The organism is Psychrobacter glacincola (assembly GCF_904846215.1).
Lineage (GTDB): Bacteria > Pseudomonadota > Gammaproteobacteria > Pseudomonadales > Moraxellaceae > Psychrobacter > Psychrobacter glacincola.
Genome location: NZ_CAJGZK010000011.1, coordinates 1 through 94687, shown reverse-complemented (window position 1 = coordinate 94687; position 94687 = coordinate 1). Strand labels below are relative to the sequence as shown.

At 43.5% G+C, this 94687-nt stretch carries 84 protein-coding genes; 51 read left to right on the top strand and 33 right to left on the bottom strand.

Features of this window, described 5'->3' with window-relative positions; translation table 11 throughout:
- Both JMW90_RS08215 and JMW90_RS08210 read left to right on the top strand, forming a co-directional pair.
- Nucleotides 1–158, top strand: a 158-nt coding sequence (locus JMW90_RS08215; protein WP_265089232.1) for an acyl-CoA dehydrogenase family protein, incomplete at its 5' end; no start/stop codon positions are given.
- A gap of 360 nt (nucleotides 159–518) precedes the next feature.
- Nucleotides 519–1790 (top strand): CaiB/BaiF CoA transferase family protein, encoded by a 1272-nt coding sequence (locus JMW90_RS08210; RefSeq protein WP_201563069.1) that lies wholly within the window; start codon nucleotides 519–521, stop codon nucleotides 1788–1790.
- A 125-nt stretch (nucleotides 1791–1915) separates the two neighbouring features.
- On the opposite strand, the gene JMW90_RS08205 is transcribed toward JMW90_RS08210, so the two are convergent.
- Nucleotides 1916–2686, bottom strand: a complete 771-nt coding sequence (locus JMW90_RS08205; protein WP_201563067.1) for an IclR family transcriptional regulator — start codon at nucleotides 2684–2686, stop codon at nucleotides 1916–1918.
- A gap of 377 nt (nucleotides 2687–3063) precedes the next feature.
- On the opposite strand from JMW90_RS08205, the gene JMW90_RS08200 reads away from it, so the two are divergent.
- Both JMW90_RS08200 and JMW90_RS13905 read left to right on the top strand, forming a co-directional pair.
- Nucleotides 3064–4530: an NAD-dependent succinate-semialdehyde dehydrogenase gene (locus tag JMW90_RS08200; protein ID WP_201563065.1), complete on the top strand. Its 1467-nt coding sequence runs from the start codon at nucleotides 3064–3066 to the stop codon at nucleotides 4528–4530.
- A gap of 17 nt (nucleotides 4531–4547) precedes the next feature.
- On the top strand, nucleotides 4548–4673 hold the full coding sequence (locus tag JMW90_RS13905) for a hypothetical protein (RefSeq protein WP_265089231.1): 126 nt from the start codon (nucleotides 4548–4550) through the stop codon (nucleotides 4671–4673).
- A gap of 202 nt (nucleotides 4674–4875) precedes the next feature.
- On the opposite strand, the gene JMW90_RS08195 is transcribed toward JMW90_RS13905, so the two are convergent.
- From JMW90_RS08195 to JMW90_RS08145, 11 genes are all read right to left on the bottom strand, one after another.
- Nucleotides 4876–6255 carry an NAD-dependent succinate-semialdehyde dehydrogenase gene (locus JMW90_RS08195; protein ID WP_201563063.1) on the bottom strand — a complete coding sequence of 460 codons (1380 nt, stop codon included), beginning with the start codon at nucleotides 6253–6255 and terminating at the stop codon, nucleotides 4876–4878.
- 82 nt (nucleotides 6256–6337) lie between these two features.
- Complete coding sequence (locus tag JMW90_RS08190; protein ID WP_201563075.1) at nucleotides 6338–6553, bottom strand: agmatine deiminase family protein; 216 nt, start codon at nucleotides 6551–6553, stop codon at nucleotides 6338–6340.
- A 72-nt stretch (nucleotides 6554–6625) separates the two neighbouring features.
- Nucleotides 6626–7888, bottom strand: coding sequence for a glycosyltransferase (locus JMW90_RS08185; RefSeq protein WP_201563061.1), 1263 nt, complete (start codon nucleotides 7886–7888; stop codon nucleotides 6626–6628).
- 310 nt (nucleotides 7889–8198) lie between these two features.
- Nucleotides 8199–9071: a TIGR03915 family putative DNA repair protein gene (locus tag JMW90_RS08180; protein ID WP_227691904.1), complete on the bottom strand. Its 873-nt coding sequence runs from the start codon at nucleotides 9069–9071 to the stop codon at nucleotides 8199–8201.
- A 42-nt stretch (nucleotides 9072–9113) separates the two neighbouring features.
- The gene (locus tag JMW90_RS08175) at nucleotides 9114–10382 is read right to left on the bottom strand and encodes a putative DNA modification/repair radical SAM protein (protein WP_201563057.1); all 1269 of its coding nucleotides are present in this window, start codon (nucleotides 10380–10382) and stop codon (nucleotides 9114–9116) included.
- 406 nt (nucleotides 10383–10788) lie between these two features.
- A complete protein-coding gene (locus tag JMW90_RS08170) occupies nucleotides 10789–11706 on the bottom strand; it encodes a hypothetical protein (RefSeq protein ID WP_201563055.1) in 918 nt (305 codons plus the stop codon).
- A gap of 346 nt (nucleotides 11707–12052) precedes the next feature.
- A complete protein-coding gene (greA, locus tag JMW90_RS08165; RefSeq protein WP_201563053.1) occupies nucleotides 12053–12529 on the bottom strand; it encodes a transcription elongation factor GreA in 477 nt (158 codons plus the stop codon).
- A 351-nt stretch (nucleotides 12530–12880) separates the two neighbouring features.
- Nucleotides 12881–16135 carry a carbamoyl-phosphate synthase large subunit gene (gene carB, locus JMW90_RS08160; RefSeq protein WP_201563051.1) on the bottom strand — a complete coding sequence of 1085 codons (3255 nt, stop codon included), beginning with the start codon at nucleotides 16133–16135 and terminating at the stop codon, nucleotides 12881–12883.
- Between the two features lie 50 nt (nucleotides 16136–16185).
- Complete coding sequence (locus JMW90_RS08155) at nucleotides 16186–17145, bottom strand: restriction endonuclease (RefSeq protein WP_201563049.1); 960 nt, start codon at nucleotides 17143–17145, stop codon at nucleotides 16186–16188.
- A 2-nt stretch (nucleotides 17146–17147) separates the two neighbouring features.
- The gene (gene carA / locus JMW90_RS08150; RefSeq protein ID WP_201563047.1) at nucleotides 17148–18380 is read right to left on the bottom strand and encodes a glutamine-hydrolyzing carbamoyl-phosphate synthase small subunit; all 1233 of its coding nucleotides are present in this window, start codon (nucleotides 18378–18380) and stop codon (nucleotides 17148–17150) included.
- Nucleotides 18381–18764: 384 nt separating this feature from the next.
- Nucleotides 18765–19334, bottom strand: coding sequence for a phosphatase PAP2 family protein (locus JMW90_RS08145; protein WP_201563045.1), 570 nt, complete (start codon nucleotides 19332–19334; stop codon nucleotides 18765–18767).
- A 231-nt stretch (nucleotides 19335–19565) separates the two neighbouring features.
- On the opposite strand from JMW90_RS08145, the gene JMW90_RS08140 reads away from it, so the two are divergent.
- From JMW90_RS08140 to JMW90_RS08090, 11 genes are all read left to right on the top strand, one after another.
- Nucleotides 19566–20102 (top strand): gamma carbonic anhydrase family protein, encoded by a 537-nt coding sequence (locus JMW90_RS08140; RefSeq protein WP_201563043.1) that lies wholly within the window; start codon nucleotides 19566–19568, stop codon nucleotides 20100–20102.
- Nucleotides 20103–20188: 86 nt separating this feature from the next.
- Nucleotides 20189–20896, top strand: coding sequence for an HAD family hydrolase (locus JMW90_RS08135; RefSeq protein WP_201563040.1), 708 nt, complete (start codon nucleotides 20189–20191; stop codon nucleotides 20894–20896).
- 128 nt (nucleotides 20897–21024) lie between these two features.
- A protein-coding gene (prfB, locus tag JMW90_RS08130; RefSeq protein ID WP_201563038.1) for a peptide chain release factor 2 occupies nucleotides 21025–22120 on the top strand; the annotation gives its coding sequence in 2 pieces (ribosomal slippage) (nucleotides 21025–21096 and nucleotides 21098–22120; 1095 coding nt in all).
- A 56-nt stretch (nucleotides 22121–22176) separates the two neighbouring features.
- Nucleotides 22177–22461, top strand: coding sequence for a pyrimidine/purine nucleoside phosphorylase (gene ppnP, locus JMW90_RS08125; RefSeq protein ID WP_201563036.1), 285 nt, complete (start codon nucleotides 22177–22179; stop codon nucleotides 22459–22461).
- Between the two features lie 219 nt (nucleotides 22462–22680).
- Nucleotides 22681–23814, top strand: a complete 1134-nt coding sequence (locus tag JMW90_RS08120; RefSeq protein ID WP_201563034.1) for a DNA topoisomerase IB — start codon at nucleotides 22681–22683, stop codon at nucleotides 23812–23814.
- A 203-nt stretch (nucleotides 23815–24017) separates the two neighbouring features.
- A complete protein-coding gene (locus tag JMW90_RS08115; protein WP_201563032.1) occupies nucleotides 24018–25754 on the top strand; it encodes an AMP-binding protein in 1737 nt (578 codons plus the stop codon).
- Nucleotides 25755–25866: 112 nt separating this feature from the next.
- Nucleotides 25867–26646: an SDR family NAD(P)-dependent oxidoreductase gene (locus tag JMW90_RS08110; protein WP_201563030.1), complete on the top strand. Its 780-nt coding sequence runs from the start codon at nucleotides 25867–25869 to the stop codon at nucleotides 26644–26646.
- A gap of 717 nt (nucleotides 26647–27363) precedes the next feature.
- Entirely contained in the window at nucleotides 27364–29961 is a 2598-nt protein-coding gene (clpB, locus tag JMW90_RS08105) for an ATP-dependent chaperone ClpB (protein WP_201563028.1), read from the top strand.
- 192 nt (nucleotides 29962–30153) lie between these two features.
- Nucleotides 30154–31377 carry a PQQ-dependent sugar dehydrogenase gene (locus JMW90_RS08100; RefSeq protein WP_379607893.1) on the top strand — a complete coding sequence of 408 codons (1224 nt, stop codon included), beginning with the start codon at nucleotides 30154–30156 and terminating at the stop codon, nucleotides 31375–31377.
- A gap of 198 nt (nucleotides 31378–31575) precedes the next feature.
- Nucleotides 31576–31899 (top strand): IS630 transposase-related protein, encoded by a 324-nt coding sequence (locus JMW90_RS08095; protein ID WP_201563024.1) that lies wholly within the window; start codon nucleotides 31576–31578, stop codon nucleotides 31897–31899.
- 16 nt (nucleotides 31900–31915) lie between these two features.
- On the top strand, nucleotides 31916–32383 hold the full coding sequence (locus JMW90_RS08090) for an IS630 family transposase (RefSeq protein ID WP_227691903.1): 468 nt from the start codon (nucleotides 31916–31918) through the stop codon (nucleotides 32381–32383).
- Here JMW90_RS08090 and JMW90_RS08085 read toward each other — a convergent pair.
- Together JMW90_RS08085 and JMW90_RS08080 are read right to left on the bottom strand one after the other, a co-directional pair.
- A complete protein-coding gene (locus JMW90_RS08085; protein WP_227691905.1) occupies nucleotides 32372–33244 on the bottom strand; it encodes an IS3 family transposase in 873 nt (290 codons plus the stop codon). The genes JMW90_RS08090 and JMW90_RS08085 overlap by 12 nt on opposite strands.
- Entirely contained in the window at nucleotides 33244–33555 is a 312-nt protein-coding gene (locus tag JMW90_RS08080) for a transposase (RefSeq protein ID WP_201563020.1), read from the bottom strand. The genes JMW90_RS08085 and JMW90_RS08080 overlap by 1 nt, the downstream gene beginning before the upstream one ends.
- Before the next feature lie 281 nt (nucleotides 33556–33836).
- Between JMW90_RS08080 and JMW90_RS08075 the strand changes: the two genes are divergently transcribed.
- Nucleotides 33837–35492, top strand: coding sequence for a BCCT family transporter (locus JMW90_RS08075; protein WP_201563018.1), 1656 nt, complete (start codon nucleotides 33837–33839; stop codon nucleotides 35490–35492).
- 282 nt (nucleotides 35493–35774) lie between these two features.
- On the opposite strand, the gene JMW90_RS08070 is transcribed toward JMW90_RS08075, so the two are convergent.
- The 8 genes from JMW90_RS08070 to dnaQ all read right to left on the bottom strand — a co-directional run bounded on the left by JMW90_RS08070 (nucleotide 35775) and on the right by dnaQ (nucleotide 44971).
- A complete protein-coding gene (locus JMW90_RS08070; RefSeq protein ID WP_201563016.1) occupies nucleotides 35775–36143 on the bottom strand; it encodes a hypothetical protein in 369 nt (122 codons plus the stop codon).
- Nucleotides 36144–36362: 219 nt separating this feature from the next.
- Nucleotides 36363–36719, bottom strand: coding sequence for a DUF3144 domain-containing protein (locus JMW90_RS08065; RefSeq protein ID WP_201563014.1), 357 nt, complete (start codon nucleotides 36717–36719; stop codon nucleotides 36363–36365).
- Between the two features lie 96 nt (nucleotides 36720–36815).
- Nucleotides 36816–37982, bottom strand: coding sequence for a methionine adenosyltransferase (metK, locus tag JMW90_RS08060; RefSeq protein ID WP_201563012.1), 1167 nt, complete (start codon nucleotides 37980–37982; stop codon nucleotides 36816–36818).
- A 552-nt stretch (nucleotides 37983–38534) separates the two neighbouring features.
- On the bottom strand, nucleotides 38535–39230 hold the full coding sequence (nth, locus tag JMW90_RS08055; RefSeq protein WP_201563010.1) for an endonuclease III: 696 nt from the start codon (nucleotides 39228–39230) through the stop codon (nucleotides 38535–38537).
- A 41-nt stretch (nucleotides 39231–39271) separates the two neighbouring features.
- Nucleotides 39272–40114, bottom strand: a complete 843-nt coding sequence (locus JMW90_RS08050; RefSeq protein WP_201563008.1) for an RnfABCDGE type electron transport complex subunit B — start codon at nucleotides 40112–40114, stop codon at nucleotides 39272–39274.
- A 108-nt stretch (nucleotides 40115–40222) separates the two neighbouring features.
- Entirely contained in the window at nucleotides 40223–41197 is a 975-nt protein-coding gene (gene nudC, locus JMW90_RS08045; RefSeq protein ID WP_201563006.1) for an NAD(+) diphosphatase, read from the bottom strand.
- An 80-nt stretch (nucleotides 41198–41277) separates the two neighbouring features.
- Nucleotides 41278–42960 (bottom strand): hypothetical protein, encoded by a 1683-nt coding sequence (locus tag JMW90_RS08040; protein ID WP_227691902.1) that lies wholly within the window; start codon nucleotides 42958–42960, stop codon nucleotides 41278–41280.
- Nucleotides 42961–43282: 322 nt separating this feature from the next.
- Nucleotides 43283–44971 (bottom strand): DNA polymerase III subunit epsilon, encoded by a 1689-nt coding sequence (dnaQ, locus tag JMW90_RS08035; protein WP_201563002.1) that lies wholly within the window; start codon nucleotides 44969–44971, stop codon nucleotides 43283–43285.
- Between the two features lie 277 nt (nucleotides 44972–45248).
- On the opposite strand from dnaQ, the gene JMW90_RS08030 reads away from it, so the two are divergent.
- Both JMW90_RS08030 and JMW90_RS08025 read left to right on the top strand, forming a co-directional pair.
- Nucleotides 45249–45806 carry a hypothetical protein gene (locus JMW90_RS08030; RefSeq protein ID WP_201563000.1) on the top strand — a complete coding sequence of 186 codons (558 nt, stop codon included), beginning with the start codon at nucleotides 45249–45251 and terminating at the stop codon, nucleotides 45804–45806.
- A gap of 105 nt (nucleotides 45807–45911) precedes the next feature.
- Entirely contained in the window at nucleotides 45912–46217 is a 306-nt protein-coding gene (locus JMW90_RS08025) for a hypothetical protein (RefSeq protein ID WP_201562998.1), read from the top strand.
- 146 nt (nucleotides 46218–46363) lie between these two features.
- Here JMW90_RS08025 and JMW90_RS08020 read toward each other — a convergent pair whose 3' ends face one another.
- Nucleotides 46364–46846, bottom strand: a complete 483-nt coding sequence (locus JMW90_RS08020) for a YkvA family protein (RefSeq protein ID WP_201562996.1) — start codon at nucleotides 46844–46846, stop codon at nucleotides 46364–46366.
- 356 nt (nucleotides 46847–47202) lie between these two features.
- On the opposite strand from JMW90_RS08020, the gene JMW90_RS08015 reads away from it, so the two are divergent.
- Nucleotides 47203–48441 (top strand): LD-carboxypeptidase, encoded by a 1239-nt coding sequence (locus tag JMW90_RS08015; protein WP_201562994.1) that lies wholly within the window; start codon nucleotides 47203–47205, stop codon nucleotides 48439–48441.
- Between the two features lie 242 nt (nucleotides 48442–48683).
- Here JMW90_RS08015 and JMW90_RS08010 read toward each other — a convergent pair whose 3' ends face one another.
- On the bottom strand, nucleotides 48684–49730 hold the full coding sequence (locus JMW90_RS08010) for a GlxA family transcriptional regulator (RefSeq protein ID WP_201562992.1): 1047 nt from the start codon (nucleotides 49728–49730) through the stop codon (nucleotides 48684–48686).
- Between the two features lie 183 nt (nucleotides 49731–49913).
- Between JMW90_RS08010 and JMW90_RS08005 the strand changes: the two genes are divergently transcribed.
- The 7 genes from JMW90_RS08005 (at nucleotide 49914) to arfB (ending at nucleotide 56422) form a co-directional block, all read left to right on the top strand.
- Nucleotides 49914–51719: an acyl-CoA dehydrogenase gene (locus JMW90_RS08005; protein WP_201562990.1), complete on the top strand. Its 1806-nt coding sequence runs from the start codon at nucleotides 49914–49916 to the stop codon at nucleotides 51717–51719.
- Between the two features lie 187 nt (nucleotides 51720–51906).
- Nucleotides 51907–52914 carry an NADP-dependent oxidoreductase gene (locus tag JMW90_RS08000; RefSeq protein WP_201562988.1) on the top strand — a complete coding sequence of 336 codons (1008 nt, stop codon included), beginning with the start codon at nucleotides 51907–51909 and terminating at the stop codon, nucleotides 52912–52914.
- A 3-nt stretch (nucleotides 52915–52917) separates the two neighbouring features.
- The gene (locus JMW90_RS07995; protein WP_201562986.1) at nucleotides 52918–53727 is read left to right on the top strand and encodes an SDR family NAD(P)-dependent oxidoreductase; all 810 of its coding nucleotides are present in this window, start codon (nucleotides 52918–52920) and stop codon (nucleotides 53725–53727) included.
- Nucleotides 53728–53928: 201 nt separating this feature from the next.
- Complete coding sequence (locus JMW90_RS07990) at nucleotides 53929–54690, top strand: SDR family oxidoreductase (RefSeq protein WP_201562984.1); 762 nt, start codon at nucleotides 53929–53931, stop codon at nucleotides 54688–54690.
- Between the two features lie 153 nt (nucleotides 54691–54843).
- Nucleotides 54844–55155: an IS630 transposase-related protein gene (locus JMW90_RS07985; protein ID WP_201562982.1), complete on the top strand. Its 312-nt coding sequence runs from the start codon at nucleotides 54844–54846 to the stop codon at nucleotides 55153–55155.
- On the top strand, nucleotides 55118–55582 hold the full coding sequence (locus JMW90_RS07980; RefSeq protein ID WP_201562980.1) for a transposase: 465 nt from the start codon (nucleotides 55118–55120) through the stop codon (nucleotides 55580–55582). The genes JMW90_RS07985 and JMW90_RS07980 overlap by 38 nt, the downstream gene beginning before the upstream one ends.
- Before the next feature lie 426 nt (nucleotides 55583–56008).
- On the top strand, nucleotides 56009–56422 hold the full coding sequence (gene arfB, locus JMW90_RS07975; RefSeq protein ID WP_201562978.1) for an alternative ribosome rescue aminoacyl-tRNA hydrolase ArfB: 414 nt from the start codon (nucleotides 56009–56011) through the stop codon (nucleotides 56420–56422).
- A 17-nt stretch (nucleotides 56423–56439) separates the two neighbouring features.
- On the opposite strand, the gene JMW90_RS07970 is transcribed toward arfB, so the two are convergent.
- Together JMW90_RS07970 and JMW90_RS07965 are read right to left on the bottom strand one after the other, a co-directional pair.
- Entirely contained in the window at nucleotides 56440–57639 is a 1200-nt protein-coding gene (locus JMW90_RS07970) for a sugar transporter (RefSeq protein ID WP_201562976.1), read from the bottom strand.
- 430 nt (nucleotides 57640–58069) lie between these two features.
- Nucleotides 58070–59962 carry an autotransporter domain-containing protein gene (locus JMW90_RS07965; protein ID WP_201562974.1) on the bottom strand — a complete coding sequence of 631 codons (1893 nt, stop codon included), beginning with the start codon at nucleotides 59960–59962 and terminating at the stop codon, nucleotides 58070–58072.
- A gap of 340 nt (nucleotides 59963–60302) precedes the next feature.
- Here JMW90_RS07965 and JMW90_RS07960 point away from each other — a divergent pair, with 340 nt between their 5' ends.
- The 21 genes from JMW90_RS07960 (at nucleotide 60303) to JMW90_RS07860 (ending at nucleotide 81581) form a co-directional block, all read left to right on the top strand.
- A complete protein-coding gene (locus tag JMW90_RS07960) occupies nucleotides 60303–60977 on the top strand; it encodes a glutathione S-transferase (RefSeq protein ID WP_201562972.1) in 675 nt (224 codons plus the stop codon).
- Between the two features lie 490 nt (nucleotides 60978–61467).
- A complete protein-coding gene (locus JMW90_RS07955; RefSeq protein WP_201562970.1) occupies nucleotides 61468–62376 on the top strand; it encodes an urease accessory protein UreD in 909 nt (302 codons plus the stop codon).
- A gap of 75 nt (nucleotides 62377–62451) precedes the next feature.
- Nucleotides 62452–62754 (top strand): urease subunit gamma, encoded by a 303-nt coding sequence (gene ureA, locus JMW90_RS07950; RefSeq protein ID WP_201562968.1) that lies wholly within the window; start codon nucleotides 62452–62454, stop codon nucleotides 62752–62754.
- A 28-nt stretch (nucleotides 62755–62782) separates the two neighbouring features.
- Nucleotides 62783–63118 carry an urease subunit beta gene (locus JMW90_RS07945; protein ID WP_181210285.1) on the top strand — a complete coding sequence of 112 codons (336 nt, stop codon included), beginning with the start codon at nucleotides 62783–62785 and terminating at the stop codon, nucleotides 63116–63118.
- Entirely contained in the window at nucleotides 63115–64818 is a 1704-nt protein-coding gene (gene ureC / locus JMW90_RS07940) for an urease subunit alpha (RefSeq protein ID WP_201562966.1), read from the top strand. The genes JMW90_RS07945 and ureC overlap by 4 nt, the downstream gene beginning before the upstream one ends.
- A gap of 63 nt (nucleotides 64819–64881) precedes the next feature.
- Nucleotides 64882–65424: an urease accessory protein UreE gene (ureE, locus tag JMW90_RS07935; protein ID WP_201562964.1), complete on the top strand. Its 543-nt coding sequence runs from the start codon at nucleotides 64882–64884 to the stop codon at nucleotides 65422–65424.
- Nucleotides 65414–66121 carry an urease accessory protein UreF gene (locus JMW90_RS07930; protein ID WP_201562962.1) on the top strand — a complete coding sequence of 236 codons (708 nt, stop codon included), beginning with the start codon at nucleotides 65414–65416 and terminating at the stop codon, nucleotides 66119–66121. Before ureE ends, JMW90_RS07930 begins: the two co-directional genes overlap by 11 nt.
- 34 nt (nucleotides 66122–66155) lie before the next feature.
- Nucleotides 66156–66794 carry an urease accessory protein UreG gene (gene ureG, locus JMW90_RS07925; protein ID WP_149489165.1) on the top strand — a complete coding sequence of 213 codons (639 nt, stop codon included), beginning with the start codon at nucleotides 66156–66158 and terminating at the stop codon, nucleotides 66792–66794.
- A 241-nt stretch (nucleotides 66795–67035) separates the two neighbouring features.
- Nucleotides 67036–67620 carry a HupE/UreJ family protein gene (locus JMW90_RS07920; protein ID WP_201562960.1) on the top strand — a complete coding sequence of 195 codons (585 nt, stop codon included), beginning with the start codon at nucleotides 67036–67038 and terminating at the stop codon, nucleotides 67618–67620.
- A gap of 225 nt (nucleotides 67621–67845) precedes the next feature.
- Nucleotides 67846–69111, top strand: a complete 1266-nt coding sequence (locus tag JMW90_RS07915; RefSeq protein ID WP_201562958.1) for a RidA family protein — start codon at nucleotides 67846–67848, stop codon at nucleotides 69109–69111.
- On the top strand, nucleotides 69111–69305 hold the full coding sequence (locus JMW90_RS07910) for a TIGR00366 family protein (RefSeq protein WP_265089230.1): 195 nt from the start codon (nucleotides 69111–69113) through the stop codon (nucleotides 69303–69305). The genes JMW90_RS07915 and JMW90_RS07910 overlap by 1 nt, the downstream gene beginning before the upstream one ends.
- 385 nt (nucleotides 69306–69690) lie before the next feature.
- The gene (locus JMW90_RS07905; protein ID WP_201562956.1) at nucleotides 69691–70389 is read left to right on the top strand and encodes a hypothetical protein; all 699 of its coding nucleotides are present in this window, start codon (nucleotides 69691–69693) and stop codon (nucleotides 70387–70389) included.
- A gap of 95 nt (nucleotides 70390–70484) precedes the next feature.
- Nucleotides 70485–71693, top strand: a complete 1209-nt coding sequence (gene chrA, locus JMW90_RS07900; protein WP_201562954.1) for a chromate efflux transporter — start codon at nucleotides 70485–70487, stop codon at nucleotides 71691–71693.
- Nucleotides 71694–71948: 255 nt separating this feature from the next.
- On the top strand, nucleotides 71949–72662 hold the full coding sequence (locus JMW90_RS07895) for a DarT1-associated NADAR antitoxin family protein (RefSeq protein ID WP_201563073.1): 714 nt from the start codon (nucleotides 71949–71951) through the stop codon (nucleotides 72660–72662).
- 475 nt (nucleotides 72663–73137) lie between these two features.
- Nucleotides 73138–75495, top strand: coding sequence for an ATP-binding protein (locus tag JMW90_RS07890; protein ID WP_201562952.1), 2358 nt, complete (start codon nucleotides 73138–73140; stop codon nucleotides 75493–75495).
- Between the two features lie 33 nt (nucleotides 75496–75528).
- A complete protein-coding gene (locus tag JMW90_RS07885; RefSeq protein WP_201562950.1) occupies nucleotides 75529–76479 on the top strand; it encodes a response regulator in 951 nt (316 codons plus the stop codon).
- A 333-nt stretch (nucleotides 76480–76812) separates the two neighbouring features.
- Nucleotides 76813–77145 (top strand): hypothetical protein, encoded by a 333-nt coding sequence (locus tag JMW90_RS07880; protein WP_201562948.1) that lies wholly within the window; start codon nucleotides 76813–76815, stop codon nucleotides 77143–77145.
- A 523-nt stretch (nucleotides 77146–77668) separates the two neighbouring features.
- The gene (locus JMW90_RS07875; protein ID WP_201562946.1) at nucleotides 77669–78730 is read left to right on the top strand and encodes a DUF1852 domain-containing protein; all 1062 of its coding nucleotides are present in this window, start codon (nucleotides 77669–77671) and stop codon (nucleotides 78728–78730) included.
- Nucleotides 78731–78773: 43 nt separating this feature from the next.
- The gene (locus tag JMW90_RS07870) at nucleotides 78774–79802 is read left to right on the top strand and encodes a methionine synthase (RefSeq protein ID WP_201562944.1); all 1029 of its coding nucleotides are present in this window, start codon (nucleotides 78774–78776) and stop codon (nucleotides 79800–79802) included.
- 61 nt (nucleotides 79803–79863) lie between these two features.
- On the top strand, nucleotides 79864–80367 hold the full coding sequence (locus tag JMW90_RS07865; protein WP_201563071.1) for a flavin reductase: 504 nt from the start codon (nucleotides 79864–79866) through the stop codon (nucleotides 80365–80367).
- 389 nt (nucleotides 80368–80756) lie between these two features.
- On the top strand, nucleotides 80757–81581 hold the full coding sequence (locus JMW90_RS07860) for a sulfite exporter TauE/SafE family protein (RefSeq protein WP_201562942.1): 825 nt from the start codon (nucleotides 80757–80759) through the stop codon (nucleotides 81579–81581).
- A gap of 132 nt (nucleotides 81582–81713) precedes the next feature.
- Here the strand turns inward: JMW90_RS07860 and JMW90_RS07855 are convergent, their stop codons facing one another.
- The 3 genes from JMW90_RS07855 to JMW90_RS07845 form a co-directional block, all read right to left on the bottom strand.
- A complete protein-coding gene (locus tag JMW90_RS07855; protein ID WP_201562940.1) occupies nucleotides 81714–82127 on the bottom strand; it encodes a PaaI family thioesterase in 414 nt (137 codons plus the stop codon).
- A 184-nt stretch (nucleotides 82128–82311) separates the two neighbouring features.
- Nucleotides 82312–83211, bottom strand: a complete 900-nt coding sequence (locus tag JMW90_RS07850) for an SMP-30/gluconolactonase/LRE family protein (protein ID WP_201562938.1) — start codon at nucleotides 83209–83211, stop codon at nucleotides 82312–82314.
- Nucleotides 83212–83262: 51 nt separating this feature from the next.
- A complete protein-coding gene (locus tag JMW90_RS07845; RefSeq protein ID WP_201562936.1) occupies nucleotides 83263–84426 on the bottom strand; it encodes an iron-containing alcohol dehydrogenase in 1164 nt (387 codons plus the stop codon).
- An 829-nt stretch (nucleotides 84427–85255) separates the two neighbouring features.
- Between JMW90_RS07845 and JMW90_RS07840 the strand changes: the two genes are divergently transcribed.
- The 3 genes from JMW90_RS07840 to JMW90_RS07830 all read left to right on the top strand — a co-directional run bounded on the left by JMW90_RS07840 (nucleotide 85256) and on the right by JMW90_RS07830 (nucleotide 87938).
- Nucleotides 85256–86143, top strand: coding sequence for a dienelactone hydrolase family protein (locus JMW90_RS07840; protein WP_201562934.1), 888 nt, complete (start codon nucleotides 85256–85258; stop codon nucleotides 86141–86143).
- 200 nt (nucleotides 86144–86343) lie between these two features.
- The gene (locus tag JMW90_RS07835) at nucleotides 86344–87090 is read left to right on the top strand and encodes a hypothetical protein (RefSeq protein WP_201562932.1); all 747 of its coding nucleotides are present in this window, start codon (nucleotides 86344–86346) and stop codon (nucleotides 87088–87090) included.
- 101 nt (nucleotides 87091–87191) lie between these two features.
- Entirely contained in the window at nucleotides 87192–87938 is a 747-nt protein-coding gene (locus JMW90_RS07830) for a hypothetical protein (RefSeq protein ID WP_201562930.1), read from the top strand.
- Between the two features lie 327 nt (nucleotides 87939–88265).
- Here the strand turns inward: JMW90_RS07830 and rodA are convergent, their stop codons facing one another.
- Complete coding sequence (rodA, locus tag JMW90_RS07825) at nucleotides 88266–89408, bottom strand: rod shape-determining protein RodA (RefSeq protein WP_201562928.1); 1143 nt, start codon at nucleotides 89406–89408, stop codon at nucleotides 88266–88268.
- Between the two features lie 262 nt (nucleotides 89409–89670).
- Here rodA and JMW90_RS07820 point away from each other — a divergent pair, with 262 nt between their 5' ends.
- Nucleotides 89671–90657 carry a D-Ala-D-Ala carboxypeptidase family metallohydrolase gene (locus tag JMW90_RS07820; protein ID WP_201562926.1) on the top strand — a complete coding sequence of 329 codons (987 nt, stop codon included), beginning with the start codon at nucleotides 89671–89673 and terminating at the stop codon, nucleotides 90655–90657.
- A gap of 218 nt (nucleotides 90658–90875) precedes the next feature.
- Here JMW90_RS07820 and JMW90_RS07815 read toward each other — a convergent pair whose 3' ends face one another.
- The 3 genes from JMW90_RS07815 to JMW90_RS07805 all read right to left on the bottom strand — a co-directional run bounded on the left by JMW90_RS07815 (nucleotide 90876) and on the right by JMW90_RS07805 (nucleotide 94338).
- A complete protein-coding gene (locus JMW90_RS07815; protein ID WP_201562924.1) occupies nucleotides 90876–92423 on the bottom strand; it encodes a M16 family metallopeptidase in 1548 nt (515 codons plus the stop codon).
- Nucleotides 92424–92546: 123 nt separating this feature from the next.
- Nucleotides 92547–94091: a M16 family metallopeptidase gene (locus JMW90_RS07810; protein ID WP_201562922.1), complete on the bottom strand. Its 1545-nt coding sequence runs from the start codon at nucleotides 94089–94091 to the stop codon at nucleotides 92547–92549.
- Between the two features lie 94 nt (nucleotides 94092–94185).
- Entirely contained in the window at nucleotides 94186–94338 is a 153-nt protein-coding gene (locus JMW90_RS07805) for a hypothetical protein (RefSeq protein WP_201562920.1), read from the bottom strand.
- Between the last annotated feature and the right edge of the window lie 349 nt (nucleotides 94339–94687).

The window sequence follows — 94687 nt, the reverse complement described above, 5'->3', positions numbered from 1 at the left end:
TTGCCCGTGATATGCATGGCGGTAATGGTATCTCTGATGAGTTCCATATCATTCGTCATGTGATGAATTTAGAAGCGGTCAATACTTATGAAGGCACTCATGATATTCATGCGCTTATCTTAGGTCGCGCGCAGACTGGTATTCAGGCGTTTTATTAAGTGTTGTTAGCTAATAAGTCCTAGCTGGTTTTTGGATCCTAAACGTACGTTACTGTTGCGCTTTTTATAAAGCCCTTGATAAGCAGTAGCGTGCGTTTTTTTAGTTATTAGTCCTCATTTATGTCTGGTTTATCAATATAGTTAGTGAAAAGTAATATCGACACATTATGTACTGCGGGTATCAATTTTTCTTGCTTGCTGTGCCCATGCAGACAGAGGCTGCAAAAAATTTATACCCGCAGCCCCGTAGCGTTTTTAGAGTATTTTGACTATAGCTTTAAAGAATTAGATAAATGAGGACTAAGCACTGTTCTATCATTTTTATCATTATAAAAAATACGTTATCAATAAGGGGTTATTATGACTGTCAGCACACTGACACAACAACCTGAGCAAGACAACTTTACTAATAATGCTACTGCCAATATGGCGACTGACGCTGTATCAAAAGGCGCATTGCATGGAATTAAAGTGCTTGATTTGTCTCGGGTATTGGCAGGTCCTTCTTGTACCCAGATACTCGCCGACCTTGGCGCTGAAGTCATCAAGGTAGAGCGTCCACATATCGGTGATGAAACGCGTCATTGGGCACCGCCAACGTTCAGCGATAACACGTCCGCTTATTACGCCACCATTAATCGCAATAAAAAATCCCTAACGGTAGATATCACGACGCCTGCTGGACAAACCATCATTAAGCAGCTCGCTAAAACAAGTGATATTGTGGTAGAAAACTTTAAAGTTGGCGGTCTGAAAAAATACGGCTTAGATTACGACAGTCTAAAACAGAGTAATCCGCGCCTGATTTATGCCTCATTAACGGGCTTTGGGCAAACAGGTCCCGATGCTGCGCTTCCGGGCTATGACTATATCATTCAGGGTTTGTCAGGGCTGATGAGCGTCACGGGACCTACTGATGGTGAGCCGCATAAAGTTGGCGTGGCGGTGGTGGATTTATTTGCAGGCTTGCAGCTGACAATTGGTATTCAAGCGGCGTTAATAGCGCGCCAGCATAGCGGGCTTGGTCAACATGTCGATGTGGCGCTATTAGACAGTGCGCTGGCAATGCTCGCCAATATCGGTATGAATCATTTGGCATCTGGTGAAGTGCCGCCAAGATTGGGCAATGGCCACCCTAATATTGTTCCTTATCAAGTGTTTGCCGGTGCAGGTGAGGAGCACTTCATTTTAGCCTGCGGTAATGACCGTCAATTTGCCAGACTGTGCCAGATGTTATCCGTAGAGTGGCATACCGACAGTCGTTTTGCGAGCAATCCACAACGCGTTGCCCATCGTGAGCTTATTTGTAAGTGGCTCATAAAAGCATTTGCCGAGCATCCACGTGCATATTGGCTTACGCGTTTGCAGGAGGCTGGTATTCCTTGCGGTCCTATTCATAATGTCGCTGAGGCCTTGGCCATGCCACAAGCGCAAGCACGCGAAATGATTGTTAATTTTGCTGAACAAGGCAGTCCGGTTAGAGCATTAGGTAATCCAATCAAATTATCTGCATCGCCTGTCAGCTATCGTACGCCACCACCGAAATTGAGTGAGCATACTGATAGCACCCTTGCTGATTTAGGCTACGACAGCGATATGATAGCTAAGCTTAAAGCAAATGGGATTGTTTAATTTGGCTGTTTAATGGCTTTTTCTGAGTTGCTTAAGCTGTTTATTTGCTTAAGCGATTTGGCGGGCTGTTTTAAGAACAAACCATAGATTTAACAAGCGTCAAGTATCATATCAAGGCCATAACGCTACCTTATACCCTCAGCGTAAAACCCCAAACGTTGCTCCATTTGCTTGGCCAATTCAATCAGCACTATGCTGACTTCATCACGCTTAGACTCATATTCAGCCTGCAAAAAGCTGACCGCCATACCCGCGACTGCATTGCCTGAAGCATTGCGAACATACGTGCCTAAGCAGTACATACCATCACGCAATTGCCCATCATCCAGTGAAATACGGCTCTTTTTTATAGCAGCAATCTCATCCGCTAAAGTCTCAAAGTTGCCAACGCCATTGGGCGTCATTGGCTCTGGAAAGATGCCTTCATAAAGTGATTTGATGTTATGCATGGGCAAGGTTGAAAGCATGGCTTTGCCGGTTGCAGAAAACACCGCTGGCACACGCACGCCGGCACGAAAAGTAAAACCAAGCGGCGCAGGCGACTCATGGCAGGCTAAGAACACTACCTCTCCCAAATCCAGTTTGGATAAAGTAACCGTGTGCTGCATGAGCGTAGGGTACCGCACGATCAAATCTTTGAATAGCTGAATAACCCCTTGCTGCTGCTCGTATTTGCCCGCCCAATACAAAAGATAAGAACCCAAATGAAAGCGGCTATCGCTATCCTTATAGATGACATGCTTGCCAAGCAAACTTTGCAAAATATTATGCGTTGAGCTACGTGGCAGTTTAAGTTCTTTTGCAATATGCGCTGCCGTCAAGGGCTGCTGGCTTGCCGTGATTAAGTCCAGAATTTGAAAGGTTTTGTCCAGAGCAGGAACGGCAGTTGTGTTCATAAATCGCCTATGGAAGTGGATGAATATAAGAATATAGCAAATAATATTAAAAATAACGCTATTAACGGTTGCAAAGAGTATCCCATCGTTCTTATAATGATGTCTCATATATGGAATATTTGTTCAGTATATTGAACGATCTATATATTATCAATCCTTATTATTGACTGGTCATGCCAACGTTAGATTGCTTTATGAATAATACATAAGTACTACAGTCAGTCCTAAATAAAAAAATACAAACGTTATAAAGCACTACTGGGGTTAATTTTCTTGTTTGCTGTGGCTAGCCGACAGAGGCTGCGAATCATTAGCCCCATTAGTTCTGTACCCTTCTAAAAGTAGATCTACTATAGCGACAAATATGGAGTGTTACGATGTTAAAGACTACCCTAAATCTCTCTAACCCAGATTTGATCAAACAGCACTGTCTTATCAAAGACGGTTGGCACGCTGCCAATGATGATGCCACTATTAAAGTGAGCAATCCATTTAATGGCGATGTTATCGGTACGGTGCCAAGCTTGACGACCGCTGATGTCAATGATGCCGTTACTTACTCTCATAAAGCCCAAATCACTTGGGCCGCCAAAACCCCACAAGAACGCGCGCAGTTATTGCAAAAATGGGCAGATCTTATCGATGCCAACAAAGAAGATTTGGCCATCATTATGACCGCCGAGCAGGGCAAGCCTTTGGCTGAATCACGCGGCGAGATTGGTTATGCCAATAGCTTTATTCGCTGGTTTGCAGAAGAGGGTAAGCGTGTCTATGGTGATGTCATTCCTGCCACCCAGTCTCAGCTGCGCTATGTGGTATTAAAACAGCCAGTCGGTGTCTGTGCGGCTATTACGCCTTGGAACTTTCCAGCGGCGATGATTACTCGTAAAGCAGCTCCTGCACTGGCAGCAGGCTGTACCATCATTATCAAACCTGCGACTGAAACGCCGTTTTCTGCCTTAGCACTCGGTGCACTGGCTGAGCAAGCAGGTATTCCTGCAGGCGTTATCCAAGTCGTGACTGGTAAATCATCTGTTATCGGCGATATTCTTACCGGCGATGCCCGCATTCATAAACTCTCGTTCACAGGCTCTACCGAAGTCGGTCGTACCTTGATGGCGCAGTGTGCCCCAACGATCAAAAAACTGTCTCTAGAGCTTGGCGGCAATGCACCGTTTATCGTTTTTGATGATGCCGATTTAGAAAAAGCGGCGGATGGTCTTATCGCCTCCAAATACCGTAACGCGGGTCAAACTTGTGTTTGTGCCAACCGTGTCTATGTTCAAGACAGCATTAAAGATAAATTCTTAGATATCTTCATCAAAAAAGTCGCTGAGCTGAAAGTCGGTAATGGTATGGAAGAAGGGGTCAACGTTGGTCCTTTGATTAATGAAAAAGCCCTACAAAAAGTACAAGCGCTATTAAAAGATGCGCTAGATAAAGGCGCCACTCTGATTGCTGGTGGCAGTACAAATAACACCTCAGCCCTTGCTTACAATCCCACTGTCATTACTGACATCAGCGCTGATATGGACATTGCCAGCGAGGAGATATTTGGTCCTATCGCCCCAGTCTTTACCTTCTCATCTGAAGAAGAAGTCATTCGCGCAGCCAATGACACTATCTATGGTCTAGCCGCTTATTTTTATAGCAGCGACTATGCGCGTGCTTGGCGCGTGACCGAAGGTCTTGAGTATGGCATGGTAGGACACAATACGGGCATGCTCTCAACAGAAGTAGCACCATTTGGCGGTGTCAAGCAATCTGGTTTTGGTCGTGAAGGCTCGAAATACGGCATCGAAGAATATGTCGTGACCAAATACTGGTGTTCTGACATCAGCTAAGCTTTTAAACGGAGTGGATGCCAGAGGGTGGCTATGAGAATATCTTTGAGGCATCGATTGCCATCACTGACTATATCTGGGGCTATTATCAAACCGTGAGACCGCACAGCTTCAATGATTATTTGCCACCAGCTGAAAAATAGAGACGTTACTTTAATCAAAACCTCTTATCATGTGTCTAAAATTAGTTGACCACTACAAAGAGTTACGTGAATTAAAAATCGTCAATCGTCAATGGCTCAAAGACAACCCACCTAAAAAGTAAAAACGTTTCAAATATCAATAAAAAAAGCCTAGCATTAAATGCTAGGCTTTTTTTATTGTGAGAAGGATAAAGCGTTGAATCTATGCGCTGGTTTTATTACGAATCAGCTTGTAGTTCAAAAACTCAGTGATACCAAGAGTACCTAGCTCGCGACCAAATCCTGAGCGCTTGACACCACCGAATGGCGTGTTGGCCTCTGAACCAGAGGGAGTATTGATATAGACCATACCTACCTCAAGCTTATCAGCGATATCAGCAGCAAGATCGGCGTCTTGAGTTTGAATAGAAGCACCTAGACCAAAAGGCACGTCATTAGCAATCTCAATCGCATGGGCGATATCGCGCGCTTTATAGATGACGGCAACCGGACCAAATAGCTCTTCGCTATAGACATTCATAGAGCTATCGACGTCAGCGAGGACGGCAGGTGCAAACCAAGCACCCGCTTTGTCTTTAGTCATACCGCCTTCAACCAGTACCGTTGCACCGTCTTGAATAGCGCTATCTAGCTGCTTTTGTAAGTTCTCAGCAGCACTTACTGAAGACATAGGACCGATAAAAGTATCTTCTTGCATAGGGTCAGCCGCTGAAATACCGCGCACCGCATCGGTGAAGCCTTTTACAAACGGCTCGTACACATCTTCTACTATGATCAGACGTTTCGCTGCATTACAAGCTTGCCCTGTATTGCCAAAGCGGCCAACAATAGCGTTTTGAACCGCTTGCGCGATATCAGCATCTGCTGCCACGATAAAGGCATCAGAACCACCAAGCTCTAAAACGACTTTTTTAAGCGCGCCGCCTGCTATTTTTGCAACGGCTTGTCCTGCGCGCTCAGAGCCAGTAAGTGAAACGCCTTGTACTCTGCTGTCTTCAATGATAGTCGCTGCTTGATCGTTAGTGGCATAAACATTGTTATAAACACCATCAGGGAGACCGGCGTCTTTTAGGATATCAACGATGACTTCTGCGGTGTTCGGGCACTGCGGCGCATGCTTTAGGATAATCGTATTACCAGCGACGACGTTTGGCGCGACAAAACGGGCAACCTGATAGTGCGGAAAGTTCCATGGCATAATACCAAGTAAAGCGCCAACAGGGAGTTTTTTGACCGAGGCTGAGCCTTGATCAACGTCAATGGTATTAGGTGCTAATAGCTCTTGGGCATTGTTTGCATAGTAGCGATAGATCTGAGCGACCAGACCCAGCTCACCTTTGGCTTGTGCCACAGGCTTGCCCATCTCAGTGGCTATAATACGTGCCAGCTCGTCTCGACGCTTATCATAAATATCAGCAATTCTATTAAGTACGTCAGTACGCTCGCCAATTGAAGTCTTTTGCCACTCTTGATAAGCGTCGTCCGCTTTTTTGATCGCCTGCTGGATATCTTGTTCATTCGCAGTAGGGTAGGTGGCTTCAACTTCGCCAGTGGCTGGGTTGGTTACTTGATATTCGCTCATAGATATTCCTTTGGTTAAAAATCCATTTTGGATGGTACTTTAACAACGCCGTTTTGACTTCATTGTTTGATGGCTTTTTTTCTTAAATTATGCACTTCTTTACCATTGCCGGCTGCTGCCAATTAGTATAATAAATATTAATGCCGCCAAAAACGAGGTCTTTTTTGTGTACACCCATGACATGATGCTGAAAGAGTGCTTTTTCAAGCTGTACGATAGCTGAGTCACCATTTATATCATCATATTGCGCCGCGATAATGATATCGTTACAAATCAAAAAATTGACGCAAGAAGCAATGCATAGTCAAAATACTCTAAAAACGCTACTTTAACAAAAACATCTTATCAGGTGTCCTAAATTAGCCGACCACTATAGTGTGTTAGATTTGTCTTTGACTAACTTGATTTTATGCGCTGTTTTTTTAGTGATGATAGGGTCAGAATGAACGCCAAAGACTTTTTTGTGTCTTCTTACTGCTAAAGCGTCCGCTGCGGCTTTTTCTTCTGCTAAGGCTTGCTCATGCAGATTTTTATAGACGCCTATTGTCTCATCAATCATCTCACGTATGGTGAATTTGGTGGTCATCTCAGGGCGAGTTACACTTTCTAACTGGTGGCGCACCGCTTTACAAAGTGCATTGGCATTGTATTTTTTGACCAAACCTTGCGGATAGAGGGGGCGCAGGATTTCACTAAAGGCTGCTTGATCCCAGCCAATCACAGGCGTACCCAAATGAATGGCCTGCAAGGCATTGATACCGATAGATTCAGGCTGATTGGCAAGTGCCATGACGACATTGGCCGCTGACAGCCATTCGCGCATATCATTGCGCTTACTGCCCACATAAGTAATACGATCAGAGAGCTCCAAAGTATTGCTGCGTTGACGAAAATCCTCATGTGCCACATCGTCTGATCGATAATCTTCATCCATAATAATGACATGGATATTGGGAAACTGATCTTGCAGATTTCCCAAAATATCAATCAGCCATTCTTGTCCATATTCTTTACCAATAATCGTTGGAAACACCAACCATTTTTTATGCTCAAGCTCAGGGTATTCGGCAAAAGTATGGCGTAGCCAATATACTGATGGATTGTGCCGATAGGGATAACGACGCGTATCGACACCGCGGTAAATACGCTTGATCACTCTGGGATCCAGCTCCTCACGGCGCAGCCCCTTTGTTAGATAATCGGTCACACTATCAGATACTGTAATGATGGTGTCGACATCGAGGAGCGCTTGCGAGTATTTATTAATAGGATAAAAGCCGTACATGGTCGAGACCAGTTTTGGTCGACGTTTCACCCGCGCACGGCGTAGGGCTAAATGCAGTATCCATGCAGGCGTGCGTGAATGCACATGAATGATATCAGGGTCATATTTTTCAATCAGACGTCGCAGTGGCGCAACCTGTAGCAGTGATAGCCAAGATTTTTTATTCATATATAACTGGTGATAATGGTTGCCATCACGCTTTAGGCGCCTGACCAAATCATTGTCTTCATCAGCGCTAGAGATAATGATAGAGGTATGCTCATTTTTGACCAAAGCGCGTCCAAGATGAAAAATACCGCGCTCGGATTCATCATGCTTCAAAGACGACAGTAAGCGCATAACTTTCATAATGGCGTGGGTCACTATTTGAGGATATCAAGCTGCTATTGTCAGTGAAAAGCGGCTAAAACTCAACTACCAAGATAAAAAGATAGGATGAGAGAATGGATGGTATTTATGGTGAATACGACGATGTGGCACATGAGGATTATAGGGACATTTTAAATGTTATAGTCAATGAAAAGTAATATCGACACATTATGTACTGCTGGTATCAATTTTTCTTGCTTGTTGTGCCCATGCATATAGAGGCTGCAAAAAATTTGTACCAGCAGTACTGTAGCGTTTTTAGAGTATTTTGACTATAGTAACCAAGTCACTAACGCTGTTTTTTGAGATGCTGAGCATTTGGCAGCACCTGCTTTTCACTGAGATACTTCCAGTAGCGCTGCGGTAAATATTGCTTGTGCAAACGTGGATTTTTGCGCTCTTTGATATTGACGTTGGTGAAGTAACCTTGCCAAAATTTTTGATAGCGCAGTTCATCCGCACTATGAATGCTAGCAGGGTTGCGCAGTACAGCCTCATTAAGCTCGGTAATGGTTTGCAGGGCAGCGGGGCGCTTGGGCGTACTTTGGCTTTTATCATAATAAATACCATAGCCCCTAGCCAAATCATAAATTGCCCAGTGCTGGTCTTGGTAACGCTGACGAAAATGCTCCCCAATGAGCGGCAAAACATTAAAATCCGGCTCAACACGCGCAAAGTAAATGTCTTCAACCGTATGCTCAAAGCGCACAAAGGCCTCCATACGATGCTTCTCACGACCAACAGACTTGACCGTTTGCACAAGCTCCAAGACGTTGAGATTACCCAAATCATCCATAATATGGCGACTTGGGTAGTCAATCGCGTATTTGACCACTTGAAATAGAGTCGTGCCGATATGGTCTTTTTCTGATAAAAATCCCCAAAGAAGGTTGCGCATGCCTGAACGACCCAATAGTTGATTCAGCTTTATCAATACACGTTCTGCTTTGTCTTCATCCTTAGCAACGCTGGTCGCTTGGGCAATGAGTGAAGGCACGTAACAATCTTGAGCAATTAATTGTAGGGATTCATCACCTTGTAATTTACTAGCATAGACGTAAAATACCGCACTGAGCCATCCTTCAAAACTTGGCTCATAAAGCACAATACTGGGCGTTAATTGACCGACAATGTAATCGTGACTTTGCAGCAGTTGTGACATCTCTATTCCCATTTAAAACAGTAATCATTTAAACAGTGCTAATTAAAACAGCGCCAACTGCCCACTACGTTGATCTTTAAATTTCGTTTGTGTTTGTGCCAGTACGTATTGGCGAAAATTATCACGCGTTAAATGGGCAAGATGCTCATTTTTGCCAGTGGTAGCAATAAAGTATTTGGCACGATTGACGGCAGCCCCCATTTTTTTCAGATGATAAAGCGTCAACTGGTTAAACTTGCGTGCTTTCACTATTTTTTTGGCTGTCTTTGTACCGATACCCGGAATACGCACAATCATCTCATAAGTAGCGGTTTGAATATTAACGGGGAAGTGCTCACGGTGGCGAATTGCCCAAGCCAGTTTTGGGTCGCAGTCTAAGTCCAAAAATGGCGATTCTGGTTCAACGATTTCGTGCGCGCCAAATCCATAAAAACGCATCAGCCAGTCGGCTTGATAGAGACGGTTTTCGCGTACCATCGGTACAGGCGTCCCAATCGCTGGCAGCCGACTGTCAGTCAACATCGGTACATAGCCAGAGTAATAAACTCGCTTAAGCTCATATTGCTTATAAAAATGGCTCGATAGCTGAATGACTTGTAAATCGGTCTCATTGCTAGCACCAACAATCATCTGGCTGGTCTGACCTGCTGGCACAAATTTCGGCGCTTTTTTGTGCGTTTTACGGCTCTCACGGATAGTGATGATTTCTTCTTTTACCGTTTCCATTGGTGCTTTTAATTGCTCATGTGACTTTTCTGGTGCCAACAGGGCAAGACCTGATATGGTTGGAATCTCTATATTGACGCTGAGACGATCGGCGTACAATCCCGCTTCTAATAGCAACTCCTTTGAGGCGCCCGGAATGGTTTTAAGGTGAATATAGCCATTAAAACGCTCGCGCGTACGTAATATCTTGGCGACCTCGACCAAACGCTCCATTGTATAGTCGCCACTTTTAAAAATACCTGAGCTGAGAAACAGCCCTTCGATATAGTTACGGCGGTAAAACTGCATGGTCAAATCAACGACTTCTTCGACACTAAAAGCCGCACGCGGGGTGTCATTGCTTTTGCGCGAGGTGCAATAAGCACAGTCATAAATACAGTGATTGGTCAGTAGGATTTTCAGCAGACTGACGCAGCGACCATCTTCGGTGTAGCTATGGCAAATACCGGTTGCTGAGGCATCGCCGAGACCGCCACCTTGGTTTTTGCGCGTACCAGCGGAAGAGGAACAAGAGACATCATACTTTGCGGCGTCCGCTAAGATATTGAGCTTGCCTTGCAGTCGTTCATAATTGATGGTTGCCATAATCGGTATTTACCGTGTCAGTAATGAAAGACTATTTTAGCAAAATTAGCAGTAAGTCATTGTATTTATGAGTGAAATACAAGTGCTATACGACAACTGTTGTCGCCTATTATGAGTTGCACTATACGATTCTAAAAGCGCTGAAATTTGAAGCAATATAGTCAGTGAAAAGTAATATCGATACATTGAGTACTGCTAGCATGAATTTTTCTTGCTTGCTTGCTGAGCCTACGCAGACCGAGGCTACAAAAAATTTATACTAGCATTACCGTAACGTTTTTAAGGTATTTTGACTAGGGTTTATGAATAGCCACAAAAAAGGTCTCGCTGACTAGAGAATTAGCCGGCAAGACCTTTTATCAGTTTAGCATTTATGAATTTTAATGCTTTAACTTCACTGCTATATTTATTGTACTTTGGCGCGTATCACCACAGTCTGTGCGGCGTTTGGGCTAAGATTTACTAAGTTCCATTTTAGACCAGAGTAATTTTCCTTAACTACTACCGTATTGCCAACTTGCTGAATGGTCTGATAGCTATCGCCACCTGTGGTCGCAAGCGTTGGTAGCGGGCTGTTTAATGACACCAATCTCACGCCATTTGGCAAAGAAACCATGGCATTGATATCGGTTACCGGCTGCGCTGTGGTATTGGTATAAACGGTATGATACTCAATCACATCACCAGGCGCGATATGGTTAGCGGGTACTGCAACCTCACGTCCATCACTATTTTTGAGGATTTTCATGACCTTGGTTTGCGCGTTGACGACGTCAGGCGTACTAAAAGTTGGTTTGAGCTGTAAGGTATCTATAGAAGTAATCGTGGTCACAGGTGCGTTTATGACTGACGTATTGATAACGGGCAGCTGGGTCGCTGTGGTAATAGGCAGGATTTGAGTGGTAGGTAGTACTTGGGTGACGGTGCTGGTCGGTACTGCGATGACATCAACGTGGCTGCTTTGATTGGTTATCTGGTTGGTCACAGGCAAGCTAGTGACGGTTGCACTACCTTGAGTGACAATCGTATTAACAGTCCCTTGGCGAACCACATAACGCGGTACATTGGTAATCTGAGTCACGGCAAACGGCATACCATCTTGCATACCAATGCTAGTAGGAGTGGCGGTGATAACGGCCGTTTTACCATCAGAATATTGCTCAACCACGGTGGTACTAGCGCCCGCAGAGGGTAGAATCGTCACCTCAGTAGCGGCATTGGCAGCAGACATGGCTATAACAGTACCTGCTAACAGTACTGATACTGCCGTGAATGTGGCTGTTTTTTGTATCAAATCTGATGGGCGATTAGTGGTGGTGGTCATAATAAAGTCCTTTAAAATGATAGTAAGTAAAACAAAAATGAAGAGCGCTTAGATAACAAAACCCCCGTTAATTGACGCTACAGAGCAGGTCAAATAACGAGGGTAATAGTACTAATAATAGACAGCCAAACGATACAAGCTATCCATCGATTTATTCGTCATTATCTCAATATAATGTCAAGCAAGCGGTTCAGCAATCTCAACTTAACAATTATGCGCTAAAACAAATTGAGTAGAAAAGCAGCGTTGTGTAACTGCTTTCCTATAAATCATGACTTTTGCTGCGGTTTTCTCTATTTGTTTCTTAAACAGACCACTATTCTACTCACTATAAACGCCCGCTAAACTAATCATAGATGACTTTCATGATTTCGTATTCGACCACGCCTTTAGGAGTTTCAATACGGGCTTCATCGCCTTCAGATTTGCCAATCAAACCACGAGCAATCGGTGAGTTGACAGAGATTTTACCCGCTTTAAAATCCGCTTCATCATCGCCAACGATTTTGTATTGTTTTTCTTCTTCAGTGGCCATGTTTTCGATAATGACACTCACGCCGAATATCACACGGCCATCTTTTGGCAGTGTCGCAGGATCAATAATTTGGGCACCGCCAAGCTTGGCTTCGATATCACGGATACGCGCTTCACAAAAGCCTTGCTGCTCGCGGGCGGCATGATATTCAGCGTTTTCTTTTAAATCGCCGTGTTCGCGTGCTTCAGCAATAGAGGCGGTGATACGTGGACGGTCGACACTTTTTAACTGTTTTAATTCGGCTTCTAAAGCGGCATGTCCTTGCGGAGTCATGGGGTAACGTTGCATGTTTTTTCCTTAAAGCAATAACACGGGCACCACCTCCTACGCCTAGTGAATAGGGAGATGGTGCCCGTGTTATTGCGATGGATATAAAATATAAAAAGAGTAATGGTTAAGACTGCGTAACCAGTCAGGTCGCTATCATTCATTGATACCAATTCAATAATTTGCGTGGTTAAGCTTACGTAATAAAAAGCATAGTCGCAGTTTAGCCACTATGCTTTTTAGATATCTCATTTAAATTGTATTTCAAACACGGTTTACTGTAGTTAACGATGAACCATGCTCAAATAAGCTCTTAGGCAAGCCTAACGGTTATGCTTAATCTACTGAAATTTTTCAGCCAAGTCAATAGAGCTAAACAATAGACTTTGCTTGCGCATGTAAGTCTTGTAGTTTATAAACCTCAAATGGCAAATCAATCGCATAAGATTTACAGACCGCATCTGCCGCACCTAATGTGGTGACATAGAATACTTTGCCTTGTAGCGCGCTACGGCGGATAGAGAATGAATCCTCTTGTGCCTGCTTGCCTTCGGTGGTGTTGATAATCATGTCGATTTTACCGTTTTTCAAAGCATCGACGATATGCGGACGACCTTCGGTGACCTTGTTGATTTGCTTACATTCTATACCGTTCTGAGCCAAAACTTCTTGCGTACCAGTGGTGGCAACGATATTAAAGCCGAAATCTGCTAGCTGACGGGCGATAGGTGCTATTTGTGCTTTGTCGCTATCACGCACAGAAATAAAGACCGTTTTGCTTTCGCCTTCAGTTGGTAAACCGGGCAGACGCTCATTACTACCGATGACGGCCTTGTAGAATGCTTCGCCAAAGGTTTTGCCAACGCCCATGACTTCACCAGTTGACTTCATCTCAGGGCTCAAGATTGGGTCAACACCGGGGAATTTAGCAAAGGGGAATACCGATTCTTTGACGGCATAAAACGCAGGTACAATCTCAGTCGTAAAGCCTTGATCTTTTAGCGACGTGCCAGCCATACAGCGCGCGGCGATTTGCGCTAAAGAAGTCCCGATACATTTAGAAACGAATGGTACGGTACGGGCAGCACGTGGGTTTACTTCTAAGATATAAACCGTTTCACCTTTTACCGCAAACTGTACGTTCATCAAGCCGATAACGCCTAGCTCTTTTGCCATAGCGACGGTTTGTGCGCGCATCACATCACATAGCTCTTTAGATAGCGAGTAAGGTGGCAATGAACAGGCTGAGTCACCAGAGTGTACGCCAGCTTGTTCGATATGCTGCATGATACCGCCAATCACGACGTCTGTACCGTCGCTAACACAGTCGACATCGACTTCGATCGCATCATCTAAGAAACGATCTAACAATACTGGCGCTTCGTTTGACGCTTGTACGGCGGTGCGCAAGTAATGTCTTAGCTCGTCTTCGTTGTAGACGATTTCCATCGCGCGACCACCCAGTACGTAAGATGGGCGTACGACCAATGGATAACCAACGTCTTTTGCTTTGACCAAACCGTCTTCTAAGCTCGTGGCTAATGCATTGGTTGGTTGTACAAGGTTCAATTGTTGAATCATATGCTGGAAGCGTTCGCGGTCTTCTGCACGGTCAATCGCATCAGGGCTCGTACCGATAATTTTGACGCCAGCAGCTTCAAGCGCGCGGGCTAGTTTCAATGGCGTTTGACCACCAAACTGTACGATCACGCCATCAGGATTTTCGATACGGACGATCTCTAACACGTCTTCTAAGGTGATTGGCTCAAAGTAGAGACGGTCAGAGGTGTCATAATCGGTTGAAACCGTTTCAGGGTTACAGTTGACCATGATGGTCTCGTAGCCGTCTTCGCGCATGGCAAGGGCGGCGTGTACGCAGCAATAGTCAAACTCGATACCTTGACCGATACGGTTAGGACCGCCACCGATAACCATGATTTTTTTGTTATTCGTTGGATTGGCTTCACATTCGCTATCGTATGTTGAGTACATATAAGCGGTACTGGTCGCAAATTCTGCTGCACACGTATCAACGCGCTTATAGACTGGATAGATATTTAAATCCCAACGCTTTTTGCGTAGCTGCTTTTGTGACACGCCAAGCAACTTCGCCAAGCGCAAGTCTGATAAGCCTTTACGCTTAAAGCTACGTAAGTTCTTTTCGGTCAAACCGCCGAAGCCTAGCGCTTTGACCGTTGCTTCCGTTTTAACGATGTCTTCTATTTGTACCAAGAACCATGGGTCAATTTTGGTTAAATTAAAGACCTCATCGACGCTCATACCAATACGGAAAGCATCTGCAATATAATAAATGCGCTCAGGCGTTGGGATGGTCAAACGATTGGTAATCTCGCTACGGGCTTTCTCAATGCTTACTTTTGATAAGTCGATTTGCTCATCAAAACCATCATTACCGGTTTCCATACCGCGTAAGGCTTTTTGCATAGATTCTTGGAAGTTGCGACCGATAGCCATCACTTCACCAACCGATTTCATCTGCGTTGATAGCACATTATCCGCTTGTGGGAATTTTTCAAAATTGAATCTAGGTATCTTAGTAACCACATAATCAAGCGCAGGCTCAAAGCTGGCTGGCGTTTTGCCACCCGTGATATCATTTTGTAATTCATCTAGCGTATAACCAATCGCTAGTTTTGCAGCGATTTTGGCAATCGGGAAGCCAGTGGCTTTTGATGCTAGTGCTGATGAACGTGACACGCGCGGGTTCATCTCAATGACGACCATACGACCAGTATCTGGATTGATACCGAACTGGACGTTTGAGCCGCCTGTTTCGACACCAATTTCACGCAGTACGGCTAATGAAGCATTACGCATGATTTGGTATTCTTTGTCAGTCAACGTTTGTGCTGGTGCGACCGTGATTGAGTCGCCTGTATGCACGCCCATTGGGTCAAAGTTCTCAATCGCACAAATGATGATGCAATTGTCGTTTTTGTCACGAACCACTTCCATCTCATATTCTTTCCAACCGATTAACGATTCATCGATCAGTAATTGATGGTTTGGGGATAAATCAAAACCACGCTCACAAATCTCGATAAACTCATCACGGTTATAGGCGATACCGCCACCGGATCCGCCCATAGTGAATGACGGACGAATGATGCACGGATAGCCCATTTTTTCTTGGGTCGCAAAGGCTTCTTCCATGGTTTCAGCCGTTTCAGCACGTGGACACTCAAGCCCAATACGTTTCATCGCTTTATCGAACAAGTTGCGGTCTTCTGCCATCTCGATTGAGTCTTTGGTCGCGCCAATCAGCTCGCAGTTGTATTTGGTCAATACGCCATGCTTATCAAGTTCCAACGCACAGTTTAGAGCGGTTTGTCCGCCCATCGTTGGTAAGATAGCATCAGGACGCTCTTTAGCGATGATTTGCTCAACCGTCTGCCACGTAATTGGCTCAATATAAGTCGCATCCGCCATGGCAGGGTCAGTCATGATGGTGGCAGGGTTTGAGTTGACCAAGATGACGCGGTAGCCTTCTTCTTTGAGCGCTTTACAGGCTTGCGCACCTGAATAGTCAAACTCGCACGCTTGACCGATGACGATAGGGCCTGCGCCAATGATAAGAATACTTTTTATGTCGGTACGTTTTGGCATAAGTAAGACCTTTTAAATTTAAATTTATATGTTATGAATTTAATACAAAGCTATATAGGAAGGTTTGACATAGTTGAACTGACGTCATCAGGTATGTTATCCCAATAATCGGTATCAAGTTTCTTTATGCTAATAGTTTGTTCAACCTGCACACCCAATCCGTACTTGTAAATATATTCAGCCAGTTTTTGACCATCTATTAAAACAATTCTCGCATTTGATAGATTTTGAGCGTAAGCGGTGGCATCAGTGGAAAATTTCGAGGTGGTAATAAAAACACCTTTGTTTGCATTGTCACCCAATAAAGCACCAGCAAAACTTTGAATATCAGGACGACCAATAGTATTGCTTTTTTGATAGCGTTTTGCCTGAATATGTATTCTTCCTAACCCCAATACATCTTCATAGATTTCACCATCGATACCACCGTCTTTAGTATACTGCGTTATTCGTCCTGCCTTTTCAACGGCACCGCCATAACCCATTTTTTGCAATAACTCAACAACCAGACGCTCAAAAGCCATAGGTGTTTTGGTTAAAATGGTATCTAGTATCTCGTCATAGGTTTCTTGGCGAATGGTTTCGTAAGACGCATAAAGCTGTTCCTGTGGTGTGTTGGTACTCTGATTAATATCGTTTTTTCGAATATTTTCACCTAAATCAGTTACGCTTGACTTTTCTGCTTGTCTCTCTGCCATTTTTTGCTTGACGAAAACGTTGATTTCTTCATTAGTTTTATCTAAAAAAGATTTCCCTAATGAGCTAAGAACGTAGTAACCCCTTTTAGGTCTGTCTAGTATTCCTGTAAGGGCAAAATAACTCAATGCCCAAGAAATTCTATCAACGAAAATAAGTCCATTGCCTGATTCATATTCCTTTGACGCTTCTTCATCCGTAAGATTAAAATGCTTTATCAAAGGTTCAGTAAACTCTGATTTCTTCCATACTTCACTGTCGCTTGAAAGCATTAATATAGGTTTTCTTAAGTCATCAAAATGTGGAATGGTCATCTTTATTTTTTTGCCTTTTCCATCATCTCCGCAAACTTATCAAACAGTGGCGCAGCATCATGCGGGCCAGGGCTGGCTTCTGGGTGACCTTGGAAGCTAAAGACAGGCTTATTAGTCAGCTCAATCCCTTGGTTAGTGCCATCAAACAATGAGCGATGAGTAGACTTAACATTATCTGGCAAAGTATTTTCATCGACCGCAAAACCATGGTTTTGACTGGTAATCATGACCGTACCAGTCGCTAAGTCCTGTACCGGATGATTGGCACCATGATGTCCCGTTTTCATTTTGATAGTCTTTGCGCCACTGGCAAGACCAATCAGCTGATGACCTAGGCAGATACCAAAGGTTGGAATGTTGGTTTCTTCAATGATATGGCGTACCGCATCGATAGCATAATCACAGGCAGCAGGGTCACCAGGGCCGTTTGATAAGAAGATACCATCTGGATTCATCGCGAGCACGTCTGCGATAGGCGTTTGTGCTGGTACGACCGTCACATGACAACCACGGTCTACTAGCATACGTAGGATATTGGTTTTGCTACCGAAGTCATAGGCGACCACATTGTATTTTGCTTCGATGTGCGTACCCAGATGCTTAAAGAAGCCGCCCGTACCGCTATCATGGCTACGCGAGATATCACGGTTTAGTAGAGTATCTGATAAATCCCAGCTACCAGCTGTCCATTCAAACGTCGTCGGTGTACAGCATTCTTTTGCCAAGTCCATGCCTTCAATACCGGCAAATTCTTGCGCCAGTTTAATCGCTTGTTGCTCGTCATCCTTGCTAATCGTCTCACCGTCAGAGGCAGTCATGATACAACCGTTTTGCGCGCCTTTATCACGTAGCAGGCGGGTCAATTGGCGGGTATCGATATCAGCGATGGCGACAGTATCGTGGCTCTGTAGATAATCACTCAGTGATTGAGAGTTGCGGAAGTTTGAGGTCACCATAGTGGCATCACGGATGATAAGACCATCTGCCCAGATTTGGTGACCATTACCAGACTCAACATCTTCAGCGTTGGTGCCGGTATTGCCGATATGCGGGTAGGTGAGGGTCACGAGCTGACGCGCGTAGCTTGGGTCGGTTAGAATTTCTTGATACCCTGTCATGGCTGTATTGAAAACCACCTCACCGACACGATGACCAAGGCTGCCGATACTAATACCACGAAAAATCGTACCGTCCGCTAGTGCCAAAATTGCTTGTATTTCTGTCGATGAATTCAAGGGTTGCCTCCGCTGTTATTGGTGAGTGCTGTGCCAGTTTTTGGTTAAAATAAAGCGCTGCTTTTTTGATTATTGCTATTTAACTGCGGCTAAATAACCATAATAAAAGAGACAGCGCCAAAATTTTTCCACAAAAAAGCGAGAAGACATCATAGATGAAAAGGTACAGGATTCACTAGGTGGTGAATAAGTAACTTACATCATGTCCGCTCGCTTTGGCACAGATTTTGCGCATTATACTAGAGTTTTGCGTTAAGGGCTAGCACCTTAAGGATAAGTATGGTGAATAACCTTTAGATAGTTTAAGTGTCTCTCAATTATGCACCATAAATGATAAGTGGTCAGCAGTGAAAATTAAAAGCCATGAGCCATAAATTTTATCGCTCAAAAATTATAATGTACCGATAAGCCATAATAATCTGGCGATAAGTTGGTGGCGATATGCAGCTGGTCATCTTGATAGCTTTTTGTCAGATACATACTGCTTGCCACACCTAAAGCTGCGCCCGCCAATACATCGACAGCATCATGCTCATCGGCTTCCACACGGCTATAAGCCACAAACCCTGCGCCAATATAGGCAGGAACACTATATTTGAGTCCATAGCGTTTATGAATAAAGCTGGCACCTTGAAAGGCTCTTGAGGTATGACCTGATGGATAAGAATCATCATCGCTGCCGTCAGGGCGTTCTTTATCAATCACAGACTTTAGAGCATAGGTGGCTGCAACATTGGTTGCAAATGAATAATAAAATTGCTCTCGTCCCTCTTTATCATCCATATAATAAGTGCTACCGTAAGCAACTGCTGGTATGGCGAAAGATAGAATGTCACCCGCCTTGTCGATATTATCGCTACTACTGGCATGAGCTGGCATGGCGACAAGCAAGCTGCTCGATAATAAAAAACTACTTGGTAATAAAATGATAGCGGAAGCGTTTTTGCTGATCATTGCGGCAATCCTAAAGACGGTTTGAAGGCGGATGAAGAGAAACAGCATTGTACTACAAATACTTGCTGTCACATTGCACTCTTACGCATTTTATAGGCTCATATTATAACCAGTATTGGTGCCAGCTATTTAAACAGTTTGGCGACCCATACAGCAGCTATGCATGAAGATACCGATTTTATATGGTAATAAAGATATGCTTTTATAAAAAATAAAGACCAAGGATAGATTATGATTTATCAATATTTAGACAAAACCCCTACTTTCGCTGTACCCTTTAATGGTTGGGTTGCAGACTCCGCACGTGTCATTGGTGACGTGTATTTGGGTCATCAGGCAAGCGTCTGGTTTGGGGCAGTGATTCGCGGTGACAACGAGCGTATCCATATCGGTGACTATACTAACGTGCAAGAAAACAGCGTTATTCATACTGATGCTGGTATCGAGGTAAAAATCGGTAATCATGTCACCATTGGTCATTTAGCGATGCTGCATGGCTGTGAGGTGGGTGATAATAGCTTGATCGGGATTGGTGCGGTCATCCTGAATAATGTCAAAATCGGCAAAAACTGCATTATCGGTGCAAAAGCGCTGGTCACTGAAGGCAAAGAGATTCCAGATAACTCTCTCGTTATGGGCGCTCCTGCAAAAGTGGTCAAAACCTTGACTGATGAGCAGGCAGCGATGATAAAACTGTCGGCGCTACATTATAGCGATCGTTGTCAGAAGTTTAAAACGGGTCTTAGAGAGATTGAGCAACCAGAATAAGTTGCTAATTAACAATCACTAATCAACAGTTACTAACGACCGATTACTATTAATTATTACCAATTGTCATTAATGAGTATTTTATTATGAGTACGCCAAGCATTGTCAGCCAGACTGTCTCACGCACGTTAGCACTGTTTGATTTAGACCATACTTTGCTCGATGTCGATAGCGACTACTTATGGGGCGAATATATCGTCAAGCATAATCTTGTCGACGAAGCCGAGTATCGCACTGCCAACCAAAAATTCTATAACGACTATATCGAAGGCACGCTTGATGCCACGGCATACAACGAATTTGTGGCGCAGTTTTTAAGCAGCCTACCGATGGATAGATTGCATGAGCTGCGAGAAGACTATATTAAAAGTGAGATTGAGCCGCATATCCGTCCAAAAGCGATGGAAGTATTGTGTCAACATATTGAGCAAGGTCACGATGTGGTGATTATTTCGGCGACCAATGATTTTGTGGTTTCGGCAATTGCTAAGCGCTTTGGGATTGAAGATGGCAATGTGTTATCGACGCCACTTGAAATAAAAGATGAGCGTTATACTGGCAAATTAACCGATAAGCCAAACTTTAAAGAAGGCAAGATTTATCATTTGGATAAATGGATTGGCAAGCAGCAACTGGCTGGCATTCATTTTGACAAGACTTATGCCTATTCTGACTCCAAAAATGATCTTCCGCTGCTTGAATGGGCGGATGTGGCGATTTGTGTATCACCTGATGATGCGCTACATGCGCATGCATTGGCACATCGCTGGGCGGTTGAAGATTGGTCAATTTGATAAAGTGGTTGCTAACATAGTTGCTAATATAGTAACGAGAATTAGCCAAACATTTTGCACAAATCTCATTTAAAATAGCGCCACCGTTATTTTTTAAGAATAATAGTCTAAAACACACAGGAACACTTATGGAAATCAATCCGTATCAAGAACGTATTAAAGACTTATCTGAGCGTGGGCAGGACCTTCGGAGGTATCTTTGACTTCGATGGTAAGCAAGAACGCTTAGAAGAAGTCAATTTAGAGCTGGAAAATCCCGATCTATGGAATGATCCAGAGCGCGCGACCAAGATTAATAAAGAAAAAAGTCAGCTTGATGGGGTAATTGATGTGGTGGTGTCTTTAGAGACCACCTTGGAAGATGCTCAAGCGATGCTTGAGCTTGCAGTAGAGGAAGATGATGAGTCATTACTTGCCGATGTGCAAGCCGAATTAGACAATGCTGAAAAACGTGTGGCCGATTTAGAGTTCCGCCGCATGTTTAGTGGTGAAATGGATCCAAACAATTGCTATTTGGACATCCAATCAGGCAGTGGCGGTACAGAGGCACAAGATTGGGCAGAAATGCTGCTGCGTATGTATACGCGCTGGAGCGAGGCGCATGGCTTTAAAGTGGACGTTATTGAGATATCTGCTGGCGGTGTCGCTGGTATCAAGTCGGCAACCATTGAGATCAAAGGCGATTATGCTTTTGGTTGGCTACGAACTGAGATTGGTGTACATCGCTTAGTCCGTAAATCGCCTTTTGACAGTAATAACGGTCGTCATACCTCATTTGCTGCCGTATTTGTATCGCCTGAGATTGATGATAATATCGAGATCGATATCAATCCAGCGGATCTGCGTATTGATACTTATCGCTCATCGGGCGCAGGTGGTCAGCACGTAAACACGACTGACTCTGCGGTGCGTATCACTCATGAGCCAAGTGGCGTAGTGGTGACGTGTCAGAACGAGCGCAGTCAGCATGGCAATAAAGCCACGGCAATGAAGATGCTACGTGCTAAGCTATATGAGCTTGAGATGCAGAAACGTATGGAATCTCAGCAAGCAGTTGAAGATGGTAAGTCGGATGTCGGTTGGGGCAGTCAAATTCGCTCCTATGTACTTGATGACTCACGTATCAAAGACTTGCGCACGGGCGTTGAAACCTTTAATACGGGTGCAGTGCTCGATGGCGACCTCGATCAATTCATCGAAGCAAGCCTAAAAGCGGGTCTGTAAAGCCAGACTATTAAGACAGTTATAAAATATACATTAACCTTTTATTAAGGAAAATTATGCCAAGCGTTAACAATTATTTTGATGATAAAGTGACTTCTATTGCCTTTCAAACGGCAACCAAGCCTGCTACGGTTGGGGTAATGGAGATTGGTGACTATGAATTTGGCACCAGCGAATTTGAAACCATGAGTGTTGTTAGTGGTGCTCTGACGGTCAAGCTACCAGAGAGTGATGACTGGCAGACTTTTAATGCTGGCGAGCAATTTACGGTTGACGCCAATCAAAAATTCCAAGTAAAAGTAGCTGTTGAAACAGCCTATCTATGCACTTATGGTGAATAGTTTTTTGCTTAGATTAATATGAATGATAAAAACGCCAAGTATTAAATGCTTGGCGTTTTTTTGTTTTTTACATTGAACAGATTATAAGTAGCTAAAATCCACAAGCCTTTTATCGGTTTTATTTTACACAGGATTACACATTGTCCATGGCAAATACACAGCAATGATAATGGCAGTTGATTATGCTAAAACAACGATAATATCAGATGAGTATTTTTTATGGCGAAGTCAAATCAATCAATCAATACGCAAGACATACGCCATGATTATGAGCACTTGGCGAGCCTCGCAAATTTGCGTTATGTCAGCGACACTGAACCTGGATATGGACGTCGGCGTTCGGGTCGTGGCTTTAGTTATCGAGATGCGGCTGGCAAGACGGTGAAAGACAAAGCCTTGCGTCAACGTTTTGATGCTTTGGTCATACCGCCGATGTGGTCGGAGGTTTGGATATGCCACGATGACAAGGGGCATCTGCAATCGACAGGGCGTGATGACAAAGCGCGCAAACAATATCTCTATCATGCAGAGTGGAATCGCGTGCGAGATCAGGCTAAATTTAACGCCATGATAGGTTTTGCTAGAGCGTTGCCCAATCTGCGTGCGCAAGTGGAGAAAGATTTAGAAGCGCCGCCCTTATCGCGCGCTAATGTCTTAGCCGCTGTGATCAAACTATTAGAAACGACATTGATTCGTATTGGTAACAGCCGCTATGCCAAACTCAATAAAAGTTATGGTTTGAGCACGTTACGTAGCAAGCACGTGAGAGAAACGGATACGGGACTGGCATTTGATTTTGTTGGTAAAAGTGCCAAGGAGCATCATATAGAGCTGCAAGATGAGCGCTTAATCGACATTATCCAAGCGTGCTCTGAGCTACCCGGTTATCATGTATTTAAATACTTAGATGAAGAGGGTCATAAGCAAGTGGTTGATAGTGCGGATATCAATGATTATCTGCGTACGCATACCTGTGGTAATACGTGTAACAATGAAAGTTATAGCGGCAATTTATACAGTGCAAAAGATTTTCGTACTTGGATGGCAAGTGTGTTGGCAGCAAGCTACCTTTATGATGAGCTGCAAACTAAGTCTGGCAAAGCGATTTTAGCCAGTGCACCCGACAGTAAAGAGCGCCAACAGCTGGTGACTGATATGGTAAAAAGCGTCGCTGATGAACTGGGCAATACACCAACAGTTTGCCGAGCCTCTTATATCAATCCTATTATTATCGAGCATTTTTTAGCAGGGCAGTTTTTTGAGCCTTACAAACAAGCGCGCCGTGGAGGTACCAAACGGCATCAAAGCTGCGAGGAGAAAGCGTTGCTTGGGTTTTTGAGCGCGCTACAGTAAATATTTGCTGAGGAGATTATTTTTATTAGATATTAAAAATGATACGTTATGTATTGAAATAAGTATAAAAATGCGTTACTAATAGAGTCTATGCCATTTAATAGGTTGAAACAGTTGAGAGAATATGACTGTTTTCCGATTTATTTTATTATTTCTAAATTCCTGATTTTGTCAGTGACTCTCGATTGCTAAAGGATTAGCGTATGAATACCTCCTCTCAAAACACTTCATCTACAGAAACTGCAGCAAATACCGTCAATACAATAACGAGCTACAGTGATTATTATCATAATTTTGATATGAGCGCATTACTGACAGAAATATTTGGAGAGCAGTTGGATGATCGACTAAACGCGTATATGGCGTGTTGCGGTCGTCATGTACGTGATGGTCGCGGTGATAATATTGCACTGGTACATGAAGATACGGCGGGCAATGTGACGCGCATGAGCTTTGCTGAGCTGGACAAAGCAAGTGCACAAGTCGCTCATTTACTACAGTCCTATGGCGTACAAGTAGGCGACCAAGTGGCGACTATGCTACCGCGCAGCCCTGAGCTACTCACGATTGTATTAGCCACTTGGCGGATTGGGGCAGTATATCAACCGCTGTTTACCGCCTTTGGTTATGATTCGATTCAGTATCGGATAGACAAAGCCAATACTAAAGTCGTTTTTACCAATCAAGAAAATCGTGGCAAGTTTGAAAATTTGGCCAAGCAAACCAAAATGGTATTGGTTGGTAGCAAAGTAGATGCGCAAAGCTGGGGTGATGATAACTATGCTGACCAGATATCGACGCAGCCACAAACCGCTCATTCACAAAAAGTGCCACCAGTATTACTGAATACCGATGCACCATTTTTGCAGATGTTTACCTCAGGTACGGTTGGTAAGGCAAAAGGCGTTAGTGTGCCACTAAGCGCGCTCTCAGCTTTTTATCTGTATATGCGTTATGCGATTGACTTGCGTGCGGATGACAACTATTGGAATATGGCCGATCCAGGCTGGGCGTACGGGCTATATTATGCGATTACCGGACCTCTATTGATGGGTGTTACGACGTATTTTAATGAGTCCAGCTTTGACGCTGCCAATACTCGCGACTTTATGGTACGCCATAAGATTAGCAATTTGGCGTCCTCACCGACCGCTTTTCGTATGATGAAATCGAGTGGCGTGTTTGAAAGTGCTCACAATGACAATAGTAATGATAATGAGGCTAAACTATCACTGCGCTGTGCCAATTCAGCAGGCGAGACTTTAAATACCGAAGTGGTCAGTTGGGTTGAAACCTATTTAAACTGCAAGGTTTGTGATCAGTATGGGCAGACCGAGACGGGAATGACGTGTTGCGAGCACCATGCTTTAGATCATGAATGTCCAGTCGGCTCGATGGGTATGGCGCTACCGGGACATACACTCGTCGTATTAGATGATGATATGAAGGTACTCGCTGATGGCGAGCAAGGACAACTGGCAGTGGTGGTCAGTCAATCGCCAGCGTTTTATTTCCGTGGCTATAGTTGGAATGAAAAAGACGCATTCGTGGACGATTATTACCTAACCGGTGATGTGGTTGAGCGTCACAGCGATGGCAGCTATTGGTTCTCAGGACGTGATGATGATATTATTATCACGGCAGGTTACCGCGTTGGACCAACCGATATCGAAAACACGGTACTTGAGCATGAGGCAGTCGCAGAGTCTGCTTCTGTCGGTGTGCCAGATGAGGTGCGTGGTCATATGATTAAATCTTATGTGGTATTAAAAGATGGTATCGAAGGGACGGAAAAAATTGCTAAGGAGATTCAAGACTTAGTCCGCAGACGTCTTTCGACCCATGCCTATCCGCGTGAGGTTGAGTTTGTGGCAGCCTTACCCAAGACCCCAAGTGGTAAGATTCAGCGCTTTTTACTGCGTAGTTTATCTGCGGTTTAAGTAATCATCTAAATAGTCATCTAAGTAGTCATCTAAGCAATCATCTAGGCAACAATAAAGTGTCAATTGACTATTAAAACAGATACCAATATACCCTTTGAGAGGAAAAATTATGCAAATTGAAAAACACAGCTTTTTGGTGACGGGCGGTGCGTCAGGTTTGGGTGAGTCAGTAGTGCGTGCTATCGTGGCTCAAGGCGGTAAGGTTGTCGTCGCCGACCTTAATGAGTCAGTAGGACAAGCACTGGTCGATGAGCTTGGCGACAATGCTCGCTTTGTGCGCTGTGATGTGACCAGTGGCGATGAGGTTCAAGCAGCTGTTGATATGGCAGAAGAGGCATTCGGTGGTCTGCAAGGATCCATTAACTGTGCTGGTATCGCTGTGGTACAAAAGCTGTTAGATCGTGATAATAATCCGGCAGATCTTGATGCTTTTAGCCGCGGCGTTACTATCAACCTTGTCGGCTCTTTTAACGTGGCACGTTTGGTGGCAGCGAGTATGGCTAAGCGCGTGGCTGCTAGTACACCCGCCGAAGTCAATGCTGATAACGGGATTATCATCAATACGGCTTCTATCGCCGCTTTTGATGGGCAAGTCGGACAAGCAAGTTATGCCTCCTCTAAAGCTGGAGTCGTTGGCATGATGTTGCCGCTCGCACGTGAGCTGACTCGTCATGGTATCCGTGTTATGACTATCGCGCCTGGTGTGTTTGCAACGCCCATGATGCAAAGTCTGCCTGAAAAAGCGCATAAGCAGTTAGAGGCGGCGGTTCCTTATCCTAAGCGTTTGGGCAATCCAAATGAGTTTGCCAAATTGGTCATGCACATCATTGATAATGCCTATCTTAATGGTGAAGTGATTCGTTTAGATGGCGCGATTCGTATGGTGTAATGGGGTATTAAAGATTTCATATCGTAGCTTTAAGTATTATTCCTATAACTCGCACAACGCTTGGCATGGTTTTTTGCTATCTTATAAAAGACAGTTCTATTTATCAATGGTAAAAAGCAATGCCATGCGATTTTATATTGCGCTTGCAATCTTATCTGCCATAAGCGGCAGCAAGGTGACAAGCGTACCCCATTAGGCTCTTATGCCCTCGATTATAAGAATAAAAAATCCGAATTTTGTCGCTCTATTCACGTAAGCTATCGTACTACTACAGGTAAAGCCTGTGCCAAAAAGACGGGTGTTAATGCCGGCGGTGATATTATGATTCATGGTCAAAAAATGACTTTGGTCATTTGGCATCTTTCAATCAATGACGCGATTGGACCGATGGTTGTATTGCCGTTACTGATGATGAGAGCGATGCAATTATAGCGGTGGTCAAGGTTGGCACCGCTATTGAAATCGTGGCATAAAAATCTTATGTGAGCCATATCCGCAGACGCATTTTTTCTAAAATTGAATTCATTAGATGCTGAATATTAGTTCGATGTCGCGACTAAATCTCAAGTTATTAATATCATTGTTCTTAATAAGGTTTTAATGCTGAATAGGTTGAAATTTTCCTCTATATACCGCATATATAAAGGCAGACGAAGGCAAGCAAACAGCATAAGTTTGCTGCGTGATAATATATATGAATGATAAAAGGATACTACTATGAGATTTGAGAAGTTTACTCAAAAACTGCAATCTGCGATTCAAGAAGCGCAAAGTCTAGCATTAGGGCGTGACCATACCGGTATTGATCCGGTGCATCTGCTTGCGGTATTGCTACAAGATGAGTCTAATCTGTCCATCTGTCAGCAAGCGGGCGCGTCTATTCCTGCGCTCAAAAATGGCGTGGCAAAAGCGCTCGACAATCAAGCAACGATTTCAGAGCCAACGGGTGACGTCAATCTAAATCCAAATTCAGTCAAAATTTTGAACTTGGCAGATCGCCAAGCGCAAAAAGAAGGCGATGATTTTATTGCGACTGAATGGGTGATGTTGGCACTGGCTGAGCAAGGCGATACCAAAAAGATATTTGAAAGTTCGGGCGTTACAGCCAATGCATTAAAAGCGGTGATTGAGCAGTTGCGCGGTGATGATACGGTAAACAATCAAAATGCAGAAGATCAGCGTGATGCCCTTAATAAATATACCATTAATTTAACTGAGCAAGCGGAGCTTGGTAAGCTTGATCCGGTGATTGGTCGTGACGAAGAGATTCGCCGTACCATTCAAGTGTTGTCACGTCGGACTAAAAACAACCCAGTGCTCATCGGTGAGCCGGGTGTTGGTAAAACGGCAATTGTCGAAGGCTTGGCGCAAAAAATTATCAATGGGGATGTACCAGAAGGTTTACGTCGTAAAGAAGTGCTGTCGTTGGACTTAGGTGCTTTGATTGCAGGTGCAAAATTTCGCGGTGAGTTTGAAGAGCGTCTCAAAGCGGTACTTAGCGACCTATCGAAACAAGAAGGTAATGTTATCTTATTTATCGATGAGCTACATACGCTAGTTGGGGCAGGTAAGGCAGATGGCGCGATGGACGCTGGTAATATGCTAAAACCAGCGCTTGCACGTGGTGAGTTGCACTGCGTCGGTGCGACCACTTTAGATGAGTATCGTAAATATATCGAAAAAGATGCGGCACTTGAGCGTCGTTTCCAAAAAGTATTGGTTGATGAACCGACGGTCGAAGACACCATTGCGATATTGCGTGGTCTAAAAGAGCGCTATGAGCTACATCATGGGGTCGATATTCAAGACAGCGCGATTATTGCGGCTGCGCGGATGAGCCATCGTTATATCACCGATCGCAAGTTACCGGACAAAGCCATTGACTTGATTGATGAAGCCGCGAGTCGTTTACGGATGGAGATGGACAGCAAACCTGAATCATTAGGTAAGCTCGATAGCCGTCTGATTCAGCTAAAAATGCAGCGCGAAGTGCTCAAAAATGAAGAAGATGTGGGCGCGCAAGCAGAGCGTAAAGTACTTGATGCTCAAATAGAAGAGTTAGAGAAAGAATACGCTGATCTCAATGAGATTTGGCAAGCAGAAAAAGCTTTGGTCAAAGGCAGTCAACAGCTAAAAGACGAGTTAGATAAAGCGCGTATTGCTTATGATAAAGCCAGTCGCGAAGGCGATTATGAGACCATGAGTAAGCTGCAGTATGAGACGATACCGCAGTTAGAGCGCCGTATCCATGAGTCAGACTTGGCGGAGCAAAAAGAGCAGACTGGTGAAAATAGTGGCGTAAAACTGCTGCGTAACAAAGTCACGGACAATGAGATTGCAGAAGTAGTGGCAGCTGCAACAGGTATTCCGGTCAGTAAAATGATGCAAGGCGAGCGTGACAAGATGCTGGCGATGGAAGAAAAACTCCATGAGCGCGTCATTGGTCAAGATGAGGCGGTCGAAGCGGTGGCCAATGCCGTACGCCGTAGTCGTGCTGGCTTATCTGACCCCAACCGCCCTTCAGGTTCATTCTTGTTCTTAGGACCTACGGGTGTCGGTAAAACTGAGCTGACCAAATCATTAGCGAACTTCTTATTTGATAGTGAAGATGCGATTGTTCGTATTGATATGAGTGAGTATATGGAGAAACACAGCGTCAGTCGTTTGGTGGGTGCGCCTCCGGGGTATGTAGGCTATGAAGAAGGCGGCGCGTTAACGGAAGCGGTACGCCGTAAGCCTTATAGTGTGATTTTGTTTGATGAAGTTGAAAAAGCGCACCCTGATGTGTTTAATATCTTGCTACAAGTGTTGGACGATGGTCGTTTGACAGATTCTCAAGGTCGCGTGGTCGATTTTAAAAACACCGTCATCATTATGACCAGTAACTTGGGCTCGCACAAAATCCAAGAAATGGTCGGCGAGAGCTACGAGGACATCAAAGCTGAGGTGATGGATTCGGTTGGACAGCATTTCCGTCCAGAGTTTGTCAACCGTATCGATGAGATCGTGGTATTCCATCCGCTAGGTATGTCACAGATGGCGGGTATTGCTGCGATTCAGCTAAACCGCTTGCGTCAGCGTTTGTATGAGCGTGAGCTGGATATCGAGTTATCAGCAGATGCGATGAACAAGCTGGTTGCGGTTGGTTATGATCCTGTTTATGGCGCGCGCCCACTTAAGCGTGCTATCCAGCAAGAGATTGAAAACCCATTGTCATTGAAGCTGCTGGCTGGTGATTTTGTCGCTGGTGATATCATCAAAATCGATGTCGGCGCGGATGATAAGCTGACGTTTAATAAGCTTAGAATGAGTTAATTTTAATTATAGTGTGTTAATTCAAACCCCTTATTTGCAATAGCCGGTAAGGGGTTTTTGTTTTGCGCTCTATTATTTTTTCAATGTTTCAATGTTTCAATGTTTTTATTATGTTATAAATAATCTAAGCTCTAATAATATACGTATAAAAGTTATGGAGATGACAGAATGACAATCATAAGTAGGCGGCATATAAGCGCGCCATTAACGTTACCGATAATTATCACAGCATTGCTGTTTAGTACTTCTGCTTGTTCCAATCAATCTACAACTGATACCAATGCCGATCTGGCAGAATATGAAGATGCTGAAACCTCAGCAGTAGATGTTGCAAGTACGGACAAACCTGTCTTTACTACAAAAGCCATTGCCACCTTTGATGAGCCATGGGCAATGACTGCACTACCAAAGGTTGATAATAAACCATTAAGACTACTTGTAACACAAAAGACAGGTGAGTTGTTTATCGTTGATACGGCGACTGGCGCTAAGACAGCCGTCGCTGGCGTGCCTAGAGTGGCTTATGGCGGCCAAGGCGGTCTTGGCGATATTGTTCTTGCACCAAATTTTGCGACTTCCAATCATGTCTATATCAGCTACGTTGAGGCGGGAACAGGTGCTGATAGTAATAAATTTGGTGCAAAAGTTATTAAAGCTAAGCTTTCGGGTTTGCTTACTGGTGCGCCAAACTTACAGTCGATTACTCCCATTTGGCAGCAGACACCAAAGATAGACGGGCAAGGGCATTACAGTCATCGTTTATTGTTTTCTCCTGATGGGCAATATTTGTATATTAGCTCAGGCGAGCGTCAAGAAAAAACCCCTGCTCAAGACATGACTGTCAATTTGGGCAAAATAATACGGTTAAATGCTGACGGCTCCATGCCAATGGACAATCCATTTGCGGATAATAATGACATCGCTGCGCAGTTTTGGAGCATAGGACATCGCAATGTGCTCGGGATGGTATTCGATAGTAAAGGGCAGTTGTGGGCGCATGAAATGGGTCCACGTGGTGGCGATGAGTTCAATTTGATTAAAAAAGGTAAGAATTACGGCTGGCCTCTGGTATCAAATGGTCGCAATTATTCTGGTGTGGATATCCCTGATCACAGTACGCGTCCTGAGTTTGAAGCACCGAAAATCACATGGACACCAGTGATATCACCGTCATCAATCAGTATGTATTCGACTGGTACACATGCTGATTTTCCAGCGTGGCAAGGAAATGCACTTATCAGCGGCTTATCCTCCAAAGCACTGATAGTCGTTAATTTTGATGAAGACAATACAGCTACTGAGCGTTATCGCTATGATATGGAGGAGCGTATCCGTAGTGTATTGGCAGTGGATGGTGAGGTATTGTTATTAGAAGATGGCGATGCTGGTAAGCTGCTGCAATTATTACCTAAATGATGATATTACTGTTAAAAATTAATTCATAAGTTTATACCTAAGGCGTTGCGATTTTTGCCATAAATCCAGCGCTTTTTGTGGTTTGTACACTCTAATATAATGAGTGGAAAAATCTATTTCTATGCATTATTAATTCATGATTTTGATTTATTAGTATTTATATAGCCAACGAACAATAAATCCGATACAATAACCATTATGGCATATTCAAAAGATTACCGAGAAATGATACTAAAGAAACTAGAAGACGGTCACACCTATCGTCAACTTGCTCTGGAGTATCAAATAAGCACCAGCACCATACAAATCTGGTGTAAAAACATTGATGGTGTAGAGCGTCAGTTTAAACCAACCAAAATAGATAATAAAACACTCATAGCAGACGTTGAATTACATCCTGATGACTATCACTATGAGCGCGCCAGACGTTTCAACTGTAGCGATAGAGGTATATCTAAAGCATTAAAGCGTCTTGGTATTACCCAAAAAAAAGACATTAAACCATCCCAAGGCGGACGCTGAACTAAGATGCCTGTTTGTGGAGCAATTGCACCAGTTTGAGAAAAATAATAGACCCATTATATTCTTAGATGAAAGTGGCTTTAAATCTCATGATAACAGGCCTCACGGTTACTCTAACAAAGGACAAAAATGCTTTGGTGAGTATAATTGGCAGTTAAAGAACCAGACTAATGCTATAGGGGCAATTTATAACAATCAATTATTTGCTGTTGGACTTTATGATTGTAGCGTCAACAGTGATGTTTTTCATAGTTGGGTAAGTCAGTTACTCTTGCCTAACCTTCCTGAGAACAGTGTTATTGTTATGGATAATGCTACTTTCCATAAAAGACAAGACATACAAGCGCTTATCGAAGATGCAGAACATACCATTTTATGGCTTCCACCTTATAGCCCAGATTTAAACCCTATTGAGCAAGTCTGGGCTTGGGTTAAACGCAAACGTAAAGAGTGGTGTAGTGGTCAACTAATTTTAGACACCTGATAAGAGGTTTTTATTAAAGTAACGTTTCTCTGTTTCTATCGGTGTTAAATAATTGTTGAAAGTATGCGGTCTCACGGTTTGATAATAGCCCCAGATATAACTACTAATGGCGCTTTTAGCTTCAGCAATATCCTCGTAACCGCCCTTTGGCATCCACTCCGTCTTAAAGCTTCTAAAGAAGCGTTCAGTGGGAGCATTGTCCCAACAATTACCCTTTCGGCTCATACTTTGAACCATACCTGTGCAATCTGTGACTGACTCAGCGAACGCTTTACTGGTGTAATGCGTGCCTTGATCTGAGTGAAACAAGACGCCACTGGGTTTGAGTCTCGTCTGATACGCCATCTGTAGTGCTTTAGCGGTCAAAGTACTATTAGGTGAGTCTGAGACACTAAAGCCCACCACGCGCCGTGCAAACAAATCTAACACCACCGCTAGGTAACACCAGCCGCCTTTAATACGGACATAGGTCACATCCCCTGTCCAGACTTGATTAGGCGCATCTGGAGTAAAGTTGCGATCTAAGATATTGTCATGGGTTTTATGCGCCTCGTCAGCGTGCTTGTACTTATGCGTCTTTGTCTGACGGCTCTTGAGTCCCATACTCTTCATAAGACTACCTGTTAAGTAACGCGTTAGCCTGATGTTATGCTCATTCCATAAGATAGCGGCAATGGTTCGAGCCCCAGCTGATTGCTTGGAGTCATTGAATATCTGACGTATCAATGCTTTGAGTTTGACGCGCTCTATATCAATGGGCTTAGCTTGTATGCCATAGTAATAGCTGCTTCTGACCACACCAAACAGGTTACATAGCTTACGCTTGCTCAGTCGTTTGTCTTGCTCTGCTAGAGTCTTAATCAGCGATAGCCGTTCAGGCTGTCCAAGGCTAGCAGAGCGGAAGCCTTTTTTAAGATGTCGCGCTCCATAGTCAGTCGCTTGACCTGCTTGCGTAGCTCTTGGAGCTCTCTTTGCTCATCGGTAAGTGCTAAACCAGTAGCTGGTGCAATGCCTTGCTGCTCTTTACGATACTTGCGAACCCAGTTGTCTAGGGTTGATGCCCCAATCCCTAAAGACTCTGCTACTTCTGCTATTTTGCGCTTGTGATCAATAACTAAACTGATGGCTTCTAACTTAAATTCTCGAGTATATTCTCTGCGTTTGCTGGTCATACTATGTTCCTTCTTTTGGGTTAGTATAACCTCTTAAACATGGTCCAATTTAATTATGCCACTACATGGCGTCTAGATTGTATTGATACTTTGTTCTTTTATTTCCTCTGGCTATGTGACAGTTTTTAAGTTCGTTGACTATATATCAAATTTTTAGATTGTTTTAACAATAGATGTCATTAAGGCAAACAGGGTGTTTCTATAGGGCTTTATTTTGTAATTATTTGATAATCAAAGGTTATTTTGTTAAGGTGGCGTTCCTTATATTGTGAGCTTAGCACATGGACGAAGTAAAAGTAGGTCGATTGGGTCCGTTTCCACGGGTCAGTAAACCTGTATTTATAACCTCGGCGTTGTTGATTGTCGGATTTATTATTTTTGGCGCTTTTTTTACGGAAGCGGCAGGTGCGGTTTTTAGTTTTTTACAAGATTTTATTACCGATAAGTTCGGTTGGCTGTTCATCGTTTTGGTCAATATGGCGCTCGTTTTTTGTATCTATCTAGCCATGAGTCGTTACGGCGATATTCGCTTGGGCAAACAAACAGAACGTCCGCAATATAGCCTTGTTTCTTGGATAGGGATGTTGTTTTCGGCGGGTATCGGTATTGGTCTGGTTTATTGGGGCACAGCAGAGCCTTTGTATCACTTCATGGCACCGCCGCTTGGTGAACCTGAAACCATTGCCGCTGCCAAGCAAGCGATGAATATCTCATTCTTGCATTATGGTCTACACGTTTGGGCAATCTACGGTATTGTGGCTTTAGCATTGGCTTATTTTCACTATCGTGTAGGCTTGCCATTAGCGATTCGTTCTACGCTATATCCTTTAATTGGCAAAAAAATATATGGTCCTATGGGGCATACGGTCGATACGTTGGCGGTATTCGGTACGATGTTTGGCGTAGTGACGACCTTGGGTCTTGGCGTGTTACAGATCAATTCAGGTCTTGAGACGCTGTTTGGTATTCCAAATAATACTACAGTACAGATTATACTGATTGCTTTCATTACTGTACTGGCCGGACTGTCGCTATTTATGGGGCTTGATAAAGGTATTAAGCGCTTAAGCGATATTAATATTTTTTTTACGGTTATCTTATTAAGCTTTGTTATTATTTTAGGTCCTACGCAGTTTATCTTTAACAGTTTCTTTGAAAATATCGGTAATTATCTACATCAAGTGATACCTTTAGGTCTATGGACAGAGTCTTATGAAGGTCAAGAAAATTGGCAGTCATCTTGGACGGTGTTTTATTGGGCATGGTGGATCAGCTGGTCGCCATTCGTTGGTGTGTTTGTCGCCCGTATTAGCCGTGGTCGTACCATTCGTGAGTTTATATTAGGCGTGTTATTAATTCCTATTACCATTTTATTCTTATGGTTCACCGCGTTTGGCGGCTCGGCAGTGCATATGGAATTGATGGCAGCGATTGATCCTAATATTGTAAGCCCTGGTCTTATTGAAGCGGTGCAAGCGGATACAGGTAGTGCCATCTTTAAGCTGATGGAATCTTATCCATTGACTTCCGCGCTTAACCTGTTGATTGTCGTGATGATTGTCCTTTGGTTTGTCACCTCGTCAGATTCAGCCAGCTTCGTCATTGACATGCTGACTTCAGGTGGTGATACCAATCCGCCGAAGATTCAGCGTTTATTTTGGGCAGGAACCGAAGGTGTGATTGCTGCGGTATTGTTAGCGGCAGGTGGTTTGGGTGCGCTACAGGCAGCGTCTATCGTGTCAGGATTTCCCTTTGCCATTGTTATATTAATTATGATGTATTCATTATTGCGAGGGTTAAGTCGAGATCGCTTAATCTTGTATCGCCAGCAGCAGTGGTTTATCACGGAAGAGTCGGCTGAACACAATTCAGCTAATGAATTCCGCGATGAGGATTTGTTAACGGGTCCACCTGATCTTGCAAAACCTGATGATTAGATTGTATAAAAGTGAAGCATAATCAATTCACTATAAAAAATCACATACTATTATAGTCAGTGAAAAGTAATATCGACACATGATGTACTGCTAGTATCAATTTTTCTTGCTTGCTGTGCCCATGCAGACAGAGGCTGCAAAAAATTTGTACCAGCAGTACCGTAGCGTTTTTAGAGTATTTTGACTATAGCATAAAATTAAAAAGTCCCAGCTTATGATTAAGCTGGGACTTTTTAGTTGCATTTGGTGTGTTAATCTAAGAAATATTTAATCGTATTATATCTATGAACATTCGCCTTTTGTATAGCTGACTGCTCCGGTGACATTACAGGCGGAACAGGCATTGCCTGCCGTTTGGGTGCTAAATCCTGTTGGTGTTTTGACTTTGACGCAGACAGGATCATATTGCATGGTACACATCGTTTTGTCTGAGCTACTAGGCGCACACTGAGTAAAAATATCAGCATCCGTTTTTTGATTTTTAGTAGCGGTGGCATGCTCTGTTTGAATAGGCGTAGTGTTGGGAGCCGGAACGTTGACCATATTACTACAGCTCGCCAAAGCCATGGTTAATGGTAGTCCCAATAGGAGTGATTTGAGCAATGGTTGTTTGAGTAAAAAAAGCCATGATTTTATTAAAATGTTGTACATAATAATATCTCCTTATAGTTGTAATCCGATAAATTTCTATTATCGATCATTGGTTTCAATCTTTTCAACTCTATCGATCATCGAGTGACCTAAAGCCAATAGTAGCCTATTTATAAAAAGTCATCTACCATCTACTCAGTGAATCAACGTCAATAAAAAACCCAAGTCTTATATTAAAACTTGGGTTTTACAGTGTTTTTTATAGGTCAAAAATAGCTGCTATTCAGCGTTTTTACCTTCCTGATTCAGGTCTACATATTTATCAAAATTTTGTGCATAATCAGTCAAATTATCGCTTAGCATTTGGCGATATTGCTTGACATAGAACTCGACGATATCGTCTTTTTCTTTAGCAAAATCATCGCCTTTCACAAAGCCAATAGAAGCAACTGAAGCGCTATAACGTGCGGCGGCGTACAATAAAGACGCACCTACTTGACCTGAATGAGCCTCAGGACCCAGTTGACTGTTTGCTACGCCAATAATAGCATCGGCACGTTGATAAAATGATTGCATTTCAGGGGTGATTTCAAGACTTGCATCAATTTCACTGTTTTGAGCGTTCTCTTGAGACATAAGCGACTCCTAATAATGGTTGGTAAATTTAAATGTATCACAGCAGTCTAATAACTGGATAAGATAATAGGCACAAAAAGGGTTTCAGTAAAAATTCTATAAACCAGCATCCGCTTTCAAAATGTCAGCTTTGTCTGTTTTTTCCCACGTAAAGGCGGTCTCAGAACCTTGGCGACCAAAGTGTCCAAAACTGGCCGTTTGCTGATACATCGGCTGCAACAAATTCAGCATACGAGTGATACCATACGGGCGTAGGTCAAAATGCGTACGAATCAGGCGAATGATTTCATCGTTACTGATTTTGTTAGTACCAAAAGTGTTAATCGAAATAGAAGTCGGTTCAGCAACGCCAATGGCATAGCTCACTTGTACTTCACAGCGATCTGCAATACCGGCGGCAACCAGATTTTTGGCGACATAACGTACTGCGTAAGCAGCACTACGATCTACTTTTGAGGGGTCTTTACCACTAAATGCACCGCCGCCATGACGCGCCATGCCGCCATAAGTATCAACGATAATCTTACGACCAGTAAGACCGGCATCACCGACTGGACCACCAATGACGAACTTACCCGTTGGATTGATATGATAGCGCGTACCAGCATGCAATAGATCCGCTGGTAATACTTGCTTAATAATAGATTCCATTATTGCTTCTTGCAGGTCTGCTTGTGAGATGCTTGGATCGTGCTGAGTTGATAGCACCACCGCATCAATGGCAATAGGACGATTGCCATCATATTTTAGAGTCACTTGTGCTTTCGCATCTGGACGTAACCATGGTAGCTCGCCAGCACGGCGCAGCTCTGACTGGCGCTGCATGAGACGGTGAGCATATTCGATGGGCGCGGGCATTAATACTTCAGTCTCATTACTGGCATAACCAAACATTAAGCCTTGGTCGCCTGCACCTTGCTCTTCAGGGTCGCTGCGATCGACACCTTGAGCAATCTCAGGAGATTGCTTGCCAAGCATATTAATCACAGCGCAAGTCTCGCCATCAAACCCTAAGTCTGAATGATGATAGCCGATACCGTTGACCGTATCACGAACGATACGTTCAAAATCGATATTGGCGGTCGTTGTGATTTCACCAGCCAATACGACGGCGCCAGTTTTGACTAGTGTCTCACACGCCACACGCGCATGAATGTCTTCACGCAAAATAGCATCAAGGATGGCATCTGAGATTTGGTCAGCCATTTTATCAGGATGACCTTCGCTCACAGATTCTGAGGTAAATAAGTTATATTCGCGCATAATAGGATCGCTTAGTTGCAAGGACTGTAATCTATAAACTCAGTCATTATTAAATGTTAACGGAAAATAAGGGGCAAAATTGAATCAAAAAATTATGACATTTTAACGTGAATTGAGGTAAAACTCTAGCTGTTGATATTAATGAAGAGATACTGGGTAGCAACTGGCCAAAAAGAATGAGGCGTATTATGGTTTTATCTCATATATTGAAGCAAATAAGCGTTTACTGATTCTGTTAACCATTTAATTAATTCGTCATCCATATATTGGTATTCGTCAGGAATGTCTAGAACAATCAGCCTTTTATTATTAATTTGGTCGCGAAAATGGTCAGTGATATAACTTTTATGCTTATCTTCCATCACAAATATGATGTCTGACCAATGAATATCTATCGAATTTATCAGTTTACGAGCTGATAAGTCTGAATCAATCTGACCAAACATTTAAATTAGGAGGGTCTTGGTAGATTCTTTCAGCAGTTGGACTACGCCATTGATTTTTGCTGCAAACAAACAATAGATTCATTAAAGCCTTCATTATAAAGTTTATTTATACTTCTAAAAACGCCGCTTTATCCTTAAACATACATTCGTCATAGACAGGACAGGCGCCGCATTTTGGCGTGCGTGCTTGACAAGTATAGCGCCCATGCAAAATCAGATAGTGATGCGCATCAACGATAAAGTCATCTGGAATACGCTCGACCAGTTTTTGCTCAACGATTAATACGTTCTTGCCAGTCGCAAGCCCTGTCCGATTACCAACGCGAAAAATATGAGTATCGACTGCCATGGTTGGCTGTCCAAAGGCGGTATTTAAGACCACGTTTGCGGTCTTGCGCCCAACACCAGCCAGCGATTCCAAGTCTTTGCGATTGTCAGGGACGGTACTATCAAATTTTTCAATCAAATCATGGCAGGTTTTAATCACGTTTTTGGCTTTTGCATTAAATAAGCCAATATTTTTAATATACGCTTTAAGTCCTTCTTCACCCAATGCCAAAATGGACTCAGGCGTGTTCGCCAACGGATATAACTTGCGAGTGGCAATATTGACGCTCACATCGGTTGCCTGTGCCGATAAAATCACTGCGATGAGCAGCTCAAAATTGCTGCCATAGTTTAGCTCAGTAACTGGCTCGTCAATCGTCGCTGCCAACTTTTCAAAAAACGGACGTACGTCACGATTGGGCATGCGCCTCGATGGTGGGGTATCAGCAGTTTTGTGTTTGACGGTTTTACTCATAGTGTTTTTGCTATCGTTATTCGCTATTATTTTATCTACTATTAAATTTGTGAAAGCTCTGATTGCAATGCGTCAAGCTCTGCTTTTTTGTTCTCATTTGGACGCATACTAAGCTGCTTTTCCAGTTTTTTAATTTTGCTGCGAAGCTTAGCAGCAGCAATGGTGTTTTTTGCTTGTGCTTCGCTGATGTTCAACGATTGACTGGCCGCATTATTCAGCTTTGCTTCTACCATGCTGACCACGGGTCTGCTATTGCTGCTATCTGCAAGTTGTTCGCTGACACGATTCAAATGAGTATGATAGCGCTGCCTTAAATCATCCTGCTCAAGCGTGCGCTCAGGTATCGACAGCGTGCGCTCAACTGTGACCAAATCGATGCAATCGACAGGGCAGGGCGCGATACACAGCTCACAACCGGTGCACAAATCTGTAAAAATAGTATGCATATGCTTGCCAGTACCAACGATGGCATCGACTGGACAAGCGGGAATGCACTTGGTACAGCCGATACAATCATCTTCACGGATGACGGCGCGTACTTCAACTGGACGCTGAGAAGTGATATCTAGCGGCCATTTTGAAGATTCAGCGTTTAGTATGGGCGTATCAGCATTGATAATCTGCGCAATAGCATCAGTCACTGGTTGACCACCCGGTACACATTTGTTATGTGGTTCACCCTCTAGCACGATAGCGACTGCATAGGGTAGGCAACCATCTGCATGATTACAAAGACCGCACTGCGTTTGTGGTAGACAAGCATCAATACGCATAATATTTGCCTGAACATCAGCAGGCAAAGTTTCTATATTCAGCGAATCGAATAAGATTGGCAAATTGGTTAGACGGATGTGACTGCTATTTTTACTAGTGGTGCTTTGCATGTGCTTTAAAACCTTAATATCAGTGCTAAAAGCTTTAAGTGCTCTGAGTACTAATATTAGAATAATGGCAATGTTGATAAATGCTAAATGATGCGTTGATATTATAGATTAAAGCGAGATACCTTGCTCATTGGCAATTTGCGCAATCAGCTCGTAAGCAATGCTACCCTTAAAAGGTATTCTTGGTAGCTTTGAGAGATCAAAAAAGTCGGCATGTGATAGCTCATCTTCTTGTAGGACAATGTCACCACCCGCATACGATGCTCGAAAACCAAGCATCAAATTAGACGGAAACGGCCATGGTTGACTGCTGACATAGTGGATATCAGACAAGCTAAGCCCTACCTCTTCTGCCACCTCACGTACCACCGCATGCTCTAAGCTTTCGCCCACTTCTACAAAGCCTGCAATCAAACCGTATAGTAACGGTTGGGACGACTGTAATAAATGAGGTGCTGTTTTTTGTTGCCCGTGCCGGTGATGATGTGCCAATAAAATTTGCATTTCACCAGATTGTGGGTTTGGTCGAGTAATGGCGGTAATGACGCAAGGCTGTACACGTGGATACTGACGCAATTGGCAAACGTCGCAAATCATAGCCCGCTCACCGCATTTGGCAGCTACAGTAGGTGCTGCGCAGCGACTACAAAACCGTGTATCCGCTTGCCAACGAAGTAGTTGTATGGCTTGGCTAAGCTGAGCCGCTAATGCTATGGGTAGCTGCGTGATAAGCTGCCGATAAGCTATAAAAGCGTTAATACTGTACTCGACATTACCATTATTTATGCCGCTATTTTCTAAATCACAACTGTCTAAAATGCTAGGCAAAGTAATATGACGTGCTATTGCATAATCGTCAGTGATGGCGATGCTTGCTTGTACAGTGACGGCATTGGCGTTATTTGCATCATTGACATCACTCGGCAGCGCTAAACTTTCAAATAATGTGACTTGTCCCAATTGATAAGCTTGCTCGCTACTGACATCAGAGTGTGCTAGCTCAACCTGTAAAGGCCACCAGCCATTAGGCGTTTGACGACATAGGATGGTTTCATCAGAAAGGACAAAGGCGCAGGTCATCATGTAGGTTTCCAAACGTTCAGAGACAAGCGCATATCAGTGCCGATATGGGCTTGTCTCTGTATAGATATTTAAATAAAGGATTACGCGGCAAGCAATTGGCTTAAGCTATGTTGCCCAACATCCAATGCTTGTTTGCTGACAGGGCGATTATTTTCAAAACCATCTAGATGATGGTCTACTGCCATCATCACATCGGCGATATAAGCCAAGGTGCCATCATCTATACGGCTACCACTGTTGATACGCTGCTGCAAATAATTTGCCAGTTGACTGAGCATACTGGCAGGCGTTGGCAATTGTAAGAAGCGCACCGCACCGCTCACTTGACGCAGCATTTCAGGGATGTTTTGAATATTAAGAATATCGCGCTCAGGCTCGGCTATGTAGTCATTGATCGCTTGTTCAGCGCTGGCAATCGCCGTACGACTCTCTTCTATCAAGGTATCATAAGCGGTATTGAGCTGATGTAATGAGATATGCGGATTGTTCAACGGCAGATAAATTGCACCCGGAGTATGCATCTCAGCCATGGCGATAGTGGCGTTTTCTGCATGCATGAGTGCGAGTAATAAATGATCAAAATCTTCTGAAGTAGGCGAGCGCCATGTGCTGACCGCTTCTGCCGCATTAATCAGGCTATTGGCGGCATTAGATAGACCGAGCAGACGTAAGGAAGAGCTTAAAGTGGTCAATTCTTCAACAATTTGCGAGGTTTGCATGTCGACTGGATTGATTGAGTCTCCACGGGCATAGCTGTCGACATTTTCTTTGATCGTGTTGATTTGGTTCTGGATAATGCTATTCAAAGTATCCGTCAGCTCACGGTTTGGACCAAACAAGAAGTGCTCCATCTGCTGACGTTGTGGGTCTTCTAACCGGTTGGCGGCATATTGCTCACGCAGTGTTTTCGCCGCCTCAGTATCACGTTGTCCGGCAAAGCTGACCAAATTAGCAAAACGCGTATCCATGACAGGCAGATAGCTTTGGAACTGCTGTTCGACATAAATAAGCGTGTGTTTTTGACTGACATTAAGCGGCAGGATGGCGGCGATATCAGTGACTGCTGCCGATGCGGCTTGCCAAAATAGACTGCTGGTATTTGCCGCTATCAAAGCACAGGCGGCTGCCATGGCATCCAATTTTTGCTGCGCATCTTGATTAATATTGCCGTCCTGATTGATCAAAGCGACGCCAAGCCCACTACGATAAGCATAGGTCAATAACTCTTGATCAAGGTCAAGCTCCTTTAGCGGCTGAAAATTATTTTCAGGATTGGCGATAATGACACTACTGTTACCAAAAGCAGAAAAATAATCAGCAGCAATAGGCGCTATTTGGCTATGAGCATTGAGCTTATTAATAATAGGCAGTAATAAAGTAGGCTCTACCGATTCAGTCAACAGCACAAACTCAACATAACGATCAAGCGTCATGATCGCTTCGGACAGATCCATGATTAAGTCAATATCACTATTGTCGCCACTGTCATAAAGCTCCTGTAAACCGTGTACAATCGCATTATTGAGTGCCTCTGCACCCACCAAAGATATCAGCTCAAAAATGCAAGAAAGCTGTTTTAATACAATAATAGAGTCTAATAATAATGGCGCTTGGCTATTGTCGTCATTAAATTCGCTCAAATGAATCTCAGTATCTTTGAGTATGACATTGACCTCATCGTGCAATAAGTGCAGCGATGGCAAATTGAAGTCAGTAACACTAAGCGTTGGCGCGGTCAATTTGATTTGCGTAGAGTGATTCATAATTATTTTTTCCATAAGATACTGACGAAAATGGCAAATAGTTAGACGGTAAATTAAAAAATAGCGCTAGGGCGTGTCATCATTTAGATTGTGAGGCTTAAAATGAGATAAATTGCAGTCAAACAAGGAAAATAACGCAGATAATATCGAGATATTAACCAGTCATTTGACGATGTTTGGTAAAATTTAGCCATTTTAAGACCACTAAATGATTAAGTGTGCTAATTGATGACATGCCCTAGATAAGGTTTTACTTTTTATCATTATAATAATCAAGACTATATTCTCTAATAACCAATATAAGAAGCGATTTTGATGACTGTTACATTTTGGCTTTTAGCTCAGGATAGTCGTCTGCAAGCGACGTATACCAGCTTTGGTTGGCGCGCTCATCAGTACTCGACTCAAGTAATAAAGCCGCTAAACTGGCAAAGCTAGCATGGGCTGTGTGTCCACCATCAGCTTGTGTGTCATCCTCAATCCCCAGTGTCACTTGTCCGCCGGTCATCGCCAGATACACTTCTGCTAAAATCTCTGAATCTAGTAATGCCCCGTGAAAGGTACGGTCTTGCTTACCAACAGCTAGGCGACGTACGAGAGCGTCTAAGGTGTTTTTTTGTCCCGGATACTGCTGCTTTGCCATGACCAGCGAGTCGGTCACTTTTACCCGCTCAGCAAAATCATGCATCCCAACCTTGGCAAACTCCATATTTAAGAAGTTCATATCAAACGAGGCATTATGAGCGATGACTTCTGCACCATCCATAAAATCATAGAGAGACTGCGCGACTTGATCAAAGGTTGGCTTGTCCGTTAAAAACGCTTCAGAGATACCGTGAATACGAATGACTTCCTCATCCATACCGCGCTGTGGGTTGATATAGACGTGGAGCTTTTCACCAGTGAATTTACGTCCGATCATCTCTACAATACCGACTTCGATAATGCGATCGCCTTTTAGCGGATCAAGACCTGTGGTCTCAGTGTCCATAATGAGCTGACGATCAGACTCATGACGATGAATGGGCTTGGGTAGCAGCGGTACAAAATATGGATTGGCACGGCTGGTATCACCATCGAACTTTGGCGTTTCTGTTGCTCTGTCAGCTGCTTTACTGACTGCTAGATTGGTGTCTATGTCGGACATATTGGGATTCATCGTGGTATCAGTCATAAAGGTCTGGACTTCCGGTATATCTGTATTAGATGTTGGGTTGCGAGCAGTAACCTGAGCATAACTTGTGTCTATTATATCGTTGTTATTTACTAAAGCATCAATATCGCTTTTATCAATATGATGGTCATATGACATACGGTTTTCTAATACTTTTTCATCTAATTGGGTTTTATCAAGCTCTTGGTCAGCTTCTTCCTCAGGCTCATCATCCATCATATCAAAACCTAATGGATCAAAATTCAGCCAGTCATCACTACTCGAGGGCTTTTTATCAGCCGTTAATTGCTCTTTTTTTTTAGTATTATCTTGAGCGTCTATTATTAGCGCTTCACTACGTGAGGTTACACCTAAGTTCGCCAGCTCATCTGCTTTTTCATTACCCGCATGTCCAGCATGACCTTTAACCCAATGCCAGTCAACATCGCGTTGCTGACAGAGCTCATCGAGTCGCTGCCAAAGGTCTTGATTGGCGACGGGTTTTTTATTCGCCGTTTTCCAAGCGCGTTTTTTCCATCCTTCAATCCATTCAGTGATGCCTTTTTTGACATAGCTTGAATCTGTCCAAATCTCGAGTTTTTGCTCATGCGAGCTGTGCGTCAATGCTTGTATCGCACCCATCAGCTCCATACGATTATTGGTTGTTTCTTTATCGCCGCCATACACATCCTGCGTGCGTCCATCACTAAATATCAGATGCGCGCCCCAGCCGCCAGCACCAGGATTGCCTTTACAAGCGCCGTCTGTGTAAGCAACCGTGGTATCTGCTTTGGCTGCCAATGGGTTTATGGCGTTGTTCGCATTAAATGGCTGGACTGCGCTGCGATTGTCTGACATAAAGATTGCTGACCTAATGAATAATAAATACAGGGTATGGCAAATCGATTTCACTCAAGTTTTGGGAAATAACTCGACCTGCCTATGCTGAGATTGAGTATAACAAATCTAGCATTAATAGGGGCAATCGGCCTGTACAAAAACCCAAAAACAGATATCCTAGATAGCAAGCTTGTCGTTTTCTGTTAAAATAGGGCGGTTGTGAGGATATGTCTATCAAGATATTGACTAAATTTGCTTAACCCATGCTTTTAATGCTCGAATGCAGGATCACACTATGATGTCCTTACGCTCAAAACCCTCTTCTAAAAATTTTAGCCACTTGATGATTGCGCTGGCGGCGAGCAGCATGCTGTTTTTGAGTGCTTGTAATGATAGCAATACTCAAGCTGATACCAAAAAGGTTGAGACGGTAGCAGACCTGTCTGTCTTTGAAGGCTGCTACACCGTCAGTCATGATGAGCCTGCGCAAATAAAAGTCAGTCAACAGGGCGGCGCGTGGGTCATGCAGATGAAAGAGCCGGCAAGTAGCGGGCGTGTTTGGGATGATGCTGAGCCGTTAGAGGTGATTGAGAATAGCGACATACCACAGTTTTTCTCTATAGATCCTGACAATGTCGATGCAGTCATTGGTCGCCCTGATAGAGTGCTGGTGCTGGCTCATGTCAAGCCTGTCTACGCCAATATCGATCCGCTACTGGATAGTGAGTATTTATCCTACATTTATCGCGGTGCAAATACTATTTACCGTGTCGAATGTGATGAGGTGAATACCGATATTTTGGCCAATCCTCATGCCAATATCATCATTGATAATGTTAAAGAGACTATTTAGCTAGGTATTATCAGTCAATGTTAAATACCTGTTATTTATGATAAAAAGTACTTTTTTATAAATACAATTTTGTTATAAACCTTTGTATCATTAGAGTTAGGCAATATGAATTTTTTTAGTTATGTGGTGTTGGGTGGGTTTTCTTATGCAGCTGGTTGGGCAATCAGAACCTATGTGCTCGATAAGCAGCCCCAACCTGAGCAGCCTTATAATCTTAAGCATCCTGCCATCTTAGCGTATCTAGGTGGGTTCTTTATTATTATGCTGATTGTCTCATGGCTAATCGGTCGCTACGTGCTTGGGCACGCCAGTATTGATGTGCCGTTTATTATCATAAACAGTCTGGTTGCAACCTTTGTCTATTCGTTCGGTCTTAATCCAGAAAAAGCCCGTTATGATGTACCAGATTAATGGCTTTTTGCACAAGTAAAATTAATAAAAATATCGTTACTCTAATATAAAGACACGGTCGATGGATATCTCATTGACCGTGTCTTTATAACAAATACTATAGAAAGTTATGTTGGCTATGTCGCTTAACAGAGCCTGCTAGGCAGCTATGACGACTTTTTAGTATCTACCTTATCGTCTTCCGCTTTAGATTCTTCCTCTTTTTCCGTACCCTTATTTTTATCTTCGAGCTTTTTATTGCTAGGCTTTAAGCTTTTATGGTTAGAAGCTGTCTGCTCATCTTTCCAAGTTTTGTATTTCAACAAATCCTTTTCCATGAGCTTAAGACAAAATTTTAGTACCAACGCATCATCGACTTGACCGATAAAGGGGATAAAGTCTGGAATAAGATCAATAGGGTTTATGACATATAGCAGACCAACCACTGCCGCGGAAATGGTTTTATAAGGGATATTACGATAGTTGCCTTGATAGTAATCTTTTACCAAACTCATGAGCAGTAGTAAATCCTTGGTATAACGCTCAAGGCCGCGACCGTTTTCGAGTTGGTCGTTTAGTTTGTCTTCTTTACCCAAGATGAGTTTAATACTATCCATCAGGCTTTTATTGTCTTTCTCTTTGTCAGCCATGCTTATCGTCCTTTTATATCAGTAAATATGTAGGGTTTATTACTATTAATCGTCCTTTACTATAACAAGAGTAGCGACTTCATCCAAATAAGACTGTGAATGAATCTGTATCGTTTTGTTGACTGTGACATCGTTTTGTTGACTGTCATAAGGATAAATCGACATGACCTAAACAATCCTAGACCATGTTACCGTCTTAACCTACGTTATAATACGATATTAAGGGGTTATAAAAATAAATATTTAGGGCGTGCTAAATAATACAACGTCTGTTCAAAAAACTCTAAATAAGTATTCTTTGTAAATAAATATCTCTTTCAATTAAGCCTCAACTAAATAGTACAAAAGGTAAAATAATGACCAAGATATTCTCTGCGCTTAATCGTCGCCAGTTTTTACGTCAAGTCGGTATAAGGGCAGGGGTAGGGTTATTAGTAACCCAAAGTATCACTCAGGCGCTGGCATCTAATGCCATTGAGCAAGATACTAATATACAGCTGACCAAAGACGATCTGCCAACTGGATTTTTTGATGAGAGTTTGGTACCGCAACCAATATCTTCTCAGGCAGTACAGACGCAAACGAGCTGTATCACGCCAAATATTGAGACGCGGCTTTTTGCCAGCTCCAATGTCGGTGGTAGTGACGAGCGTAATGAATTGGCATTGGATCGCATGGCTTGTGCGGGGTTTAAAGTGGATAATCCTGCGATTACCAAGCGGCAGTATTTGCGTTTTGCTGGTACTGATTCGCAGCGAGCCAGCGATTTGCAAAATATCGCCACGGGTGCGATCAAAGCACCAAAGCTGCTACTTGGTGTACGTGGTGGCTATGGCGCCATGCGCTTATTGCCGATGATTGATTGGTCAACGCTGGGTCGTATCATGAAGGAGCGCGGCAGCATACTCGCAGGCTTTAGCGATGTAACCGCTATCCAGTGTGCGCTACTGGCAAAGGGCGATATGAGCTCGCTGGCGGCTCCAATGCTTTATAGCGAGTTTGGCAAAACCAAACCTGATCAGGTCAGCTGTCGGCAATTTGTGGAAGCATTAACCAACCCTAATTTGGCTATCAGTATAAAAGATGCGTCTTTAACCAGTGCAAATTTACCCAGTATTTTGGCAACTACCGAGCCGAAAACAATAACTGGGACTGTTTGGGGTGGTAATTTAAGTGTGGTATCAGCGCTGGCAGGTAGTGACTATCTGCCACGTATTGACGGCGGTATTGTGTTCTTAGAAGATGCGGGCGAGCAAGCCTATCGTATTGAGCGCATGCTGTATGATTTGTATTTAGCAGGCGTGTTTAAAGCTCAGCAAGCGATTGTGTTTGGTGCCTTATCGGGTACGGCTGAAGACAGCTATGATAAGCGTTATGATGTGGCTACGGTGATTCGTCAATTGCATAAGCTGACAGGATTACCAGTTTATAGTGGCATGAGCTTTGGTCATATTGGGAAAAAACACAGCTTTCCACTGGGCGCGACGTGTCAAATTAGCCTCAATACAGTGGGTGGCTATCAACTGGCATTTACGGATTATCCAACGATTAAAGCTGATGCGATTCATGTGGAAGGGTTGTGGCAAAACGTTTAAATATAGTCGCTCCAATAATAAAAAATGCAGAGTGCTATTTTGAACGTAGTTGTTTTATAGTGGATTCACTTTAAAGCCGATGCAGCGCTATTGGCTTTAAATTTTTTGTAGCCTCTGTCACGCCTGCGAACAGCAAGCAAGAAAATTTTATAGCAATAGCACGTTACTATTTACTTTATTACAATCATATCGCTTTTATACAGCTCATATATTTTACAAAATAAACTTTTAATAAAGAAAATCTAAATTGCCAACCTAGAAAATTTATCTTGATATTCTTTCGGGGTCAGCTCAGTGGCGCGTTTAAAAAGGCGGGTAAATGAGGATATATCATCGTAGCCAACTTGCTCCGCCAGCGATTTTATCGTTACATCGCCCAATTCCAGTAAGCGTTTCGCCTGTTCAATGCGCACCGCTTGAATATACTCAATCGGACGCATGGCAACAGCGGATTGAAAGCGTCTATTTAACGTGCGCGGCGTGATATTGACCATGGCAGCCAAGCTACTGACTTGGATGGGCTGCTTGAAATTTTCCTCAATGAACTCTTGTACTTGCTTGACCAGTTGGTCTGCATGTGGCTTGTGTAGAGTCACATTGGTATAACTGTTTTGATTGCCTCTTTTACTATCGATGATTTGGGTTTTTGCCACTTGGGTAGAAATCTCACGCCCGCAATAGCGCTCTATCAATAACAATCCCAAATCATAAAAGGCACTTCCTCCTGCTGCACAAAAAATATTGCCCGACTGGGTTGTTAAATCACTTTTGGACTGGGTTGTTGACTGATTCTTTGATTGAGTGACAAATTGATTTTCTTGCAAATCAACCAGTGGATAGTCTGCCTTAAACTTACCCGCATAGCCCCAATGAGTTGTTGCTGTTAAACCATCAAGCAGCCCTGCCTCTGCCAAAAAGAAAGCGCCGCTACAGTTACTAGCGATATCGGCTTTGGTGTTCGCTAGCCGCTGTAAATGTGGGATTAACTCACTATTTTGGCTCAATACCTTATCGATTGAATCGCCAATGGTTGGGATTAATAATAAGTCGCACTCCATCACATCTCGAATATCGCAATGCGCTTGCATGATTAAGCGGTTGCTACATCTAATATCGACGCCGCCTAAGCTTGCTATCTGCACATCAAATCTCGGCTCTACGGCTTCACCCAAAAATCGCTGCCAACTGACACCGGTAAATGAAAATAGATCCAATGCGCCAGCAAGCACGCTACCGAGTACGCCATCAAAACCAAGAATAATCACTTTAAAAGGTTTGAAGTAGGGCATGAGTGTCTGGTTCCCTTTATCTATTTTGTAATAGCTATGGTCTAACATAACGGTTTTTTAGCTGAATTTTTCTAAATTAATGTCTTATTTAACCATGATTATGTCATAAATGACAATACGGTAATAGGTTAAATTAGATTAATATCAATTGATAAACAAATTTAATAAGCTCACGAGAACACTATGGCAGCAGATACGCTCATCAATGACTTTGAATTGCCCTTCCAATTATATGATGTATTGGGTACAGAAAAACTAACCGAACATCCTAAGTTTGCAGAACACAGCCGCGAAACCTTTGATGCGGTATTAGATACCGCCAATAAAATTGCGACCCAGTTATTCTTACCCCACAATCATATTGCGGATAAAAACGAGCCACAGTTTGATGGCAAAAAGGTGACCATGATAGACGATGTAAAAGTCGCCTTTGATGCATTTCGTGAGTCAGGCTTTATCGCGGGTCGTTATTCATTTGAAGATGGCGGCATGCAATTACCTGAAACTGTGATGACGGCAGTGGCAGGCTATTTTATGGCGGCCAATCCATCAACCACAGCTTATCCGTTTTTGACCACTGCGGCGATTAATGTTATCTCTCATTTCGCCAGTGATGAAATCAAGAGTGCCTTTATGCCGCGCATGTTAACGGGCGAATTTACCGGCACCATGGCATTAACCGAGCCGCATGCTGGCTCGTCGCTTGCCGATATCAAAACCACCGCTGTCAAACAAGACGATGGCAGCTATCGCGTCAAAGGCAGCAAGATTTATATCTCAGGTGGCGATCACGAATTGTCTGATAATATTGTCCATTTGGTATTGGCCAAAGTGCCGGGCGGTCCTGGTGGCGTCAAAGGAATTTCTTTATTTGCCGTACCGAAATATCGTTTAAATGAGGATTTATCGGTAGGCGCGCGCAATGATGTACATTTAACCGGACTTATTCATAAGCTTGGCTATCGAGGCGCGACTTCTACCGCACTGAGCTTTGGCGATGTAGGCGAGTGTTATGGTTATCTAATCGGCGAAGAGCATTTCGGCTTACGCTATATGTTCAAAATGATGAACGAAGCGCGCATCGCCGTTGGTTTTGGCGCGGCAATGATTGGCTATCGCGGTTATCAGTATTCGCTCGATTATGCTAAAGACAGAACACAGGGCAGAATCGCACCGAATAATAAACCTGAGGATGCAGCAACGGCAATCATTCAGCATGGTGATGTAAAACGTATGCTACTTGCGCAAAAAGCCTATGCTGAAGGTGGCATATCTTTGTGTTTATACGGCTCAAACTTAATTGACCGTATTAACACTTGTGAAGATGCAACATTGAAAGCTGAGCTGTCAGAATTGTTAGATTTATTAACGCCCGTACTTAAAGCATGGCCGTCTGAATATGGGCCAAAAGCCAATGATTTGGGTATTCAAGTATTGGGCGGTGCAGGCTACACGCGTGAGTATCAAGCCGAGCAGTTCTGGCGTGACAATCGTCTTAATCCCATTCATGAAGGCACAAATGGTGTGCAAGCGTTAGATTTGTCATTCCGTAAGTTATGGCAAAACAAAGGTCTTGGGATTCAAATTCTAAAACGCGAAGTCACCCAAGATTTAGAAAAAATTAACACGCCCGAGACTGCCAAACTTGCCGGTAAATTGATGCCGTATATGGGTCATCTGCATGAAGTATTGGTACATTTAAGCAAAATCCTACAGACGGAAAAAGCATTAACGCTAACCGGCAATGCACAAGCATTGATGAATATTTTTGCTTCAATCGTAGTGAGCTGGATTTGGATTCGCCAAGCCAGTAAGGCCGAACAGTTATTAAATGATACAACCGACGTTGAGAAACAAAACTTCTATCACGGCAAACTACAAGCGGCAAAATACTTTATCGATTGGGAATTGCCATTGATTAAGCGCGATATCGAACTGTTAAATAATGACAATGCGGTATGTACTGATATGCAAGCAGAATGGTTTTAAGTGATTGTTTATAAAGTTTTCAACATCAGAACCTTAATAAGATGACTAAAGAGATGCTGGGATAAATTTTCCGAAGCCTCTAGAGTGCACAGCAAGCGAGAAAAATTTATCCTAGCAGAATATTTTTTAGTCTTATTTTGAACAAACTAACTAAATAGCTTTTTATAAAAATTTAAAGGAATAAACAATGACAACAGTGAATAAGCAGTGGCGTTTAAAAGCAAGACCCGTTGGCGAGCCAAGCGCTGAGACTTGGGATTATACCGAGTCAGAACTACCGACTATTTCAGACGGTGAGTTACTGATAAAAATTGAATATATCTCGATGGATCCAGCGATGCGTGGTTGGTTGAACGATGCCAAGTCTTATATACCGCCAGTACAGATTGGTGAGGTGATGCGTGCTGGTACCGTGGGTAAAGTCATTGAAAGCAAGCATGAGACGTTTGCAGTCGGTGATTATGTTGCAGGTCACAATGGCGTACAGTCTTATGCAGTCAGTGATGGCACGGGACTATACAAAGTCGATCCAAACCTTGCACCATTGTCTTATTACTTAGGCGTGCTCGGTATGCCCGGAATGACTGGCTACTTTGGGTTGCTAAAAACGGGTGAGCCAAAAGCTGGCGAGACTGTCGTTGTTTCTGGCGCTGCTGGTGCGGTTGGTGGTTTGGTTGGTCAGATTGCCAAAATCAAAGGCTGCCGAGTCGTTGGTATCGCTGGCGGCTCTGAGAAATGTAAATTCTTAGTCGATGAGTTGGGCTTTGATGCGGCAATCGACTATAAGAATGAAAATGTAAAAAAAGCGTTGAAAGAAACCTGTCCAAAAGGCGTCGATGTCTATTTTGACAATGTTGGTGGCGATATTTTAAATGATGTGCTGACTCAAATTAATCTGCATGCGCGTATCGTGATTTGCGGGGCGATTAGCCAATATAACGCTACTACAGAAGTAAAAGGCCCATCAAACTATTTGTCATTATTGGTCAATCGTGCACGGATGGAAGGCATTGTGGTCTTTGATAATATTAAAGAATATCCGACGGCAATGAAAGATATTGCTGGCTGGATCCAATCAGGTGATATTAAAGTGAAAGATCATATTGTTGAGGGTATCGAGACTTTCCCAGATACGTTGATGATGCTCTTTAACGGTGAAAACTTCGGCAAACTGGTACTTAAGGTAGAGGGATAAATCATGACACTGAACACAAATGGAATTGAGTCAAGTAATCTGGCAGATATGCCAGCATCAAACGTAGCAGGTAAACGCATTTTAATCACCGGCGGTGCATCTGGTATCGGTGCGGCTAGCGCGTTACTGCTGGCCAGTCGCGGCGCTAAAGTCGTGATTGGTGATATGGCAGAAGAGATGGGGGCAGCCGTTGCTAAGCAAGCCCAAGATGCTGGCAATAGTGTTACATTTAAAAAGGTAGATGTTACTAGTGGCGATGAAGTGCGTGCCTTATTTGCCTTTGCCATGGAAACGCTGGGCGGTCTTGATGTGGTGGTGAATAATGCGGGTATTGATCATAAACCGGCGCCGATGCATGAGCTAAGCGATGAGGATTTTGACCGTAATATCGCTGTTAATTTAAAGGGCGTTTGGCATTGTATGCGTGCTGCTGTCACTTGTATGGCACCGAATGGCGGTGGGCATGTGATTAATGTTGCATCAATCGCAGGACTTCGTTCTGCGCCCTTATTGTCAGCTTATAGTGCTGCTAAGCATGGCGTTATGGGTCTGACTAAGTCTGCTGCTCATGAATATGCCCGCGTCAATATTCGCTTCAATGCGATATGTCCAAGCTTTATCGATACACCAATGGTGCAAAATACCATGGCGAAGATGGACGAGCGCGCCCAACAAGCAACGATCAAAGCCAGTCCACTACGCCGTTTAGGTAAAGTCGATGAAGTATCCGGCGCGATTGCTTGGCTGGCTAGTGATGAGAGCAGCTTTATGAATGGTCATGCTTTTACCCTTGATGGCGGAATGTTGGCTTAATATAGGCAGTTTAAAATAAAATAGAGCTATAACAAGTTGCTGCTAGTAGAAATTTTCTTCGCTTGCTGTGTGACTTCGTCACTCCAGAGGCTTCAAAAAATTTATTCTAGCAGCATTGTGTTCTGTTTAAAATGAATCGACTCTACATTTCGTTTAAAGCGTATTAATGATATATAAATATTAAAAATATAAGGAACAACTATGAAAGACTTATTCGATTTAACGGGCAAGATTGCTTTGGTTACTGGTGCTAGTCGTGGTATTGGCGAGTCTATCGCACGCTTGCTAGCGTCAAGAGGCGCGCATGTGATTGTCTCTAGTCGCAAGATTGATGCTTGCCAAGCGGTGGCGGATAGTATCAAAGCTGATGGTCATAAAGCCAGTGCTTTTACTTGTCATGTAGGCGAGATGGCGCAGATTGATGCTATTTTTGAGCATATCAAGAGCGAATTTGGTCAAATCGATATTTTGGTGAATAACGCTGCAGCAAACCCTTATTATGGTCACATTTTAGATACCGATTTAGCCGCTTTTGATAAAACTGTCGAAGTTAATATTCGTGGTTATTTCTTTATGTCGACAGCTGCTGGTAAGATGATGCGCGAGCAGGGCGGCGGCGTAATTTTAAATACTGCCTCGGTCAATGGCTTGGTCGCAGGTGATAAGCAAGGTATTTATTCAATCACCAAAGCTGCTGTCATTAGCATGACCAAAGCTTTCGCCAAAGAATGTGGTCCGTTAAATATTCGCGTCAATGCGTTATTGCCGGGTCTAACCGACACTAAGTTCGCCTCTGCTTTGACGAGCAATGATAAAGTCTTGAAGATGGCATTACATGCGATTCCACTGGGACGCGTGGCTAACCCAGACGAGATGGCTGGCACGGTATTATATCTAGTGTCTGACGCTTCAAGCTATACGACGGGTGCAACGATAGTCGTTGATGGCGGGATGTTGGCTTAGTTAGCGGTTCATCTTCTAAAAGTATAGTTATCTTAAAACCGTATGCTGATAAACAGCATGCGGTTTTTTATTTAGTGATAGTAAGAATTTATATTTAAGAGCGGAGCCAAGCATGTATAGTCAACGAACAATAAAGCCGATACAATAACCATTATGGCATATTCAAAAGATTACCGACAAATGATATTAAGGAAACTAGAAGACGGTCACACCTATCGTCAACTTGCTCTGGAGTATCAAATAAGCACCAGCACCATACAAAGCTGGTGTAAAAACATTGATGGTGTAGAGCGTCAGTTTAAACCAACCAAAATAGATAATAAAGCACTCATACTAGATGTTGAGTTGCATCCTGATGACTATCACTATGAGCGCGCCAGACGTTTCAACTGTAGCGATAGAGGTATATCTAAAGCATTAAAGCGTCTTGGTATTACCCAAAAAAAAGACACTAAACCATCCTAAGGCAGACGCTGAACTAAGAGGCGTGTTTCTTGAGCAATTGCACCAGTTTGAGAAAAATAATAGACCCATTGTATTCTTAGATGAAAGTGGCTTTAAATCTCATGATAACAGGCCTCACGGTTACTCTAACAAAGGACAAAAATGCTTTGGTGAGTATAATTGGCAGTTAAAGAACCAAACTAACGCTATAGGGGCAATTTATAACAATCAATTATTTGCTGTTGGACTTTATGATTGTAGCGTCAACAGTGACGTTTTTCATAGTTGGGTAAGCCAGTTACTACTGCCTAATCTTCCTAAGAACAGTGTTATTGTTATGGATAATGCTACTTTCCATAAAAGACAAGACATACAAGCGCTTATCGAAGATGCAGAACATACCATTTTATGGCTTCCACCTTATAGCCCAGATTTAAACCCTGAGTGAGGATAAAGCAAAGCACTGCTTTGCCCGAGCGCAAGGCGAGAGCTGTGCTCGAGTGGGAGCAAGTCTGGGCTTGGGTGAAACAAAAACGTAAAGAGTGGCGTCTAGATTGTATTGATACTTTGTTCTTTTATTTCCTCTGGCTATGTGACAGTTTTTAAGTTCGTTGACTATATAGTCGATTCATTTTAAAAACGATACAGTGCTGTTGGCTATAAATTTTTTGCAGCCTCTGTCACGCCTGCGAACAGCAAGCAAGAAAAAATTATAGCCAATAGCACGTATTACAATCGTATCGCTTTTACTTTGAACTGACTATATTAGGCCGGCTATTAGGTTGGCTATTAGGTCAGTTAGTGGCAAAGTAGCAAGCAGATGCATAATGCTTTATCATAAACCCCAACTATTAATAATCTACAAAAGCACATTATGATTTTTATCAGCAATGCCATCCGCTTAAATGACAGTGAAGTGGAGATTAGCGCCATACGTGCGCAAGGCGCAGGCGGTCAAAACGTCAATAAAGTCTCCTCTGCGATTCATTTGCGCTTTGATATTCATACTTCTAGTCTGAGTGATGTGAATAAGCAGCGATTGCTCGATAGTAAAGACAGCCGAATTACCAAAGAAGGTGTGCTTATAATTAAAGCGCAGCAATTTCGTACCCAAGAGCGCAATAGAATCGATGCCTTTGAGCGCCTGCAAAGCTTTATCATACAAGCCACTTATGTCAATAAAACTCGCAAGCCTACTAAGCCAAGCAGAAATGCCAAACGTAAGCGTGTGGATCAAAAAACCCAGCGCGGCAAGACAAAAGCATTGCGCGGTAAGGTGGATTTTTAGGTAGAACGTTTTTTAATTTAGCCAAGCCTTCTGCTTAATTCAGGAAAGCGTTTTATCATAAATATCATCAGTAGCAGTGCCATACTAGAAATAGCCGCACCGACATATCCCACGCTTGATATGGAGATATGCGTCACCGCATAACCACCGAACAGCGCACCTGTACCAATCCCCAAGTTAATAATTCCTGAAAACATCGACATCAGCATATCTTGTGCATTGACATCGACCATAATAACCTTGGCTTGCATGGAGATAATTAGTAGCATAAGTGCAGCGCCCCAAAGTAAGGCAATCAAGCTGAGTGCCCAAATAGAGGTCACAGCAATCAATAGCGCAAGCATCGATAGTAATATCAATATCGTCGATATCAGCATCAATCTGGTATTAAAACGATCACCCCAGCAACTGAATATCACACTGCCTACAATCCCTGCGACACCGAACAGTAGCAGTACAAAAGTCGCAGCGTTTTCACTGATGGCACCGACCTGCCGCATAAAAGGCTCGATATAAGAGTAAGCGGTATAGTGTGCAGTAAAGACAATTAAAATCAGCAGATACAGACAGACTAACAATGGATTTTTGAGCAATTCTGGAATTTTTCTAAAAGACCCTTCAAACATACTTGGCAGGGTAGGTAATAGTTTTGCTTGTAGAACGAATACAACAAAAGCAAGCACGCCAATACCGCCAAAGGTTGCGCGCCAGCCAAACCATTGACCAATCACACGCCCTAATGGCACACCAAGTACCATTGCTAATGAGGTTCCAGTCGCCAGCACACTGAGTGCTAATGCTTTTTTGCCTTTGGGTGCCACGCGTATGGCAATCGCCGCCGTGATTGACCAAAATATCGCATGCGACAGTGCAATCCCAACGCGGCTGATGAGGAGTATATCAAAGCTCCACGCAAACACGGATAATATGTGGCTGGCAATAAAAACGGCAAACAAGGCCAAGAGCAAACGTTTACGTTCAAATCGACTGGTCAATAGCATCAGCGGTAACGACATGGCAGCGACAATCCACGCATAGAGCGTTAACATCCAGCCCGTTTCTGCTGTGGTAATAGCGAAGTCTTGCGCGATGTCACTTAACAAGGCAACGGGGACAAATTCGGTGGTATTCATAATGAAGGCACTAACGCCCATCAAAAATACTTGAAAATACTGAGTTCGGCGGGAAACTGAGCTCGCCTCAAAGTTAGGTGTCATAAAATCCAGTATAAAGAAGATGGTAATACAGCAAAATGTGCTTAAAAACGAGGAGTAAGGGCTATCAAGAAATATAAGAATGGAGGGCAAGATACCAAGTCAATGGTATTTATTAAAGAGGTTTTTTGATAATGAGAGTAGGTCGCTATAGTCAGTGAAAAGTAATATCGACACATTATGTACTGCTGGTATCAATTTTTCTTGCTTGCTGTGCCTATGCAGACAGAGGCTGCGAATAATTAACCCCAGCATTACGGTAGCGTTTTTAGAGTATTTTGACGATAGAGCGCACCCAATAACGTAAAAGATAAGCTTAAATAACGTACTTAAAAACCCTCTCAATAGAAAACCGCCAAGCACTTTTTAGTATTTGGCGGTTTTTTTAGGCTAAACATATAAAGTATCAGCAGCTAAGCTTGATTCAAACCGTTTAAAAAGTGCTGCTAACACCGACAAACAAATTCGTTGATTTGTCATCATCACCTTGCGAGTGCGTGACACCAGCATTGGCATTTAATTGACCGAAGCTTTTGGATACACCAAGTGTCATACCAAAATTATCATCGTCGGTCTGTATGATCGGCGTATCAAAGCTGATATTCGCTATCGTATTGAGGCGCGCAGAAGCCGCTTCACGATTATCACTTAACTGCTTTTGATAATGAACATCACCGAATATATTCAGTGTATCGGCTAAGTTATGATTGGCTTTGACACCAAGTTTGCCATAAGTGGTGGTATATTTTTGCTCATCGAACTGCATAGCAATACCAGACATTTCCTGCTCTTTTAGCCCATCCAATCTCACACGGCTAGCCGTTGCACCGATATATGGGGTGATAGCAAGGCTGCTGAGCTGCATCGGATATCCTGCCTGCAAGTTGGCATAGTAACGTTTACCATCAGCATTAGAGTTAAATTCTTGTTTATTGCCGCCAAGTGTGACCGCACGAGTGACATCAACGTCTAGATTACCAAAGCCAACCGCACCATTGATCTGCACACCGCCAAGCTTATCTAAGGTATTGCTATGATAGACACCAAAGCCCACTTCTTCTAAGTCGATATTGCTTAAGCCAGTGCGAACCCCTGAATTCTCAAAATCTTTTTGGGTGATGTTGCCATATAATCCTGTTACCGCATGTGCTGAGTTAGGATGAGCAAAGTCTACGCCCAATAATACTTGGGTATTACTATCGCCTTCAAACCCTGCAATATCTTGATTTTCAAATTCACCGGTTGCCCATAAGTTACGGGCAGGTTTTTGCTCACTGCTTTGGATTTGATTGATGTGAGATTGCAAGCGCTCGCTAGTTGCCAGTCCTGCTGTCGTCGCGATGTGCGGCAATACGCCAATGAGACTAGGCGCGGTCACGACGGCACTGGCATAATCTGCAATCAGCTGGTGCGCACGTCCCGACGGATGGATGCCATCAGCAAAGAAATAGCTTTCATTAGCACCTGGCACGACTAAATTACTTGATCCACATACTAAGGAGCTTGCGGTTGTACAAGCGGGTTGAGTAACATTGGTAAAGCCATAAGCTGTAGGGTTGGCAGTAACTTGTTGTAATAGACTAAAAGTATCGAGCGGTATGATATTTGCGCCAGTAGCGACAGCACCATTGTACATAGATTGATTATATAGATTTGCTAACATAGTACCAGACGATTGGAAACCTGCTCCTGCGGCGATAGCAGTGGGTGTTAGCCCTATATCAGGGATATTAGGTACTAAAATATAGTTTGCGCCATTATTTTTTAAGGTATTGATGGTATCAACCTGACTCTTTACTGCTAAACTAATAATATTGACAGCGCTTGCCGGATTTCCAGTAGCAGCGGCAGCAAGCAAATCGTTTGCGCCTCCCCAGACCACATACAGGCCATTAGGATCAATTTTTTTATTAGCAAGATAACCATTTACTTGAGTATTGACAGAAGCAACAGGTATGTTAACGCCAAAGTCAGTATTAACGATATCCACGCCAGCTCTTGCACCACCAATAGCATAGTTATTGCCAGTTTGAGCGCTACCGACAGTATTGGCAACAGAGGTTGTACCAAGTTGCTCAGCAAATGAGGTCGCCCATACATTATCAGGGTTGGTCGTAAATTGACCTGACTCTTTAATACCCAGCTTGCCTTGGGTAATGGGGCTAAAATAGCCGCCATCGGTCAAGCTATCACCAAAAAATGTCACGCTGCTATAAAGCTCAGCATGGGCTAGGCCTGCCATTGATAGCGAGATGGCAAGCATACTTTTGGTCAATGTTTTAAGTGTTTTAGGGTTAACCATAGCGCGCGAGGTATTACGGAGCATATCGACTTCCTTGTCATTAGTGTAGCGGTTTATTAAGGAAGTGTAACTGCTTTCGAAAATCCTAGCAATCTAATTCCTCGTAAATCCCAATATAAGTTGAATACGCTAACAAGTATAAAAAAGTTAGTCATTGTGCTGTAAATATTGTTTTAAATTAGCGCTCAATCTTCTGAAATATCAAACCCACCGTTGAATGCAATTATTGGCATTGTTATCATGAATGAAGGTGTCGTCACTGCTATTTTTAAAATGATGAAATGATGAAATGATGATATGCCCTAGTGACAAACAACCTTCGCCTCTAAAGCTATTAATCTCAATTCAAATACGAACCATACCTATGACTTCTTCTTATCATCTTCTGTACTCTTTTCGTCGCTGCCCTTATGCCATGCGCGCCCGTCTTGGCATACTGTTTGCCGAGCTGCAAGTAGAGCTGCGAGAGATAACGCTGAAACATAAACCGTCTCAGATGCTAGCGATTAGCCCAAAAGGTACGGTGCCTGTTTTACAACTTGTAGATGGGACGGTGATTGAAGAGAGTAGAGAAATCATGGTATGGGCGCTTGAGCAGCAAGATCCGCAACAGCTTTTGAATGCAGAGATTTTTCATCAAGCAAATGCTTTGATTGATAAAAACGATAACGAGTTTAAATATTGGCTCGATCGCTATAAATATGCCGATCGTTATCTAGAGATGACCCAGACAGAGTATCGACAACGGGGTGAAGGGTTTTTAGAGGTTTTAGAGGCGTTACTGACTAAAAATACTTACCTGTTAGGGAAGAGCATAACGATTGCAGATATCGGCATCATGCCTTTTGTCCGTCAATTCGCTCATGTCGATCGCGATGTTTTTTATAGCTTGCCCTATCCAAATCTGCAGCGATGGCTACAAGACTGGCTTCAGCATTCGCGCTTTTTGCAAGCGATGACTAAGTTTCAGCCGTGGCAAGAAGGGGATGAGGTGGTGATTTTTTGCCAAAATTTTTCTAAAGCATTTGATGAGCGTTAATCCTTTTAAACATTAGGCTCTATATTTATTAAACACGACAGCCTCTAGCTACTTATCTTATTGAATTACTACAAGATTGACAAGATTGATTCACTGGGAATAGGATTAATTGACGATAGTTTTTATCAATGTGTAAAGAAATAATTTGACAATGATGTACGGTTGGCTTATAAGAGATAAACAGTATGGTTGTTCACTAATAAGGGCTTTTTTAGAGTGCCTATTTGCATCAATCAAGCTCATACACATATCAAGGGAAGCGTCTTCTACCCTGATGGTATATCGCAATTTATCTGCACTACTCGTTTTATGGTTTTTAGGCATTCATTGCCCAACTAATGACATTCGCTGACAGCTACTAGGCTGCCACTGTCACTCTAACCTCACCCGCGCACGTGAATGTATTTTCTCATTTTGCTATTGTCAGCCAATTTTCTGACGATTCAGCGATGTATGTCGCGCTGGGCCTATAAAAAAGGTTTCCAATCGCATGACGATTTTATCTTCTATGCCTGTGCATCCGCAGCCAGTCATAGATTCTGGGCATCGTTTTGATGCCAGCCGTCACTGGCCAGCCTCATTAACTCTGGGTTTTGCCGCTTATCCTGAAGCGGATACTCGCATCACCCGCATGAATGTGGCGCGCCACTATGGTCCACTTCGGGTACAGCGCGCTTTTTATCCTGAAGGTCGTGACGGCTGCTGCCATGTGTATCTTTTGCATCCGCCAGGCGGTATTGCCAGCGGTGACTCTCTAACCATCGATGTTACGGTGTCTGAAAACGCTCACGTTTTATTAACCACCCCAGCTGCCAACAAGCTATATCGAGCCGATAGCAATAATGTCGCTTGGACACAGCACACTCATCTTAAAATCGAAGACGGCGCCACGCTTGAATGGCTGCCACAAGAAACCCTTGCTTTTGATGGGTCACGCGGTGAGCAAACGGTGATTATCGATTTGGCGGAAACGGCTAAATGCTTGGGCTGGGAGATTATTGGCCTTGGCCGTCCAGCCAGTGATTTGCCTTATGTCAGCGGTATCATTGAACAGCGCTTTCAGCTGAGCCGAAATGGTCAGCCACTATGGTTAGAGCGCCAAGTCATTGACCCGGCACATCCTCGATTTTTAGGTAAATGGGGACAAGGCGGCGCTACGGTACACGCTACCCTTTGGACTGTCGGACTGAGCGACCCTGCTGAGACCATTACCGAACTACGCGATAAAATAGCTGCCAATCATAATTGGGCGGTGACTTATCGCCGCGGCGTGCTCTTACTGCGCTATTTGGGCATGGAGCGCAATGAAGCATGGGATATATTGCAGCAAGCGAGGGAAATTCTACGCCCAAGATTGATTGGTGTTCAGGCCGTTACACCGCGCATTTGGTTAACCTAATAAATTTGAGCTTTATTTATGCCATATCAGGCATAACACTTTAAAAGCAATAGCAATAAAAAAACGGAGCAAACAATGGAACTAACCCCGAGAGACAAAGACAAATTAATGCTTTTTACCGCTGGGCTTTTAGCAGAGCGCCGTAAGGCAAAAGGATTGAAGTTAAACTATCCAGAAGCAATTGCATTAATAAGCTGTGAGATTATGGAAGGCGCGCGAGAAGGGCGCACGGTGGCAGAGATGATGGGTGCTGGCCGCGAAATCTTAAGCCGAGAGGATGTGATGGAAGGTGTACCTGAGATGATTGAAAGTATTCAGGTCGAAGCCACTTTTTCGGATGGCACCAAACTGGTGACTGTTCATAGTCCTATTATCTAATAAGAGCATAAAGCTTAAGGAGAGCATGATGATTCCGGGTGAATATCAATTAAAGACAGGCGATATTGAACTGTGCGTAGGTCGCGACAGCTTTGTGATTGAAGTGGCCAATACCGGTGATCGCCCTATCCAAGTGGGCTCTCATTATCACTTCGCTGAAACCAATAGCGCACTGAGCTTTGATCGAAAAAAAGCCTATGGCCATCGCCTAGCGATACCTGCTGGCACCGCCACGCGCTTTGAGCCGGGCCAAAAACGTGAGGTGTCGTTGCTGCCTTATGCCGGATTGCGCCGCATATTTGGTTTTAGAGGTGAGGTGATGGGCGCGCTAGATGACAATTCAGATTCGGGAGAGACACGATGAAGATATCTCGCGACGCCTATGCCAATATGTATGGTCCGACCGTTGGCGACCGCCTCCGTTTGGGCGATACCGAGCTTTGGGTCGAGATTGAAAAAGACCATACCCATTATGGTGAAGAGGTGGTATTTGGTGGCGGTAAAGTGATTCGTGATGGTATGGGTCAAAGCCAGCTGTGCTCAGACTCAGTGATGGATACCGTGATTACCAACGTGATTATTATTGATTGGTGGGGCATCGTAAAAGCCGATGTTGGCTTAAAAAATGGTCGTATTGCCGCTATTGGTAAAGCCGGCAACCCAGATACGCAGCCAGATATTGATATTATTATTGGCGCCGGTACTGAAATTATCGCAGGTGAAAACCAAATATTGACTGCAGGCGGGGTAGATACTCATGTGCACTTTATCTGCCCGCAACAAGTAGATGAAGCGTTAATGAGCGGTCTAACCACTATGATTGGCGGTGGTACAGGCCCTGCGACCGGCTCAATGGCTACCACCAATACCCCTGGTCCATGGCATATCGGCAAAATGATGCAAGCGGTAGATGACTTGCCTATTAACATCGGATTTTTGGGTAAGGGCAGTGCCAGTACCCCAGAAGCGCTTGAAGAGCAAGTCAAAGCAGGTGTGATGAGCTTAAAAGTCCATGAAGACTGGGCAGCAACGCCAGCCGCTATTAGCAATGCGCTTGATGTTGCTGACCGTCACGATATTCAGGTAGCGCTACATGCTGATAGTTTAAATGAGTCGGGATTTGTCAAGGATACGCTAGAGGCCTTTAAAAACCGCTGTATCCATTCGTACCATACTGAAGGTGCTGGTGGTGGTCACGCCCCAGACATTATTGTCGCTTGTGGTCAGCCAAATGTCTTACCGTCATCGACCAACCCAACACGTCCGTATACCATCAACACCGTTGACGAGCATCTCGATATGTTGATGGAGTGTCATCACTTAGACCCAAATATTCCTGAAGATGTGGCCTTTGCTGACTCGCGTATCCGCCGTGAGACCATTGCTGCAGAAGACATCTTGCATGATCTTGGTGCTATCTCGATGATTTCATCGGACTCTCAAGCTATGGGCCGTATTGGTGAAGTGGTCTGCCGTACGTGGCAAACTGCGCACAAAATGCGCTTGCAGCGTGGTCTGCTGCCAGAAGATCAAGCGCGTGGTACCGACAATTTCCGAGTAAAACGCTACATTGCCAAATATACCATCAATCCTGCCATCACCCATGGCGTATCACATGAAGTGGGCTCGGTAGAGATTGGCAAAATGGCAGACTTGGTACTATGGCGTCCTAAGTTTTTTGGCGTAAAGCCGTCCATTATTTTAAAAGGCGGCATGATTGCTGGTGCTGCAATGGGTGATCCTAACGCAGCGATTTCGACCCCGCAGCCGGTGCATTATCGCCGTATGTTTGGCGCGTTAGGCCGTGCCGTGTCTGCTACTCGCGTTACCTTTGTTAGCCAAGCCGCCATGGACACAGGTCTTGAAGAAAAACTGGGACTAAAAAGCCGATTTGTCGCGTGTAAAAACGTACGTAGCATGCGTAAAAAAGACATGAAGCTGAATGATTACTGCCCGAACATCACGGTAGATCCAGAAACTTATGAAGTTCATGTAGACGGTGTGCTCTTAACTTGCGAGCCGCTCTCTGAATTGCCATTAGCTCAGCTTTATCATTTGTTTTAAGCCATCTGTTTTAAGCCATCTGTTTTAGGCCATTTGTTTTGAATCGTTTGTAAGGATAATAATATGCTTGAATTAATAAAAAGAATGGATGCTAATGCTTCGGTCGATATTTATGACACCTTGACCTTGCCTTATGAGCTGCGTATCCGTGGCCGTCTAAAAGCAGTCAGCGATAATGACCGTGACGTGGGTTTATTTCTTGATCGAGGCCCTGTGCTTCGTCATGGTGATTTGCTACAAGCCAATAGTGGCGAAGTGATTCAGGTTCTTGCTGCTGATGAGCCAGTAGCTAGCGCTTATATCGAAAGCGGTTTGCCACTCGCTAGACTTTGCTACCACTTAGGTAATCGTCATGTGTCGCTCGCCCTTGGTAGCGATACAGACGGACGTCATTGGGTGCGTTTTCCTCCAGATCATGTGCTTGAAGAGCTGGCGGTACTGTTGGGAGCCGACTTGATACATCATGACGCACCGTTTGATCCTGAGTCTGGTGCTTATGCGCAGGCTGGTCGTGAGCACTCGCACTCAAATAGTCATGCGCATTCTCACTCTCATTCTCATGACCACGACCATTCTGAACACGACGGTCATAACCATGCGCATTGATGAGCCCTCAAATGCTGTTAGCGATCTGGCATTGTTAGGTTTGATGCAATTAATTAGCCCAGCATTACCTATTGGTGCTTTTGCTTGGTCGCAAGGTTTGGAGAGTGCGTTTGAGCTTGGTTGGGTCAATAACGAAGCCCAACTGGGCGAATGGTTAGAAGGTGTATTAGGAGATGGTTTGACGCGTTGTGAGCTGCCTGTCTTAGCGCGTTTACAGAGCTGCTGGGCCAATAACGACAGTGATGGTTTGGCATTTTGGAATGACTGGCTACACGCCAATCGGGAAACGGCGGAGCTGAGCGATGAAGACATGCGTTTGGGTCAAGCATTGATGCGCTTGCTCAACAGTCTAGAGTTGCAGCCACAGACAGCGTTAGGTCATGCAAAGCTACCAAAGGATCCGGGTTATGTCACAGTCTTTGCGTGGACCGCCCATCAAAGGCAGGTGCCCGTACGTCAAGCGCTATTAGGATTTGCTTGGGGCTGGCTGGAAAATCAGCTCGCGGCTGCCTGCAAAGCCCTGCCACTTGGCCATACCGCTGCCCAACGTTTGAACGAGACGTTACGGGCGCAACTGGTGGCGGCAGTCGACAAGGCTTTAACCTTAACTGATGCGCAGTTGGGTCCGATTTTACCCGGTTTAGCACTGGGTAGTGCTCAGCATGAAACTCAATATTCACGATTATTTCGAAGCTAAATTAATGCTTCGTTTTTAGATAAGGAAAATATACATGAAACATTGTTTAAGAGTAGGTGTTGGTGGTCCGGTTGGTTCTGGAAAAACCGCCTTATTACGTCAGTTATGTAGTGCGCTAAAAGATCACTATGACATCGCTGTGGTCACTAACGATATCTATACGCGTGAAGATGCGGATTTTTTATTAAAACATGATGCCTTGCCTGCCGATCGTATTTTGGGCGTAGAAACTGGCGGCTGTCCACATACGGCTATCCGCGAAGATGCCTCGATGAATCTGGCCGCCATTGATGATTTGCAAACGCGCCATCCTAACCTAGAGTTGGTGTTAGTAGAGTCTGGTGGCGATAACTTGGCCGCGACTTTTAGCCCAGAGCTTTCTGATTTGACCTTATATGTCATCGACGTCGCTGCTGGTGACAAAATCCCTCGTAAAGGTGGACCAGGTATTACTAAGTCGGATCTGCTTATTATTAATAAAATTGACATCGCTGAATATGTCCATGCTTCGCTAGATGTGATGGAGCGTGATTCAAAAAAAATGCGTGGAGAACGTCCTTTTATCTTTACCAATCTATATGACGGCGTGGGCGTAGAAGAAATCATTAGCTTTATCTTAAAGCAGGGCATGTTACCTGAGCGTCGTCCTGGAAAACTAAGCGCCAATGCTTAATGCTTAATGGCTCGCATTTAATAATTATAGTCAGTCCTAAATAAAAAAATGCAAATATTATCAATTCTACTGGGGTTAATTTTTCTTGCTTGCTGTGGCTACGCAGAGGCTGCGAATAATCAACTCCAGTAGTTCTGTACTCTTTTAAAAGTGGATCAACTATAAGTAGGCGGACAGTATTTCAAAGTACTGACTAGACCAATTATTCAAATAATAGAAAACAAAAAAATAGGAGAGAAAAATGAACAAAATGACCAAATTGCTGCTGACAGCAGGGCTAATGATGACCGCTACTTTGGCGATTGCCCATCCCGGCCATGGCGAGCAGGTGAGCAATGGTTTCCTTAGCGGCTTACTGCATCCGATGATGGGCCTTGACCACTTATTGGCTATGGGCGCGATTGGTTTTTGGAGTATCCGCCAAAACACCACGATGAAACGTGGCACGCCGTTATTTGTCGTAGGCGGCATGATAGCAGGCGCGAGTCTTGCTTGGGCGGGTGTCAGTTTGGCTGGGATAGAGACCGGTATCGCGATGTCAGTACTGCTGGTTGGTGTACTAATCGCGACGCTTGCAAAACTGCCGACGGCGATTGGTGGCACCTTGGTCGCGCTATTTATGGTCGCCCACGGTTATGCTCACGGTACTGAAATGACACAAGGTTCAAGCTTGCTACTTTATATGGCTGGCTTCGTTGTCGCAACCTTAGCCATTACTTTCGTCGGTCGCGGTCTAGGCACCATGATGCTCAAAGCTGATAACCGTATTACCCGCGCATTAGGCGGCGTGGTTGCTATTATTGGTGGGGTATTGGCTGCTGGCTAATAGGTATTAACCAAGAAATTTGCTCGTTTTGTATAAATCTAAGAAGCCGTAGGGACTTCCTGCGGCTCTTTAGTTTCTCATATTCCTTTTAGCATCGACTCAAGATGTTAAAGCGACAACAGCGGGCTAGATGCCTGCTTCATTAATAAACATATCAACCAGCTTAGTAATTAAGCATATCAACCAGCTTAGTAATTAAGCATATCAAATAGGGACTATCACGATATGAATGATACCATCATAAAACTATCTAGAAACACGGACCGTGCGCCGATTAGCGCAACGTCAACTCAGAGCGTTGCTTTTTCTCATTACAACAATATCTCAGCGCAATTGCCAATTGATCCAAAGACTGGAACATTAGTCGCCGCTGAAATCACAGCACAAGCCAAACAGTGCTTAGACAATATCAAGGCGATTGTAGAAAGTACCGAGCACCTCATGGATAATGTGATTAAAATTACTGTGTTTTTAAAAGATATTGCAGACATGACGGCAGTAGATACTGTCTACCGTACTTTCTTTAGTGACTATCTGCCGACACGTAACGTAGTGATGGTCGCAGAACTGCCTATGAGCGGTGCTTTAGTACAAATGGATGCATTACTTTCAAATGGCGAAGGTACTCACCCGCAAGCACCTTGCGAGCTAGCAAAGGTGGCAAAAAACACCGATAACGCGCCAATCGACTCTCTATCTACGCAGACAGTTGCTTTTTCTCATTACAATAACGTCTCAGCGCAATTACCCATTAACCCTGCTTCAGGGCAAATAATAGCAGGTGGTATCACAGAGCAGACCACGCAGTGCCTAGCCAATATTAAGAAAATATTGACCAGTATTGATGTCGGTGTTGATGACATTGTCAAAATAAATGTTTTTATAACCAATCTGTCTGATATCGCAGCCGTCGATGACGTTTATAGTACTTTTTTCCCAGATACGGCTATTGCCAGAGCCGTTAATTATCTACCAGCGCGCACAGTGACTATGGTTTCAGGGTTGCCTATGGGTGCTTTGGTACAGATTGACGCTGTGCTATCACACGGAGATGGCACACTGCCACAAGCCGTTGAAGATCGACATGGCATTGTGATAAAAGCCAATAATACTGAGCAGGCGCCAAAGCACTCGTTAAGCACGCAGACGGTTGCTTTTTCTCACTATAATCATCTTTCGGGTCAATTACCTATCAATCCTAAAACGAGTAAGCTCATCGGCAGTGATATAAAAGTGCAGAGCAAGCAGTGCTTAGAAAACATCAAAGCCATTGTCGAGAGTATCGATCATAAAATGGACGACATCGTTAAAGTAACTATCCAACTCAAAGACATTAGCGATATTGACACGGTCAATGATATTTATACCACGTTCTTTGATGGTGAGCTGCCTGCCAGAACAGTATTTGGGGTATCAGCAATCCCTATGGATGCATTGATACAAATCGATGCGGTGCTCTCTAATGCCGAAGGTACGCCACCTGTAAGATAATGCTGGGCTGTGACCCTGCAAAGGTTGCTATGGCGGTTGCATGGGGCGATGCATGGACAAATATGATTCAGCCATTCTGGGCATTGCCAGCCTTGGCAATCGCGGGACTCAAAGCCAGAGATATCATGGGTTTTTGTGTGATTGTACTGGTGGTCAGTGGTGTTGTGATTGGTTTAGGGCTATTGTTTTTATAATTAAAAACCAGACTTAGCGTTACAACCTAGCGTTTAGACCTTGCCCGATTGATGGGTAAGGTCTTTTTTTATGAAAATAATTGAAGCGGTATGTCTATCACTGTCTATCTAAAATTGTCCAAATAAGCGACAATACCCGCATAAATTCTAAGCACATATTGAGAAGTTTATATGCGCTTAGAGATGCTCATTATTTTGTTAATAGCAGACATCTATTAAAGCTAACATACACATATAGTCAGGGAAAAGTAATATCGATACATCAAGTACTGCTGATATTAATTTTTCTTGCTTGCTGTGCCTACGCAGACAGAGGCTGTAAAAAATTTATATAAGCAGCACTGTAGCGTTTTTGAGATATTTTAACTATAAAAGGCCGTCCCAAATGACCAATGATAATCCATATAATTTTTTACCGTTCCAGCCTACCGGTAGAAACGAGACTGATACTGCCAATACCTACGCGCCCGAAGACATGATTAAGATATACGAACAGCAGTTTCTCATCCAAGTCTCTGAAGCGCAGCTGACTGAGTTTTTGCCCGCGCTAAAAAGCTTCTATGATATTGATAATCATACTTTAGATGTCAGTGCCATTATTTTCGATGCCATCGCGGATGCCAGTATTATTTATAATCACAAGATCAAAGTAGGGCGCTATCAAATATTAGCAGGGTTAGTAAAAGAGACGATTGAATATGATGAAGACAACAAAAGTGACTCAGGCACTGATGGCATTGACAGCAATGACAGTGAAGAGGCACAAGCTTATACATTAGAGTGTAAGCGTACTTTTTTTATTAACGATATAGAGATGCCTTATTATTTTAATTTATTTATTCAGGGTGATAGCTATTCAACGTTAACCAAACAAGACACCTTGCTAGAGCAGATATATTGGTTCGTAAGTGATGGCGCCGAAGATAACGAGCGCTTAGAGGCTATCAATGCGCAGTTAGCCAGCTTAGGTATTCGAGCAATGGATCTGACGACCATCTATGAGATAGTGAATTATGTAGAAGACAGCATTATAGATGATGCGATGATAGAAACCCTTAATAAATTATTAGATGATGCTGAGTAAGAAGTAAAAATAATACTAAACAGCCAATCAAACTCTATATTCGACTTTGATTGCTAATATTTTCTCTTTCCATAGTTTGCCGAGGAGAGTAAATCATGTCAGGTCATGATCGTCATAGTATTGAAAACAAATCAGCATGGACTGTTTTTCTTATTTTTCTTAGATTGGGTCTCACCTCCTTTGGTGGCCCCGTCGCTCATTTGGGCTATTTTCGTGATGAATTCGTGATACGACGAAAATGGCTCACTGAGAATAGCTATGCTGACTTAGTCGCACTTTGTCAGTTTTTACCAGGACCAGCAAGTAGCCAAGTTGGCATCGCCATAGGGCTATCTCGAGCAGGATATACCGGCGCTCTTGCGGCTTGGACTGGGTTTACTTTGCCCTCTGCCATAGCGCTTATTCTATTTGCCATGGGTATTACCAGTTATGGGGATATTATTCCCTCTGGCGTACTACATGGTTTGAAAGTAGCGGCGGTGGCGGTGGTGGCACAAGCAGTATGGGGTATGGGACGAAATCTTTGTACTGATGTTGCGCGAGTCTCTATCATGGCACTGGCCGCTTGTTTTGTGTTGCTAGTCCCTTCAGCATTAGGTCAAGTGAGCGTCATTGCTAGTGCCGCCATTATTGGGCTGGTATTGTTCAAACCTGAAAAAGTGATTGCTCATGACCCGCTTCCTATTACTGTCAGACGTCGAGCTGGGGTTTTTTGGTTATTCTTATTTTTCTCATTACTAATTGGTTTACCACTGCTGACCGCACTGTACCCAAGCCAAACCCTCTCTATGGTAGACACCTTCTTTCGTGCAGGATCACTCGTATTTGGTGGTGGGCATGTGGTACTGCCACTGTTACAAGCTGAGGTTATTCCGGCAGGTTGGCTCAGTAATGATACTTTCTTGGCAGGTTACGGAGCCACGCAAGCCGTACCAGGGCCTTTATTCACCTTCGCTGCATTTCTTGGGAGTTCGATGAACCAAGCGCCGAGTGGTTGGTTAGGTGGTATGATTTGCTTAATAGCCATCTTTGCGCCATCCTTTTTTTTGGTGATGGGCGCCCTACCATTTTGGGAAGGTTTACGCCAAAATCTGCGGACAAGAGCGGCTCTGTCGGGCATCAATGCAGCGGTCGTCGGTTTGCTATTGGCAGCGCTTTATCACCCTGTATGGACAAGCGCTGTTCTTGAGGCAAAAGATTTTGGTTTAGCTTTAGTTGCTCTAGTTGCCTTGATGTTTTGGAAATTACCTACTTGGCTGGTGGTTATCAGTTGCGGCGCTGCTGGTTGGCTATTGACACTATAGTTAGTCCTAAATAAAAGAAATACAAATGGTATAAAACACTGCTATGGTTAATTTTTCTTGCTTGCTGTGCCTATGCAGACAGAGGCTGTGAATCATTAACCGCAGCAGTGCTGCACTCTTTTAAAAGTGGATCAACTATATAAGATCACAACTATCCGTATAGCGATCAGATAGGTTCATAAATTTTCAGTTTTCAAACTTGCTCATTGTTATATTGTTATAAGGCTCATTACTATGGAACAAAGACAGAACCCTATGGAAGCAACCCAAAACGCGGTAGAAAAAAGACCTGTATTCATGCCTAGAGTGAACAGTGACAATCTGGTAAAAACAGACATGGTTCGGTTTGAGCGGCATGTGGGATTTGCAAGTCGACAAAAGAAAAAATCTATCAATGATATGCATCAAGTCATTCGCAAAAAATATGGCTTTAATCACGTTTTAGAGCTGTCGAGTAAATCGGGTAATAAGTTGAGTTTTTTAATCAGCCCTTTGAGCCTAAAGCTAACTAATGAGAACGGTGGCGAGCCATATAGTGTCGAAAATGCTTTTCAAAGCAGTATGGTTTTTGAGGATGGTGGCCCCTATACCGACTTGCTGACCGCCCCGCCAAGACAAGCCAAAAAGGACGAGCGGTTAATCACCTCGGGTGAACTCATTGGCTATAACTATTTCGGTATGGAGTGGAGTGTAGAGCCATTAACGACGTTTTATGATTGGCTGTATGTCAATGCCCTAAAGCAAAACCCTCAGCTGCATGAAGAGGTGATGCAATATCAGGCCTTTACTGATATGGAGTTTAATCCTAAAAAGTCTATCCATTCTTCAGCTTATGCGCTGGCCATGTTTGTGGCGCTCCATAAACGAGAGCTACTCGACAATATTGAAGACCCAACGGTATTTTTTAATTTATATAATGAATTTAAAGTGAGTAACACCGAACACCTTTTGGAAGAGGGTTGGATCTGATTATTAGACCAGCGCTCAATGAACCGCTCCAGTATTGCCGGAGACTCAACATTCTGAGAGAAATACGACAACGAAAAGACAAAACTACACTCCCGAGATTAAAGAACGCGCCGTCCACACACTGAGTGAAGCTGCAAACGATTATCCCTCCAACTGGTCAGCCATTCAAGCCATCGCGCCTAAGATTGGCTGCACGCCTGAAACCCTGCGTTCATAGCATAAGAAGCATATTGTTTATGCGAAAAAGCTAGCAGAGATGAATAATGACAAGATTACCTATCTACCAATACCAGTATTGTTGTCGCCCATTACCAGATAATGGTGAACGTATGGCTAAACACAAGTTTTTTCATTCTATTGTCATAACTGCACCGTATCCTTAAGCTCACTATAAATAGCGGTTTCGTATCACTCATATCTTTAGTCATTTACTGATTTGTTGATAACAGTTAGCGCATAGATATCAGGTGTGTTTATGAAGGTTGTTGCTCGATTTGGTAGTATCTCCACCCGTATACTGATTATTTTAACATTGGCTTTTTTACTCATTATTTTGCTGGTGTACTGGGTCATCGAAACCCAAGCCAAGCCGCGCATACTGGAGATGACCTCAGAGACAGTGGTTGAAACAGGTAACGAAGCCATCAATAGCATTATGGCGAATATCAATCATGTCGACGGATTGGCCAAAGCCACCAGTACCATGGCTGGTGGCTTACCAAAACAAGATATTCTTTATAAAGAAACCTTTGGTAATCTCATGCAACAAATGGATCAACGCATTGTAGGCGGTGGCGTATGGTTTGATCCAAATATGTACGCTGAGGGTAGAGAGCGGCAGTCATTTGTGTGGGCGCGCGATAGCTCAGGCGATATGCAGCCATTAGCGCGTTATAATCAAGTGCGCCAAACCCCTAATCCCTATTATCGTGATTGGTGGTACATTCCTGCAATGTACGCGCGTCATGACCACTGTGTTTGGAGCCGTGCCTATGTCGATCCGGTGAGTAATCAGCCGATGATGACCTGTGCCAAGGCTCTGTATGACAGTCGCAATCAGGCTTTTGATGGAGTGGTAAGTTTCAATCTGCTATTAGACAACCTCGGCGAGGCGATGAAAAAGTGGCAAGATAAGCTCGGTGGTTATGTCTTTTTAGTAGATTTAGATAATCGGTTTTTGACCTTTCCAGATCAGTCGATAGTCATGCACGCGACTGAAGGTAGCCGTCAAGGCGAGGTCATAACGGCACGTCAGTTGGCTGAGAGTAACCCCAGCTTTGCCCCTATTGCGGACAGTCTAGATAACATCAATCAGATGCTGATAGATGAAGCAGTGGCTAAAGATGAAAACCGTTATACGCTCGCTGCACGTAGTATTCTAAGTACGACCAATCTGAATAAAATCAGCGAGCAAGAGTCCAAATTGCTCTCAGCATTATTGCTGTTAAATATCGACCAAACGTTTAATTTGGTCGACAGTCATTTGGTCGATACCATCGCTGTGCCCAATGATTTTGTGTTGCAGCAGCCCGCCACCGCCTTCGTTTTTCGCATGCCCTTTACGTATTGGAAGATGGTCATCGTCAAGCCTGATAATGACATGATGATCGTGGCAAATGCGCTGTCCAATAAACTGATTCAAGCCATGCTGCTGGGTTTCATTCCTATCTTGTTATTGACTGCATGGGTATTTCGTCGCTACTTTACGCGGCCGCTAAAGCATATGGCACAGGCTGTGGCTGATATGGGCGTGTTGATTGAGCAAAAAAAATATCAACAATTAAGTGCGCATAAACTGCCGCATTCAAATGTCAGCGAGATTCAAATTATTAGTGAGCAGACCAATCAGCTGATTGATCGCGTCGTCGAGAATGAAGGCGCACTTGCTGAAATCAATGTTCATCTAGAAAAACAAGTCGCCGCCCGCACACAAGATTTACAGCAAGCCATGGATGAATTAAAAGCCTCGCAAGTGCATCTGGTGCGTTCTGAAAAAATGGCCACGCTAGGTCAAATGGTGGCAGGTGTGGCGCATGAGGTCAACACGCCGCTCGGATATGTGCGTAGTAACATAGAATTGGTTGGCGATAATCTCACGCGTTTTGATGAGTTGATACAGCATACCGATCAATTATTGCAGGCCTTAAAAGCGCCAACTATCAATAAAGAACAAGTCGAGCAACTGATAGATCAAACCTTACAATGCTGCGAGGAAATGAAAGAGGATAAAGTCAGTGAAGATTTGGCAGATTTAATCAAAGACGGACTTTATGGCGTTGATCAGATTGCAGAGCTGGTAGTGAGCTTGCGCGACTTTTCTCGAATTGACGAATCTAAGGTAAAAGATGTCGATATCAATGATTGTATCACTACTTCATTAACTATGGCTCGCAATAACTTGAGAGCTTTAGAGGTCAATACCAATCTGTCCGAGCTGCCACTGATTCAATGCAATCCTTCGCAAATCAACCAAGTATTATTAAACTTATTTAATAATGCCGCCCAAGCCATGCCGATTGATCATAAAGGGGTATTGCAGATCAACTCGTCTGTCGATAAGGCGCAGCAGCTCGTTATAGTAAGTGTCAAAGACAATGGTGCTGGTATCCCAGAAAGTACGCTGGCGAAGATTTTTGAGCCGTTTTTTACTACCAAAAAAGCAGGTGATGGCACAGGGTTAGGGTTGGCCATTACAGCACAAATCATCGAGCAACATGGTGGCAGCATCGAGGTCAGCTCAATCGTTGGCGAGGGCACGACGTTTATCATCAAACTGCCGATACAGTCTAGCGCTCATGAAAATAAACCTTCACAAGCCTTATTTGAAAGTTGAGAGACTTCCAACCACTTATTTAAAGAGAACGTCATGCAAAAACCAAAAATCGCTTTTATTGATGATGAGCCGCGCATTTTACGCAGCTTAAAAATGCATTTTCGCCAGTCACATGACGTATTCATTACTACCGATGCCGCTGAGCTGATGGAATATGTCAGTACGAATGATGTACAAGTGGTCATCAGCGACCAACGCATGCCAGATAAGCAAGGTACGGAGGTGTTGCGTGACATCAAAGCGGCTTCACCAAATACGCTGCGTATTTTGCTGACCGGTTATGCTGATCTGAATGCAGTGATAGACTCTGTGAATGAGGGCGAAATTTATCGTTATATCACTAAGCCGTGGCAAAATGATGAGCTTAAAAAAATCATAAATAAAGCCACAGAAATTGCTCAGCAAACGCAAGAAATTACCCACAACACGATACAAGGTGATGACACTCAACGCAGCACTGGTAGCAGCACTGGTAGCAGCACTGGTAGCAATCGCAATATATTGGTATTAGATGATGACGAGAGCGTCTATCAGCAAATAAAAAGTCACTTTAAGGGTGCTTATACCGTGAGTTGGGCCAATAATCTCGAACAGGCTGCAAAGTTATTACAAAAAAAACGCTTTGGCGTCACGATTACGGATTCGACGCTCAATAAAGAAAATATTACACCCATCGTTTATGCTTTGAAAAATATCCAGCCAGATCTGATGGTTCTGATGTTGACTGAATTCAAAGATGCCTATATGGTCATTGATTTAATTAATAAAGGTCAAGTATATCGCTGTCTGCCACGCCCGACCAACTTCTCTATCATGAGTATCAGTCTTGATCGTGCTTTTGCTCATCACGAAAGATTGGTAGAACAGCCGATACTGGCGGCTCGCCATCATGTCGAAGAGGTGACAGAATCGGAGGCTCTGAATTTTTCTGAGAGACTCAAGGGTTTCTTTGCCAAGTTCAGAAGTTGGCGCATTATTAGATAGAATATAGCCTCAGACATAATCAATGATGGCACTCCTAGCTTCAGCGAATGTCTGACTGGTGTGATGGGTTTATTGATTAGAATGAAACAGCATGCCAATGCTTTCAGTCTGGTGTGATACGCCATTTGCAGCGCCTTAGCGGTCAGCTTGATGCCGTCTTATTCATCAGTATGGCGGTCATGCTGCGCGTCCCTGTTGAGTCTCAGGCAATAAGCGGTTCAGTTGAAAGTTGTCATTAGTTACAAGTAATTGTGATGATGTCATTAGTTTGTCACATCAGAGATCTAGTATAGCGAGTTATAAATTCTTAAGTACAAAACAGCGGGAAAGATAATGTTCGCCACAAAAAAGCAAAGTGATATACAAGTCAGTCAGCAAAGTTTTGACGCCATCATGATGTTAGCAATCACTACGGTCGCAGATGATATTGGTAGTGCACCTAACGCTGATACGCCCTTGTTTGATGAGGCGCACGAAGCTTATTGTGCCCAGCTTTTGCAGAGTATTATTGGGTGGCAAGAAGAGAACAATCAAGAGCGATTATTTGATGCCAATGCTACCCAAAGTTACGATTATGCTAAGCGTGAGGCATTGATAAAAGTTGCAGAGACGAAGCTCTATAACGCACTGCATAAGGATGATTGTATCAATAAGGAGATGATGTAGTGGTATGTTAACCAAGTTAATAAACTATAAAAAAATAAAGCAAGGAAGAGCGTGTTTGTCTAGGTGTTATGATATGACTTAAGCCACGCCGCACTGTAGTGTTATATTTTCTATACTGCATGAGTTGTCACTAAGTATAGCTAAGCAAGTCCTAAACGAAAGTAACTCTCCGGTGCTTTCGTTTTTTTATGTTGAGGCGATAATGATAAGAAGCATGGATGAATAGATGAATGGATTAGAGGTGACATACAGAGGGTTTACTGAGTGCATATACCAAGTTACGTCCTAAGCAGCTTTAATCCCTAATCTTAAAATTTTTCATAACCTTAATTTTTCTATTAAGTACGTCGTCAAAATTTCCGCTATCCTATCTTTTTTGAATACCATAAGCTTATCAACATGAATTTTATTCATTATAAAATTAAATTACATCGTTTTTATTCATGGTTTGATTGAGGTATGATTTATCTCATACACAAATTTGATTTTATCTCAGATAATGAGATTAGGGTAGCGGATCACCATGAATAAAGAATTTAGCTGTTCAATTAAGCGCATACGTTTTGATGAGAACTATCATCCTGCAGACAGTACACGTCTGACCACTAACTTTGCAAATTTGGCACGCGGCGAGCATCGTCAAGAGAACTTGCACAAAACGTTGAGAATGATCAATAATCGTTTCAATGCCTTGGCACATTGGGATAATCCAACAGCAGACCGCTATTCTGTTGACGTTGATATCATTTCTGTCGACATGGATATTGCAGGCAAGGGTGACAGTTTCCCTATCATCGAGATGCTGCAAACAACGATTATCGACCATAAAGACAACACCCGTATCGACGGTATGATCGGCAACAGTTTCTCGTCTTATGTGCGCGATTATGACTTTAGCGTCGTACTGCCAGAACATTTCGATAATCCCTTAACATCGCCGGAATCTCCACCGCCAGAGGATTTTGGTGATTTACATGGCAAGCTGTTTCATTACCTGTTAAATTCAGAGGTCTACCAAGCCAACTTTACTAAAAAACCGGTGATTTGCCTCAGTGTGTCAAGCAATAAGACCTATCAGCGTACGACCAATCAGCATCCGGTATTAGGGGTTGAATATAGACAAGACGGCTGCTCTTTGAACAAAGGGTCGTTGACTGATGAGTACTTTTCTAAAATGGGCTTAACCGTTCGCTATTTTATGCCTGCAAACAGTGCTGCACCATTGGCGTTTTATTTTGCCGGTGACTTGCTGAGTGATTACACAGACCTTGAGTTAATCAGTGCGATTGCTACGATGGAAACCTTCCAAAAGATCTATCGCCCTGAGATTTATAATGCCAATTCTACGGCAGGTGAAGTGTATCAACCCAGTTTGAAGTACCAAGATTATTCACTGACTCAGATTGTGTATGACCGCGCCGAGCGTAGCCAAATGGCAGTGAAACAAGGCAAGTTTACTGAAGAGCAGTTCATTAAGCCATACAAAGACATTCTTGATGAGTGGGCGGCAAGCTATGATGTTGCAAGTCATGCTGCTAAAAAAGAAGCGGTCAAAGAAAAAGCGGTCAAAAAACAGGCCGCCTAACCGACCAAAATACATACAATGCATTAACGAGAAGATGAATCACATGAAAATACTATTACCAACCTCAACCGCTGGCAGCTTACCAAAACCGTCTTGGCTTGCAGAACCTGAGAAAATTTGGTCACCTTGGGCATTAGAAGGGGAGCAGCTGATTGAAGCCAAACAAGATGCCTTGCGTGTCTCATTGCAGGAACAACGGCAAGCAGGTATTGATATTGTTAGCGATGGCGAGCAGACCCGTCAGCATTTTGTGACCACCTTCATTGAACATCTTGATGGCGTCGATTTCGAGAAGCGTGAGACTGTGCGTATTCGTAATCGCTATGATGCCAGTGTGCCATCAGTCGTGGGTGCCGTCAGCCGTCAAAAGCCTGTCTTTGTTGACGATGCTAAGTTTTTACGCGCGCAAACCAATCAACCCATCAAATGGGCGCTGCCCGGTCCGATGACGATGATTGATACGCTTTATGATGGTCATTATAAAAGCCGTGAAAAATTGGCTTGGGAATTTGCTAAAATATTGAACCAAGAAGCCAGAGAATTAGAAGCGGCTGGCGTTGATATCATCCAATTCGATGAACCGGCGTTTAATGTGTTCTTCGATGATGTGAACGACTGGGGTATCGCCACTTTAGAGCGTGCCATTGAAGGTCTAAAATGTGAAACAGCAGTGCATATCTGTTACGGCTACGGCATCAAGGCCAATACCGATTGGAAAAAGACACTGGGTTCAGAGTGGCGCCAATATGAGCAAGCCTTTCCTAAGTTGCAACAGTCTAATATCGATATTGTCTCGTTAGAATGTCAAAACTCACATGTGCCGATGGATTTGATAGAATTGATCCGCGGTAAAAAAGTGATGATCGGCGCTATTGACGTGGCAACCAATACCATTGAGACCGCCGAGGAAGTAGCCAATACGCTACGTAAAGCCCTGCAATTTGTCGATGCTGACAAGCTCTATCCTTCGACTAACTGCGGCATGGCGCCCTTGTCTCGCCAAGTGGCACGAGGCAAGCTACACGCGTTAAGTGCAGGCGCAGAGATCATTCGTCAAGAGCTGACTGCCTAGTTTTACAAGTAAGTATCAGTACATGGCAGTACGTAGTGAGCTCAAATTTAGGAGTTAAATGATGATTGAAGCAACCGATTTTAGAAATGCGATGTCTTTGCTAACGACGGCGGTTAATGTTGTTACCACAAAAGGCGTCTCTGGTGCTCATGGGTTTACGGCATCTGCGGTATGTAGCGTTACAGACACTCCGCCAACCTTGCTTGTCTGTATGAATCAGACCTCTCGCTCACATGCCCATTTTATTGACAATAAGACTTTGTGCGTCAATGTGCTAGGCGCACAGCATGAAAATACATCCAATATATTTTCCTCCAGATTGAGTTCAGAAGAGCGATTTGAGCAGGGTTCTTGGTCTGAGTTAGCAACAGGCGCTCCTGTTCTAGAGGATGCGCTGATCAGCTTTGATTGTGAGATTGAGCATGTTCAGGAAGTTGGTACGCACAGTGTTTTTATATGCCGGGTTGTCGCCATCAAAAAAGGTGAGCAACAAAGCGGCGCTGATGAAAGTTTGGTTTATTTTAATCGTGCTTATCATCAAGTTGGTCAAATAGAAATAGCCTAAGCATAATAAGTCCTAAATAAAAAAATACAAATGTTATCAATCACTACTAGGACGTGTCCTCATTTTAAAAATGGAGATAAAAATGAGATAAATTGTAGCCAAACAAGGAAAATAGCGCTGTTAATATCGAGATATTACCGAGCTATTTGACGATGTTTGACAAAATTTAGCCATTTTTAACCCATTTAGATGGCTATCTATTGAATTGAGGACACGCCCTAGGGTTAATTTTTCTTGCTTGCTGTGCCTACGCAAACAGAGGCTGCGAATAATTAACCCCTGCAGTGCTGTACTCTTTTAAAAGTGGATCAACTATAAGTGTTTTAATAAATTGTCATTTAACAAAAATAACCCTTTAACCAATCATTCAAACGAGAAGTAATTATCCTGTGGAATTAATCATTTTTTTAATAATAGGTGCTCTTGCAGGATTCGCTGCGGGGCTTTTTGGTGTGGGCGGTGGAACCATTATCGTACCATTATTATTTATCGTCTTTACCCAAATGGGTTACAGTCCTGACAATATTATGCATCTGGCTCTAGGTACCTCTTTGGCGACCATTATTGTGACCTCTATTAGCTCTTTGATGGCACATAACAAAAAGGGTGCCGTCATGTGGCCTGTCTTCAAAAACCTAGCACCAGGTTTGGCGATTGGCTGCTTTTTAGGGGCAGGAATCGCAGGACAGATCTCTGGGCTGTATCTTCAGCTTATTGTTGGTGTATTTTTGCTGTGGGTCGCTTATAAGATGTTTACTGATGGCAAAAAGAGAATAGACAACAATGCTAGTGGCAGCAATAATGACAATGCAGTACTACCTTCAAAGTCTAAGCAATTAGCAGCAGGCGGGGTTATTGGTATTGCTTCTGCCATTTTTGGTATTGGCGGCGGCAGCTTAACAGTTCCTTATTTAACTCGTTATGGTGTGGTCATGCAAAAAGCCGTTGGCACCTCAGCAGCATGTGGTCTGCCTATTGCTATTGCCGGTGCGTTAGGGTTTATGATTTTTGGGATGCAGCAGCAGGTCAATGTGCCCAATACCATTGGTTTTGTGCATATTTATGCCTTTTTAGGTATTAGCATCATGAGCTTTTTTACGGCGAAGATAGGCGCGAAAGTCGCTCATATATTATCACCGCAATTATTAAAGAAGTGCTTTGCGGTACTGTTAACCGTGGTGGGATGTTATTTCCTGTTAAAAGGGCTGCTATAAGTATTTATAGTGGTGTCTCTAAGAGGCAAAGCTTGCGAACTGAGCTACCCAAAAAGTATATAGTGACATGCATTATCATTATCTGAATAATCCAAAGCATGACAACCTAGAAAACACTGTTGAGACAGTAGCTTAGTCGTGCTTGGGCGGTACGGAATATGTGCCAACAACATGCGCGACCAAGTCGTTAGAGCCTTCTGAGTATAAGGAAACCTCACCTACGATGAGCGTACGTCCTACCTTTAGCAAGGTACACTCAGCAATAATACGTGCTTTTGCGGATGGTTTATTCAAAAAATTGATGGTAAGGCTCGTCGTCACTGTCAACGGTACAATGCCAATCTTACCAAGTATCGCTACATAAAGTGCGACATCAGCAATGCTCATCAATACAGGGCCAGAGACCGTACCACCAGGACGCAGCTCTTCTATACCAATATCATGCGATAAGGTCGAACTATCATCGCCTACTGCTTCAACCCTACATTTGGTTTGTGGAAATTCTAATGCCATAAAGGCAACTATCTCTTCTTTAGTCGCAGACATATATACTCCTAGAGTCTAATTATCCTTGTTTTAACTATCTTTTCTTCGCACTCAAGTTCATTGGTTCGATTAACACAACTAGAATCGATAAAATTGGTATCGATTCTAGTTTCTTATTATAAATGGGTAGTAGATAGATATATTTTTGATATTTACGAGATGTTTTTAGCGGCGTATTCTTAAGCTATGGCGTACCAGCATGACCCACTTTAACTGAAGTAGATAGCATACGACCTTTGGTCTCAGCGGTACGCGATGCTTCATCCCAGTCAGGTGCCGCACACATAAACAATGTTTTGCCATCTTGTCCGCCAAGAGCAACCGCAAAAACACCATCAGGTGCGGTATCAACTGTTTCTAAGATTTCACCACCTTCTTGAATACGGACAGCACGCTGGTTTAGGGTATCTGCAATCCAAACAGCGCCTTCGCTATCTAAGGCGAGACCATCAGGTAAGATGCTAGCATTTTGTATCCGTGCGCCCAAATTTGGCTCATCTCCTAAATCTCCAAAGTTAGCAAAGTCACGTTTTTCTCCCAGAGTGCCGTCTTCTTTAATATCGAACTGTGAGATTTTATTGCCAAATAGCTCATTGACGATTAATGTCTTTTCATCCGCGGAGATGACCATACCATTTGGAAAGGCCAAGCCTTCTGCCACAATCTGAGAGGTACCATCAGGTTTCACCAATACAAGACCAGTATGTTTATGATCAGCCCCGCCCATCAAGTCAAAACCGAAATTCCCAACATAAGCATTGCCATTAGGCGCAACGACCATATCATTAGCATGTCCCTCACAATGATTCCAGATATCCGCATGAATAACTAGCTCACCATTGTCCTCTAAACGTAAGACTTTACGATCTTTCATAGAGACGACGAGCATACGACCGTCAGGAAGCCAACCCAAACCAGATGGCTGTTGTTCTACATGGACAATCTTTTCTGCAACGCCTTCATCATTGACACGATAAACACCTTTGGTATAAAAATCGACAAACCATAAAGCGTTTTTGTACCAACGCGGTCCTTCTAGGTAGTGAAAATCATCAACAACCACTTCTAACTCATATTTTGACATAACTATCTTCCTTGATTTATAAACAAAATTATTTAAGAAATTTGCTGCTTATTAGAGTATCTCTTTGTATATCGTTTTTACCTCTTCTAAAGACATGTCCATTGGATTGGTTGCAATGAGACGAGCATAAGTATTCATGACTATATCAGCTAACGCGGGGATATCCTGTGCCGTTATATCTAGCTCATTTAAGCGATATTTTAGACCACTTGTCTTTAAGAAGTCTTTTAGTTGATTGATAAATTGATGAGCAGCCTCTAGATCAGTCATGCCATAAGTGTCGATGGGCATCACAGCCCGCGCGAGTTCTGCATAAAGAGGGGTTGCTATAGGCAAGTTGAAAGTGAATACGCCACACATAACGAGCGCATTGGCATGCCCATGCGGCACATGAAAGTTGATGCTCAGTGGATAGGAGAGTCCATGTACAGCGGCTACGGAAGCATTGACAAAAGCGATGCCAGCTAGCGTTGAACCCAATAACATCTCAGCGCGAGCATCAATATCATCGCTATGATTGAGCACTTTATCAAAGTTGCTCCACAGCATTTGCAAACCTTTAATAGCCAACGCATCTGAAATGGGGTTCTTTTTGGTGCGGCTCGTGTAAGCTTCGATGCAGTGAACCATCGCATCTAGAGCAGTGGCAGCAGTAATATGGCGAGGAAGCTTGAGGGTAAGTGTCGCATCTAAAATCGCGACATCAGGTAGGATTTTAGGGGTGTATATGGCTTTTTTGCTGCCATCTTCGGCTGTAATTACGGATACGAAGGTAGCTTCTGCGCCAGTACCTGCAGTGGTGGGTATCGCAAACAGCGGCATTTTTTTAAAACCACTAATATCTGCCTCTAAAAGCTCATTGACCGACTGAAAATCATTGGGATATAGCGCGACAATTTTTGCGGTGTCAATAGAGCTGCCACCGCCCAAACCGATAACCAAATCACACTGGTTCGCTCTGGCAAGTCCAATAGCTTCTTCGACGACTTCAATAGGTGGATCAGCAACGACACTATCGAAGACAACAACATGAATACCAGCCTTCTCTAAAGACGCCCGTGCGATATCGACGTAGCCGAGCTCAGAGATGCCAGCATCTGTAATAATAATGGCAGATGTCGCATAGTATTGTTTTGCTAAACCTCCTAGCTTCTGGCGCATACTGTCAGCTTCGCTAACGATGTGTCCGTTAGTATAAAACTCTATCCCTGTCATTCTACTCTTCCCTGTATAGATGAGCGGTTATTTGCAAGCGTCATGAACCTAACAGAATAAATAAGCATCTATTTAGCCATAAGTTCCTGCTTAAATGTCAATTAATTCACATTGCAAGATTGCATGTTATTAGGATTTTTAGCTTAGAAAAAAGCGGTATAACATGCGATCATTATAATATGACAGACTAGCATATCTTCTAGATAATCGTCATTAAATGATTTAACGGTTATCATTTTAGCTATTAGTTTTCAGTGGTTTTTTGAATGTTAAGTGGTTTTTAATCTCCAGTGATGATGTTTGTGGACGCTGATTAATTAAGGCTTAACATCAATTAAATTGTTAAAATTATAATCACTATTAAAAAAATTGATAATAAAATGAGCACCTTAGTCAAGTTGCAGGTGAAATGATTGGACAAGCGGATTATTTCATTACTGATAAAGGCTATGATTCAGAGACTATAGTTGATCCTTAATAAAAGAAGTACAAATGTTATAAACAACTAATGCGGTTAATTTTCCTTGCTTACTTTGCCTACGCAGACAGAGGCGGCGAATCATTAACCCCAGTAGCTCTGTACCCTTTTAAAAGTGGATTAACTATATGAGAAATTGGCTCGCAACGTTAAGTCAATATTTTACTTAGTCTGTACTATCGTTCATTGCAAGATGAATTGAGAACGTGCACTAATAGGTGTCTGAAAAATACCAATATCAACTAATTTCTAGGATATACTTCAAAGCAAGTGTTTCAGGAGAGGCACTTATTTGAGCTGTTATATAGAACAAGCATAACAACATAATGATCATACAAAGGACTGTTTATCATGATAAAGAAGACTTTATTGTCGACCCTCGCTACGACCACAGGCGCTCTGGTTTTTTCTATGGCGGTTGCAGCTGGAACGTCAGCCAATGCAGCGACATCGGACTGTATTGCTGATAGTGCCATTAATTCCGCTGCACTTTCAAATACGGGCGCTAGCGGGCCCTTTTCTGTGAGTACTAAAACCGTCTCTCGCTCATCAGCAAATGGTTTCGGCGGCGGTACTATTCACTACCCAACCAATGCTGGTGGCTGTGGCCTTATAGGCGGTATCGCGGTCGTTCCTGGTTATGTCTCTTACGAGGATTCCATCAAGTGGTGGGGCCCGCGTCTCGCTTCTTGGGGTTTTGTCGTTATCACTATCAACACCAAAACTATCTATGACCAACCAGACAGTCGTGCAACTCAGCTGAGCGCAGCACTTGATCATATCATCAGCGATAGCACGGTTGGTAGTATGGTAAATCGCAATCGTTTAGGCGCTATTGGCTGGTCAATGGGCGGTGGCGGTGCGCTTAAACTGGCCACTAGTCGTAGTGCGGTTCGTGCCATCATTCCGCAAGCGCCTTATTATGAGGGCAGCTATGGCACTATGAATACACCAGCCTTTATGATTGGGTGTGAGTGGGATACTATTGCGCCTACCAGACAGCATGTTGATGTTTTTTATAACAACGCCTCTGGTCCTAAGATGAAGATTGAAGTGAACGATGGTAATCATTCTTGTGCCAATTCTGGTTATAACGAAGCGCTACTTGGTAAGCCCGGTATTGCATGGATGCAACGTTACATCCACGGTGACACACGTTTCAACCAGTTCTTATGTGCTAAAGAAAACTATGGTAGTATCTACCGTGTCTCTGACTATGATTACGCCAACTGCTCATAAAATACCTTTTTTTATTATCAGTGATAAGCTCTAGTAAATAAAACGGCGACTCAATTAGGTTGCCGTTTTTTATGGGAAATATAAAATATCATTTTAAACCGCTGTATAACGATTGTTAAATCTGTTTTAAGTACCGTTCAATTTAAGTATCATTGAATTTAAGTATCATTGAATACATTATTTACTGAGGAATAGCGCAGATGACAGATAAAATTTATGATTTGGGCGCAGGATTTTGGAGTATACGAGGCTCATTTATCAAAAACGGCATACTTGATATCGGCAATCAATGCGCGTTGGTCAAACTACAGTCAGGGCGTTTTATACTGTTAGACAGTTATACTCTAACGGGTGATGTACGAGATCAAGTTATGGCATTGACCAATGAGGGTCGTGATGTCGAGGCAGTGCTCAACGTCCATCCCTTCCATACAGTACACTGTGCACAAGTGGCAAAAGATTTTCCCCAAGCGATATTTTATGGCAGTAGTCGTCATCCCAAACAAGTACCTGAGGTGCAATGGGCAGATGATTTGGTTGAAAGCGACGCCGTAGCGCAGCGCTACCCTGAGCTTGCATTTTCGCTACCGCAAGGCATTTATTATATCTCGCCCGACGAATCGGTTCATGCAAGCTCTTTATTGGTTTTCCATCCTGCCAGCAAAAGTATCTATGTTGATGATACTTTTGAGATCTCACCCTCCAAGCTATTTGATGCCGTACTACCCGAACTGGGCTTACATCCGACAACCAAAAAAGCACTTAAAGACGAGCCCAATGCTGGCAAGCAATATTGCGATTGGGTAACACAGCTGGCGCATGACTGGCGCGATGTCCATCATTTTTGTGCCGCGCATTCTGGTTTGGTGACCTTTGAGGAAGGTAGGTTTGAGGCGTCATTACTGTCTGCTATCGATAGAGCACGCCCTGAGCTTGAAGCCTCTTAATTTTCAAAGTACTCACAAAGAGTAATCTATCAAAAAGGCTACCAAAACGACCGCCTTTTGAGTGATCAGTCACTATAAATTAACATTTAAGGAACCGTAAAATGGCCGAGCAAATAATAAATTTAGGCACAGGATTTTGGAATATACGAGGAACGTTTCGCATAGGTGGTATTCTCAATATTGGTACCCATTGCTCGCTGATACAATTAGCGTCAGGACGCTTTGTCTTTTTGGACAGTTATAGCCTGACCGGCGATGTTCGCGCAAAGGTTATGGCATTGACCAATAACGGTCAAGACGTCGAAGCCATACTCAACTTACATCCTTTTCATACCGTACACTGCGCCCAGATGGCAAAAGACTTTCCACAAGCGGTTTGCTATGGCAGCAGCCGTCACCACAAAAAAATACCTGAGATACAGTGGGCGGACGATTTGGTTGAGAGTGAAGCGGTGGCGCAGCGCTACTCTGATATCAAGTTTTCATTGTCGCAAGGCATCCATTACATCTCCTCCAATGAGATGATTCATGCAGGATCGCTACTGGCATTCCACCCTGCCAGCCAAAGTTTGCACGTCGACGATACCTTTATGAGTGTGCCTTTAAAAATACTTCAGTCGGTCCTACCTGAGCTGCTCTTGCATCCCACTACCAAAAAAGCACTCAAGAATGAGCCCAATGCCGGCAAGCAATATTGCGACTGGGCAACCGAGCTTGCACATGACTGGCGTGATGTTCGTAATTTCTGTGCCGCGCATTCAAGTTTGGTCAAGTTTGAGGCGGGCGGGTTTGAGAAAGCATTATTGACTGCTATCGACAAAGCACGTCCTAAACTTGAAAAGGCTTAACGACTCAAAAAACCATAAAAAAAGAATCATAGAAAAAGAATCATAAAAAAGGCTATCAATATTAATATGGTAGCCTTTTTTATGATATATAGTCAGGGAAAAGTAATATCGATACATCAAGTACTGCTGATATTCATTTTTCTTGCTTGCTGTAGCTAGCCGACAGAGGCTGCAAAAAATTTATATCAGCAGCACTGTAGCGTTTTTGAGATATTCTAACTATAGCCATTCCGATATAAAAGGCGGGTTTAGCTTTTGAAGGTTATAAAAAAGAGACCATAGGCTTTCAACATAGGGTCTCTTAAGTAATAGAGATATCGGGAGAATTTAGCTAGATTTGTGAGTATGAATGGACATCAGTAAGCCAAAACCTGCCATTAAAGTAACAATGGCAGTACCACCGTAGCTTATAAAAGGCAGAGGTACACCAACGACGGGTAAAATACCACCGACCATACCAACGTTAACGAAGACATACACAAAAAACGACATGGCAATCGCGCCTGCTAATAGTCGGCTATAAGTATCAGGATGAGAAAAGGCGATATATAAGGCGCGGGTCAATAAGCAGGCATAAATAAACATCAACAGTATGACGCCAAGCAAACCAAACTCCTCAGAGAAAGCGGCGATAATAAAATCGGTATGACCTTCTGGTAAGAAATGCAGATGCGACTGCGTGCCCTCTAAATAGCCTTTACCCGTCAGACCACCGGAGCCGATAGCAGTTTTGGACTGAATGATATTCCAGCCAGCGCCTTGCACATCAGCCTCAGGATTGAATAAGGTGAGCACACGGGTACGCTGATAGTCATGTAATAAAAAATTCCAAGCAAAGGCGACAAGCGGGACAGACAAAGTCACAGCACCGGCAATCAGTTGCCACGATAATCCTGCCAAAAATAGCACAAAGATGCCGCTGGCGGCGACTAATAATGAAGTGCCAAGGTCAGGCTCTTTGGCGATTAATAATACTGGCACCACAATCAACGCTAAGGCAATGCCGATACTAGATAATGAAGGGGGCAGATCACGCTTGGACAAAAACCACGCACACATCATGGGCATACCAAGCTTCATAAACTCTGAGGGCTGGACACTACCAAATCCTGGCAAATTGATCCAGCGCTGCGCGCCCATACGTACTTCGCCGATAATATCCACTAACACCAATAGTATCAAACCCAATACATAAAAGACGGGCGTAAAGGTACGATAAATACTCGGCGGTATTTGAGCCATGATAAACATGACTGTAAAAGCGACGCCGTAGCTGACCATTTGCCGTAGCACCATGCTCGTATCTTGAGCAGCTGCACTGTATAAAATCGTCAGCCCAATACAACAAACGGTCAGTAATAAAAGAGTCAACCAAGGGTCAATGTGACTACGTTGCCAAAAGGTCGGTGTCTGACCTTGACCGAAATGATGGCTCTGTCGTGAAAAACGATATTGCGGATTAGAAGACATAGGCAAAGTGTGGCTGGCAGTTGACGTGGAAGAAGGGTTGTACTTAGCAGAAGACTTAAGAAAATCGGTAATTATAGGGCGCTTAACCGATAAGACAATAACAAATAAAGTAACTTATCGGTAATAAAGTAACGTCAATATAAAAATAATGAGGATAAGTGTTAATAACGAATAAGTCGCTGCCAATTGGTGACGATAGTTTAGCTTGCTTGCTCAAAATTTGATAGTATCGATAAAACGTTTTTAGCGGTAGTTTGTTGCAATGATCAATACAAAAAAACAAGTTTATGGGCAAATTCACAAGCCTATTATTGCACTCTGTATTTGTGCCAGCACTCTGAGTGGCCATGCCGCTATAATCAGTGATAACAGTGAGCGCCGTATCCAAGTACGTCAGGGTAGCAGCGTGAACAACAGCAGCGCCAATGCCTATATCACGCCGTCTGCTCAAAGAGCGCCTTATAATGCAGGGGTGACTATCTTAAGCGGATCAAGTAACGATAGTATGCAGGGACTCATTCAGCAAAAACAGCGCGAGTTTGAATTCAATGGTGGCTTATCGATAGAAGAGAACAAACGGGTTAATAGCAATGTGGGCGTACCACGCTACAACACCACTTATAATACGGGCAATAACAACTATAATAACAATAATAACAATAATAACAATAATAACAATAATAACTATAATAATTACACCAGTATGGATTTTAATACTTGGCTGAACAGTAATAGCTATCGCGCCAGTCAAGTGGCGAATTACCAGCGCTATCTAAGTGCGCGTGTCGGCGCTCGTAATGTACCGCCTTTATCACAGCTGCTGACCACCGCTCGCAGTTGGGAAAAATGTGGCTATGAGCCGTATCAGCTGCCTCCTCAAGAGCTATGGTCAAATATCGTACCGACATTGCAGCTATATAGTCAGCTTAAAAGCCAAGGTATTTTGCCAGCAAACAGTGAGATACGCTCGGCATATCGCAGCCCTGGACTAAATGACTGCGCGGGCGGCGCCAGTAGCAGTAAGCATGTAACGGCAGGCGCCATTGATATTTGGGTGCCAGAATACGAGGGTAACCCATGGCAGCTGAGTAGAATGCAAGACAGTCTATGTGAGTTTTGGCAATATCAGGGTCAGTCGCACAACTTTGGGCTAGGATTATACTCTACCGGTGCTATACATTTAGATACCGATGGTTATCGTAAATGGGGCTTTAACCATGTCAGTAGCAGCTCTGCCTGCCGCTATTGACGATAATTCTAAGATAAAAAAAGCTCAGCCCGTACATATTACTGGCTGAGCTTTTTTATAGCAGTATGAAACGTACTATAGTCAGGGAAAAGTAATATCGATACATCAAGTACTGCTGATATTAATTTTTCTTGCTTGCTGTGCCTATGCAGACAGAGGCTGCAAAAAATTTATACCAGCAGCACTGTAGCGTTTTTGAGATATTATAACTATATAGGTTATTTAGCGGTTTTCTCGTTCCATGGATTGTCTTGCCCAACGGTCACAATTAAGAAGTCATTAGGTTTTAGGGTATCACGCAGGGTTTGGTTGACCTCTGATAATTTGACTTGTTCAATGCGATTGACATAGTTGCTGAGATAGCTTGTTGGTAGCTGATAAAAATTCATCATGCCAAGCAAACCATTGATACCAGCGTTACTGGCAAAACCCATTGGGAAGCTGTTTTTTAGATTGTCTGTGGTCAACTTCATCTCAGTACTGGTGATACCGTTTTTTAACGTGTCATTTATGACGACTAAGCTGGCATCAATGGCAGCACGAGCCTTGTCATTGCGAGTCGAAAAACCTATCTGATAAGGTCCGCGTGCCAGCATCGGACTCATCGAGCCTGAAATACCATAAGTATAGCCAAGATTTTGTCTGATTTCGGTCATCAATCGCGCGTTAAAATCGCCACCTGCAAGCACTTCATTACCGACAGCAAAATTGGTTTGCTTTTGCTGCGCTTGCGGATCGGTTGCACGCTTATCGCCCAGTTGTCCCATCAGTACGGTCGTTTGAGTGCTAGGAAAGGGAATGTGAATATGCTGAGATTTTGTCAATGGTTTTGGTTCAGGCAGGATAGGTGCTGCTTGACCCGTGGGTAAACCCGTGGTGATATCTTCAGCCAGTTTTTTGGCTTGTACTAAAGTGAGGTTGCCTGTCATGGAAAGGGATGCATTAGCTGCGACCAAATAGCGGTTTTTAAAATCAATCAGTTGCTGTCTTGTGATACTCGGCACGGTTTCAAGCGTACCAACAGAAGGGTGAGCATAAGGATGGCTACCATAGAGTGCTTTATCAAAAGCAAGGCTGGCAAGGCTGTTTGGGTCTTGTTTTTGCTGCTGCAAACCGACCAATAGCCGTGCTTTATTACGGGCTAAAATGTGCTCATCAAAGCTTGGTTCGGTAAGCATTTGGGTCATCAAATCGATGGCAGGTAATAAATGTTTATCGTCAGATAGACTGCGTAATGAGACCGTAAACATATCCTTATAGGCACTGCTGCCTAGATTGATGCCTAAGGTTTCAACCGCGCGAGTAAATTCGTTTTCATCCAAACGTTTGGAGCCTTGTTCGAGCATGGTCGCCGTCATATTAGCGATACCGAAACCTGTACTGCTGATGCTACCATCACGCGCGCTACCAGCATTGAAACGCAAGTCAATATCGACAATAGGTAATGCCGTCGTCGGTACAAACAGTACAGGCACACCGGTTTTGGTCTTAAACTGTTGGATTTTTGGCACTATAACTTTTAAAGGCTTGGCATTATCAAGGCTCGTTAACTTAGACAAAGCAGCAATGGGCGCATTGACATCGACCGCAGATGCCTGAGTACGATCATCCTCACCAGTGGTAGCATCTGCCTGCGCGGTCATGTTAAAGGATGTCAATCCTAAAACTAAGCCAACGCTCAAATATAGAGGCTGCTTGAATTTTGGCTTTATTAACGACCCCAAAATGGTCTTTTTTTTGGCACGTAAAGTAGTATTTTGAATCATATCTTTCTTCTTATTAATAGCGTCTTTAATCATTGGCGTATTTAGTCATTGGCATTCTTAGTCATGATATTTGATAACTTTATCTGACAAAGTTATCTGATATTACATGAAGCTTATTTTTGCTTAGCCACTTTTTGCATAGCTACGTTTTTGCATAGCTACGTTTTTGACTGCCTCTTTAGGCGGAATAATATGCATGACGGTCAAATTGTCTTTGACTAAATATTTTTTACTCGCTGCTCGTATATCTGCAATCGTCACGCTATCAAGCTTGCTTGGCAGCTGAGCTAATAACCTATCATCGAGACCGATAGATTGTAGTGAGCCAATCATACGCGCTTGACCTTCCATGCTGTCTTGCGCGTACACCAGACTCGTGACCGTATTGGTTTTGGCGCGCTCGATTTCATCAGCGGCGATTGGATCGGTTTTTAGTTTTTCTATTTCAGAGATAATGGCTTGCTGTGCTTGTGCTAAGCTGACGCCTTCACGCGGGGTCGCTTGTATCAAAAATAGCCCATCGCCGCGATCTAATAGGTCATAAGACGTACCCACCGTAGTCAGGAGCCCTTGCTCACGTACCAATCGACTCTCAAGGCGTGCTGATAAACCCCCATCTAAGACGTCTTGCGCAAGCGATAGCGCATAGGCTTGTTTTTCATTGCTGGCATCTGCTGTCGTAAGGCTCGGTACGTTATAGCCCATCAATAAGACAGGCACTTGTACCGCTTGCTCAGACTCTACTTGCTGATAACCACGAAAGCCTTTTTGACTCACTTCAGGGCGTTTTGGCAGCTTGCTTGGTGTCAGCTCACCGAAGTAACGCTTTACTTGTGTTAAGACTTCGCTCGGCTGTACATCACCAACGATAACCAAGGTTGCGTTATTTGGTGCATACCATATTTTATACCAGTCTTTTAAGTCTGCGAGCGTAATCGATTTAAGCTCATTCATAGGTCCGATGACAGACTCGCCTTTGGGGCTATTTGGCAGGGCGAGCAAACGAAATGACTCATAAGCTTTGGCAAGTGGATTGTCATCGGTACGCTGACGGCGCTCTTCCATGACGACTTGATGCTCTTTGACAAATTCTTTTTCATCAAAGATCAAGTTTTTCATCCGATCCGCTTCAAGCTCTAATGCTAAAGGAAAGCGGTTGGCGGGGAACAGCTCGTAATAACCCGTATAATCATAGCTGGTAAAGGCGTTATTGACGCCGCCAAATTTGGCAATCAAGCGTTCATAGTCAGCGCTTGAAACGTCAGTAGTCCCTTTAAACATCATATGTTCGAGCACATGAGAGATACCACCTTTGTCCAGTGGCTCATCGGCTGACCCGACGCGATACCAAATCTGAGTCATGACAACGGGCGCACGGTGGTCTTCTTTAACGATTATTTTTAGACCATTTGCTAACTGATACTCATGGCGACCGGACATATCCATGGTCAGCGTCGACTGCTTAGCATCTTTAGCAACTGTATTCTGACCTACTTTATTTTGACCTAAAGGATTTTGAGACACTGAACTTTGAGGGACTGGACTTTTAACGGCAGACACAGCATTAGAATGAATGGCAGTAGTTTGACAAGCGGCAAGGGTAGTTGCCATGGCTAATGCGCAGGCAAGACGTAGAGAGAGAGCAGTTAGCGATAAAGGTGGTGACATGGTATGTTCTACTTATATAAAAGGGAAACTTGTAGACTGGCAGCTTATAAATAGTGGAGTGAATATCTAAATGGTGGTCATAATAATTAAATGATTATAAAGAGGTATGCGCACCAACCATGACACTAGCAGTCGGCTTGAATTCTTGCGTGGTACTACAGCCTGTTGCTGATAGCACAATCGTTGTTAGCAATAAAGCGGCGCTAATATGGGTGATTTTTTTATAATGATTGAATAAAGATAGCATAGGACATTCCTAATATAAGTAAATAAATAAGAAGCATAGAAATAAAGGCCATAAATAGGTATTTAATTAGCCTTGCTAAGAGTAGGCGAAGTTTGGCATCACAAAGGTCAGATTTTTGTGTCCAAACCTTAAGCGAAACTTGCTCGCTGAGCTATCTTATTTATCCTCTTTTTTATGTTAGAGGTTCAATATCGCTCTTGTATCACTGGATGATTTTTACCATTTTGAACCGCCCCGTGATTGTCGGAGACCTAATATTCTGAGAGAATACGACAATGAAAACACGAAATTACACTCCTGAGATTAAAGAACGCGCAGTTCGCATGCTGATTGAAGCAGCAGGCGACTA

Excerpts from the sequence above, each read along its gene's own strand:
- JMW90_RS08210 (WP_201563069.1), top strand. The coding sequence starts at position 519 with ATGACTGTCAGCACACTGACACAACAACCTGAGCAAGACAACTTTACT.
- JMW90_RS08205 (WP_201563067.1), bottom strand. The coding sequence starts at position 2,686 with ATGAACACAACTGCCGTTCCTGCTCTGGACAAAACCTTTCAAATTCTG.
- JMW90_RS08200 (WP_201563065.1), top strand. The coding sequence starts at position 3,064 with ATGTTAAAGACTACCCTAAATCTCTCTAACCCAGATTTGATCAAACAG.
- JMW90_RS13905 (WP_265089231.1), top strand. The coding sequence starts at position 4,548 with ATGCCAGAGGGTGGCTATGAGAATATCTTTGAGGCATCGATTGCCATC.
- JMW90_RS08195 (WP_201563063.1), bottom strand. The coding sequence starts at position 6,255 with ATGAGCGAATATCAAGTAACCAACCCAGCCACTGGCGAAGTTGAAGCC.
- JMW90_RS08185 (WP_201563061.1), bottom strand. The coding sequence starts at position 7,888 with ATGAAAGTTATGCGCTTACTGTCGTCTTTGAAGCATGATGAATCCGAG.
- JMW90_RS08180 (WP_227691904.1), bottom strand. The coding sequence starts at position 9,071 with ATGTCACAACTGCTGCAAAGTCACGATTACATTGTCGGTCAATTAACG.
- JMW90_RS08175 (WP_201563057.1), bottom strand. The coding sequence starts at position 10,382 with ATGGCAACCATCAATTATGAACGACTGCAAGGCAAGCTCAATATCTTA.
- JMW90_RS08170 (WP_201563055.1), bottom strand. The coding sequence starts at position 11,706 with ATGACCACCACCACTAATCGCCCATCAGATTTGATACAAAAAACAGCC.
- greA (WP_201563053.1), bottom strand. The coding sequence starts at position 12,529 with ATGCAACGTTACCCCATGACTCCGCAAGGACATGCCGCTTTAGAAGCC.
- carB (WP_201563051.1), bottom strand. The coding sequence starts at position 16,135 with ATGCCAAAACGTACCGACATAAAAAGTATTCTTATCATTGGCGCAGGC.
- JMW90_RS08155 (WP_201563049.1), bottom strand. The coding sequence starts at position 17,145 with ATGACCATTCCACATTTTGATGACTTAAGAAAACCTATATTAATGCTT.
- JMW90_RS08145 (WP_201563045.1), bottom strand. The coding sequence starts at position 19,334 with ATGATCAGCAAAAACGCTTCCGCTATCATTTTATTACCAAGTAGTTTT.
- JMW90_RS08140 (WP_201563043.1), top strand. The coding sequence starts at position 19,566 with ATGATTTATCAATATTTAGACAAAACCCCTACTTTCGCTGTACCCTTT.
- JMW90_RS08135 (WP_201563040.1), top strand. The coding sequence starts at position 20,189 with ATGAGTACGCCAAGCATTGTCAGCCAGACTGTCTCACGCACGTTAGCA.
- ppnP (WP_201563036.1), top strand. The coding sequence starts at position 22,177 with ATGCCAAGCGTTAACAATTATTTTGATGATAAAGTGACTTCTATTGCC.
- JMW90_RS08120 (WP_201563034.1), top strand. The coding sequence starts at position 22,681 with ATGGCGAAGTCAAATCAATCAATCAATACGCAAGACATACGCCATGAT.
- JMW90_RS08115 (WP_201563032.1), top strand. The coding sequence starts at position 24,018 with ATGAATACCTCCTCTCAAAACACTTCATCTACAGAAACTGCAGCAAAT.
- JMW90_RS08110 (WP_201563030.1), top strand. The coding sequence starts at position 25,867 with ATGCAAATTGAAAAACACAGCTTTTTGGTGACGGGCGGTGCGTCAGGT.
- clpB (WP_201563028.1), top strand. The coding sequence starts at position 27,364 with ATGAGATTTGAGAAGTTTACTCAAAAACTGCAATCTGCGATTCAAGAA.
- JMW90_RS08095 (WP_201563024.1), top strand. The coding sequence starts at position 31,576 with ATGGCATATTCAAAAGATTACCGAGAAATGATACTAAAGAAACTAGAA.
- JMW90_RS08080 (WP_201563020.1), bottom strand. The coding sequence starts at position 33,555 with ATGACCAGCAAACGCAGAGAATATACTCGAGAATTTAAGTTAGAAGCC.
- JMW90_RS08075 (WP_201563018.1), top strand. The coding sequence starts at position 33,837 with ATGGACGAAGTAAAAGTAGGTCGATTGGGTCCGTTTCCACGGGTCAGT.
- JMW90_RS08070 (WP_201563016.1), bottom strand. The coding sequence starts at position 36,143 with ATGTACAACATTTTAATAAAATCATGGCTTTTTTTACTCAAACAACCA.
- JMW90_RS08065 (WP_201563014.1), bottom strand. The coding sequence starts at position 36,719 with ATGTCTCAAGAGAACGCTCAAAACAGTGAAATTGATGCAAGTCTTGAA.
- metK (WP_201563012.1), bottom strand. The coding sequence starts at position 37,982 with ATGCGCGAATATAACTTATTTACCTCAGAATCTGTGAGCGAAGGTCAT.
- nth (WP_201563010.1), bottom strand. The coding sequence starts at position 39,230 with ATGAGTAAAACCGTCAAACACAAAACTGCTGATACCCCACCATCGAGG.
- JMW90_RS08050 (WP_201563008.1), bottom strand. The coding sequence starts at position 40,114 with ATGCAAAGCACCACTAGTAAAAATAGCAGTCACATCCGTCTAACCAAT.
- nudC (WP_201563006.1), bottom strand. The coding sequence starts at position 41,197 with ATGATGACCTGCGCCTTTGTCCTTTCTGATGAAACCATCCTATGTCGT.
- JMW90_RS08040 (WP_227691902.1), bottom strand. The coding sequence starts at position 42,960 with ATGAATCACTCTACGCAAATCAAATTGACCGCGCCAACGCTTAGTGTT.
- dnaQ (WP_201563002.1), bottom strand. The coding sequence starts at position 44,971 with ATGTCAGACAATCGCAGCGCAGTCCAGCCATTTAATGCGAACAACGCC.
- JMW90_RS08030 (WP_201563000.1), top strand. The coding sequence starts at position 45,249 with ATGATGTCCTTACGCTCAAAACCCTCTTCTAAAAATTTTAGCCACTTG.
- JMW90_RS08025 (WP_201562998.1), top strand. The coding sequence starts at position 45,912 with ATGAATTTTTTTAGTTATGTGGTGTTGGGTGGGTTTTCTTATGCAGCT.
- JMW90_RS08020 (WP_201562996.1), bottom strand. The coding sequence starts at position 46,846 with ATGGCTGACAAAGAGAAAGACAATAAAAGCCTGATGGATAGTATTAAA.
- JMW90_RS08015 (WP_201562994.1), top strand. The coding sequence starts at position 47,203 with ATGACCAAGATATTCTCTGCGCTTAATCGTCGCCAGTTTTTACGTCAA.
- JMW90_RS08010 (WP_201562992.1), bottom strand. The coding sequence starts at position 49,730 with ATGCCCTACTTCAAACCTTTTAAAGTGATTATTCTTGGTTTTGATGGC.
- JMW90_RS08005 (WP_201562990.1), top strand. The coding sequence starts at position 49,914 with ATGGCAGCAGATACGCTCATCAATGACTTTGAATTGCCCTTCCAATTA.
- JMW90_RS08000 (WP_201562988.1), top strand. The coding sequence starts at position 51,907 with ATGACAACAGTGAATAAGCAGTGGCGTTTAAAAGCAAGACCCGTTGGC.
- JMW90_RS07995 (WP_201562986.1), top strand. The coding sequence starts at position 52,918 with ATGACACTGAACACAAATGGAATTGAGTCAAGTAATCTGGCAGATATG.
- JMW90_RS07990 (WP_201562984.1), top strand. The coding sequence starts at position 53,929 with ATGAAAGACTTATTCGATTTAACGGGCAAGATTGCTTTGGTTACTGGT.
- JMW90_RS07985 (WP_201562982.1), top strand. The coding sequence starts at position 54,844 with ATGGCATATTCAAAAGATTACCGACAAATGATATTAAGGAAACTAGAA.
- arfB (WP_201562978.1), top strand. The coding sequence starts at position 56,009 with ATGATTTTTATCAGCAATGCCATCCGCTTAAATGACAGTGAAGTGGAG.
- JMW90_RS07970 (WP_201562976.1), bottom strand. The coding sequence starts at position 57,639 with ATGACACCTAACTTTGAGGCGAGCTCAGTTTCCCGCCGAACTCAGTAT.
- JMW90_RS07965 (WP_201562974.1), bottom strand. The coding sequence starts at position 59,962 with ATGCTCCGTAATACCTCGCGCGCTATGGTTAACCCTAAAACACTTAAA.
- JMW90_RS07960 (WP_201562972.1), top strand. The coding sequence starts at position 60,303 with ATGACTTCTTCTTATCATCTTCTGTACTCTTTTCGTCGCTGCCCTTAT.
- JMW90_RS07955 (WP_201562970.1), top strand. The coding sequence starts at position 61,468 with ATGACGATTTTATCTTCTATGCCTGTGCATCCGCAGCCAGTCATAGAT.
- ureA (WP_201562968.1), top strand. The coding sequence starts at position 62,452 with ATGGAACTAACCCCGAGAGACAAAGACAAATTAATGCTTTTTACCGCT.
- JMW90_RS07945 (WP_181210285.1), top strand. The coding sequence starts at position 62,783 with ATGATTCCGGGTGAATATCAATTAAAGACAGGCGATATTGAACTGTGC.
- ureC (WP_201562966.1), top strand. The coding sequence starts at position 63,115 with ATGAAGATATCTCGCGACGCCTATGCCAATATGTATGGTCCGACCGTT.
- ureE (WP_201562964.1), top strand. The coding sequence starts at position 64,882 with ATGCTTGAATTAATAAAAAGAATGGATGCTAATGCTTCGGTCGATATT.
- JMW90_RS07930 (WP_201562962.1), top strand. The coding sequence starts at position 65,414 with ATGCGCATTGATGAGCCCTCAAATGCTGTTAGCGATCTGGCATTGTTA.
- ureG (WP_149489165.1), top strand. The coding sequence starts at position 66,156 with ATGAAACATTGTTTAAGAGTAGGTGTTGGTGGTCCGGTTGGTTCTGGA.
- JMW90_RS07920 (WP_201562960.1), top strand. The coding sequence starts at position 67,036 with ATGAACAAAATGACCAAATTGCTGCTGACAGCAGGGCTAATGATGACC.
- JMW90_RS07915 (WP_201562958.1), top strand. The coding sequence starts at position 67,846 with ATGAATGATACCATCATAAAACTATCTAGAAACACGGACCGTGCGCCG.
- JMW90_RS07910 (WP_265089230.1), top strand. The coding sequence starts at position 69,111 with ATGCTGGGCTGTGACCCTGCAAAGGTTGCTATGGCGGTTGCATGGGGC.
- JMW90_RS07905 (WP_201562956.1), top strand. The coding sequence starts at position 69,691 with ATGACCAATGATAATCCATATAATTTTTTACCGTTCCAGCCTACCGGT.
- chrA (WP_201562954.1), top strand. The coding sequence starts at position 70,485 with ATGTCAGGTCATGATCGTCATAGTATTGAAAACAAATCAGCATGGACT.
- JMW90_RS07895 (WP_201563073.1), top strand. The coding sequence starts at position 71,949 with ATGGAAGCAACCCAAAACGCGGTAGAAAAAAGACCTGTATTCATGCCT.
- JMW90_RS07890 (WP_201562952.1), top strand. The coding sequence starts at position 73,138 with ATGAAGGTTGTTGCTCGATTTGGTAGTATCTCCACCCGTATACTGATT.
- JMW90_RS07885 (WP_201562950.1), top strand. The coding sequence starts at position 75,529 with ATGCAAAAACCAAAAATCGCTTTTATTGATGATGAGCCGCGCATTTTA.
- JMW90_RS07880 (WP_201562948.1), top strand. The coding sequence starts at position 76,813 with ATGTTCGCCACAAAAAAGCAAAGTGATATACAAGTCAGTCAGCAAAGT.
- JMW90_RS07875 (WP_201562946.1), top strand. The coding sequence starts at position 77,669 with ATGAATAAAGAATTTAGCTGTTCAATTAAGCGCATACGTTTTGATGAG.
- JMW90_RS07870 (WP_201562944.1), top strand. The coding sequence starts at position 78,774 with ATGAAAATACTATTACCAACCTCAACCGCTGGCAGCTTACCAAAACCG.
- JMW90_RS07865 (WP_201563071.1), top strand. The coding sequence starts at position 79,864 with ATGATTGAAGCAACCGATTTTAGAAATGCGATGTCTTTGCTAACGACG.
- JMW90_RS07855 (WP_201562940.1), bottom strand. The coding sequence starts at position 82,127 with ATGTCTGCGACTAAAGAAGAGATAGTTGCCTTTATGGCATTAGAATTT.
- JMW90_RS07850 (WP_201562938.1), bottom strand. The coding sequence starts at position 83,211 with ATGTCAAAATATGAGTTAGAAGTGGTTGTTGATGATTTTCACTACCTA.
- JMW90_RS07845 (WP_201562936.1), bottom strand. The coding sequence starts at position 84,426 with ATGACAGGGATAGAGTTTTATACTAACGGACACATCGTTAGCGAAGCT.
- JMW90_RS07840 (WP_201562934.1), top strand. The coding sequence starts at position 85,256 with ATGATAAAGAAGACTTTATTGTCGACCCTCGCTACGACCACAGGCGCT.
- JMW90_RS07835 (WP_201562932.1), top strand. The coding sequence starts at position 86,344 with ATGACAGATAAAATTTATGATTTGGGCGCAGGATTTTGGAGTATACGA.
- JMW90_RS07830 (WP_201562930.1), top strand. The coding sequence starts at position 87,192 with ATGGCCGAGCAAATAATAAATTTAGGCACAGGATTTTGGAATATACGA.
- rodA (WP_201562928.1), bottom strand. The coding sequence starts at position 89,408 with ATGTCTTCTAATCCGCAATATCGTTTTTCACGACAGAGCCATCATTTC.
- JMW90_RS07820 (WP_201562926.1), top strand. The coding sequence starts at position 89,671 with ATGATCAATACAAAAAAACAAGTTTATGGGCAAATTCACAAGCCTATT.
- JMW90_RS07815 (WP_201562924.1), bottom strand. The coding sequence starts at position 92,423 with ATGATTCAAAATACTACTTTACGTGCCAAAAAAAAGACCATTTTGGGG.
- JMW90_RS07810 (WP_201562922.1), bottom strand. The coding sequence starts at position 94,091 with ATGTCACCACCTTTATCGCTAACTGCTCTCTCTCTACGTCTTGCCTGC.
- JMW90_RS07805 (WP_201562920.1), bottom strand. The coding sequence starts at position 94,338 with ATGCTATCTTTATTCAATCATTATAAAAAAATCACCCATATTAGCGCC.